General features: G+C 63.0%; 103 protein-coding genes and 1 riboswitch (2 of these 104 only partly in view). Of the genes, 33 read left to right on the forward strand and 70 right to left on the reverse strand.

The features are described from left to right. The 10 genes from AC1DVV_RS19685 to AC1DVV_RS19730 form a co-directional block, all read right to left on the reverse strand. A partial coding sequence (locus AC1DVV_RS19685) for a GTP-binding protein (RefSeq protein ID WP_477707240.1) occupies positions 1-261 on the reverse strand: 261 nt, incomplete at its 3' end. 146 nt (positions 262-407) lie between these two features. Next, positions 408-2,510 carry an elongation factor G gene (fusA, locus tag AC1DVV_RS19690; protein ID WP_457281667.1) on the reverse strand — a complete coding sequence of 701 codons (2,103 nt, stop codon included), beginning with the start codon at positions 2,508-2,510 and terminating at the stop codon, positions 408-410. 222 nt (positions 2,511-2,732) lie between these two features. Next, positions 2,733-3,206: a 30S ribosomal protein S7 gene (gene rpsG, locus AC1DVV_RS19695; protein ID WP_011481226.1), complete on the reverse strand. Its 474-nt coding sequence runs from the start codon at positions 3,204-3,206 to the stop codon at positions 2,733-2,735. Positions 3,207-3,432: 226 nt separating this feature from the next. After that, positions 3,433-3,810, reverse strand: a complete 378-nt coding sequence (gene rpsL / locus AC1DVV_RS19700; protein ID WP_092130055.1) for a 30S ribosomal protein S12 — start codon at positions 3,808-3,810, stop codon at positions 3,433-3,435. Positions 3,811-4,189: 379 nt separating this feature from the next. Then, complete coding sequence (locus AC1DVV_RS19705; RefSeq protein WP_477702060.1) at positions 4,190-5,407, reverse strand: D-alanyl-D-alanine carboxypeptidase family protein; 1,218 nt, start codon at positions 5,405-5,407, stop codon at positions 4,190-4,192. A gap of 62 nt (positions 5,408-5,469) precedes the next feature. After that, entirely contained in the window at positions 5,470-6,111 is a 642-nt protein-coding gene (locus tag AC1DVV_RS19710; protein WP_477689659.1) for an alpha/beta hydrolase, read from the reverse strand. 114 nt (positions 6,112-6,225) lie between these two features. Beyond that, a complete protein-coding gene (locus tag AC1DVV_RS19715; RefSeq protein ID WP_477702059.1) occupies positions 6,226-6,564 on the reverse strand; it encodes a (2Fe-2S) ferredoxin domain-containing protein in 339 nt (112 codons plus the stop codon). A 53-nt stretch (positions 6,565-6,617) separates the two neighbouring features. Further along, positions 6,618-6,890, reverse strand: a complete 273-nt coding sequence (locus tag AC1DVV_RS19720) for a DUF2798 domain-containing protein (protein WP_477702058.1) — start codon at positions 6,888-6,890, stop codon at positions 6,618-6,620. Positions 6,891-7,051: 161 nt separating this feature from the next. Beyond that, positions 7,052-8,179 (reverse strand): VanZ family protein, encoded by a 1,128-nt coding sequence (locus tag AC1DVV_RS19725; protein ID WP_477689661.1) that lies wholly within the window; start codon positions 8,177-8,179, stop codon positions 7,052-7,054. A gap of 137 nt (positions 8,180-8,316) precedes the next feature. Beyond that, entirely contained in the window at positions 8,317-8,745 is a 429-nt protein-coding gene (locus tag AC1DVV_RS19730) for a CopD family protein (RefSeq protein ID WP_457281673.1), read from the reverse strand. A 452-nt stretch (positions 8,746-9,197) separates the two neighbouring features. Between AC1DVV_RS19730 and hemB the strand changes: the two genes are divergently transcribed. The 3 genes from hemB to AC1DVV_RS19745 all read left to right on the forward strand — a co-directional run bounded on the left by hemB (position 9,198) and on the right by AC1DVV_RS19745 (position 12,174). Next, complete coding sequence (gene hemB, locus AC1DVV_RS19735) at positions 9,198-10,214, forward strand: porphobilinogen synthase (protein WP_457281674.1); 1,017 nt, start codon at positions 9,198-9,200, stop codon at positions 10,212-10,214. Positions 10,215-10,328: 114 nt separating this feature from the next. Next, positions 10,329-11,444: a magnesium transporter CorA family protein gene (locus AC1DVV_RS19740; protein WP_457281675.1), complete on the forward strand. Its 1,116-nt coding sequence runs from the start codon at positions 10,329-10,331 to the stop codon at positions 11,442-11,444. A 169-nt stretch (positions 11,445-11,613) separates the two neighbouring features. Beyond that, entirely contained in the window at positions 11,614-12,174 is a 561-nt protein-coding gene (locus AC1DVV_RS19745; protein WP_457281676.1) for a DUF1003 domain-containing protein, read from the forward strand. Between the two features lie 4 nt (positions 12,175-12,178). On the opposite strand, the gene AC1DVV_RS19750 is transcribed toward AC1DVV_RS19745, so the two are convergent. The 4 genes from AC1DVV_RS19750 to AC1DVV_RS19765 all read right to left on the reverse strand — a co-directional run bounded on the left by AC1DVV_RS19750 (position 12,179) and on the right by AC1DVV_RS19765 (position 15,261). Beyond that, positions 12,179-12,841 (reverse strand): glutathione S-transferase family protein, encoded by a 663-nt coding sequence (locus AC1DVV_RS19750; RefSeq protein WP_457281677.1) that lies wholly within the window; start codon positions 12,839-12,841, stop codon positions 12,179-12,181. 132 nt (positions 12,842-12,973) lie between these two features. After that, the gene (locus AC1DVV_RS19755; RefSeq protein ID WP_457282078.1) at positions 12,974-13,822 is read right to left on the reverse strand and encodes an amidohydrolase family protein; all 849 of its coding nucleotides are present in this window, start codon (positions 13,820-13,822) and stop codon (positions 12,974-12,976) included. A gap of 68 nt (positions 13,823-13,890) precedes the next feature. Next, on the reverse strand, positions 13,891-14,580 hold the full coding sequence (locus AC1DVV_RS19760) for a dienelactone hydrolase family protein (protein ID WP_457281678.1): 690 nt from the start codon (positions 14,578-14,580) through the stop codon (positions 13,891-13,893). 72 nt (positions 14,581-14,652) lie between these two features. Then, positions 14,653-15,261, reverse strand: coding sequence for a 2-hydroxychromene-2-carboxylate isomerase (locus tag AC1DVV_RS19765; protein WP_457281679.1), 609 nt, complete (start codon positions 15,259-15,261; stop codon positions 14,653-14,655). A gap of 94 nt (positions 15,262-15,355) precedes the next feature. Here AC1DVV_RS19765 and AC1DVV_RS19770 point away from each other — a divergent pair, with 94 nt between their 5' ends. The 4 genes from AC1DVV_RS19770 (at position 15,356) to creC (ending at position 19,112) form a co-directional block, all read left to right on the forward strand. Further along, a complete protein-coding gene (locus AC1DVV_RS19770; RefSeq protein WP_477702057.1) occupies positions 15,356-16,102 on the forward strand; it encodes an SDR family oxidoreductase in 747 nt (248 codons plus the stop codon). 152 nt (positions 16,103-16,254) lie between these two features. Next, positions 16,255-16,887: a MarC family protein gene (locus AC1DVV_RS19775; protein WP_457281681.1), complete on the forward strand. Its 633-nt coding sequence runs from the start codon at positions 16,255-16,257 to the stop codon at positions 16,885-16,887. Between the two features lie 124 nt (positions 16,888-17,011). Next, on the forward strand, positions 17,012-17,713 hold the full coding sequence (gene creB / locus AC1DVV_RS19780) for a two-component system response regulator CreB (RefSeq protein WP_457281682.1): 702 nt from the start codon (positions 17,012-17,014) through the stop codon (positions 17,711-17,713). A 1-nt stretch (position 17,714) separates the two neighbouring features. Further along, positions 17,715-19,112 (forward strand): two-component system sensor histidine kinase CreC, encoded by a 1,398-nt coding sequence (gene creC, locus AC1DVV_RS19785; RefSeq protein WP_457281683.1) that lies wholly within the window; start codon positions 17,715-17,717, stop codon positions 19,110-19,112. A gap of 14 nt (positions 19,113-19,126) precedes the next feature. Here the strand turns inward: creC and creD are convergent, their stop codons facing one another. From creD to AC1DVV_RS19815, 6 genes are all read right to left on the reverse strand, one after another. Continuing rightward, the gene (gene creD / locus AC1DVV_RS19790; protein ID WP_477707241.1) at positions 19,127-20,503 is read right to left on the reverse strand and encodes a cell envelope integrity protein CreD; all 1,377 of its coding nucleotides are present in this window, start codon (positions 20,501-20,503) and stop codon (positions 19,127-19,129) included. 397 nt (positions 20,504-20,900) lie between these two features. Then, a complete protein-coding gene (locus tag AC1DVV_RS19795) occupies positions 20,901-21,461 on the reverse strand; it encodes a Crp/Fnr family transcriptional regulator (RefSeq protein ID WP_457281685.1) in 561 nt (186 codons plus the stop codon). A gap of 13 nt (positions 21,462-21,474) precedes the next feature. Beyond that, positions 21,475-22,188: an ABC-type transport auxiliary lipoprotein family protein gene (locus AC1DVV_RS19800; RefSeq protein WP_457281686.1), complete on the reverse strand. Its 714-nt coding sequence runs from the start codon at positions 22,186-22,188 to the stop codon at positions 21,475-21,477. Beyond that, complete coding sequence (locus AC1DVV_RS19805) at positions 22,185-23,117, reverse strand: MlaD family protein (RefSeq protein ID WP_477702055.1); 933 nt, start codon at positions 23,115-23,117, stop codon at positions 22,185-22,187. Before AC1DVV_RS19805 ends, AC1DVV_RS19800 begins: the two co-directional genes overlap by 4 nt. A 12-nt stretch (positions 23,118-23,129) precedes the next feature. Next, positions 23,130-23,918 (reverse strand): ABC transporter ATP-binding protein, encoded by a 789-nt coding sequence (locus tag AC1DVV_RS19810; RefSeq protein WP_457281688.1) that lies wholly within the window; start codon positions 23,916-23,918, stop codon positions 23,130-23,132. A 163-nt stretch (positions 23,919-24,081) separates the two neighbouring features. Continuing rightward, positions 24,082-25,212 carry an MlaE family ABC transporter permease gene (locus AC1DVV_RS19815; protein ID WP_457281689.1) on the reverse strand — a complete coding sequence of 377 codons (1,131 nt, stop codon included), beginning with the start codon at positions 25,210-25,212 and terminating at the stop codon, positions 24,082-24,084. A gap of 361 nt (positions 25,213-25,573) precedes the next feature. Between AC1DVV_RS19815 and AC1DVV_RS19820 the strand changes: the two genes are divergently transcribed. Next, the gene (locus AC1DVV_RS19820; RefSeq protein ID WP_457281690.1) at positions 25,574-27,307 is read left to right on the forward strand and encodes a GMC family oxidoreductase; all 1,734 of its coding nucleotides are present in this window, start codon (positions 25,574-25,576) and stop codon (positions 27,305-27,307) included. 60 nt (positions 27,308-27,367) lie between these two features. On the opposite strand, the gene AC1DVV_RS19825 is transcribed toward AC1DVV_RS19820, so the two are convergent. The 8 genes from AC1DVV_RS19825 to AC1DVV_RS19860 form a co-directional block, all read right to left on the reverse strand. Further along, positions 27,368-27,826 (reverse strand): MarR family winged helix-turn-helix transcriptional regulator, encoded by a 459-nt coding sequence (locus tag AC1DVV_RS19825; RefSeq protein ID WP_457281691.1) that lies wholly within the window; start codon positions 27,824-27,826, stop codon positions 27,368-27,370. A gap of 143 nt (positions 27,827-27,969) precedes the next feature. Beyond that, positions 27,970-28,962, reverse strand: a complete 993-nt coding sequence (locus AC1DVV_RS19830) for a Bug family tripartite tricarboxylate transporter substrate binding protein (RefSeq protein WP_477687771.1) — start codon at positions 28,960-28,962, stop codon at positions 27,970-27,972. 94 nt (positions 28,963-29,056) lie between these two features. Continuing rightward, positions 29,057-29,476, reverse strand: a complete 420-nt coding sequence (locus AC1DVV_RS19835; protein WP_457281693.1) for an acyl-CoA thioesterase — start codon at positions 29,474-29,476, stop codon at positions 29,057-29,059. Positions 29,477-29,481: 5 nt separating this feature from the next. After that, the gene (locus AC1DVV_RS19840; protein WP_457281694.1) at positions 29,482-30,267 is read right to left on the reverse strand and encodes an SDR family NAD(P)-dependent oxidoreductase; all 786 of its coding nucleotides are present in this window, start codon (positions 30,265-30,267) and stop codon (positions 29,482-29,484) included. A gap of 77 nt (positions 30,268-30,344) precedes the next feature. After that, on the reverse strand, positions 30,345-31,604 hold the full coding sequence (locus AC1DVV_RS19845) for a thiolase family protein (RefSeq protein ID WP_457281695.1): 1,260 nt from the start codon (positions 31,602-31,604) through the stop codon (positions 30,345-30,347). A gap of 19 nt (positions 31,605-31,623) precedes the next feature. Then, positions 31,624-33,480: a feruloyl-CoA synthase gene (locus tag AC1DVV_RS19850; RefSeq protein ID WP_477707242.1), complete on the reverse strand. Its 1,857-nt coding sequence runs from the start codon at positions 33,478-33,480 to the stop codon at positions 31,624-31,626. 89 nt (positions 33,481-33,569) lie between these two features. Beyond that, on the reverse strand, positions 33,570-34,343 hold the full coding sequence (locus AC1DVV_RS19855) for a crotonase/enoyl-CoA hydratase family protein (protein ID WP_457281697.1): 774 nt from the start codon (positions 34,341-34,343) through the stop codon (positions 33,570-33,572). A 320-nt stretch (positions 34,344-34,663) separates the two neighbouring features. Next, a complete protein-coding gene (locus AC1DVV_RS19860; RefSeq protein WP_477702053.1) occupies positions 34,664-35,455 on the reverse strand; it encodes a phosphate/phosphite/phosphonate ABC transporter substrate-binding protein in 792 nt (263 codons plus the stop codon). Between the two features lie 232 nt (positions 35,456-35,687). Between AC1DVV_RS19860 and AC1DVV_RS19865 the strand changes: the two genes are divergently transcribed. Continuing rightward, the gene (locus AC1DVV_RS19865; protein ID WP_477667553.1) at positions 35,688-36,080 is read left to right on the forward strand and encodes a hypothetical protein; all 393 of its coding nucleotides are present in this window, start codon (positions 35,688-35,690) and stop codon (positions 36,078-36,080) included. 160 nt (positions 36,081-36,240) lie between these two features. On the opposite strand, the gene AC1DVV_RS19870 is transcribed toward AC1DVV_RS19865, so the two are convergent. Together AC1DVV_RS19870 and AC1DVV_RS19875 are read right to left on the reverse strand one after the other, a co-directional pair. Next, positions 36,241-36,702, reverse strand: a complete 462-nt coding sequence (locus AC1DVV_RS19870) for a hypothetical protein (RefSeq protein WP_457281700.1) — start codon at positions 36,700-36,702, stop codon at positions 36,241-36,243. Between the two features lie 39 nt (positions 36,703-36,741). Beyond that, positions 36,742-38,193 (reverse strand): ammonium transporter, encoded by a 1,452-nt coding sequence (locus AC1DVV_RS19875; protein ID WP_457281701.1) that lies wholly within the window; start codon positions 38,191-38,193, stop codon positions 36,742-36,744. Positions 38,194-38,708: 515 nt separating this feature from the next. Here AC1DVV_RS19875 and AC1DVV_RS19880 point away from each other — a divergent pair. Beyond that, positions 38,709-39,467: a sulfite exporter TauE/SafE family protein gene (locus AC1DVV_RS19880; RefSeq protein ID WP_457281702.1), complete on the forward strand. Its 759-nt coding sequence runs from the start codon at positions 38,709-38,711 to the stop codon at positions 39,465-39,467. Positions 39,468-39,635: 168 nt separating this feature from the next. Here the strand turns inward: AC1DVV_RS19880 and mrdA are convergent, their stop codons facing one another. The 4 genes from mrdA to AC1DVV_RS19900 form a co-directional block, all read right to left on the reverse strand. After that, the gene (gene mrdA / locus AC1DVV_RS19885) at positions 39,636-41,714 is read right to left on the reverse strand and encodes a penicillin-binding protein 2 (protein WP_457281703.1); all 2,079 of its coding nucleotides are present in this window, start codon (positions 41,712-41,714) and stop codon (positions 39,636-39,638) included. A 195-nt stretch (positions 41,715-41,909) separates the two neighbouring features. Next, positions 41,910-42,428, reverse strand: a complete 519-nt coding sequence (gene mreD / locus AC1DVV_RS19890) for a rod shape-determining protein MreD (protein ID WP_457281704.1) — start codon at positions 42,426-42,428, stop codon at positions 41,910-41,912. Next, on the reverse strand, positions 42,425-43,345 hold the full coding sequence (mreC, locus tag AC1DVV_RS19895; RefSeq protein WP_457281705.1) for a rod shape-determining protein MreC: 921 nt from the start codon (positions 43,343-43,345) through the stop codon (positions 42,425-42,427). The genes mreD and mreC overlap by 4 nt, the downstream gene beginning before the upstream one ends. A gap of 58 nt (positions 43,346-43,403) precedes the next feature. Next, positions 43,404-44,447 (reverse strand): rod shape-determining protein, encoded by a 1,044-nt coding sequence (locus AC1DVV_RS19900; protein WP_457281706.1) that lies wholly within the window; start codon positions 44,445-44,447, stop codon positions 43,404-43,406. 282 nt (positions 44,448-44,729) lie between these two features. On the opposite strand from AC1DVV_RS19900, the gene gatC reads away from it, so the two are divergent. The 3 genes from gatC to gatB are packed head-to-tail and all read left to right on the forward strand — an operon-like array spanning position 44,730 to position 48,053. Next, positions 44,730-45,029, forward strand: a complete 300-nt coding sequence (gene gatC, locus AC1DVV_RS19905; RefSeq protein WP_457281707.1) for an Asp-tRNA(Asn)/Glu-tRNA(Gln) amidotransferase subunit GatC — start codon at positions 44,730-44,732, stop codon at positions 45,027-45,029. Between the two features lie 8 nt (positions 45,030-45,037). Further along, the gene (gatA, locus tag AC1DVV_RS19910) at positions 45,038-46,552 is read left to right on the forward strand and encodes an Asp-tRNA(Asn)/Glu-tRNA(Gln) amidotransferase subunit GatA (RefSeq protein WP_457281708.1); all 1,515 of its coding nucleotides are present in this window, start codon (positions 45,038-45,040) and stop codon (positions 46,550-46,552) included. A gap of 1 nt (position 46,553) precedes the next feature. Beyond that, complete coding sequence (gene gatB / locus AC1DVV_RS19915; RefSeq protein ID WP_477702051.1) at positions 46,554-48,053, forward strand: Asp-tRNA(Asn)/Glu-tRNA(Gln) amidotransferase subunit GatB; 1,500 nt, start codon at positions 46,554-46,556, stop codon at positions 48,051-48,053. Positions 48,054-48,092: 39 nt separating this feature from the next. On the opposite strand, the gene AC1DVV_RS19920 is transcribed toward gatB, so the two are convergent. After that, entirely contained in the window at positions 48,093-48,761 is a 669-nt protein-coding gene (locus tag AC1DVV_RS19920) for a DUF4124 domain-containing protein (RefSeq protein WP_457281709.1), read from the reverse strand. A 9-nt stretch (positions 48,762-48,770) separates the two neighbouring features. Next, the gene (gene pyrE / locus AC1DVV_RS19925; RefSeq protein WP_457281710.1) at positions 48,771-49,520 is read right to left on the reverse strand and encodes an orotate phosphoribosyltransferase; all 750 of its coding nucleotides are present in this window, start codon (positions 49,518-49,520) and stop codon (positions 48,771-48,773) included. A gap of 11 nt (positions 49,521-49,531) precedes the next feature. Between pyrE and AC1DVV_RS19930 the strand changes: the two genes are divergently transcribed. Then, positions 49,532-50,398 (forward strand): exodeoxyribonuclease III, encoded by an 867-nt coding sequence (locus AC1DVV_RS19930; RefSeq protein ID WP_457281711.1) that lies wholly within the window; start codon positions 49,532-49,534, stop codon positions 50,396-50,398. A gap of 323 nt (positions 50,399-50,721) precedes the next feature. On the opposite strand, the gene AC1DVV_RS19935 is transcribed toward AC1DVV_RS19930, so the two are convergent. The 5 genes from AC1DVV_RS19935 to AC1DVV_RS19955 form a co-directional block, all read right to left on the reverse strand. After that, the gene (locus AC1DVV_RS19935; protein WP_457281712.1) at positions 50,722-51,105 is read right to left on the reverse strand and encodes a response regulator; all 384 of its coding nucleotides are present in this window, start codon (positions 51,103-51,105) and stop codon (positions 50,722-50,724) included. A 2-nt stretch (positions 51,106-51,107) separates the two neighbouring features. After that, positions 51,108-54,014: a PAS domain S-box protein gene (locus tag AC1DVV_RS19940; protein ID WP_477707243.1), complete on the reverse strand. Its 2,907-nt coding sequence runs from the start codon at positions 54,012-54,014 to the stop codon at positions 51,108-51,110. Between the two features lie 24 nt (positions 54,015-54,038). Next, a complete protein-coding gene (locus tag AC1DVV_RS19945) occupies positions 54,039-54,407 on the reverse strand; it encodes an Hpt domain-containing protein (protein ID WP_477667555.1) in 369 nt (122 codons plus the stop codon). A 320-nt stretch (positions 54,408-54,727) separates the two neighbouring features. Next, positions 54,728-55,885, reverse strand: coding sequence for an HPP family protein (locus AC1DVV_RS19950; RefSeq protein ID WP_457281715.1), 1,158 nt, complete (start codon positions 55,883-55,885; stop codon positions 54,728-54,730). A 20-nt stretch (positions 55,886-55,905) separates the two neighbouring features. Then, positions 55,906-56,748, reverse strand: a complete 843-nt coding sequence (locus AC1DVV_RS19955) for a M48 family metallopeptidase (protein ID WP_457281716.1) — start codon at positions 56,746-56,748, stop codon at positions 55,906-55,908. Positions 56,749-56,773: 25 nt separating this feature from the next. Here AC1DVV_RS19955 and AC1DVV_RS19960 point away from each other — a divergent pair, with 25 nt between their 5' ends. The 4 genes from AC1DVV_RS19960 (at position 56,774) to AC1DVV_RS19975 (ending at position 61,412) form a co-directional block, all read left to right on the forward strand. After that, on the forward strand, positions 56,774-58,186 hold the full coding sequence (locus AC1DVV_RS19960) for an AmpG family muropeptide MFS transporter (RefSeq protein WP_457281717.1): 1,413 nt from the start codon (positions 56,774-56,776) through the stop codon (positions 58,184-58,186). 192 nt (positions 58,187-58,378) lie between these two features. Beyond that, positions 58,379-59,095 carry a response regulator gene (locus AC1DVV_RS19965; RefSeq protein ID WP_457281718.1) on the forward strand — a complete coding sequence of 239 codons (717 nt, stop codon included), beginning with the start codon at positions 58,379-58,381 and terminating at the stop codon, positions 59,093-59,095. A 158-nt stretch (positions 59,096-59,253) separates the two neighbouring features. After that, positions 59,254-60,477: an ATP-binding protein gene (locus AC1DVV_RS19970; protein ID WP_457281719.1), complete on the forward strand. Its 1,224-nt coding sequence runs from the start codon at positions 59,254-59,256 to the stop codon at positions 60,475-60,477. 311 nt (positions 60,478-60,788) lie between these two features. Next, the gene (locus AC1DVV_RS19975; RefSeq protein WP_457281720.1) at positions 60,789-61,412 is read left to right on the forward strand and encodes a carboxymuconolactone decarboxylase family protein; all 624 of its coding nucleotides are present in this window, start codon (positions 60,789-60,791) and stop codon (positions 61,410-61,412) included. 5 nt (positions 61,413-61,417) lie between these two features. Here AC1DVV_RS19975 and waaF read toward each other — a convergent pair whose 3' ends face one another. The 7 genes from waaF to radA all read right to left on the reverse strand — a co-directional run bounded on the left by waaF (position 61,418) and on the right by radA (position 66,966). Beyond that, positions 61,418-62,476, reverse strand: a complete 1,059-nt coding sequence (gene waaF / locus AC1DVV_RS19980) for a lipopolysaccharide heptosyltransferase II (RefSeq protein WP_457281721.1) — start codon at positions 62,474-62,476, stop codon at positions 61,418-61,420. After that, positions 62,466-62,852 (reverse strand): hypothetical protein, encoded by a 387-nt coding sequence (locus AC1DVV_RS19985; protein WP_457281722.1) that lies wholly within the window; start codon positions 62,850-62,852, stop codon positions 62,466-62,468. The genes waaF and AC1DVV_RS19985 overlap by 11 nt, the downstream gene beginning before the upstream one ends. Positions 62,853-62,873: 21 nt before the next feature. After that, positions 62,874-63,101, reverse strand: coding sequence for a zinc-finger domain-containing protein (locus tag AC1DVV_RS19990; protein WP_477667557.1), 228 nt, complete (start codon positions 63,099-63,101; stop codon positions 62,874-62,876). A 22-nt stretch (positions 63,102-63,123) separates the two neighbouring features. Then, positions 63,124-64,062 (reverse strand): branched-chain amino acid transaminase, encoded by a 939-nt coding sequence (locus tag AC1DVV_RS19995; protein WP_477667558.1) that lies wholly within the window; start codon positions 64,060-64,062, stop codon positions 63,124-63,126. A gap of 111 nt (positions 64,063-64,173) precedes the next feature. Continuing rightward, the gene (locus AC1DVV_RS20000; protein WP_477667559.1) at positions 64,174-64,608 is read right to left on the reverse strand and encodes a glycerate kinase; all 435 of its coding nucleotides are present in this window, start codon (positions 64,606-64,608) and stop codon (positions 64,174-64,176) included. 169 nt (positions 64,609-64,777) lie between these two features. Further along, positions 64,778-65,566: a metallophosphoesterase family protein gene (locus AC1DVV_RS20005; protein ID WP_477667560.1), complete on the reverse strand. Its 789-nt coding sequence runs from the start codon at positions 65,564-65,566 to the stop codon at positions 64,778-64,780. 20 nt (positions 65,567-65,586) lie between these two features. Beyond that, on the reverse strand, positions 65,587-66,966 hold the full coding sequence (gene radA / locus AC1DVV_RS20010) for a DNA repair protein RadA (protein WP_457281727.1): 1,380 nt from the start codon (positions 66,964-66,966) through the stop codon (positions 65,587-65,589). Between the two features lie 98 nt (positions 66,967-67,064). On the opposite strand from radA, the gene AC1DVV_RS20015 reads away from it, so the two are divergent. From AC1DVV_RS20015 to AC1DVV_RS20030, 4 genes are all read left to right on the forward strand, one after another. Next, the gene (locus AC1DVV_RS20015) at positions 67,065-67,472 is read left to right on the forward strand and encodes a 5-carboxymethyl-2-hydroxymuconate isomerase (RefSeq protein WP_457281728.1); all 408 of its coding nucleotides are present in this window, start codon (positions 67,065-67,067) and stop codon (positions 67,470-67,472) included. Between the two features lie 92 nt (positions 67,473-67,564). Continuing rightward, positions 67,565-68,551, forward strand: a complete 987-nt coding sequence (locus AC1DVV_RS20020) for a Bug family tripartite tricarboxylate transporter substrate binding protein (RefSeq protein ID WP_457281729.1) — start codon at positions 67,565-67,567, stop codon at positions 68,549-68,551. A 122-nt stretch (positions 68,552-68,673) separates the two neighbouring features. Continuing rightward, positions 68,674-69,648 (forward strand): 2-dehydropantoate 2-reductase, encoded by a 975-nt coding sequence (locus AC1DVV_RS20025; RefSeq protein WP_457281730.1) that lies wholly within the window; start codon positions 68,674-68,676, stop codon positions 69,646-69,648. A 46-nt stretch (positions 69,649-69,694) separates the two neighbouring features. Next, positions 69,695-70,588 (forward strand): NAD(P)-dependent oxidoreductase, encoded by an 894-nt coding sequence (locus AC1DVV_RS20030; RefSeq protein ID WP_457281731.1) that lies wholly within the window; start codon positions 69,695-69,697, stop codon positions 70,586-70,588. Between the two features lie 18 nt (positions 70,589-70,606). Here the strand turns inward: AC1DVV_RS20030 and AC1DVV_RS20035 are convergent, their stop codons facing one another. Genes AC1DVV_RS20035 through alr form a run of 3 tightly spaced genes read right to left on the reverse strand, consistent with a single transcriptional unit; the run spans position 70,607 to position 72,720 of the window. Then, entirely contained in the window at positions 70,607-71,074 is a 468-nt protein-coding gene (locus AC1DVV_RS20035; protein WP_477667562.1) for an N-acetyltransferase family protein, read from the reverse strand. Between the two features lie 50 nt (positions 71,075-71,124). After that, a complete protein-coding gene (locus AC1DVV_RS20040) occupies positions 71,125-71,586 on the reverse strand; it encodes an RDD family protein (protein ID WP_457281733.1) in 462 nt (153 codons plus the stop codon). A 39-nt stretch (positions 71,587-71,625) separates the two neighbouring features. Continuing rightward, positions 71,626-72,720: an alanine racemase gene (gene alr / locus AC1DVV_RS20045; protein ID WP_457281734.1), complete on the reverse strand. Its 1,095-nt coding sequence runs from the start codon at positions 72,718-72,720 to the stop codon at positions 71,626-71,628. A gap of 189 nt (positions 72,721-72,909) precedes the next feature. Between alr and lplT the strand changes: the two genes are divergently transcribed. From lplT to AC1DVV_RS20060, 3 genes are read left to right on the forward strand one after another with little or no spacing between them, the layout of a single operon-like run. Further along, positions 72,910-74,190: a lysophospholipid transporter LplT gene (gene lplT, locus AC1DVV_RS20050; RefSeq protein ID WP_457281735.1), complete on the forward strand. Its 1,281-nt coding sequence runs from the start codon at positions 72,910-72,912 to the stop codon at positions 74,188-74,190. A 14-nt stretch (positions 74,191-74,204) separates the two neighbouring features. Further along, a complete protein-coding gene (locus tag AC1DVV_RS20055; protein WP_477667563.1) occupies positions 74,205-75,125 on the forward strand; it encodes a DMT family transporter in 921 nt (306 codons plus the stop codon). Between the two features lie 47 nt (positions 75,126-75,172). Continuing rightward, positions 75,173-75,667: a glutathione peroxidase gene (locus tag AC1DVV_RS20060; RefSeq protein ID WP_457281737.1), complete on the forward strand. Its 495-nt coding sequence runs from the start codon at positions 75,173-75,175 to the stop codon at positions 75,665-75,667. 17 nt (positions 75,668-75,684) lie between these two features. Here the strand turns inward: AC1DVV_RS20060 and AC1DVV_RS20065 are convergent, their stop codons facing one another. After that, positions 75,685-76,377 carry a helix-turn-helix transcriptional regulator gene (locus AC1DVV_RS20065; RefSeq protein ID WP_457281738.1) on the reverse strand — a complete coding sequence of 231 codons (693 nt, stop codon included), beginning with the start codon at positions 76,375-76,377 and terminating at the stop codon, positions 75,685-75,687. Between the two features lie 55 nt (positions 76,378-76,432). On the opposite strand from AC1DVV_RS20065, the gene AC1DVV_RS20070 reads away from it, so the two are divergent. From AC1DVV_RS20070 to AC1DVV_RS20085, 4 genes are all read left to right on the forward strand, one after another. Continuing rightward, positions 76,433-76,909 (forward strand): hypothetical protein, encoded by a 477-nt coding sequence (locus AC1DVV_RS20070; RefSeq protein ID WP_477667564.1) that lies wholly within the window; start codon positions 76,433-76,435, stop codon positions 76,907-76,909. Positions 76,910-76,919: 10 nt separating this feature from the next. Further along, positions 76,920-77,612, forward strand: a complete 693-nt coding sequence (locus AC1DVV_RS20075; protein ID WP_477667565.1) for a penicillin-insensitive murein endopeptidase — start codon at positions 76,920-76,922, stop codon at positions 77,610-77,612. A gap of 80 nt (positions 77,613-77,692) precedes the next feature. After that, positions 77,693-78,277 carry a helix-turn-helix domain-containing protein gene (locus tag AC1DVV_RS20080; RefSeq protein ID WP_477667566.1) on the forward strand — a complete coding sequence of 195 codons (585 nt, stop codon included), beginning with the start codon at positions 77,693-77,695 and terminating at the stop codon, positions 78,275-78,277. Between the two features lie 5 nt (positions 78,278-78,282). After that, entirely contained in the window at positions 78,283-78,816 is a 534-nt protein-coding gene (locus AC1DVV_RS20085) for a GNAT family N-acetyltransferase (RefSeq protein ID WP_457281742.1), read from the forward strand. On the opposite strand, the gene AC1DVV_RS20090 is transcribed toward AC1DVV_RS20085, so the two are convergent. From AC1DVV_RS20090 to glnK, 8 genes are all read right to left on the reverse strand, one after another. After that, entirely contained in the window at positions 78,817-79,323 is a 507-nt protein-coding gene (locus AC1DVV_RS20090) for an EVE domain-containing protein (RefSeq protein WP_457281743.1), read from the reverse strand. A 5-nt stretch (positions 79,324-79,328) separates the two neighbouring features. After that, positions 79,329-79,703 carry a VOC family protein gene (locus tag AC1DVV_RS20095; RefSeq protein ID WP_477667567.1) on the reverse strand — a complete coding sequence of 125 codons (375 nt, stop codon included), beginning with the start codon at positions 79,701-79,703 and terminating at the stop codon, positions 79,329-79,331. Between the two features lie 195 nt (positions 79,704-79,898). Then, complete coding sequence (gene glcF, locus AC1DVV_RS20100; protein WP_477667568.1) at positions 79,899-81,125, reverse strand: glycolate oxidase subunit GlcF; 1,227 nt, start codon at positions 81,123-81,125, stop codon at positions 79,899-79,901. Positions 81,126-81,129: 4 nt separating this feature from the next. Continuing rightward, positions 81,130-81,906, reverse strand: coding sequence for a YoaK family protein (locus AC1DVV_RS20105; protein WP_457281746.1), 777 nt, complete (start codon positions 81,904-81,906; stop codon positions 81,130-81,132). A gap of 3 nt (positions 81,907-81,909) precedes the next feature. Continuing rightward, positions 81,910-83,031: a glycolate oxidase subunit GlcE gene (glcE, locus tag AC1DVV_RS20110; protein ID WP_477667569.1), complete on the reverse strand. Its 1,122-nt coding sequence runs from the start codon at positions 83,029-83,031 to the stop codon at positions 81,910-81,912. A gap of 81 nt (positions 83,032-83,112) precedes the next feature. After that, the gene (locus tag AC1DVV_RS20115; RefSeq protein WP_457281748.1) at positions 83,113-84,039 is read right to left on the reverse strand and encodes an SMP-30/gluconolactonase/LRE family protein; all 927 of its coding nucleotides are present in this window, start codon (positions 84,037-84,039) and stop codon (positions 83,113-83,115) included. Positions 84,040-84,264: 225 nt separating this feature from the next. Further along, a complete protein-coding gene (locus tag AC1DVV_RS20120; protein WP_457281749.1) occupies positions 84,265-85,803 on the reverse strand; it encodes an ammonium transporter in 1,539 nt (512 codons plus the stop codon). 32 nt (positions 85,804-85,835) lie between these two features. Beyond that, entirely contained in the window at positions 85,836-86,174 is a 339-nt protein-coding gene (glnK, locus tag AC1DVV_RS20125; protein WP_077591625.1) for a P-II family nitrogen regulator, read from the reverse strand. Positions 86,175-86,755: 581 nt separating this feature from the next. On the opposite strand from glnK, the gene AC1DVV_RS20130 reads away from it, so the two are divergent. Next, a complete protein-coding gene (locus tag AC1DVV_RS20130; RefSeq protein ID WP_477689674.1) occupies positions 86,756-88,300 on the forward strand; it encodes a YifB family Mg chelatase-like AAA ATPase in 1,545 nt (514 codons plus the stop codon). Positions 88,301-88,343: 43 nt separating this feature from the next. Here AC1DVV_RS20130 and AC1DVV_RS20135 read toward each other — a convergent pair whose 3' ends face one another. The 6 genes from AC1DVV_RS20135 to metH form a co-directional block, all read right to left on the reverse strand. Beyond that, positions 88,344-92,483, reverse strand: a complete 4,140-nt coding sequence (locus AC1DVV_RS20135; RefSeq protein WP_477701550.1) for an OmpA family protein — start codon at positions 92,481-92,483, stop codon at positions 88,344-88,346. After that, positions 92,480-100,183, reverse strand: a complete 7,704-nt coding sequence (locus tag AC1DVV_RS20140) for a beta strand repeat-containing protein (RefSeq protein ID WP_477701551.1) — start codon at positions 100,181-100,183, stop codon at positions 92,480-92,482. The genes AC1DVV_RS20135 and AC1DVV_RS20140 overlap by 4 nt, the downstream gene beginning before the upstream one ends. 628 nt (positions 100,184-100,811) lie before the next feature. Further along, positions 100,812-102,137: a DUF308 domain-containing protein gene (locus tag AC1DVV_RS20145; protein WP_477689677.1), complete on the reverse strand. Its 1,326-nt coding sequence runs from the start codon at positions 102,135-102,137 to the stop codon at positions 100,812-100,814. A 67-nt stretch (positions 102,138-102,204) separates the two neighbouring features. Continuing rightward, positions 102,205-103,416, reverse strand: a complete 1,212-nt coding sequence (locus AC1DVV_RS20150) for a M23 family metallopeptidase (protein ID WP_477689678.1) — start codon at positions 103,414-103,416, stop codon at positions 102,205-102,207. A 175-nt stretch (positions 103,417-103,591) separates the two neighbouring features. Then, positions 103,592-104,392, reverse strand: coding sequence for a glycine zipper 2TM domain-containing protein (locus tag AC1DVV_RS20155; RefSeq protein ID WP_457281755.1), 801 nt, complete (start codon positions 104,390-104,392; stop codon positions 103,592-103,594). Between the two features lie 213 nt (positions 104,393-104,605). After that, positions 104,606-107,425 (reverse strand): methionine synthase, encoded by a 2,820-nt coding sequence (metH, locus tag AC1DVV_RS20160; RefSeq protein WP_477689679.1) that lies wholly within the window; start codon positions 107,423-107,425, stop codon positions 104,606-104,608. A gap of 15 nt (positions 107,426-107,440) precedes the next feature. Continuing rightward, positions 107,441-107,537, reverse strand: a riboswitch (S-adenosyl-L-homocysteine riboswitch). A gap of 93 nt (positions 107,538-107,630) precedes the next feature. Here metH and AC1DVV_RS20165 point away from each other — a divergent pair. Continuing rightward, the gene (locus tag AC1DVV_RS20165) at positions 107,631-108,239 is read left to right on the forward strand and encodes a Crp/Fnr family transcriptional regulator (RefSeq protein WP_457281758.1); all 609 of its coding nucleotides are present in this window, start codon (positions 107,631-107,633) and stop codon (positions 108,237-108,239) included. A gap of 70 nt (positions 108,240-108,309) precedes the next feature. On the opposite strand, the gene AC1DVV_RS20170 is transcribed toward AC1DVV_RS20165, so the two are convergent. Both AC1DVV_RS20170 and AC1DVV_RS20175 read right to left on the reverse strand, forming a co-directional pair. After that, positions 108,310-109,293 carry a Bug family tripartite tricarboxylate transporter substrate binding protein gene (locus tag AC1DVV_RS20170; RefSeq protein WP_457281759.1) on the reverse strand — a complete coding sequence of 328 codons (984 nt, stop codon included), beginning with the start codon at positions 109,291-109,293 and terminating at the stop codon, positions 108,310-108,312. A gap of 244 nt (positions 109,294-109,537) precedes the next feature. Beyond that, complete coding sequence (locus AC1DVV_RS20175) at positions 109,538-110,584, reverse strand: homocysteine S-methyltransferase family protein (protein ID WP_457281760.1); 1,047 nt, start codon at positions 110,582-110,584, stop codon at positions 109,538-109,540. Positions 110,585-110,789: 205 nt separating this feature from the next. On the opposite strand from AC1DVV_RS20175, the gene AC1DVV_RS20180 reads away from it, so the two are divergent. Both AC1DVV_RS20180 and recQ read left to right on the forward strand, forming a co-directional pair. After that, positions 110,790-111,182 carry a rhodanese-like domain-containing protein gene (locus tag AC1DVV_RS20180; RefSeq protein WP_457281761.1) on the forward strand — a complete coding sequence of 131 codons (393 nt, stop codon included), beginning with the start codon at positions 110,790-110,792 and terminating at the stop codon, positions 111,180-111,182. Positions 111,183-111,299: 117 nt separating this feature from the next. Continuing rightward, a complete protein-coding gene (gene recQ, locus AC1DVV_RS20185; RefSeq protein ID WP_477666991.1) occupies positions 111,300-113,192 on the forward strand; it encodes a DNA helicase RecQ in 1,893 nt (630 codons plus the stop codon). A gap of 50 nt (positions 113,193-113,242) precedes the next feature. Here the strand turns inward: recQ and AC1DVV_RS20190 are convergent, their stop codons facing one another. Then, positions 113,243-114,272 carry the 3' portion of a glycosyltransferase family 2 protein gene (locus AC1DVV_RS20190; RefSeq protein WP_457281763.1) on the reverse strand. 5 nt of this gene lie beyond the right edge of the window, so 1,030 of the gene's 1,035 nt are visible here — the last part of the coding sequence; the start codon falls outside the window, past its right edge; it ends in the stop codon at positions 113,243-113,245. Further along, positions 114,267-114,272 carry the end of a serine O-acetyltransferase gene (locus tag AC1DVV_RS20195; RefSeq protein ID WP_477701552.1) on the reverse strand. Its footprint extends 507 nt past the window's final position, so 6 of the gene's 513 nt are visible here — the last part of the coding sequence; the start codon falls outside the window, past its right edge; it ends in the stop codon at positions 114,267-114,269. The genes AC1DVV_RS20190 and AC1DVV_RS20195 overlap by 11 nt, the downstream gene beginning before the upstream one ends.

The raw sequence follows: 114,272 nt of genomic DNA on the forward strand, positions 1-114,272 counted from the left end.
GTCGGCGTGGCCTGGGCAGTCGACGTGGGCGTAGTGGCGGTTGGCCGTTTCGTACTCGACGTGGGCGGTGTTGATGGTGATGCCGCGCGCTTTTTCTTCGGGCGCCGCGTCAATTTGGTCGTAGCCCTTGGCTTCGCCGCCGAACTTGGATGCCAGAACGGTCGTGATCGCCGCCGTCAGCGTCGTCTTGCCATGGTCCACGTGGCCAATCGTGCCTACGTTGACGTGCGGCTTGGTCCGCTCAAATTTACCTTTTGCCATTTTTCTCTCCAGATAAAGAACTTGCCCGTGTACGGTTTAACGTCTGCACTGTATTGCTGATTCACTTCGCACGGGCACGAAGTGGCACACAATCGCAGACAAGGAAAAATGCTGCCGGCTCCACAGGAGCCGGCAGCGAACGTTACTTACTTGGCGCGCGAAGCCATGATGGCTTCCGACACATTGCGCGGAGCTTCAGAGTAGTGCTTGAACTCCATGGAGTACGTTGCACGGCCCTGCGACATCGAACGCAGCGTGGTCGAATAACCGAACATTTCAGACAGCGGCACTTCTGCCTTGATGGCCTTGCCGCCACCAACCATGTCTTCCATGCCCTGCACCATGCCGCGGCGTGAGGACAGATCGCCCATCACGTTGCCGGCGTAGTCTTCAGGCGTTTCCACTTCCACGGCCATCATGGGCTCCAGGATCACGGGGCTGGCCTTGCGGCAGCCTTCCTTAAAACCGAAGATGGCAGCCATCTTGAAGGCCAGTTCGTTCGAGTCCACATCGTGGTACGAACCGAAGTGCAGCGTGACTTTGACGTCAACCACCGGATAACCTGCCAGCACGCCGGACGTGACGGCTTCGTTGATGCCCTTTTCCACTGCGGGGATGTATTCGCGAGGAACCACACCGCCCTTGATGGCGTCAACGAATTCGATGCCCTTGCCGGCTTCGTTCGGCTCAATCTTGAGCACAACGTGACCGTATTGGCCTTTACCGCCGGACTGGCGCACGAACTTGCCTTCAGCGTCTTCCACCGTTTTACGGATGGTTTCGCGGTAAGCCACCTGCGGCTTGCCGACGTTGGCTTCCACGCCGAATTCGCGCTTCATGCGGTCAACAATAATTTCCAGATGCAGCTCGCCCATACCGGCGATCAGGGTCTGGCCGGACTCTTCGTCGGTCTTGACGCGGAAAGAAGGATCTTCCTGAGCCAGACGTTGCAACGCGATACCCATTTTTTCCTGGTCGGCCTTGGTCTTGGGTTCCACAGCCTGCGTAATCACAGGCTCAGGGAACACCATGCGCTCGAGCATGACGATGGCATCGGGATCGCACAGGGTTTCGCCCGTGGTCACGTCTTTGAGGCCCACGCAGGCGGCGATGTCGCCGGCGCGGATTTCGCTGACTTCTTCGCGGTTGTTCGCGTGCATCTGCACGATACGGCCGATACGCTCTTTCTTGCCCTTGATCGGGTTGTAAACGCTGTCGCCCTTTTTCAGGACGCCAGAGTAAACGCGCACGAAGGTGAGCTGGCCCACAAACGGGTCAGTCATCAGCTTGAATGCCAGCGCAGAGAATTTCTCTTCGTCGTCAGCCTTGCGGGTGACAGGCGCTTCATCTTCGTCCATGCCCTTGACGGGCGGAATGTCGATCGGCGACGGCATGAATTCAATCACGGCGTCCAGCATGCGCTGCACGCCCTTGTTCTTGAAGGCAGAGCCGCAGTACATCGGCTGGATTTCGCTGGCGATGGTACGCGTGCGGATGCCCAGCTTGATTTCAGCTTCGGTCAAGTCACCTTCTTCAAGGTATTTGTTCATCAGCTCTTCAGACGACTCGGCGGCAGCTTCGACCATCTTCTCGCGCCATTCCTTGGCCAGCTCGACGAGCTCGGCGGGGATATCGCTGTAGGTGAACTTCATGCCTTGCGAGGCCTCATCCCAGATGATGGCCTTCATTTTCAGCAGGTCGACCACGCCGGTGAAGCTTTCTTCAGCGCCGATGGGGATCACCATGGGCACAGGACTGGCCTTCAGGCGCAGCTTCATCTGCTCGACGACCTTGAAGAAGTTCGCGCCGGTGCGGTCCATCTTGTTGACGAACGCAAGGCGGGGAACTTTGTACTTGTTGGCCTGGCGCCAGACGGTTTCAGACTGGGGCTGAACGCCACCCACGGCGCAGTACACCATGCAGGCGCCGTCAAGCACGCGCATGGAGCGCTCGACTTCAATCGTGAAGTCCACGTGGCCCGGGGTGTCGATGATGTTGATGCGGTGCTCAGGCAGGGACGTGTCCATGCCCTTCCAGAAGCAGGTGGTGGCAGCCGAAGTAATCGTGATGCCGCGCTCCTGCTCTTGCTCCATCCAGTCCATGGTGGCAGCGCCGTCGTGAACTTCACCAATCTTGTGGTTCACGCCGGTGTAAAAAAGGATCCGCTCGGTGGTGGTGGTCTTGCCGGCATCAATGTGCGCGGAAATGCCGATGTTGCGGTATTGTGAAATGGGGGTAGCGCGGGACATAAATTACTTTCAGTTCGGGGTTACGAACAAAGACTCGTTGAAGGACTGCCCGCAGTCCGGGCATCCTTCATTTCTTCTACGCGTCTGCTGGCCGGGAAGGGTGTTGTGCACCACACCCGGCTGGCAGAAATTGGGGTTGAACGGCCGGCAATCAAGGCACCCAGCACCTTGAAACCAACCAGCAACCCGTCAATTCAGCGCAGCAATTACTGCAATCGAAAATTAGAAGCGGAAGTGGCTGAACGCCTTGTTGGCTTCTGCCATGCGGTGAACTTCGTCACGCTTTTTCATGGCGCCGCCGCGGCCTTCGGTCGCTTCCATCAGCTCATTGGCCAGACGCAAAGACATGGACTTCTCGCCACGCTTCTTGGCGGCCTCTTTGAGCCAGCGCATGGCCAGAGCCATACGGCGGACAGGACGCACTTCAACCGGCACCTGGTAGTTGGCGCCGCCGACGCGGCGCGATTTCACTTCAACCATGGGCTTGATGTTGCCGATGGCCATGTGGAAAGCCTCAAGCGGATCTTTGCCGGGGTTCTTTTTCTCGATAAAGTCGAGCGCGCCATAAATGATGCGCTCTGCGACGGCCTTCTTGCCGCCTTGCATGATCACGTTCATGAACTTGGCGAGATCAACATCGCCAAATTTTGGATCAGGAAGAATTTCACGTTTAGGGACTTCACGACGACGTGGCATTTTTTCACCTCTTTGCTTCAGTTGGCATTGCTTTTGGCAACACCGCGAGAGTTATCAAAACCCTCACTTACTCGACCGGTGCAACTATTTGCACTTGGGTCACTTCGTTTCAGACACCTGCCAGGGCGAGTGAAACACCTTGTTTTGAAGGAACTATCACAGGCTTCTGTGACAACTTCTTCTGGCGCGAGCTCTCAGTGAAGAGAAAAACCCGAGCCGGCTTGGCTTATTTGGCCTTTGGCTTCTTCGCACCGTACTTGGAACGCGACTGCTTGCGGTCTTTCACGCCTTGCAAGTCGAGCGAGCCACGGACGATGTGGTAACGCACACCGGGCAAGTCCTTGACACGACCGCCGCGAACCAGCACCACGCTGTGTTCCTGCAGGTTGTGGCCTTCGCCGCCGATGTAGGAAATGATTTCAAAACCGTTGGTCAGGCGCACTTTGGCAACCTTACGCAGAGCGGAATTGGGCTTTTTAGGCGTCGTGGTGTACACACGGGTGCACACACCGCGGCGCTGCGGAGAATTCTCCATCGCAGGGCTCTTGGACTTGATCTTTTCGACCTCGCGCCCCTGACGGACTAACTGATTAATGGTTGGCATTGAAAACGTCCCTAAACGTCTGAAAACTAATTTACCGTGTTGATACGGCCACAAATATTTCCCGCCACGAAAGCGGAAAAGCCTTCTAGTATAAACCGGATAGGGGAATCCCTCAAGCAGAACGCGCGGCCAGGACGCATGAAGGAGCTGACAACAGGTAATCCGGCGCTCAAAGTGGGGATGTTAGTACCCACTCCCACCGAATTTGATGGCACCCAGGAGGCGTTTGATTCGCGAAGAGCCGCTTTGGGGGGCAGGCTTCTGCATTCCCGGCCAAAGCGCGGGGAGAAAAAAGGTCACGGCAAGGGCTGTGCAAGCGACGGCCGGCCGTAGCGGCGGGGAGCGCGGCCTTAGCCACGCCACCCACCGCGTGTTCGTCTTATTTAATCCATAGCCGGATGGCGTCCCAGGCACGGCCCAGGATGCCGGCCTCACCCACCGCCTCCAGCGCCACCAGCGGCACTTCGGCCACCGGGCTAGGGTTATCGCCCAGGGTGACCTTCAGCGTGCCAACAGCCTGGCCCTTGGCAAACGGCGCCACCAGCGGGTCGGGCCGCGCCACCTGGGTTTTGACTTTGGCGGCACCGCCGGCAGCGATGGCCACCACGATGGCCTGCGGACGGCCCAGCTTCACGGTCGAGGAGGTGCCTTTCCAGACCGACGGAGTGACCACGGCCTGGCCGGCGTCGAACAGCTTCACGGCTTCATAGGCCGTGTAGCCCCAATTCAGCAGTTTTTGTGATTCATTGGCGCGTGCGCTGTCGCTGGCGGTGCCCAGCACGATAGCCAGCAAACGGCGCCCGCCCGGCGCGCCGGCAGCGCCCAGATTGGGAAAGTCGCGCTTTGCGGTGGCGATCATGCAATAGCCGGCGGCGTCGGTATGGCCGGTTTTCAGGCCGTCCACCGTCGGGTCGCGGAACAGCAGGGTATTGCGGTTGGTGTCGTTGGCCGCCGGTGTGCCGGGATAGCGGTATTTCTTGATCGCCGAATAGCCGATGTAATCAGGGAAGTCCTGCATCAGCCGGGTGGACAGGATGCTCAGGTCACGCGCGGTGGTCGTGTGGCCGGGCTCGGTCAGGCCTTCAGGGTTTTTATAGGACGTGGACTTCATGCCCAGCGCCTTGGCTTGCTCGTTCATGAGGCGGACAAAGTTTTCGGCCGAGCCGCCCACGCCTTCGGCGAGCGCCATGGTGGCGTCATTGCCTGACTGCACCACCATGCCCTTGATCAGATCTTCCACGGGCACTTGCATCTTCGGGTCGATGAACATGCGCGAACCCGGCATCTTCCAGGCCCGCTGACTGACAGGGAAGGTCTGCTTCAGGTCGATTTTTTTGGATTTGAGTGCATCGAACACCAGGTATTCGGTCATCAGCTTGGTCAGCGATGCAGGCTCCACCGGCGAATCGATGTCCTTGGCGGCCAGAATCTGGTTGGCGGTGATATCCAGCAGCAAATAGGAGCGTGCGGCGATTTCGGGCGCTTGCGGGACCTGGGCATGCGCCACGGGCAACGCCGCGGAGAAAGCCAGGAACACGGTGGCGGCAAAAGCGCGCAGGCTGGGGGCGGCGCGGAGGGCCTTGAGTGAAGCTTGCATCAGTAGGGGTTCAGTGAAATTCGGTGAAGGAGTAAGGGTCAGGGAGCGCCTGGCAAACAGCATCAGGCGGAGGGCGAAGACAGGTGGCGAACCACGAGGTTTTTCAGCAGGGGCAATTGTCCATGAAAGAAATGGCTTCCCCCCGGCACAACGGTAACAGGCAGTGCCTGCGGCCGGGCCCAGTCCAGCACGGCAGACAACAGCACCGTATCGTCCTGCTCACCATGCACGACCAGGGTTTTCAGGTGGGCGGCTTCGTCAATCGGCGCAGCAGGCGCGCGGCTCACGCTGGTGCCGACCAGCACCAGCTTTTCAATGGTGCGGGCGGCGCTGAGGCGCTCAAAGGCGTGGGTGGTGACACAGGCGCCGAACGAAAACCCGGCTAATGCCAGCACCTGGCCGCTGCTGGCCGGCGCCGAATGTTCCACCACGGCCAGCAGGTCTTCGAGCTCGCCCCGGCCTTCGTCATGGCTGCCGGCGCTGCCACCCACACCACGGAAGTTGAACCGGACGGCCGTCCATCCGCATTGCACAAAGGCCCGGGCCAGCGTCTGCACCACCTTGTTGTCCATGGTGCCCGCAAACAGCGGGTGCGGGTGCGCAATGACCGCCACGCCGCGCGGGTCGCCAGCGGGAAGGTCTACGGCAATTTCAAGCGCGCCGGCTGGGCCCTGGATGATCGATTTGCGGGTCTGCGAATTCACGGTGACGGATCCATTCAAACAGGTTGCTATCAAATAAGGAGCTACTCGCGCACGTCCCTATTGGGTTGGAAGGCAAAAATATGCAAATTCCGGATGCTGCGACCGCCCCCCGGCCTAGCGCCCGACGTGCGCGGGCACCAGCAGGCGCTCGACGACTTTGCCGTTTTTCAGGTGCGACTCGACAATTTCATCAATGTCGCTGACGTCGACATAGGTGTACCAGACCGCTTCGGGGTAGACCACGGCCACAGGGCCGGCTGCGCAGCGGTCCAGGCAGCCGGCCTTGTTGACCCTGACCTTGCCCGGCCCGGCCAGCCCCGCGGCTTTCACCTGCGATTTGCAGCGGTCAAAGCCCTCCTGCGCCCGGTGATCAGCGCAGCAGTCTTCGCCATTGGCGCGCTGGTTCAGGCAAAAGAAGACATGGCGTTCGTAATAGGAATTTTGTTCAGGCATGGTGTGACTTTAGTGGATGTGTACCGGAGAAGGTTCCCGCATTGCCCCGGGGATCAAGGTGCCTCAACGACCAGCGCCGTGGTTTTTTTCACCAGTGGAAGCACCAGCAGCAGCACCGGGAATGCAACGACCCAGGAAAGCGCCGATGCGCCCAGCCAGATGCGCAGCACCCCGGGCGCGATACCGACGCCCTTGAGCGTGCTGATGATCGACACGATGCAGGTCATCAACACGGAAAGCAGCAAGGGTGTGACCCAGCGCGCGCTGCGGGCGGGGAGTTTTGTGAAACTGAAAAGGGTGCGCGATGAAGATTTCGAAGAGTTCATACAGGGTTCCATAAGCCGTCCAGTCAAGGCGCCTTTCCGGCAGCCAATGGCATGCCGGAAACACAACCCCGGCATGGCCGGCGGTAGTAGGCGCGTTGATTGACGTAAACGCTTACGGCAACTCTTGAGGGAGATCGCAGGCGAATATTAGCAGACGCGAATCACTGGCGCGCATCAACGCGCGGCTCGCGGCCTGAAAGCCGCACCAGCACATACAGCAGGGCTGCGTACGGCCACAGCCAGCCCAGCCACTGCACCAGGCCGTGAAAGCGGATAAAGCGGCCCTGCTCCCAGGTTTGCAGGGTCTGTGCGAAATACGGGTCGGCGGGCGCCTGGTTGAGCAGCCCCAGGTGAACCGTGAGCGCCAACAGTGCCAGCGCCGCTGCGCCCCGGCGCGGCACAGGCAGCAAGAGCGCCGCCACCACAACGGCAAACCCGACACCCACTTGCACCGGCAGGTCCAGCCAGGCCCAGGCGTGGTCCGGGCCGTAGCTCAGCGCGGCCGACAGCGCCGATGCGGCAATGCCGACCGCGATGATGGCCGCCGAAAACGCCGCACGCTGCCAGAGTGTGCGGATCACGCAATAGCCGAGCAGGCAGGGAATCAGCGCACCCAGCGCCACGCATAGCAATTCGGCAATCGGCACCAGTGGCTGCAGCTCCATGTCGCGCACCGGCATCCATTCGAGGAAAGGCGTGTCGGTCAGCACCTCGGCAAGCGCCGACTCCAGACGCTCGAACACCTGCCCCAGCCCCAGGGGCACGGAGGCAGGAAACAGCAACGCGGGCGGCCAGAGCATCAGCAACACCAACGCACCCCGCGCATCCTGCGCGAACCAGCGCGCCCGAAAGCGGCTCCAGCGATCGACGATGCCGGTTTTTTCCAGCGCCCACGCACAGCACGCGCCCAGCCATGCGCCGGTGGTGTTGAGCGCCAGATCGACATTGGAGGGAATGCGCGAAGGCAGGTAACTTTGCAGCGTTTCCATTGCCAGCGACAGCAGCGCGCTGACCAGCACCGCCACCGTCACAGCCCAGGAAACGCGCCGGCTGCGCAGTGCCGACAGCGCCAGCAGGAAACCCAGCGGCGCGTAGCCCAACAGGTTGGCGCCCACGTCAAAACCGGTCCAGTACTGCGGCAGAGGCGCCGCCAGAAATCTGAAGGGCGAAATGCCCTGGTCGCGCCAGTCGGCAAAGGGATAGAGGCTGGCGTAAACAATCAGGCAGATGGTGGCCACCGCCAGCGGCCACGCGGTTGTCTTGTGAACACCCCTATTGGAATGTTGCACACCCCCGCCGTTCTCACTACGCTTCGCTTCGTGTAGTTCCTCCCCCCCTTGCAGGGGGCGACGCGAGGCGCCCGGCGAAGCCGGTTCGCCCGCGTCTGCTGGTGAATTCGGGGAAGGCACTGCGTTCCCTTTGATTGTTAGAAGGGCTTGACCACGACCAGGATGACGGCCGCTAACAACAACAGCACCGGCACTTCATTGAACCAGCGAAACCATTTGTGGCTGCGGGCGTTGCGGTTGGCGACGAACCTGGCCAGCAGGCGGCCGCAGGCGTGGTGGTAGCCGATCACCAGCACCACAACGGCAAGCTTGGCGTGCATCCAGCCGTTGCCGGGCCCGCGGCCTATGCCGTAACCCAGGTACAGCCACAGGCCAAAGCCCAACGCAGGCACGGCCAGGATGGTGGTGAAACGCATGAGTTTGCGTGCCATCAATATGAGCCGCTCGCGCTCAGCCACGCTTTCCGGCGGCACCATGGCCAGGTTCACAAAAATGCGCGGCAGGTAAAACAGCCCGGCAAACCAGCTGGCGATGAAAACGATGTGGAGTGATTTGACCCAGAGCATAAGGAAGTGTAGCCCCCACGCTCCCCCACTTCGTGTGGGTCGCTGCCCCCCGAGGGGGCGCTGCGCCTGCGGCCCGGCAAAGCCGGTTCCGCGGCCCCGGCTGGTCTATGACCTATCCATCCGCTAATGCCCCAAGCGTCACCTTTAGCGGGCAAAAAAATGCCCGGGGCATAAGCCACCGGGCTGGTAAGCCTTTTTGCTGTCACACGCAAAGGCCCCGCTCAGGGAGGAAAAGCGGGATGCAGTTGCCAAATTGGTAACCACACGTAGCAATTCTAACCACGCTGGCTGCGCATTGGCAATGATTTCATAAGTTAACTAAGTAATTCCATGTAAAGCCTGCCACCTCCGAAATGGCGCGGCACCAAGCATGTCTCCATATATATATAGATAGCAGATGACGCCCGGCCAAATACTTTCAGGCCTTGATCAACCTTTGGCACAATTTGCGCATGACACAGCACGCCTCCAACTTCGCGCCCTTCCCCGCCGGGCGCCCACGGCGCCTGCGCCGTGATGCCTTCACCCGCAACCTGGTACGTGAACACGCACTTACCCCGCACGACCTCATTTATCCCGTCTTTGTGGTGGACGGCCAGCAGCAGCGCCAGGCGGTGGCCTCCATGCCCGGCGTCGAAAGGCTGAGCCTTGACCTGCTGCTGCCGGTGGCGGAAGAGTGCGTGAAGCTGGGCATCCCGGTGATGGCCTTGTTCCCCGTGGTGGACGCCTCGCTCAAAACCTACGACGGCGTCGAGGCCACCAATCCCGATGGCCTGATCCCGCGGGTGGTGCGGGCACTGAAAAAGCACTTTCCCGACCTGGGCGTAATGACCGACGTGGCGCTGGACCCCTTCACCACGCATGGGCAGGACGGGCTGCCGGATGAAAACGGTTACATCCTCAACGAAGAGACGGTGGCCATGCTGGTGCGGCAGGCGCTTTGCCAGGCCGAAGCCGGCGTGGACATGGTCGCGCCCAGCGACATGATGGATGGCCGCATTGGCGCCATCCGCCAGGCACTGGAGGCCAAAAAGCTGATCCACACCCGCATCATGGCCTACAGCGCCAAATACGCGAGCGCGTTTTACGGCCCGTTCCGCGATGCGGTCGGTTCGGCCAACAACCTGGGCAAGGCCGACAAAAAGGCCTACCAGATGGACCCGGGCAACAGCGACGAAGCGCTGCGCGAAGTGGCCATGGACATCGCCGAAGGCGCCGACATGGTGATGGTCAAACCCGGCATGCCCTACCTGGACGTGGTGCGCCGCGTGAAAGACGAATTCGGCGTGCCCACCTTCGCCTACCAGGTCAGCGGCGAATACGCGATGATCAAAGCAGCCGCGCAAAACGGCTGGCTGGACCACGACGCCGTGATGATGGAAAGCCTGCTGGCCTTCAAGCGTGCGGGCGCAGATGGCGTGCTGACGTATTTCGCCATCGACGCTGCCCGCAAGCTGCGGCAAGGCTGAACCGGGCGGCAGGTGTTGCGCACTAACTGCTATCAAAATCATAGCTGCTTGCGCCCGTCCTGCTTGCTCGAAATGCCGATTTAACACCTCAAAACAAGGCTAAACAGGGCTTTCATGCGCGTTTTCACCATCGCTTCCGGCACCCAGGGCATCATCGAGACAGACACCCTGCCGGCCCAGTTGCCGGCGCAGGGATTTGTCTGGATTGCCTGTGCCCGCCGCGAGTTCGAGGTGATGCAGGCGCAGATCCAGGCTGCGCTGCAAACGCTGTGCGGCACCCAGCTGGTCGACCTGCATGTGGCCGACCTGCTGAACAACCAGCTCCCCTCGCACTACGACTACACCTCGCAGTACGACATCCTGGTGTTCCGCCGCCTGGCGGCCGGGCAAAGCGAAACCGACCTCAGCCAGCCCGGCGAACCGCTGCATGAGCGCATGAAACGCAGCGGCCCGCCGGTCCTCAAGCGCATCGATACCAGCCCGGTCGGCTTTGCCGTGTTTGACAAGGTGGTGCTGACGGTGCACCCCGCCGACTGCGCGGTGCGCGATGCCTATGCGACCCGCCTGCTCAATGCGACCACGGCCGAGTCGCGCTCCAGCGGCGTCAAGCTGCCCGCCAGCCCCGCCGACCTGATGCTGCGCATCGTCAACCAGATGGTGGACGGCTACCTCGAGCTGCGGCGCGAGCTCACGCGCCAGCTCGACCACTGGCAGTCCGAACTGCTGCGGCCCGGCACGCGCTTTACCAACTGGAGCTCGGTGCTCGATGCGCGGCTGGCCATGCACCACCTCGATGAGATTTGCGAAGACCAGCGGGCTGCGCTGCAGGACTGGATTGATTCGATTGAAACCTGGCCCGAAGGCGGAACACCCGCCGCAGTGCGCGAGCGCGAGCTGCTCAAGATCCGCTCACGCGACGTGCTCGAGCACATCGAGCGTGTGGTGCACCATGTGCGCCGCATGGAGCAAAGCGCCGAAACCGCGGTACAGATGCATTTCTCGGCGCAAAGCAACCGCACCAACGACATCATGCGCACGCTGACGGCGCTCACCGCCATCTTCCTGCCGCTGAACCTGATCACCGGGTTCTTCGGCATGAACTTCGAGTTCATGCCCTTTCTTCACGCGTCCACCGGTTTCTGGTGGACCTTCGGGTTCATGGTCCTGATCGTCGTGGTGGTCGCCACGGTGTTCTGGCGCAAGCAGTACCTGGCCAGGACGCGCCGCTGACACGGCGCCCGGGTGCGCTTGCCGTCCGGCTCAAGCTTGCGGCGGCGTCTGACGCTTCTGTCTGGTGCATCTTTGACAATACGGCCAATGGCGCCGCAGTGCCTGATGCGCTGCGTCTCAGCCGGGAGTTGGCACGGCGCTGATCCGGCACCCCCGAAAAGGATGTCCCATGAGCAATCAAGCAGGCAAGAAGGCGCTGAACGGCAATACAACCTGCGCCGATGACCTGACGCGCGAAAATGTCGAAGCCATGCGGCGCGTGGAAGAAACGGCACTGGCCAACCGGAGCCGGGCCGACCGCATCGCCGCCTTTGTCGCCGGTTTTTGCGGCTCCATGCCTTTTGTCTGGATGCACGTGGCTGCGTTTGCGTTATGGATCAGCTTCAATTCATGGCCGGGGCTGGCGCATTTCGACCCCTACCCCTTTACCTTCCTGACCTTGATGGTGTCACTGGAAGCCATCTTCCTGTCCTCCTTCATCCTGATCAGCCAGAACTATGAATTGCGCATCAGCGACAGGCGCAACCAGCTGGACCTTCAGATCAACCTGCTGACCGAGCAGGAAAACACCAAGATGATCCAGATCCTGGAGCGCATCGCCAAAAAGGTAGGCGCCAACATCGAGGGCGACCCGGACATTCCCATCCTCAAGGAAAACACCGACCCCGAAAAGCTGGTCGCCCAGATCGAGCAGGCGCAGCGCGACAACCCGCCTGCGGCGAAAGGTTAGAGACTCAGACCCAAGGCTGGGCGAGCCCTTCGGCGTGGAAGGCCTTGATCACGGCAGGCCGCGCCAGCGCACGCTGCAGGTAAGGGCCGAGGTGGGGCCGGTTGCGTGCCGGCGACGACGCAAAGTTGCGAGTCCAGCGGCACAGCGTCAGCGCATAAATATCTACCGCCGAATACGTCGCACCCAACAGCCAGGGTTGATCATGGATTTTCTCCAGCCTTGCCAGCTCCGCGTCCAGCTGGTCCAGCATCAGGCCGACTTTGGCTTCGGCATGCGACTTCAACTCGGCTACGCCGGCGTCGTTGCCGGGGTTCATCCAGCGGTCGGTGTAGAAATAAATGATCAGCGCCGACTGCATGGTGTTGGTCAGCCAGATCAACCATTTGTAGAAATGCGCGCGCTCGCTGGTGCCGACGGCTGGGGCCAGACCGGCCTCGGGATGCGCATCGCACAGGTGCAGGCAGATCGCGGCGGTTTCATACAACACCAGGTCACCGTCGACCAGCGTCGGGATCAGGCCGTTGGGGTTGAGCTTGCGGTAAGCCTCCGACCGGTGCTCGCCGGTGCTGGTGTCGACGAGGACTTTTTCAAACGGCACGCCCAGTTCCTGGAGCAGGATGTGAGGCGCCATGGCGGCAGAGCTGGGAGAGAAATGAAGCTGGTACATCTGGCGTATTTTGCCGCACGCTCCTCCCCGATCTGCAAGCGAGGTGCCGCGGGACTGGCTTTGCCAGACCGCAGGCGCCGCCCCCTCGAGGGGGAACAGGCTACACGCAGTGAGCCTGGACGGGGGTGGGTTTTACAGGCCGAAGATACCGGCCGCATTGCCCCAGGCGATCTTGCGGGCCACATCGGCTGGCAAATCACCCAACCAGACGCGATAGCCCTTCATGAGCTCGTCGTAATACAGCCAGCGCTGGTTGACCCAGGTGTCGGAACCGATCATGAAGCGGCCTGGGTACTTGAGCAGCAGCGTGCGCCACTCCGCACACAGCTTTCCGCCTTCGCAGGTCAGGCCGGGGCGATAGGACAGCTCACCCATCAACTGCGGGTATTTGCCCAGCAGCGCATCAACGCGTGCCACAGGTGCGCCGCCTATGCCGGTGTGCGCCCAGATGAGCCGCGCATCTGGTGCGTGGGCCATCAACAAGTCGATCGCCGTGTCGTCTACGTGTGAGAGCACTGCCAGCTTGTTCTTCGCAGCGAACTGCATGAGCTTTTTGGCCACCGGGCCGTTGGCATTGGCGCTGTCGTACAAATGAAATTCGCCGATGCCCTTGTACGGGCCGGCCTGGTCACCCGTGACGCCGCGGGCAAACTCGGCCTGCACCATTTCGTAAATGGACTCGTCGCGAAACCAGTTGTCATAGTCGGCGCGGTTACGGTACAGGCGGATAAACGGGACCACGGTAACGCCGGCCTTGCGCGTTTCCGGCATGGCAGCCAGCGACTTCGTGCCGTCGTTGGGCCGGGAGTTGGCGACGATGGCTTTGACGCCATTGCGCTTCATGCGCGCAAGAACATCAGCGGGCGCGTGTGGACCGCTGTTTCCGTTCCAAGCCTCTTCGTTGTAATGCAGGTGCGTGTCAAACAACGGGCCGGCGTAGTCGGCCGCTCGGGCAACCGTCGAAAACGCTATCAAAACGATAGCTGCTCGCGCACATCCGCAAAGGGCTACAGCCCAAAAAGGCTTGAATCCGGGGGCAGGGCGCACGGTCAGGCCAGTTTGGCGGCAAGGAACGCCAGCGAACGTTCGCGTGCCAGCTTCGCCGCCGCTTCGTTGTAGGAGCCGCGCTGGTCGCAGTTGAAACCGTGGTTGGCCTGGTACACATGCACCTCGACTTCCGGGTGCGCCTTGCGGAAGGCTTCAACGCCTTCCATCGGAATCCAGTGGTCCTGGTCGCCGAAATGGGCCATGACCGGGCACTGGGGCTGGCGCTCGATTTCTTCCTCGGCCGTGATGCCGCCGCCGTAGTAGGGAACGGCCGCCGATAAGCCCTTGAGCAGGCTGGCCGCACGCCAGGTCAAGAGGCCGCCCCAGCAAAACCCGATGATGCCGACCTTGCCGCCACCGGCCTTGGCCGCGTGGTCAATCGCCGCCTGGATGTCTTGCAGCACACCGGCGCCAGGCAGCGCGCTGACAGCAGTTTTCAGCTCGAAGCCGATCTTCATGTCCGCCTCGCTGTAACCCATGTCGACACCGGGCTTGACGCGCTCGAACGTGGCGGGTGCCACTGCCAGGTAGCCTTCCGCCGCAAAGCGGTCCGCCACACCGCGGATGTGCGAGTTGACGCCGAAAATTTCCTGGACGACGACGATGCCGCCGCGCGGCTTGCCTTCCGGTTGCGCCACATAAGCCGGCACGACGAAGCCGTCGGCGGCGGTGAGATTGGTGAATTGGCCCATGAGATGGATGTTCCTTTGAATTGGTTGATCGGTATGAATGAAGGGCGAACTGGAGGGGAAACGGCCAGCGGTTTATGCCCCGGCCTTAAGCTTGCGCTCCACGAAATCGAGCCGGTCCTGGCCCCAGAACAGTTCGCCGTCGATGACATAACTGGGCGCGCCGAACACGCCGGCGTCGATCGCCTGCTGGGTATTGGCTTCATAGCGCTCCTGCACGGCCTGGCTGAAGGATTGTTCCAGCCGCGCCGCGTCCAGCCCACATTCGGCCAGCAGCTCGGCCAACACTTTTTCGTCGGCAATATGGCGCTCGCGCACCCACACGGCGCTGAAGATGGCGCCGCCGATTTTCATCGCGGCTTCGGTGCCGTCGTGCAGGTTCACCGCGATGATGAGGCGCGAGGCCTCATCGCCGGACACCGGGAAATACTTGGGCTTGAGGTTCAGCGGCGCATGCAGGTAGTCTGAATAGCGCTGCAATTCCAGCAGGCGGTAAGCCTGGCGCTGTGGCGCGCGCTGGGCCAGCGGCAGCCCGCCCGAGATGGGAAACACCTTGCCGCCCAGATCGATAGGCAACACATTCACGGTAGCGCCCGCCGCACGGGCGATCTGCGCAAAGCGTTCGTGGCCCAGATAAGTCCATGGGCTTTGCGGCGTAAAGTAATAATCCACAACGGTGCTCATGATCGTCTCCGGTTTTTGGGGCCTGTTCAAGTACATTGACCCGATGCAATCCCCGTTTTTACCCGGGATTGCCATTTTCTGCAGGAGGTCCGGTTTGTCAAAAGTTGTTTTGATCACAGGCGGCTCGCGCGGCATAGGCGCCGCAAGCGCCCTGCTCGCGGCGCGCCAGGGTTGGGTGGTGGCCGTCAACTACACCAGCAACTCGCTGGCAGCCGACGAAGTGGTGTGGCAAATCCGCCAGGGCGGCGGCCAGGCCATCACGGTTCAGGCCGACGTGGCCGACGAGGCGCAGGTGCTTGCCATGTTTGAAAAAGTGGATGCCAAGCTCGGCCGGCTGGACGGCCTCGTCAACAATGCCGGCGTGGTCGACCGCACCAGCCGCGTTGACGCCATGACGCTGGACAGGGTGCGGCGCATGTTCGAGATCAATGTGTTCGGCTCGTTCCTCTGCGCACGCGAAGCCGTCAAACGCATGAGCACGCGCTACGGCGGTACGGGCGGCGCCATCGTCAACGTCTCGAGCGCCGCAGCGCGGCTGGGCGGGCCTGGCCAGTACGTGGACTACGCAGCCGCCAAGGGCGCCATCGACACCTTCACGGTCGGGCTGGCCAAGGAAGTGGCCACCGAAGGCATTCGTGTGAACGGCGTGCGCCCGGGCATCATCGACACCGACATTCACGCTTCGGGCGGCTTGCCCGACCGGGCCCGTGAACTGGCGCCGCTGGTGCCGATGCAGCGGCCGGGTACCGCCGGCGAAGTGGCGGAGTCGATCGTCTGGCTGCTCGGCGACAATGCGAGCTATACAACAGGTGCACTGCTTGATGTCGCCGGAGGGAGGTAGTGCCCCCACGTTCGCTCACTGCGTGTAGCTCTCTGCCCCCCGAGGGGGCGCTGCGCCTGCGGCCCGGTGAAGCCGGTTCCGCAGCTCCTGCTGGAATTTGTTGGGCAGACCGCTTTTGGGCTTGCCACTTGAATTGCCTCTAAGGAAAAACGATGGATTTCAAACCGCTTGTCACGCTGCTGGCCATCGTCAACCCGCTGGCCATCGTGCCGTTTTTTATCCACTACACGCAGGGCTTCTCCGACGAGCAGCGCCGCCGCACCATCCTGGTGGCAGCCTTTTCGGCTTTTGTCGTTATCGCCATCAGCGCGCTGTTGGGTCTGCAGATCCTCGACTTCTTCAGTATCTCGCTGGCGAGCTTCCAGGTCGGCGGCGGCATGCTGCTGCTGATCAGCTCGATGAACATGCTGAATGCGCAACCGGCCGAAGCCAAACCCCTGACCAATGAAATGGAAGACGGTGCAGAGAAGGCCGCGCGCGGCGCCAGCATCGCGGTGGTGCCGCTCACCATTCCGCTGTTGACCGGCCCGGCCACCATGTCGACGGTAGTGATTTACGCCGAAAAGGCACAGACGGCCCTGCAGGTTGCCGCGCTGGTCGGCTACGGTGTGGTGATTGCGCTGGTGACTGCCATCAGCTTTTCGCTGGCCGAGCCGATTGCCCGCGTGCTGGGCAAGACCGGTATCAACGTGATGACGCGGCTGATGGGTCTGATCCTCGCTGCATTGGCCGTTGAGGTGATGGCCGGCGGCCTCGGCAAGTTGTTCCCCATTCTGCGAAGCTAATGGAGCCCCCACGTTCGCTCACTGCGTGTAGCTCTCTGCCCCCCGAGGGGGCGCTGCGCCTGCGGCCCGGCAAAGCCGGTTCCGCGGCCCCTGCTGAAACGTACAGCAAAGCCCGGTGGGGCCAATGACCAGTGCGCGCATCCTGCTGGTGGAAGACGACCCGGCGATTGCCCGGTCCATCATCTACACGCTGGAGCGCGACGGCCTCAGCGTGACACACAGCCTGCTGCTGGGCGATGCGCGCCGCCAGCTTGCGCTCCAGCTGCCCGACGCCGTGATCCTGGATGTCGGCTTGCCCGACGGCAGCGGTTTCGATCTGTGCCGCGAACTGCGCGCTGCTGGCAGCCTGCCGGTGCTGATGCTGAGCGCGCAGGGCGAGGAGATCGACCGTGTGCTCGGGTTGGAACTGGGCGCCGACGACTATGTGAGCAAACCCTTCAGTCCGCGCGAGTTGCTGGCGCGCGTGCGCAGCCTGCTCAGGCGCGCGCGCATGCCTGCCCCCGCAGCGGCGCCGGCTGGCGCCAGTCCTTTCATGATTGACACCGCGGGCCAACGCGCAAACCTGCACGGCCTCCCACTCAACCTGACGCGCCGCGAATTCGGCCTGTTGGCCGAGCTGCTGCGTCATCGCGAACGCATCCGTTCGCGTGATGAGTTGCTCACTGCGGTTTGGGGCACGGATTCGGACAGCACAGACCGCACCGTAGACACTCACATCAAAACCCTGCGCGCCAAGCTGCAGGAAGCAGCGCCGGAGCATGACTACATCGTCACACACCGCGGCATGGGTTACTCCCTGGATATCAACCGCACCAAAGGCAGCTGACATGCGCCTGGGCATACGGCTGCTGTTCGGTTTTTTTCTGGTCACGGGCCTTGCGGCTTTTTTTGTGCTGCGCGTCTTCATGGCCGAAGTCAAGCCCAGCGTGCGCGAGGTTATGGAAGACATGATGGTGGACACAGCCAACATCCTGGCCGAACTGGCCAGCGACGACCTCTCGGCCGGCGCCATCGCCAACGGACGCTTCGCCGGCCACGTGCGCAACTATGCGCAGCGGCCGATTGACGCGCAGATCTGGGGCCTGTCCAAGCAGTCGCTGGACTTCCGGGTGTACGTGACCGACGCCGCCGGCAAGGTGGTGTTTGACTCGGAGAACGCGGCAACCGGCCAGGACTATTCGCGCTGGCGCGATGTGGCCCGCACGCTGCGCGGCGAGTACGGTGCGCGCGCCACCCGTGAAGTGCAGCAGGACGATCGAAGCTCCGTGATGTACGTTGCCGCGCCGGTGCAGCAGGACGGCAAAATCATCGGCGTACTGACCGTCGCCAAACCGATGTCCACCATCCAGGCCTTCATCGACCGGGCTGAACGGAAGATTTTCCTAAGCGGCCTGCTGTTGCTGGTGTTGTCGCTGGCCATCGGTGTGGCCGTGACGCTGTGGGTGGTGTGGAGCATTCGCAAGCTGCGCCGCTATGCCAACGCCGTCGGCCAGGGCGAGAAACCCGCGGTTCCGCAGATACCGGGCGAGCTTGGCGATCTGGCCATGGCAGTCGATGCCATGCGCCTGAAGCTGGAGGGCCACGAGTACATAGAAGATTACGTGCGCGCCCTGACCCATGAGCTCAAGAGCCCGCTCGCCGCGATCCGCAGCGCAGGCGAGCTCTTGCAGGACGAGCTTCCCGAACACGCGCGCCGCGAGTTTTCGGGGCAGGTACTGGCCCAGTCCGGCCGCATGCAGGCGCTGGTGGACCGCATGCTCGAGCTGACGAAGCTGGAGCAGCGCCATGCACAGGTAGAGCGCGAGCGCCTTGCGTGGGCCGGCTTCCTCCAGTCTTTTGAGCTGGAGACCGGCGCCGGCCGGACCCAGCATGCGATCAAAGTCGTAATCCGTCCGGAACATGCCGGCGTGCATGCGGAGCCCGGCCTCCTGGGCCTGGCGCTGAGCAACCTGCTGGAAAACGCGCGCTCGTTCGCACCCGAGGGCTCTGCGATCACCCTGGAAGCGGGGCCAGACTTCATCGTCGTGCAAGACACCGGACCCGGCGTGGCGGACTACGCCCTGCCCCGCCTGGGCGAGCGCTTTTTCTCGACCGTGCGGCCCGACGGACACACCAAAGGCTCGGGCCTGGGGCTGGCCATCGTGCGGCAGATCATGCTGCTGCACGGCGGGCGCATGGTGGTGCGCAACACGCAGCCCGGGCTGCGGGTCGAGCTGCATTTCTAACCGCGGCGCGCGCATCACGCGGCCACCTTTGCCTGTTCAGGTTTGACCGGTTCAGCCTGTTTGAACCGTGCGTACCAATCCACCTGCCGCGTCAGCATCATGATGGCCGCGAGCACGGCGAACAAGGCCACTGCACCCAGCAGCAAGGCTGTTTGCTCCATCCGCAGCAGCACAAACAGCATGCCGTACAGCGTGGCGATGCCCAGGCCAAAAGGCAGGCCGCGCGACCAGCGTCCCAGCATATGGCTGGCGTAATAGGTCAGCAGCAGCACACAGGCGGCAGCGGCAATCGCATAAGCAGTTTCAAAGGGCATGTGCTCCGAAAGGCTCACAAGCAACAGGAAAAACATGCTCATGGCCGCACCCACCAGCAGGTACTGGATCGGGTGCACGCGCAGTGACTTCATGAACTCAAACAGCCCCACGGCCAAAAAAGTCAGGCCGATGAACAGCAGACCGTATTTGGTAGCCCGGTCGCTGAGCGCATAGGTGTTGGAGGGGTCGACAAAGGTCACGCTGAAGGCTTCGACGCAAGAGGCGTTGGCCGATCCATCGGCATAGTTCGGGCAGACGCCCCTGCGCTTGCCGGGGTCCTGTTGCGTCACCTCCTGCTGCGCCGTGCTGGCCAGCGAGCTGACACGCCAGCTGGCTTCAAAACCCTGGTCCGTCACTTTGCGGTCCACCGGGAGAAACTGCCCGCCAAAACTCGGGTGCGGCCAGTTGGACGTGAGCTGTACCCGGGTGTCGCCGCCCAGCGGCACGACTGAAATGCTTTCGGTGCCGACCAGTTCCAGTGCCAGCTGCGCCTGCAGCGGCGCCATGCCCATCATGGCCATGGACAGCGGCGCATGCACGCCGCGCGGGTAGCTGCCGTAGAAGGTGCCGGGCTTGAGCGCCAGCACCTGCTCGCCGATCTTGACGCTGGCATGGCGTATGCCGCGCGAATCGGACACCGCCATCATCAAGAGCGGCTGGCCGCAGTTCATGCGTGAGCCGGCATGTTCGGCCAAGGGCTTCAGCGCTGCGGTGTCGGTCCATTCGGCCACGATGTCGGCCTTGAGATTAAAGGCCTGCGTCGCATGCAGGCCGCGGGCGCGCGCCTCGAGTTTGCTGCCGCCCTTGACGATCAACGAAGCCGGCGCGGCCACCAGGGTGAACTCGCGCCGCTCGGTTTGCACTTTCTTGTCCTCATACTTGACGTCCCACTCCTCGGTGCAGGCCCGGTGGATCAGCGGGCCGGTCAGCGTCTGCGGGCCGGCCAGGCTCTGCGCCACGCTCTGGATGGCAATCTGCCGGTAGGTCTGGCGGTCGTGCACCACGCCGCTGATCTGGAACAGCGCGAGGACCAGCAAAACCACCACCAGGGCCAGCGCGAAGAATTTTTGTTTCATGACTTCCTTTCGTTTGAACAACGAAGGGAAGTGTGCAAATCCTGTGTGAGGGCAGGATGAGCTGCGGGCCGCGTGTGTGAAGTCAATGTGAAGCCCCCACGCTTTTCACTTCGTGTAATGCGCTGCCCCCCGAGGGGGCCGCCCGCCCTACGGCCCGGCAAAGCCGGTTCCGGGGCTCATGCTGGCTCGAAGAATTCAGTGGCGTAACCAACGGGGTATTTACCAGCGGGCAGCCGCGGAACCGGCTTTGCCGGGCCGCAGGCGCCGTCCCCTGCAAGGGGAAAAGGGTTACACGGAGTGAGCTCGATAGGGGTGTACCGATTTTCCGGCTTCGCCGGCCCCAGGCGTCGCCCCTCGGGGGGGAACAGGCTACACGCAGTGAGCCTGGACGGGGGTTCTACTTCTTGCGAAGCAACTTTACTAGCTGGTTGCTGGTGTTGCGCAGGCGCTGCGCCATCATCTGCGTGATCTTGACCAGCAGCTTGGCGCCCACGCCGGGGTGGTCGCGAATCAGCAAGGCAATTTCATGGCGCCCCCAGACGCCGGCCTCGACGGGTTCGATGGCGGTGCAGGTGGCATAGCGCGGCTCGCTGTCGAGCATGGACATGTCGCCTATTGCCGCGCCGCTGCGCACCACGGCCACGCGCGAGACGATCGGTTCCGCGCCGGATTCGGCCTGCGCCGCTTCGGCGGCTGATTCCAGTCGTTTGGTGACATCGACCGTACCCTTGAGGATCAGCATCATCCAGTCGCCGGCTTCGCCTTCGCGGATCATCACCTGCCCCGGGTCGGCGCGAACCAGCAACATGGACGCTCCCAGGATGTCGGCTTCAGCAGGCGTGAAGTCCTGTAGCAGTTGCGAATTCTGCAGCAGGTCGGGGCCGTAAGCGCTCAGCTGCTCGCAGCAGCCGAACACATGCAGCCCGGCGGCATCCAGTTGTTCTTCCAGCGTTTTCATGGCACAAGGCGTTTCAGCGCGCGGGGGTTTGCTGCAGCCATTGGTCCAGTTCCTCGATGGCGGCGTCGGTGGCTGCCGTGAGGGCACGGACGCCGCCGGGAGCGTCGTTGCTGGGCGCAGGACGCTGCACGATGACATTGCGCTGGCCGACCAGCTTTTCGCCCGCGGGCGTCACCTCGACCAGCGTGGCGCGCAGGCGGATCAGGCCGACGCTCGTGTTGGGCGCGCTGAAGAAGTGGCTGAATTCTTCCAGGTCCAGGCGCAGCAGCAGCGGCAATACCGCGTTCTGGCTGCGGTTGAGGGCCACACTGGAACCGGCGCTGAACACGGCGCGGCGCTGGCCAAGCTGTTCGCGCAGGCGCTGGCGCACCAGCTGCGCAGGCGGCATGCTCCAGCGCGCCTGCGAGTACGGCCGCAGCTGCTGCGCGTCGGTATACGCCAGGCGGTACAGCACCGCCATATTGTCGAGCGCGCCGCCAGAGGTGGAGATGTCGTCAAGCGCCAGCGGCGGCAACGGCGCCTGCCGCGTGCTGGGCTGAACAGCCAGGAGGCCGGGGCCGAAGTCATACATGGTGGCGCGCGTGGGCTTGTCGGGCAGGCCCGAGCAGCCGCCGACCGCCAGCGCCATGAATATCAATGAAAAAATGCCGACAGCCCTTTCCAGATAAGCGCGAGCAGCTATTAAATTCATAGCGGATGGGCAGATTGCGAGAAAATCGAATGTCATTTTTTCTCTCCGTTGGCAGAAAAACCGGGCTCGCCCGGACCGGGCACCGGTGGACCGTTGCCGAAAATCAGTGACTGCGGGTTGTCATCCACCGCGCTGACGGTGCGGCGCAACTGGCGCATCGCGCGGGCGGTTTCGTCAGCCACTTCGCCCAGCTTGGGCAAGGTGCCGGCGCTGAAGGTCTCCACCCCCGAGGCCAGCGCGGCGCCGCCCTCGGACAGTTTGTCGAGCGGCCCGCCCTTTTCACTCAGGCGCGTGGCGGTAGCGCTGACGTCGTCGGCAGCCGTCCTGACGGATTTCAGCGTAGCCGTGGCATCGCGCGACAGGCCCGGCAGGCTCGCCACCGTAGGCTCAAGGCCTTTGGCCACACGGTTGATGCCGCTGGCCGCTTCGCCGAGTTGCGTGATGGCGGAAGTCACTGCCGCCTGGTTCTCGTCGGACAGCAGTTTGTTCAAACGCGTGCTGGCTTCTTCGACCTGGTTGAAGATCACCTCGCTTTGCTTGAGCAGCTTGTCCAGCCCACCTGGTTTGAGCGGAATGCGCGGCGGGTCGTCGTCGTTCACCACCAGCCACTCGGCGGACTTTCCGTCATCGTCGAGCTGGATGAAACCCAGCCCCGTGACACCTTGCGATGCCACTGTGGCAAAAGTGGATTTGGTGACCGGCGCGGTGCGGTCGATCGAGACACGGATCAGCACATTGCCCTTGACCTTGGTGTCAAACCCGATCACCTCGACCTTGCCGACCGGCACGCCGCGAAACCGCACCGTGGCCTGCGGCTGCAGGCCCGAAACAGTTTCGCTGGTGCTCATGTCGTAAAGGTCGCGCTGGGTGTTGTCGCGCGTCAGCCAGATCGCCAGCAGGGCCAGCAGGGCGGTCACCACCAGTACAAATGCGCCGGCGGCCATGGCATGGGCTTTGTTTTCCATATCGAAGCCTTTCTAAACAGTAAAGGGGTATTCGCGCAGCAATTCCATCGCGCGCTGACCCCTTTCGCCAAGGAAAAATTCGTGAATGAAAGGGTGCGGAAACGCCACCACTTCCTTGGGCACATCGTTAACGATGACTTTTTGTTCGGCCAGCACGGCGATGCGCGTGCTGAGCTCAAAGAGCGTGTCCAGGTCGTGCGTCACCATCACCACCGTGAGCTCCATGTCGCGGTGCAGCGAGCGCAGCAGCGAGACGAAACTGTCGGAGCTTTCCGGGTCCAGGCCCGCCGTGGGCTCGTCAAGCAGCAGCAGCGGCGGGTCCATGATGAGGGCGCGCGCCAATGCCACACGCTTGACCATGCCGCCCGAGAGGTCGCTCGGCATCTTGTCGGCTGCGTCGGGACTCAGGCCCACCATTTGCAGCTTGACCATGGCCGCCTCATAGACCAGTGCGCGCGGCAAGGTCTTGAGCTCACGCAACGGGAAGGCGATGTTCTCGAGCACGGTGAAGGCCGAAAACAGCGCACCCTGCTGGAACAGCATGCCGACGCGGCTGGCCGCGCCCCGTTTGCCCAGTTCGGCTGCCGGCCGGCCGAGCACGGTGATCTCGCCCTGGGTGGGTTTTTCCAGCCCCAGTATCTGGCGCAGCAGCACCGTTTTACCGGTACCCGAGCCGCCCACCAGCGACAACACCTCGCCCCGCTCCACCGTCAGGTCCAGGTCCTTGTGCACCACGGCCTTCTTGTCGCCGTTCTGGAATACGGTCCAGAGTTTTTTGATGTCGACGATGGCTTCGGTCATGGCTGATTTCCCGCTTCTTTCCTCTTCCGGAAGAACGACGCAACAAGCGACCGCGCAGGCACACTCTCTTTCCAGCAGGGGCCGCGGAACCGGCTTTGCCGGGCCGCAGGAGCAGCGGCCCCCTCGGGGGGCAGCGCAGTACACGAAGTGACAAGCGTGGGGGTCATATTCCAACGCTTTTAAACAGAACGGCAAACAATGCATCCACCAGAATAACTACCGTGATGGACGTGACCACTGAAGCGGTCGTGCCCTGCCCCAGGCTTTCGGTGTTGGGTTTGACACGCAGGCCGTAGTGACAGCCGACCAGCGCGATCAATACCCCGAACACGACGGATTTGGCCGTGGCCAGCGTGAGGTTGGCCACGTCGACCGCGGCCGGCAGCGAGTTGATGAAATAGGACGGCGTGACGTCCATGGAAATGTCGGCGGCCAGCATGCCACCCAGTAACGCCGCGATGGTGGTCCAGACGCTGATGAGCGGCATCACCACGGCGAGCGCCAGCGCGCGCGGCATGACCAGGCGAAAGCCCCGCGCGATGCCCATGACGCGCATGGCGTCGAGCTCTTCGGTGACCCGCATGACACCGATCTGCGCAGTGATGGCCGAACCGCTGCGCCCGGCGATCAGGATGGCGGCCAGCACCGGCCCGAGTTCGCGGATCAGCGAGATGCCCAGGATGTTCACGATGAAGGCGTCGGCGCCGAACTGGCGCAGCTGCTGCGAAATCAGGTAGGCCAGCACCACCCCAATCAAAAATCCCACCAGCGCCGTGATGGGCAAGGCGGTGGCGCCAATATGAAACAGGTGGCCCGACAGGTCGCGCCACGGGCCTTCCTGCGGGTGCCTGAAAAGCCGGATGATGTCGAGCAGCAGCTGGCCGATCAGGCGCACCAGGCCTTTGAGGTGGTCGACCAGGCGCAGCACCCTTGTGCCGAGCAGGATGAAGGGCCCGGTCCAGTCAGACTTGCGGGGTTTGGGCGGATCCGCACTGAACTTGGCGACGGTTTCCAGCACCGCGCGCTGGCTCGCATGCACTTGCAGTTGCGCAGGCCAGTCGCGCCCCCAATGGTTCCACAGCACCTGCGCACCCAGGTGGTCGAGTTTTTCGAGCGGCTCCAGATTCCAGCCGGCGGATTGGACTGCGCCGCCCTGCAGGGCTTGCAGTTGCGCAGTCAAACCTTGCCAGACCTCCTGGGCCGTGAGGCCGGCCGCCGTCCAGGCACCGCGAACGACAAACAGCCGGCCTTGCGGCGTGTCCTGCTGTTCGATGCGGGGCGTGGATTCTTCCATGTGCATTCGGTAAAGGCGTCCGGTGGTGCCCGGCGCTTGCCGGCAGTCTGCAATGACGGGCGGCGCCCGATTTGCAAAACAGTCATGGTAACTGCAGGAAACACAAATACACAGCCCAAAAACGCGCTATCGCCTTGGTCCTACAACCCGCCGGGACCCTGTGCCGGAAGGAAAGGCCAGCGGGTAATCCCCGCCGCAGGGATAGCGCCATTTTTGCCACAATCGAGCCACTGCCGCGCGGTCAGCCTCGCGTTAGGCTGGAATGGCAGGATGTGAACCTGCGGCGCAGGAGCACGGCCAAAACAACACGGCCACCCGTCCCATCAAAACACACGGCTGAAAGCCAAGAGACAAAACATCCATGCAAGACGACAGCCAGGTTTTTGACTACATCATCGTCGGCGCAGGCACGGCAGGTTGCCTGATGGCCAACCGCCTGAGCGCCGACGCATCCAAACGCGTGCTGCTCATTGAGGCCGGCCGCAAGGACGACTACCACTGGATCCACATCCCGGTAGGCTACCTGCACTGCATCGGCAACCCGCGCACCGACTGGCTCTACAACACCGAGCCGGACGCCGGCCTCAACGGACGGGCGCTGCGCTATCCACGCGGCAAGACGCTGGGCGGCTGCTCCAGCATCAACGGCATGATCTACATGCGCGGCCAGGCACGCGACTACGACCAGTGGGCCCAGCTGACGGGCGACATGGCCTGGCGATGGGACAACGCGCTGCCGCATTTCAAACTGCACGAAGACCACCACAAGGGCGCTGACGCGATGCACGGCGCGCGCGGCGTGGCACCCGAGCTGATGCAGGACAAGAGCCAGCCCTACCAGAAGCTGCTGCGCCACCACAATTCAGGCGGCGAATGGCGTGTCGAGAAACAGCGCCTGCGCTGGGACATCCTCGATGCGTTCGCCGAAGCTGCGCAGCAAGCCGGCATCCCGGCAACTTCCGACTTCAACCGCGGCGACAACGAAGGCGTGGGTTACTTCGAGGTCAACCAGAAAAAAGGCTGGCGCTGGAATACCGCCAAGGCCTTTTTGCGGCCGGCCTGCTATGCCCGGCCCAATTTCGAATTGTGGAACAACGCCCAGGTGTGCAAGCTGGTGATTGAGCCGCAGGCCGACGGCAGCCAGCGCTGCACCGGCGTGGAAGTGTGGGCCGGCGACGAGCGGGTGACGGCGCACTCGACACGCGACTCGGGGCACATGGGCGAAGTCATTCTGTGTGCAGGCAGCATCGGCTCGCCGCAAATCCTGCAGCTTTCAGGCATTGGCCCGGCCACCCTGCTGCAACAGCACGGCATCCCTGTGCTGCAAGACCTGCCCGGCGTGGGCGCCAACCTGCAGGACCATTTGCAGATCCGTTCGGTCTACAAGGTGCACGGTGACCAGCGCTGGGGGCTGTCGCTCAACACCATGGCCAACACGCTGTGGGGCAAGGCCCGCATCGGCCTGGAGTACGCATTGCGGCAGACCGGCCCGATGAGCATGGCACCGTCGCAGCTGGGCGCCTTCACGCGCTCATCACCCGACCAGCCCTACCCCAACATCGAATACCACGTGCAGCCGCTGTCGCTGGACGCTTTCGGCGAGCCGCTGCACAGCTTCAACGCTTTCACCGCCAGCGTATGCAACCTCAACCCGACCAGCCGCGGCACCGTGCACATCAAGAGCAACCGCTTTGAGGATGCACCGGCGATTTCGCCCAACTATCTGAGCACGGCCGAAGACCGGCAGGTAGCAGCCGACTCCCTGCGCGTGACCCGAAAGATCGTCAGCCAGGGCGCGCTGGCCAAATACAAGCCCGAGGAATTCAAGCCCGGCGTGCAGTTCCAGACGGACGAAGAACTCACACGGCTGGCGGGCGACATTGCCACCACCATCTTCCACCCGGTGGGCACGACCAAAATGGGCAAGGAAGACGACCCCATGGCGGTGGTGGATTCGCACCTTCGGGTCCGCGGCATTCGCGGCCTGCGCGTGGTGGACGCCGGCGTGATGCCACTGATCACCAGCGGCAACACCAATTCGCCCACGCTCATGATTGCGGAAAAGGCCGCCGGGTGGATTCAGGCCGGCATTTGAAGGCAGCGCCGTGTCGAAGCTGCCCGCAAGCCTCAGGCAGCACCGCCCCTTCGAAACAGATCAAAGATAGATTTTTTGCAGAAGACGCACCAGCGTCTTTTTTTCCGCCGCGCTCAGCCGTTCGGTGGCATCTGATTCGAGGCTGGTGGCGGTGCGCTCGGCCTCCCGCATCAGCGCCTCGCCTGCCTCGGTGAGGTACAGGCCCACAGCGCGGCCGTCCTGCGGGTGCGGCTTGCGGTGAACGAGCTCTCGCTTTTCCAGCGTGCCGATTTTCCCGACCAGGTTGGGCGGCAAGATGCTCAGCGCACTGCACAGCTGGCGCGAGGTGATGCCCGGGTTGTGCGTGATCAGCGACAGGATGGAAAAGTCCACGTGACGCAGGTCATACACCGCCATGCGTTTCATGAACAGTTCAATGACCTTGAGCGACGCACGCGTGGCGTTGTAGCCAATCAGGGTTTCAAGGTAGGAGGTATCGACTTCTTCGACAGCGGGCGCTGGTTTGAGGGACGCTGGCATAGGTGGTCAGGAAGCTTTCGTCATCGGGCAATACGGACCGCCGCACGGCATGCGGCCAGTCCAGCCCCGATTATGCCAAGCGGTGCCGATCCATGACCGGTTCCTCAGGGCGCCCGGCATCAGTCGTCGGCACCGCGTTCTGATCAGGACTCGGCGGTAAAGCCGATTTTCTTGATCAGCGGCCCCCAGCGGTCGAGTTCGCGCTTCTGGCTGGTCGCCATGTCCTCTGCCGTGCCGCCGTAGGGAATCAGGCCCACCACCGTCAGCGAGTCGATGACGGATTTGTCCTTGATGGCGGCGTTGATGGCGGCGTTGGCGGCGGCGACCACACTGGCCGGCGTTTTGGCGGGGGCACAAAAGCCGAACCACTCCTCCACGGTCAGGTCGGCAAAGCCCTGCTCGGCGAAGGTCGGTACTTCCGGCACAAAGGGCGAGCGCTGCTTTCCGGACGTTGCCAGGATGCGCAGCTTGCCGGCCTTGTGATTGGGGATGAAGTCGCCGTGCGGCGTGAACATGGCGGCAAGCTGGCCGCCCACCACATCGGTCACGCCGGGCACGGAACCGCGGTAAGGCACATGTTTGAGTTCCACCTGGTTGTTCAGGCCCAGCAAGGCGCCCAGAAAGTGGGGTGTTGATCCCGCAGCGGGCGAGCCATAACTCGCATCCTTCGGATTGGCCCTGGCCCATACCAGGAAGTCCTGAACGGTCTTCACGGAAGCGGGTACCAGCGGCCCCACAGCCAGCCCATGGTGAATCATGGACGCGGTGCCCACGGATACAAAATCGGCGAACGGGTCATAGGCCAGTTTTTTGTAGATGTGCGGATACAGCGACATGCAGGAAAACGGCGTCATGGCAATGACGGAGCCGTCCGTGGGTGCCATCTTCAGCGTCTCCAGCGCGATGCGGCCACCGGCGCCGGCCTTGGTGTCCACGATGGCGTTGTTTTTGGAATAGGCGGTGCCGCCCATCTTGTCGCCGACGCGGCGCGCGCAGATGTCGCCCGCACTGCCGGCGGGGAATCCGTAAATGATCTTGACCTGCTCCAGCGGACTCGCATGGGCAGAGAACGGGGCGAAGCCGGCGGCTGCGGTGAGCGTTGCGGCGGCCTGCACAAAATGACGGCGTGTTTGCATGAAATGTCTCCTTTTTTAATGATGTCCAACGGGTCGAAAAAACAAAACCGAAATCAAAAACTGAAAGACGGAAACAAAAGCGGAACGCGAAGCGTCAGCTGCACAGGGCCCGAATGTCTTGCGGCACGGCAATGGCCTTGATGCGCTCAGGATTCTCCGGACGGCGGATGCAGAAGGCCCGGGTTTCACGGCCTTCGCAGATCAGGTCGTCACCGCGTTTGATCACATGCTTCTGGATGAAGACCTTGTCGCGCCATTCCTCAATGCTGGTGTGAATCTGCAGCGTCTCACCATAGACGGCAGGCTGGCTGAACCGGGTATTGATCTCGAGCAGCGGCGTGCCGATGATGCCGGTGGTCTTCACAAGCTCACGCCATGTTGGCACGCCGCACTTGACAAAAAAGTTCAGCGACGAGGCGTCCATCCACCGCGAGAAATTGGGGAAAAACACGATCCCCGCTGGATCGCAGTCGCCAAACGCAACGGAAACTTCGTAAACAACGGTCTTGCTCATGCTGTTCACCTTGGCGCCATGCGCAATGCGCCATCCAGCCGGATGACTTCGCCGTTGAGATGGTCGTTGGCCACGATGTGCGCGGCCAGCTGGGCAAACTCCTCGGGCTTGCCCAGGCGCTGCGGAAAAGGAATACTGGCGGCCAGCGAAGCCTGCACCGCTTCGGGCAATTGCTGCATCAGCGGCGTCGCGAACAGGCCCGGCGCCACTGTGCAGACGCGGATACCGTGCTGCGCCAGGTCGCGCGCCATCGGCAGTGTCATGCCGACCAGGCCGCCCTTGGAGGCGCTGTAAGCCTGCTGGCCCACCTGGCCGTCAAAGGCTGCCACCGAGGCCGTGAACATCATGACGCCGCGCTGGCCGTCTTCCAGCGCGGGCAGTTTGGCACAGGCGGCCGCAAACAGGCGGCTGGCGTTGTAGGTGCCCACCAGGTTGATGGTGACGACTTTGGCAAACTCTTCGAGCGGCGCAGGGCTGCCGTCTTTGGCCACCACGCGTTTGGCCGAGCCGATGCCGGCAACGTTCATCAGGATGCGGGCCGGGCCATGCGCAGCTGCGGCTTTTTCCAGCGCGGCCGCCAGGCTGGCGCTGTCGGTGATGTCGCACTGGCACGCCACTGCGGCACCGCTTCCGTGCATAGCGCAAATGTCGGCCGCGACTTTTTCCGCACCGGCGAGATTCACGTCCAGCACGGCAACCTTGGCGCCCAGGCGTGCCAGCTCACGGGCAGTGGCTTCGCCCAGCCCGGAGCCGCCTCCCGTCACCAGTGCCGCAAGTCCTTCAATCTTCATGCCTTCTCTCCAGATCGGTTGCTATTGTTTTTATAGCTGCTTGCGCTCGTCCGTTGTGCGCTGCAGCGACTATTTGCTCAAGAAATTTCGGCCCCTTCGGGGTTTTCAAGCAACAGGGCAATGCCCTGCCCGCCGCCCACGCATGCGGATGCAATGCCGTAACGCAGGCCCGCGCGCTGCATTTCACGCGCGACGGTGACCGTCAGGCGGACACCGGTGACCGCCAGCGGGTGACCCATCGCGATGGCGCCGCCATTGACATTGAGCTTGCGCAGATCGAGGTTCAGTTCACGCGCCACTGCCAGCGTTTGCGCGCCCTGGGCTTCGTTGATCTCGAAGCGGCCGATCTGGTCCAGCTTCAGGCCGCAGCGCTCCAGCAGCAGGCGAATCGCCGGCGCGGGGCCTATGCCCATGATTTCGGGTGGCACCCCCACCACCGCGGCAGCCACGACACGTGCCAGCGGTTTTTTTCCATGCGCCTTCACGTACTCGCCCGAAGCCACCACGGCAGCAGCTGCCGCATCCACCAGCGCTGCACTGTTGCCGCCGGTCTGCACCCCGCCGGCGTGAACCACCCGGAGTTTGGCCAGCACCTCGACAGGAGACAAGCGTGCGTGGGTGTCCTGTGCGACTTCCGTGACTTTGCCCTGCAGGCGTATGCCGCGCTTGGCGTAGCCGGCGAGTTCAAATTCTTCCGTGACCACCGGCACAATTTCACCGGCGTGAAAACCTGCCTCGCGGGCCGCCACGGCTTTGGCAAACGAGCTGGAGGCAAATTCATCGACGGCTTCCCGCGTGATGCCGTATTTCTTCGCGAGGTTTTCCGCGGTCTGGATCATGTCGATGCCGGCGGCGGAGTCCTTCAGGGCCTCCCACATGAAGTCCTTGAAGCCGACGGGCGCGCCCAGCTTGAAACCGGTGCGGTGTTCGAAGGCGGCGATCGGGTTGCGCGTCATGCTCTCGGCGCCGACGACCAGCGCCACGCTGGCGGCACCGCTCTGGATCTGCTCGCCGGCCTGGCGGAACAATTCAAAGCCGGTACCGCAGATGCGCTGCACCATGATGGCCGGCACCTCCACGGGAACGCCGGCGTAAAGGCCGATATGACGTGGCAGCATGAACTGCTCAAAATCACCGGGAGCCATGTTGCCGGCAAGCACCGAATCGACATCGCCGCCACTGACACCCGAGCGCTGGAGCACGGCGCGTGCCGCCTTGATGCCGAGGTCGGTGGGCGATATATGGCCAATGGCGCCGCAGTAGTCGACCATGGGCGTGCGGATGCCGTCGAGCATCCAGACGTCTTGGAAAGCGGAGAAAAATCCTTTGGGTTGCATGGTGTTTGTGCGTCGGGTTTTATGGTGCGGGTTTGACAATGGGGTGCGCCGTGTCATCGTGCAGGGCCACCACCAAAGCTTCACGGTGCGTCAGCACGGCGCGCTGGTTGATGGAGCCTTTGTCGGTGACTTCACCCTTGTCGAATGAGGGCGGCTCATGCATCAGGTGCAGGCGCCGGATGCAGCTGGCGCTGCCGGTCGCGCCCTCTGCGAGCTTGTTCATCATCTCCTGAAAGTGCGCCACTACCTGCGGGCTTTCGACGGCCTGGCGCAGCGGCGCATCGGGCGGTAGTCCGGCCAGTGCGCGCACGGCGGGTGTCGGAAACACCAGCGCGCCCACTTCCTTGAGGTTGATGCCCGTGAGTACCACGTCCTGCACGTAAGGCGCTCCCGCAGCGACGATCTTTGCACGCAGCGGGCCCACGCTGACAAAGGTGCCCGTGGCCAGTTTGAAGTCCTCGGCGATGCGCCCGTCGAACTTGAGCCCGAGGTGAATGTTGCCCTCATCAATCCATTTGACGGCGTCGCCGGTACAAAAGAAGCCTTCTTCGTCAAAGGCTGCTGCCGTCTCCTGCGGTGCGCGCCAGTAGCCGGGCGTGATGTTGGGGCCCTTGTAGCGCACCTCGGTTTTGCCGTCGGTGTCCACCAGCTTGAGCTCGATGCCGGGCGCGGGTACGCCGAGGTCGCCGGCTTTCACGTTGGGGTTGGTCACGAAGATGGCAAACGGCGCGGACTCGGTCATGCCCAGGCCGGTCGCCATGACAATGCGCTCGCCCACTTCTTTTTCTTCGGACTCGTACAGGCTGTCCCACACGGGTTGGGCCAGCGCAGCGCCGGCATAAAAAAACATCTTCACGCGCGACAGCAGGTTGCGCCGCAGCTCTGCGTCCGTTTTCATGGCGCTGGCGATGGCCTCAAAGCCGGTGGGCACGTTGAAGTACACCGTGGGGGCAATCTCGCGCAGGTTGCGCAGGGTTTCGTGCATCAGCGCCGGGGTCGGCTTGCCGTCGTCGATGTAGAGCGTTCCGCCATGGAACACCACCATGCCGAAGTTGTGGTTGCCGCCGAAGGTGTGGTTCCAGGGGAGCCAGTCGACCAGCACCGGTGGCTCGTCCTGCAGCACCGGCATGGATTGCGCCATTTGCTGCTGGTTGGCACACCACATGCGCTGGGTATTGATCACCGCCTTGGGCATCTTGGTGGAGCCGCTGGTGAACAGGAATTTCACGATCGTGTCCGGCCCCGTGGCCTGCATGGCGCGGCCTACGGCATCCGAGGCCGGCGTTGCAGCCAGTTCGGCAAACGCCGTGGTGGCGCGCCCTTCGACCTGCCCGGTGGCCAACACCACCTCGACGTCGTCGCCGATGGCTGCGTTGATGGCCCTGGCGTAGCGCGCGCCGTCGGCGGCAAACACCAGGCCCGGCGTCACAGTCTTGAGCACGTGGCGCAGCTTGTCGTAGTCCTGGCTGACCAGACTGTAGGGCGGAGACGTCGGCACAAAAGGCACGCCGGCCAGCATGCAACCCAGCGCCAGCAGCGCATGCTCCAGATCGTTTTCCGACAGGATGACCACCGGGCGTTCGGCACTCAGGCCCCGGTCAATCAGCCCCTGCGCGATGTTGCGGGCCGAGACCCAAGCTTCGGCATAAGTTATGTGCCGCCAGTCGCCGGTTTTACCGCCTTCCAGTTTTTCGCGCCGCGCCATGAAGCTGCGGCCTGGGACCGTCAGCGCCCAATGCTGCAGGCGGTCGGTGATACGGGTCGGGAAGGCTTGCAGGTCCTGGTCTGCGCGCAGATAGCGCACGCCGGGTACGCCGTCGCGCAGGACCACACGGGTCACGCCAAAGGCCATGGGACGAAATTTCGGGGCGCTCATGGTTGTCTCTTCTGTTCTGTCTTCTGTCTTCTGTCTGCTGTCTGCTGTCTCTTTTCTGGATGTCTCTCTTGCCTGCCCGCCCGGCCTGGTCAGCCCTTCTGGACCTTGCGGGCCTTGCCGTCCAGGAAGTCTTTCACGCGGCTCTTGGCTTCGGGTGCGCTTTGCGCCACTGCGGCCATCAGGGCCTCGGTGAAGAACCCCTGGTCTGCCGGTTGCTCGGCAATGCGCGGCAACGCATGCATGAGGGCGTAGTTGGTCAGCGGTGCGTTTTCTGCCACGCGAGTGGCCAGTTCAAGGGCTTTGGTGAAAGCCTGGCCCTCGGGAACCAGGTATTGCGCGATGCCTATGCGCTCACCGTCCACCGCGTTGTAGACACGGCCGGTCAGCATCATGTCGGTCATCCGTGCGGCGCCGATCAGCCGCGGGATGCGCACCGCACCGCCACCACCGACAAAGATGCCGCGCGAGCCTTCGGGCAGCGCGTAGAAGGCGCTTTCGTCGGCAACCCGGATATGGCAGGCACTTGCCAGCTCCAGGCCACCACCGACCACGGCACCGTGCAGGGCCGCGATCACGGGCACCGGGCCGTACTGCACCCGCTCCAGCGCTGCGTGCCACATGCGCGAATGGTGCAGGCCCTGGCTGGCGTCACGCTCCTTGAGTTCGCTCAGGTCAAGGCCCGCGCAGAAGTGGTCACCCTCGCCGCAAAGCACGGCGGCTTTTGTTTCGGGAGGAAGGCTTTCGAACAGGTTCCGCAGTGCCAGGATCAGGGCATCACCCAGGGCGTTGCGTTTGGCAGGACGCGCCAGGCGGACCACGGCGACATTGCCGTGCATTTCGAGATGAAGGTATTTTGGGGTCATGTGAAGTGTGTTTCCGGAAGCCAATTATGGTTATGAATAATAACTATTACAACGTGATTAAGCCTTTTTTTTCTAGTGAAAACCCTAGGGCGTGCCAAGGCATGTTTGCGCGGCGGACCCACCGGCCCGCAAGGCAATCCGCAGGAGGAAACACTGGGTGAAGGATGACCTTCCCCGCAGGGGATGGAGAAAAATGGGTCGCCCGGCAGACGGCGATTCGGCACACCGGGGGTGTGCCACTGCTGACGCTGGTGCGCTTGTGGTCAGTCAGTTACGCTGCGGCACAGCCTGGGGCCGGCAACAGCCGGCAAAGGCCTGGTTCAAATATTGAGCCACTTCAGCAGCTCGCGCATGCGGGCTTCCGACGTGATGTCGAACTGCTCGATGCCGATACGCTTGAGCACGTCCTTGCCGGCATCGCTGGCGGGCAGCGCCAGCAATTCCTCCTGGATCGCCTTGAGCTGTTCGGGCTTGACGCGTTTATGGGCTACCAGCGGGAAGTAGGGCTGCGCCACGCTCTTGTGCAAAATACGGCCGCCCTCTTTTTCCCATTTCTTGGCAATGCCTGAGTAAGAGGCGACACCACCCACATCGGCGAATTTGTTGTCGAGGTAAAAGCCGACAGCCGCCTGTTCGCGCACGAACTGCACGTTTTCCTTGTCCACCAGAATGCCTTTGTCCCTGAGCTCTGCGGCACAGAAGCGGGACATATAGGCAATCTGCTCGGGCAAGGCAATCCGCTTGCCCTTGACGTCGTCGATGGTCTTGAGGGCCGAGCCCTTGGGCGCAATGATGAAGCACTGCCCGTCGGGCTTGGTGCTGGCGATATAGCTGTAGCCGTAGTCGCGCATGCCGCGCGCCGGGTAGTCGCTCGGGCGCGCCATCACCAGGTCGAAGCGGCCGGTCTGCATGCCTTCTTCCAGCTGCTTGAACTCGCGCGCAAACACCACGCTGACCTTGGCCTTCATGGCCTTGCCGATCACCTCGGCCAGCCCCTGGTATTTGGCAATCACCTGGGCGTGGTCCAGCCCGCCCGAGCTTCCTTCGCTGATGCCCAGTATTAGTTGCTGGGCCTGCGCCTGCGCCTGCGCCTGGGCATTGGCAGTGCCCATACAAAACGCGCCGAACCCCAACACCAAGGCCCCTGACATGCAATTCCACCGCATAAGTCCCTCCTTATATATAAAGCTCACGCATGCTACTGCGTGCGTCCTGCGCTGACTAGCGCAATTTACCCCCGGTCCGTTTTCCGGCAGTCTTTATGCCCCGGGGGAGCATCCTGCGTTCGCACACCGATGACACAATGCGGACCACGCCGGAAACAGCCGGTGTCGCATTGACATCATGAAACACCTGACCACCCTTTCGATCGCCCTCCTGCTGGGCGTGCTGTCTGCCTGTAGCCCGGCGCCGCGCGCCAGCCAGGACCCGCTGTCGATTGCCCGCGCTCCGGTGGCCGCGGCCATCAACGACTACCAGCGTTGCGCCCAAAGCGCCTTGCAGCCGCTGAAAGACAACCCGGAGCAATCCGTGTTTGTGCTCGCCGATGCCGCACTGGCGGCCTGCGATGCCGGCCTGGATCAGGTGCGGCGCAGCATCCTGGCGGACAACGCAGGCCACCCGTATGTGGCTGCGTTTGCTGAAGATGCCAGCGCCAACATCCGCATTCGCACCCGCAACATGCTGGCGCACAGCCTGAACCGTGCGCGGGAAGCGCAACCACAACCGGCGAAATAAACCGGCCGCCGGCCCTGCGCCGGCCTATCGCAAGCTCTTCACGAAGCGCGGCGCGTTCGGGGCAAGAACACCGCAGAACCGGCTTTGCCGGGCTGCAGGTGTTGCCACCCTGAAGGGGGGTTCCGGCTACACGCAGTGAGCCGAGACAGGGGTCTACAAGTTATCGCAGGCCCTTCACATAGCGCGGCGCGTTCGGGTCGCGCTGGCGGCGCTCCCGCGGCGACTCGCCCTCGCCGAAGATGGCACCGAATGTCGACTCGATAAAACCTGATTCAGGATAGACCTCTTCCTCGGTATCGATGGACCGGGCGCTCTGGCGGTCGGGCACTGGCGCCGGGGCAAGCACCGGCTGGCTGCGCTCCTTCACCACCTCGGACACCAACTGCACCAGCGGCACGCGTGCCTTGGGCTCGGGGGTGGCCATGATTTCTTCCAGCCGGTCGGCCCACACCGCCAGGTCCACGTGGCCATCCTCGGCGGCTTTTTCCCGCGCAAAACGCGCTATTTCGGCGGCGTATTCCTGGTTACCGGCCATCCACTCGGTGTCGGTCACGCGGCCGGTTTTGCGGCGCAACAGCACATGCAGGTGGGCCGCAACGGCAATTTTTTCACTGGAGGGCATGGTGCGCAATCCTTGAAAGTGGAGTCCGTTGTTTGTCAGTTACGTGCCCAACCGCTCGGCGTGCTGGGTGATGTCCAGGCCGTCGCTCTCGGCGGCTTCGCTGACGCGCAGGCTGACGATCAGCGAGGTGACCCACAAGGCCAGCGCCGTCATGAACAGGCTGTAGAGCATGACGGCGCCTGCGCCTATCGCCTGGGTCATCAGGCTGCCCTCGACACCGGAGATGGCCTTGCTGGCAAAAATGCCGGTCAGCAGCGAACCCACAATGCCGCCCACGCCGTGCACGCCGAACACGTCCAGCGAATCGTCGGCGTTGAGCAGGCGCTTGAGGCCCGTGGCGCCCCAGTAGCAGGCCACGCCGGCCACCAGGCCAAACACCAGGGCCGCGCGCGGCGAGACAAAGCCCGCCGCCGGCGTGATGGCGACCAGCCCGGCGACCAGGCCCGAGCACAGTCCCAGCAGGGAAGGACGCCCGCGAACAATCCATTCGGCCGCCATCCACGAGAGAGCGCCCGCGGCCGCCGCGATGTGCGTGACGGCCATCGCGAGGCCGGCCCGGCCGTCGGAGGCCACGGCGGAGCCGGCGTTAAAGCCAAACCAGCCGACCCACAGCATGCCGGCACCGGCCATGGTCAGACCCAGGTTGAAAGGCGTAAACGGTTCACGGCCATAGCCGTGGCGCGGCCCGAGCGCGTAGGCACAGACCAGCCCGGCAATGCCGGCATTGATGTGCACGACCGAGCCGCCGGCAAAGTCCAGCGCGCCCATGCGCGCCAGCCAGCCATTGGGCTCCCAGACCCAGTGGGCAATGGGTGCGTAGACGACGACGGTCCACAGCGACATGAACACCAGCATCGCGGAGAACCGCATGCGTTCCACAAACGAGCCGACCACCAGCGCGGCCGTGATGATGGCGAAGGTCAGCTGGAACATGGCGTAGACCGACTCGGGAATGTTGGGCGCAATATGGCTCACGGCCACCTTCTGCGCGTCCTTCACGTAGTCCAGCCCGGTGAACCAGAGCCGCTCGGGACCACCCAGATAGTGCCCAAGCGCACCTTTGCCGGGCGTGAAGGCGATGGAGTAGCCCACCGCAAACCAGAGCAGGCTGACAACGGCACAGATGGCGACAACGCAGGCCATGACATTGAGCACGCTTTTCCTGCGCACCATGCCGCCGTAGAAAAGGGCGATGCCGGGCAGGGTCATGAGCAATACCAGTGCGGTGGAGGTCATCATCCAGGCGGTGTCGGCACCATTGAGGGTCTCCACGCCGACCAGTCCCGGTTGGGTCAGCGGCGCCGGGGCGGCCGCTGCAGGCGGCGCAGAGGCCGCAGCCACCGGTGCGGCAGGAGGCGCAGGAACAGCGGCCGGTGCGGGGGACGGTGCGACTTCCGGAGCGCTGGCAGTGACTGCTGGCGGCGCCACCGCCGGGGGAGCCGTGGTCTGTGCCAGGGCTTGCTGGCATGCCAGGCCCAAGCATAAAGACATACCCAAGGCCAGAAATCTGTTCATATGCATACGGTGCCCGCCTGTTCAATCAACCAACAATTGGTAACAACAGGCATAAGTCGTGCCAATACCGCAGTAGCTCGTGTGATGGGACTGCAACGGAAAATATGTACTGCAAAAGTGCGCAAACGATTGGCGTGGTGCCCCAAAAACATCCACAGAACCAGCGGCCGCCCAAAGCCCGGGGCCGGGAAACCCCCAATGCACTGGGACAGTGCGCCCGCTATATTGGATGACTTGCTGACGAGCCTTGCTGCTCGCAACGCGAGGAGCCGAGGAGACACGAGAGAGTCATTAAGAAGTACACAAGCAAAGCGGCATTCCACAAGAGATGCAGATTTGCAAAAAGCGCTGGCAACCCCAGCGCTTTTTTTATGCCTCCGCCCTGACGGGGCCCAACCCTCAAAAACCCTCGCAGCCATTGACTGTCGGGCGCAAGCAGCTATCTATTTGATAGCAATGAGTCTGTTCAATGCGATGGGACAATCCGGGCCATGGAATTATTCATCGTCTCGTTGGCCTCCCTGCTCGCCGGTTTTGTGGACTCTATCGTCGGGGGCGGCGGGCTGATCCTGGTGCCGGCCCTGTTTGCGGTTTTCCCCACCACCCATCCTGCCACCCTGTTTGGGGTGAACAAGGGGGCCTCGGTCTGGGGCACCGCGGTTGCCACGGCCCAATATGCCCGTCGGGTGGAGCTTCGCTGGGCGGCACTGTTGCCGGCGGCGGCCGCCGGGTTCACCGGCTCGCTGGCGGGCGCCTGGCTGGTCACCGTCATCTCGCCGGGCTTTTTGCGCAAGACCCTGCCCTTTGTGCTGCTGGCGGTGTTGCTCTATACGCTGGCCAGGAAGGAGCTGGGCCGCCACCATACGCCCCGCTTTACCGGGCATGCCGAAACCGCGGCGGCCTGCTGCATCGGGCTGGTGCTGGGGTTTTACGACGGCTTCTTCGGTCCGGGCACCGGCAGCTTTTTTGTATTTTTATTTGTGCGCTGGCTGGGTTATGACTTTTTGAACGCGTCGGCTTCGGCCAAGCTGCTCAACACCGCCACCAACCTCGCAGCGCTGGCGCTCTTTGCCTGGAAGGGCCATGTCTGGTGGCATTTCGCCCTCACGATGGCCGTGGCCAACGTGGCGGGCAGCCTGCTGGGCACCCGCCTGGCCCTCAAACATGGGGCCGGGTTTGTGCGCGGGGTGTTTATCGCCGTGGTCAGCTCGCTGATCCTGAAAACCGGTTTTGACGCATTTGCGCGCTGACTGTGCGCAGGCCGTTTGCTATTGATTTAATAGCTGCTTGCGCATGTGCTGTATGGGTTTCCGGCAAATTTGGCTTGAAATCCGGCCATCACCGTTTAATGACCAAATTGGCGCCCGGCCCAATAGGGGCATGCGCAAGCAGCTATCAAATCGATAGCGACGGCCGGCTTAATCGGGGTTGATGCCCGCTGCCGCCATGGGCGGCGGCAGCTTGCTGAGCGCCTCCGCAATCGCCGCCGTCCTGGCTTTGGCGGCAGCGGCAGCCGCGGCGTTCGTGGGGCCGGGGGAAGCGCCTGCTGCGCCGGCCGACAGCTGGCCGGCCACGTCGGCGGCCTGGCGCGGCTTGCCGATGGGCGCTGCCGCCAGCCCCTTCTGCACCGCCACCATGTCTTCCTCGCTCGGGTACTGGCCCAGCAGCACATAGTCAAAAACACGCCGTGCAATCGGCGCCGCCACCCCGGCGCCCCAGCCGGCGTTTTCCACGATCACTGCCAGCGCGATCTTGGGGTCTTCCGCCGGCGCAAACGCCATGTAAACAGCGTGGTCGCGCTGGTACTCTTCCATCTTGCTGCTGTTGTACTTGTCTTTCTGGCCGATGGTGACCGCCTGCGCCGTGCCGGTTTTGCCGCCGCTCAGATAACCCGCGCCGGCAAACACGCGTGCCGAGGTGCCTTCCTGGGTGACGCCAACCAGGGCCTTGCGCACGATCGCGATGTTTTCAGCCTTGTAGCCCAGGTTTTCCGGCGCATCGGCCGGCAGCGGGTGCATCACGCGCGTCACCGGGTCCTGCGTGCCGATCACCAGCCGCGGCCGGTGCTTGACGCCGTTGTTGGCCAGCACGGCCGTGGCCTGCGCCAGCTGCAGCATGGTGAAGGTGTTGTAGCCCTGCCCGATACCCAGTGAGATGGTTTCGCCGGGGTACCACTTCTGGTGCTCCGGCCTTTTATAGGCTTTGCGTTTCCAGGCCTGGCTGGGCAGCACGCCCGTGACTTCACCGCTGATATCGATGCCGGTGATCTGCCCAAAGCCCAGCGGCTGCATGAAGTCGTGCATGGCGTCCACGCCGAGTTCGTTGGCCAGCGAATAGAAGTACACGTTGCTCGACTTCACGATGGCGCGGTACATGTCCACCGCCCCCAGCGCAATGTCGCCGTGGCTGCGGAAGACGTGGCCGCCGAAACTCCAGGAGGCGTTGTCGTTGACGATGAAGCTGGCGGAGCGCTTTCCGGTTTCCAGCGCCGCCATGGCCATGAAGGGCTTGTAGGTGGAGCCCGGCGGGTAGGTGCCGCGCAGCGCGCGGTTGAGCAGGGGCTTGTCCAGCGAATCCCGCAGGTATTGCCAGCTCTCCGTGTCGATGCCGTCCACGAACAGGTTGGGATCGAACGTCGGCTTGCTGACAAACGCCAGCACGTCGCCGGTCTTCGGGTCCATGGCCACCAGCGCGCCGCGCCGGTCGCCGAACATGTCTTCCACCAGCTTCTGCAGGCGGATGTCCAGCGACAGCATGACGGTGTTGCCGGGCGTGGCCGGGTTGCTGGCGAGTTTGCGCATGGCGCGGCCGCCCGCCGAGGTCTCGACCTGCTCGACGCCGGTGGTGCCGTGCAGCTGCTGCTCAAAACTCTGCTCGACGCCGAGCTTGCCGATGTAGTCGGTGCCGCGGTAGTTGCCTTCGTCTTCGCTGCCTTCAATGATTTCTTTTTCCGCCTGGTTGATGCGGCCGATGTAGCCCACCACGTGGCTGCCCAGCTCGCCATAGGGGTAGCTGCGAAACAGCCTGGCCTTGATGTCAACACCCGGAAAACGGAAACGCTGCGCCGCAAACCGGGCGACTTCCTCGTCGGTCAGGCGCGTGCGTATGGGCAGCGATTCAAAACTTTTGGATTCTTCGCGCAACCGCTTGAAACGCCGCTTGTCGCGCACCTGGATGTCGACCACCTTTTCCAGCGCGGCAATGGTTTCTTCCAGGTTGTCGACCTTGGAAGGCGTGATCTCCAGCGTGTAGGCCGAATAGTTGGTGGCCAGCACAACGCCATTGCGGTCCAGGATCAACCCCCGGTTGGGCACGATGGGCACGATGGCCGTCCGGTTGCTTTCGGCCTGCTCGTTCAGGTCGGCATGGCGGTACACCTGCAAATACACCAGCCGCGCCGCCAGCAGAGAAAAAGCACACAGCACCGCAAAGCTGGCCACCAGCACCCGCGCACGAAAGCGCGACAAATCCGCTTCAACGTTGCGCAGCTCAGTCATGATGATGCGACTCTAAAACCGCCAAAAAGTGCCCGCAACACCTGTTGCTGCAAAGGCGATGCGAAGCGAGCCGAAAAAGGCCAGCATGAGCCGCGGAACTGGCTTTGCCAGGCCGCTGGCGGGCGGCCCCCTCGGGGGGCAGGGAACACACGAAGTGAGCGACCGTGGGGGCCATATCTAGCGTGGGGGCCATATCTAGAGTGGCCGGTTCTGGTCGGGATCGGGTGCACGGCGCTGCGGCACCAGCAGCAGCACGCTTACCACCGGCCACAAAACGGCCTCAATCAGCGGCGCCAGCAGCATGATCCAGCCCGGGAAAATGCCGCCGCCGATCATGCGGATCACCAGCTCCACACCATGCGCCACCGCAAACAGCGGCAGTACCTGCAAGGCCTGCGACGGTACCGTGAACCAGAGCAGGCGGCGATGGATCATCGTGGCAAAAAAGCTCAGCGCCGTATAGGACAGCGCATGCTGGCCCAGCAGTGAGGACTGGTGCACGTCCATGCCCAGACCGAACATGAAAGCCACGCCGATGCCGACACGCAGCGGCTGGTGCACGTTCCAGAACACCAGCACCAGGGCCAGGAAATCGGGCATCCACGGCACGCGGCCCAGGGGCAGCATGTCCAGCAGCAGCGCCGCGATCAGGCTGCACCAAATGAAGACGGGATTGGCCGGCAGCAGCAGCTGCTGGCCCGATCGCATGATCATTTCGAAGCCCCCTTCTTTTTGGGTGCAGGTTCGGGCGTGTCGTCGGGCCGTGGCGGGATCTGGCCGGTGCCGGGCTTGACCACGATAACGTGCCGCGCACCCGTCACGAGCGCCTGCGGTGTGCAGAAAATTTTTGCGAACGCCGATTCCGCGCGCCGCTCGATGCGGCTGATTTTGGCCACCGGCAGGCCGGCCGGGTAGACGCCGTCGACGCCGCTGGTGGTCAGCAGGTCGCCTTGCTGCACATCGGAGTTGCTGCCCATGAAGCGCAGCTCCAGGCCGCTGCCCGAAACGGTCGGGTCGCCATAGGCCACGCTGCGCGCGCCGGTGCGCACATTGAGCACCGGAATCGCCAGGTCGCGGTCGACCAGCAAGGTCACTTCGCTGACCAGCGGATGCACGCGGGTGACTTGACCCAGCACGCCAGACTCGTCCAGCACCGGCGAGCCCAGGTCAACGCCCTGCGCCATGCCTTTGTCGATGATCACCTTGCGGGTGTAAGGGTCCGCAGCGTCGTACAGCACCTCGGCAGCCATCACCGGCGTGCCGAGCTGTTCACGCAGGCCCATGAGCTTGCGCAGGCGGTTGTTCTCCTGCGTGAGCTGCTCGACCTGGCCGGCGCGCAGCGACTGAAGCGCGAGCTTGCGGCCGGCTTCTTCGCTGCTGGTTTTGGCCTGATTGAGGGTGGTGAAATATTCACCGCTGCTTTTGACAGCGCGCACCGGTTGCAGCGCCAGCCATTGCACCGGATACAAGGCCGTAGCCAGCGCGGCGCGCACCGGTTGGGTAATGCGAAAACGCGTGTCGGCCACCATCAGGAACAGCGACAGCGCGCTGAAAAACACCAGCTTGGACAGCGCCGAAGGCCCCTGTTTGAAAAAGGGCGGCGGGGATCTGTCGAGGGTTCCTAAAGGCATGGTTCGCTGTCAGGCTGGCCCCGCTTCATGCCCGGCGTGCAGCATGAAGTGAAGACGCTTATTCCGAGGTGAAGATGGAACCCAGGCGGTCCATGCGCTCCAGCGCAATGCCACAGCCGCGCACCACGCAGGTCAGCGGGTCTTCGGCCACCAGCACCGGCAGGCCGGTTTCTTCGGCCAGCAGGCGGTCCAGGTCGCGCAGCAAGGCGCCACCGCCGGTCAGCATCATGCCGCGCTCGGCGATGTCGGCGCCCAGCTCGGGCGGCGTTTGCTCCAGCGCGTTCTTCACGGCGCTGACGATGTTGTTGAGCGGGTCGGTCAGGGCTTCGAGGATTTCGTTGCTAGAGATCGTAAAGCTGCGCGGCACGCCTTCGGACAGGTTGCGGCCCTTGACTTCCATTTCCTTGACTTCGGAGCCCGGGAAGGCCGAGCCGATGCTCTTCTTGATGGCCTCGGCGGTGGGCTCGCCGATCAGCATGCCGTAGTTGCGGCGGATGTAATTGATGATGGCTTCGTCGAAGCGGTCGCCGCCGACACGCACGCTGCCCTTGTAGACCATGCCGCCCAGCGAAATCACGCCGACTTCGGTCGTGCCGCCGCCGATGTCGACCACCATGGAGCCGCTGGCTTCCGACACGGGCAGGCCCGCGCCAATCGCGGCAGCCATCGGTTCTTCAATCAGGTACACATCGCTGGCACCGGCGCCGAGCGCGCTTTCGCGGATGGCGCGGCGCTCAACCTGGGTGGAGCCGCAAGGCACACAGATGATGATGCGCGGGCTGGGCTTGAACAGGCTGCGCGGGTGCACCATCTTGATGAACTGCTTGAGCATCTGCTCGGTCACGGTGAAGTCGGCGATCACGCCGTCTTTCATCGGGCGGATGGCCTCAATGTTGCCGGGGACCTTGCCCAGCATGGCCTTGGCTTCGTGGCCGACGGCCTGGATGGTTTTTTTGCCCTGGGGGCCGCCTTCGTGGCGGATGGCAACCACAGAGGGCTCATCCAGCACAATACCGCGGTCGCGTACAAAAATCAGGGTGTTGGCGGTGCCAAGGTCAATGGCCAGGTCGGTGGAGAAGTACCGACGGAATGATTCAAACATATGCAGGAGTCCGGTTGAGCATGAGCAAACTTCGTTGCTCCATCGCCTTTTTATTGATCAAGCAATTATGGGGAAGTTGAGCCAGAGGCGCTCTGAAATCTGCTTCTGGCACCTAAAAAACGCCTAAAGCCCGCATCCAACCCTGATTTCACACCAAAGGCGGGATAATAACGCATCCCCTATAGATCAATAGCTTTAGCCTGCCTGTTTTTTCAGCTTTACACCTCGTTTCAGCCCCTGTTTTCTGGTTTATTTTTCCCGTATTTCCTTCATCCCTACCCCATGGCATTGACACCCCAAGACATCGCCCGCGTCGCCAATCTGGCGCGGCTGGAATTGCGCCCCGACGAAACCGAGCACACCCTGGCCCAGCTCAACGGCTTTTTTGCCCTGGTCGAGCAGATGGAAGCCGTCAATACCGACGGGGTGGAACCTTTGGCCCATCCGGCCGCGGTGATCGGTGAAGTGGCCCTGCGCCTGCGCGAAGACGTCGCCAGCGAGCCCAACCAGCGCGAGGCCAGCCAGGTGAGTGCGCCCGCCGTAGAACGCGGCCTGTTCCTCGTGCCCAAGGTGATCGAATGAGCGGCGCCATGAAATCTTCTTCCGCTTCTTCTGACCTCCACGACCTGGGTGTTGCCCAGCTGGCCGCCAGATTGGCCGCCCGCGAAGTCTCCAGTGTTGAGGTCACGCAACATTTCCTGGCCCGGATCCAGCAGGAAAAGCTGGGCGCCTTCCTGTCCACCAATGCCGACGTGTCGCTGGCGCAAGCCAAAGCCGCCGACGCGCGACGGGCCGCCGGTGAACGCACACCCCTGCTGGGCGTACCGCTGGCGCACAAGGACGTTTTCGTCACGCGCGACTTCCCCACGACAGCCGGCTCAAAAATCCTGGAAAACTACCGCAGCCCCTTTGATGCGACCGTGGTGGGCAAGCTCGGCGCAGCCGGCATGGTCACACTGGGCAAGCTCAACTGCGACGAGTTCGCCATGGGCTCGGGCAACGACAACAGCGCCTACAAGCCGGTGAAGAACCCCTGGGACCTGCAACGCATTCCGGGCGGCTCCTCGGGCGGCTCGGCGGCCGCCGTGGCGGCCCGTCTGGTGCCCGCCGCGACAGGCACCGACACCGGCGGCTCGATCCGCCAGCCTGCGTCGCTCACCGGCATCACCGGCATCAAGCCCACCTACGGCCGCTGCTCACGCTACGGCATGGTGGCCTTTGCCTCCAGCCTGGATCAGGCCGGCCCGATGGCGCGCAGTGCGCTCGACTGCGCCCTGCTGCTGTCAGCCATGGCCGGGCCCGACCCCGACCGCGACTCCACGTCGCTGGACTTGCCTGTCACTGACTATGCTACTGATTTGATAGCTGCCGGCGCACAATCTGCGGGTGCAAAGCCGTTAAATGGCTTGAGAATCGGGCTGCCCACGCAATTCTTCGGTGCGGGTTGCGCACCTGACGTGCTGGCCGCCGTGCGCGCCGCGCTGGCCGAATACGAAAAGCTGGGCGCCACATTGGTGGACGTGAGCCTGCCGCTGACCGAGCTGTCCATCCCCGTGTACTACGTGATCGCGCCGGCCGAAGCCAGCAGCAACCTGAGCCGCTTTGACGGCGTGCGCTACGGCCATCGCGCCGCCAACTACACCGACCTCAACGACATGTACAAGAAGTCGCGTTCGGAAGGTTTTGGCGACGAGGCCACGCGCCGCATCATGATCGGCACCTACGTGCTGTCGCACGGCTACTACGACGCCTACTACCTCAAGGCGCAGAAAATCCGCCGCCTGATCGCGCAGGATTTCCAGACCGCCTTCACGCAGTGCGACATCATTGCGGGCCCCGTTTCACCCACCGTGGCCTGGAAGATCGGTGAAAAGTCGGACGACCCGGTGGCCAGCTACCTGGCCGATATCTACACGCTCTCATCGAGCCTCGCCGGCCTGCCCGGCATGAGTGTGCCGGCGGGCTTTGGCGCGGGCGGCATGCCCGTCGGCCTGCAGCTGATCGGCAACTATTTCAAGGAAGCGCAGCTGCTGGGCGCCGCGCACCAGTTCCAGCTGGCCACCGACTGGCACCTGCGCCAGCCCCCAAGCCTCCAAGTGATTTGACATGAGCCAGACCCAACCCACCGTCAACCCCTTCGCCGAAATGCAGGCCGGTCGCCCCACCGGGCCGCTGGTGCAAGGCTACGAAGTCATCATCGGCTTTGAAACCCACACGCAGCTCACGACGCAATCGAAAATCTTCAGCCGCGCTTCCACCGCGTTCGGCGCAGAGCCGAACACGCAGGCCTCCGCCGTGGACTTCGCGCTGCCCGGCGCGTTGCCGGTGATGAACAAGGGCGCCGTGCAACGCGCCATCGAGTTCGGCCTGGCCGTGAACGCGCATATCGCCGAGCAGAGCGTGTTCGCGCGCAAGAATTACTTCTACCCCGACCTGCCCAAGGGCTACCAGATCAGCCAGTTCGAGATTCCGGTGGTGCAAGGCGGCAGCGTCGAGTTTTTCCTGGACGGCGAGAAACGCTCGGTGCGCCTGGTGCGCGCACACCTCGAGGAAGACGCCGGCAAGTCGCTGCACGAAGATTTCATTGGCATGAGCGGCATCGATTTGAACCGCGCTGGCACGCCGCTTCTCGAAATCGTGACCGAGCCCGACATGCGTTCGTCCGCCGAAGCGGTGGCGTACGCCAAAGAGCTGCACAAGATCGTCACCTGGATCGGCATTTGTGACGGCAACATGCAGGAAGGCAGCTTCCGCTGCGATGCCAACGTGTCGGTGCGCAAGCCCGGCGCCGAGTTGGGCACGCGCCGCGAGATCAAGAACCTGAACAGCTTCAAGTTCATGCAGCAGGCCATTGACTATGAAGTGCGCTGGCAGATCGAACAGATTGAAGACGGCCGCGCGATCCAGCAGGCCACGGTACTGTTTGACCCGGACACGGGCGAGACGCGTTCGATGCGGACCAAGGAAGATGCCGCGGACTACCGCTACTTTCCCGACCCGGATTTGCCGCCGCTGGTGATCGGCCGAGACTGGGTGGAAAAGACCCGCGCCGACATGTCAGAGCTGCCGCGTGTGATGGCCGCGCGTTTTGTGGCTGATTACGCCCTGCCCGAATACGACGCCGGCCAGCTCACGCAAAGCAAGGCAACAGCAGCTTATTTCGAAGCGGTGGCGACACTCAGCAAACAGCCCAAGCTGGCCAGCAACTGGGTCATGGGCGAGTTGTCGCGGCGGCTGAACAGTGAAGAGAAATCGATTGAAACTTCCACCGTCAGCGCAGCGCAACTTGCCGCCCTGATTGGCCGGATTGCGGATGGCACGATTTCCAACAATGCCGCCAGGCAGGTGTTTGATGCGTTGTGGACCGGCGAGGGTCAGGACGTAGATGTCATCATTGAGGCCAAGGGCCTCAAACAGATGAGCGACACCGGCGAGCTCGAGAAAATCATCGACGATGTTCTTGCCGCCAACGCCAAAAACGTCGAGGAAGTTCGATCCGGCAATACCAAAGCCTTCAACGCACTGGTCGGCCAGGCCATGAAAGCCACCAAAGGCAAGGCCAATCCGGCCCAGGTGAACGAGTTGCTCAAAAAGAAACTGGGCTGACCGTTCTGACGGCGTTAGCAGCGGCCCAGGGGCGAGCCGCTAATTTTTTGCGGCGCCAGCAACACCACTGGCCGCAATGGCAGGCACGCCGGCAATGGTCCACAGCTGCTTGAGCTTGGCCAGCTCTTCGTCAAACCGCTGGTTGACGCGTTTTTTTTCCTGCTCCTGGTCCTGGATGAACTTCTTCTGTACCAGGGCGCTGCTGTCGTTTTCCTCGATCTTGCGTTTCAGCGCGAGGGGCGCCTTGGCGGGGTCTTTCGCGTAGAACTCGAGCTCGCTGTTGATGCTCTTGCGCTGCGCGGCCAGTTCCACCGTTCTTTTGCTCGCAGCCTTGATGACCTCGTCGATCTGGGCTAGCGCGGTGACGCGTTCCTGGTCGTGCACTTCCCGGCGCGGATAGCGCAGCAACAGGGCGCGGTCACGCCGTTTTTCCTCGGCTTCGCGTGCGCGCACTTCGGCGGCGACCTTCTCTTTTTCCTCAAGGGCGGCGCGCTCCTGCACGGTCAGCGACGGGCCCACCTGGCGCTTGACCGCGCCGGACGGGCTCAGCTCCTGCTGTGTGCGGTCTATGCATTCAATGATCGGGCGGTCTGCCGTGATCTTGCGGCCTTTGCCGTCTACACAGGTGTAGATGTTCTGCGCTGCAACAGGGCCGGCCAGGCACATGAGTGAAATACAGGTGACCGTGAGCGGGGTTCGCAGGAGCAATTCGAATCCTTAATTGACGCCGTATCGTTCGCGATAGGCCAGCACCGACTGGTAGTGCGCTTGCAAAGATAACGTTTCAGGAGCGCTTGTAGCCGACGTGCCGCCCTGCCTGGAGAGATACTGCAGCAAGTCGGTCAGGCGCGCAATCGCACAAACCTGCAACCCCAACTGATTCGTAACATATTGCACAGCACTGTGGTTCACATCCACACCGTTTTCGGTGGCCTTCTCCTGCCGGTCCAGCGCCAGCGCCACGGCGTGGGGAATGGCCCCGGCTGCCCGGATGATGGCAATGGATTCGCGGGCAGCGGTGCCGGCGGACATGACGTCGTCAATGATCAGTACGCGGCCCTTGACCGGGGCGCCGACCAGCGTGCCGCCTTCGCCGTGATCCTTGGCCTCCTTGCGGTTGTAGGCAAACGGAAAATTGCGCCCCAGCCGCGCCAGCTCGACGGCCACCGCGGCAGCCAGCGGAATGCCCTTGTAGGCGGGCCCGAAAATCATGTCGAATTCAAGACCGCTGCGCTCTTCTTCGGCCAGCAGGTGGCGCGCATAGAATTGCGCCAGCCGGCCCAGCTTGGCTCCGTCGTCAAACAGGCCGGCATTGAAAAAATAGGGGCTCATGCGCCCGGCCTTGGTCTTGAATTGCCCGAAGCGCAGTACGCCTGATTCGACGGCAAACTGCACGAATTCCAGTGCCAGCGCATCGTCCGCAGAATGCGCTTTGCCCTTGTTGTCCCGTTTCCCTGCCGTGCTCATTTGAAAGTCCCATGTTTAAATTAACCAGCCTCAACCTCAACGGTATCCGCTCCGCAGCCAGCAAGGGGTTGCTGGACTGGGTTGCACAATCCATGCCGGATTGTATTTGTGTGCAGGAGCTCAAGGCCCAGGCCGCCGACATGAGCGGCCGGTTCGAGGAAATCGCCGGCATGAAAGGCCATTTTCACTTCGCCGAGAAAAAGGGCTACTCCGGCGTCGGCGTGTACACGCGGCACGAACCCAGCGATGTCATCGTGGGCTACGGCTCCACCGAGTTCGACGCCGAAGGGCGTTATGTGGAACTGCGCTTTGACAGACCCGGGCGCAAACAAAGCCCCAAGCTGTCCATCATCAGCTGCTATTTCCCGAGCGGCTCTTCGGGCGAGGAACGCCAGGCCGCCAAGTTCCGCTTCCTGGCCGAGTTTTATCCGCGCCTGCTGGCCCTGAAGGAAACGCGCGACTTCGTGCTGTGCGGCGACATCAATATCGCGCACCAGGAAATCGACCTGAAAAACTTCAAGGGCAACAAAAAGAACAGCGGCTTCCTGCCCGAAGAGCGCGCCTGGATGACCGAGCTGCTGCGCGATGCCGAGCTGGCCAACGAAGCCGCACAGGAGCTGACAGAGCGCACAGGCCCCTCGGTCAAGGGCGGCGGTATGGTCGATGTCTACCGAAAGCTGCAACCCACAGCCACGGACGCGGCCTACACCTGGTGGAGCAACCGCGGCCAGGCCTATGCCAAGAATGTGGGATGGCGGCTGGACTACCACCTGGCCACGCCGTCATTTGCCGCGCTGGCCCGCAGCGAACATATCTACAAGGAACAGCGGTTTTCCGACCACGCGCCCATGAGCGTGGACTATGAGTTTGGACTTTGACCCCCGCCCAGGCTCACTGCGTGTAGCCTGTCCCCCCTTCCAGGGGGCGGCGCCTGCGGTCTGGCAAAGCCAGTCCCGCGGCCCCTGCTGGTGAATACCCCGCTGGTTAGTCCCTGAATTTTCAACCCAGCCGGGGCCGCGGATCCGGCTTTGCCGGGCCGCAGGCGCAGTCCCCTGCAAGGGGAAAAGGGCTACACGCAGTGAGCCCGATAGGGGTGTGCCAATTTCTCGGCTTTGCCAGACCGCAGGCGGGCGGCCCCCTCGGGGGGCAAGGAGTTACACGCAGTGAACGACTGTGGGGGCTCTACTCCACCGTGGGGGCTCTACTGTGCTGCCCAGATGCGCTGGATCTGGCTAGACAGCTCCATCGGGTCAAACGGCTTGGGGATCACCTCCATGGCGCCCAGGCCCTTGTACACCGCGACCTCTGCAGCCTGCACCTTCGCGGTCATGAAAATCACCGGCGTGTCGGCCGTGGCCGGCAATGCCCGAAGACCTTTGAGCGTGCTGGGCCCGTCCATGCCGGGCATCATCACGTCCAGCAGCAGCAGGTCGGCGCCGGCGCCCGGTGCGGCATCCAGCGCCTCCTGGCCCGAAGCGCAGGCGATAACGGTGAAGCCGCCTACGGCTTCCAGCGCCATCTGCGCAACCATACGAATGTCGGGTTCGTCTTCGACATACAGGATACGGGTCAGTGGTTTGGTCATGATCAGATCAGGGGTTGGGATTGGGTGGGGCGGTAGTCGGCGGGAATCTGGAGCACACGCTGGATTGTATTGAGCAGTTCGGTATTGGAAGTATGGGCCTTGACCAGCACCGCATCGGCCTGCTTGCCATCTGCCGGGTTTACGTCGCCGGCCGAGAACACGATCACCGGCGGACGCGGATCCAGGGCGTCGATATCCTCGAACAGGTCCCAGCCCGAATGGCTGCCGAGCGACAGGTCCAGCAGGATCAGGTCGAATGAATGCTGGCGCAGTAGGGCGCGAGCCTCGTCCAGCGTTGTGGCAAATTCGAAGGTCGCAAAATCCTGTGCAATGGCGGCCGTGATTTGCTGGATATCCTGGTCGTCTTCGACATGCAGAACGCGCGGTTTGCCTTCATCCACGCTGACAACGGCCCGTCGCAAGCTGTGAATAAGCAACCGCTCGTCAATGGGTTTCTTGAGCCAGTCCGACACCGTGTGCGGCTTGCGGTTGAACTGCAACTGCCCCTGCTCGGCCATGGCCGAGATCACCACAACAGGCAGGTGGCGGGTTCTTTCATCCTCCCGCAGCTGGCCGATAAAGGCCACGCCGTTCTGCCCCGGCAGTTTCAGGTCTACCGTCACCGCGTCGTAGCTGTTGGCTGCCAGGCAAGCCAGCGCCTGCTCCGCGCTGTGTGTCATATCGGAGTCGAACCCGGCCTTGCTTAGCATCATGCTGATCAGCCTGGCCACGTCGGGATCGCCTTCGCAGATCAGGATGCGAGGCCGGGTTGAAACAGCCGGCTGTATCCGCACGGGTTGCAGCAGTGGCACCGGGTTGGTCCATTCCGGCACCTCAAAAAAGAAGGTGGTTCCCACGCCTTCCGCGCTGCTGAAGCCGATCGTGCCGTCCATCTTTTCCACCAGCGCGCGAGAAATATTCAGGCCGAGGCCGGTTCCGCCTTTTTGCCGGGTGTCGGAAGAATCTGCCTGCGAGAATTTCTGGAAAATGCGACCGTGGAACTCCTCGGGAATGCCGGGGCCGACATCAACCACCTCGACGCGAACGCGCTGCGCCGACCTTGACAGCCTGACCTCCACCGGGCTGCCCGGCGGCGAAAACTTGACCGCGTTGGACAGAAGATTGGTCAAAACCTGGGTCATGCGATCGGCGTCGATCCGCACCTGCAGGGCGACGTCAGGCGCCCGCAACACGAGGTCCACCCGGTGCTGGCCGGCAAAGCCCTCGTTGGCGACCAGCGCCTGCTGCACCAGTTGCCGAAGGTCCACCACCTGCAGGTCCAGGCGCAATTTGCCGGACTCGATTTTTTCACTGTCCAGGATGTCGTTGATCAGCCGGATCAGGCGCTCGCAGTTGCTTTGGGCAATGCCCACCAGGTTCTTCACCGCCGCAGGCAGCTCACCGGCCACGCCGCCGGAAATCAGCCCCAGAGAGCCGCGTATGGACGTCAGCGGCGTGCGCAGCTCGTGGCTGACGGTGGATACGAATTCGGTCTTCATGCGGTCGATACGCCTGAGCTCGGTGATGTCCGTGCCCATTGAGAAGAACCCGATGACCTTGTCTTTGGCGGCGCCTTCGCCGTAGCGGGGGAAATACTGCATCGCGAAGTGCCTGCGCTCGCCTTGCGGCGTCACCTGGGTGCGTTCGTAGCGGACCGGCTTGCCGCTCAGCACTTCTTCCACTTTCTCCCGGACGGTTTCGTAAATCTGCGGACCCAGCACTTCAGCCAGGGGGTGCCCGTCGATCTGCTCGAAGCTCAGGCCGAAAGCAGCTTCGTAAGCGCGGTTGTGAAAGCGAAAGCGCTGCTCCGTATCGAGGTAAGCAATCAGGGCCGGCACCGTATCGGTGACCTGGCGCAGCTGGGACTCGCTCGCCCGCAAGGCCTTGCTGATGCGCTTGCTCTCGGTAATGTCATGCATCAACGCGGTGAAAAGGCGGCGGCCGCCGACCTGCACATCACTAAAAGACACACTGACCATGAACTCGCTGCCATCTTTGCGCATGGCGCGCACTTCCTGCCCGGATATCCGGAACGTTTCCGGCTGCTCCCGCATCATGGAAGTGAAATCCTTGTATTGCTGGCGAAACCGCGGCGGCACCAATTCCGACACGTCACGGCCGATCAGATCGCTTTTCTCGTACCCAAAGAGTTGCAAAGCCGCCGCGTTGGCCTCCAGAACGATATCGTCGGACGTGGTGGTGATCACCGTTTCGACCATACCCTCGGTAATGCTGCGGCTCATCACTTCTGTGTCTCGCAATTGCTCCTCGCCGCGTTTTCGCACGTGCTCATAGTGCTTGACCACATAGACCATCCAGGCCAGCATGCAGGCAAACAGCAGGTTTCCCGCGATGATGAAGCCCTGAGCCCACTGGGCGCTATGCTCCGCCGCGGCCTGCGCGTCACGCCACTTATGGACCTCGCGATTACGCGCGTTTTCCAGCAACCCGTCGGTGCGCAGCCTCAATTGCCGGCTGGCATCACTGCCGAGAACGGTCGCAGCGGCTTCGGGGCCGGACGCCTTGCGCGCCGCGATGGACTGGTTCGCGATCTGGGCGCGCTGGTTGATCAGTTCGTCAAACTCTACGGCCTCCTGCAGCACGTTGGCGCTGCGCATGCGTGCCCTGATCGCGCGCAACTCGACCCGAGCCCGCTGGAACTCCTCCAGCTCCTGGGGGCTGCCGCTCAGAAGATACTGTCGCAATGTGGACTCGGCCGTGCGGAGGCCGGAGTCCGCACGCTCGAGCATCACCAGCGTGTCTTCCGTGCGCACCCGGGATTGCGCCGTTTCAATCAGGCGGTCGATGCCGATGTACGAGGCCGCACCCACAACCATCATCAGCACAAGGCCTGCAGCCAATGCGATTTTGATCTTGACCAGAAAAGCGTTGGAGGAAAACATGGACATTTTGTGCGATCTGATCGTAGGCGTTCACGCAGTACCGGGAAAGCGCTGCTGCAGTGCCTTAACTGCCCGTCCGACTTCGGCCTGCACCTGCGGCGAAAGCGGCCGGCCGGCACCGACATGAGGTTCTATGGCCAGTTCCAGCGCCTGGGCCGCAAGACCGAGGTCGGCCCATCCGAAGGTTGCCGCAGATCCGGCCAGGCTGTGCGCATGGCGTTCCAGGGTTGGCAGAGCCTGCGCCAGATCGTCGCCGTTGAGAATTTGTTGCCATAAGGCCTCCACCTGCTCAAGACGACGCGGCAACGAGCGGGTGTAATCGGCGCGCTGCTCCTCCAGAAATGCGAGCAGGGCCGGGTTGGGTTGCGTCATGGCATCCGGAAAGCTGGCGCCAGCCATGCGCTATTTGATGCGGTGCCGCGGGAGAAGCTGGTGACCAGCCCCGAAGTCGCCTTGGCATGCAAGCCGCGCGGGCACGCATGTTGCACTTGATGAAGAAGAAAGCACATGCGGCTTATCTTACGGCGCAGGTGCCAAAACGCAGCGTAGGACAAGTACGAGGTTTCGCCTTGGGGTGCACCGCTTGCGGCGGGATGTCAGAAGCGAATCATCTGTACCGATGAATAATTAATTCTTATAGCCTGCTTTATCGCAAAAACCCCTGAATCTACGCGGAAACTAAATACATTAGCATTCAATCATTGGGGCCGCCGCGCGCATCAAGCCGATGGATCGGCAGCCCGCCCCAGCGCAGCGATCACATCAGACTGGGTAATAATTCCCACCAGCCGCTCTCCCTCCCCGATGATGGGAATGTGGTGGTGACCGGTGCTGCCGAACAGCGGCACCAGCTCCACCAGCCGCCGGTGCATGCCCGCTACGCGCACGTTGCGGGTCATGATCTGGCCCACGACTTCGGGTTTGTCGGAGTAAACGCTGCGCGTGGTGCGCACCAGCTGCCTCAACTTGGCGTCAAAGCCTTCGTACAAATCGAGTTCAGCCGCCCGCATGAAGTCGGCCTGCGTGATGATGCCCGCGATGCGGAAGCTGCGGTCCACCACCGGCAAGGCCTTGATGCGGCGCTCCCTCAGCAGGGCCCAGGCCTCTTCCAGCGGAGTGCCGAATTCCACCGTGACGAGATCGCGCGACATGACGTCGGCGCAGCGGACTTCCGCCAGTTTGCGGTCGTACGCGCGCAGCCGGGTTTCGGCCAGCAAGGTCTTGAGGTCGTCGCGGCTGACGTCCAGCACCTGGTTGTAGCGCGCCAGTACGGCGTCCAGATCCGCATCAAGCAACTGGTCTTCTACGGACGGCGCGGGGCCCGGCGGGGCCAATTGGGTGTGGGGATAGGCCCTGCGCGTGGCGTTGTTGTAGGCGACGCCGACCGCCACCAGCAGCACGGAGTTGAGCATCACGGGATAGAAGGCAAACAGCGGGTCGGAAACTCCGCCCAGCACCACCATCAAGGCAGTGGCGCCGCCCGGCGGGTGCAGGCAGCGCAACGCCAGCATGAGCGCGATGGCCGTGGCCACGCCCACTGCGGCCGCAAGCGCCGGCGAGCCCAGCAGATGCATGCCATGCACGCCCGCAATGCCGGCAAGCGCCGACAGGGTATTACCGCCCACCACATTCCAGGGCTGCGCCATAGGACTGGCCGGCACGGCATACACCAGCACGGCGCTGGCGCCCAGCGGCGCCACCAGCCAGGGCAGGCCCGGCATCATCCGGTCAGCCAGGTGGCACAGCAGCCCCGTCACGAAAATACCCAGCAGCGACCCAACGACAATGCGCAGTCGCTCGCGAGAGTTGATGCGGGTGCGTCCCGGCCGGAAGCCCCGCCACCAGGCGCGCGTGAAGAATGCGGCGCGCTGCGTCAAACCGGTCACCAGGGGCCAGATCAGCCGCGCGCGCGTTGATAAAGACCCTGCACCTTGGGCACATTGGCCTGCAGTTGCTGGATGCGCTCAGGACCGGAGGGATGGGTAGAAAGAAAGCTCGGACCGCCGGCACCGCCACCAGCCTGCGCCATTTTTTCCCAGAGGCTGACGGATGCCTGCGGGTTATAGCCGCCGCGCGCGGCCAGCTCCAGACCCACGAGGTCGGCGTCCGTCTCGTCTTCGCGGCTGAAGCGCAGCGTCAGCAGCTGGGTGCCGATGTTGGCAGCCACGTCGCCGAGCTGGCCCAGGCCGAGCAATTGCGCACCCAGCGAGAGCAGCTGCCCGGTTCCCGCGCTCTTGGCGATGCGGGAACGTGCATGCTCGCGCAGCGCATGGGCCATTTCGTGGCCCATGATCATTCCAATTTCATCGTCGGTGAGCTTGAGCTGATCGATGATGCCCGTGTAGAACGCAATCTTGCCTCCGGGCATGCAGAAGGCGTTGATCTGCTTGCTGCCGAGCAGGTTGACCTCCCAGCGCCACTGGTTGGCACGGTCGTTCCACTGTGCGGCCTGCGGCACCAGCCGGGTAGCGATGCCGCGTATGCGCTGCAGCTGGGGATTGCCCGGCGACGCCAGCGCCCCTTTGGACTTTGCCTCCGCCAGCAGCTTGGCATATTCCTGCGTGGCGGCGTTTTCCAGTTCCTCGGCAGGGATCAGCTTGCGCAGCCCCGATGACGGCCCGACATCAACCTGCGCAAGCAGCGGGGTGGTGACGGCCGTCGCTGCGGCGCCGCCGGCAGCCAGCAGGAACGCCCGGCGGCCAGCCCAGGCAGAGTGTTTGGCCTCGCATAAAAAGCACATGGGTGAATAATAGTCACAAATCAAAATGCCCATGTCAGACAAAACCCCCTCCTCCGAACTGCCATCATCCGCCCCTGTCGCTGCGCACAGCGCGGCATCTACAGCCCCCACTGTTAAAGCCGCACCCAAACCCGCCTGGCGCGATGTCTGGCGCGTGTATGCCGAAGCCGCCACGCTGCGCATGCTGTTTTTGGGTTTTTCCGCCGGCCTGCCCCTGCTTCTGGTGTTTGGCACGCTGAGCTTCTGGCTGCGCGAAGCCGGCATAGACCGCACCACCATCGGCTACCTGAGCTGGGTCGGGCTGGCTTACGGCTTCAAGTGGGTGTGGGCGCCGCTGGTGGACCGCATGCCCATTCCGCTGCTCACGCGTCTGCTTGGGCGCCGGCGCAGCTGGCTGCTGCTGTCGCAGCTGGTCATCGTGGCGGCGCTTGTCGGCATGGCACTGACGGACCCCAAGCTGGCACTGCAACCCGTCGTGTGGTGTGCACTGGCCGTGGCATTCGGGTCGGCTACACAAGACATCGCGCTGGACGCCTACCGCATCGAGTCGGCCGACATCCAGCGCCAGGCCGCACTGGCTGCCGCCTACCAAACGGGTTACCGCATCGCGATGATCTGGGCCGGCGCCGGGGCGTTGTGGATTGCAGCGCGTGCCGAAGTCGCAGGCGACGCCGTCACTTACCAGCACGGCGCATGGCAAGTGGCCTACCTGGTCATGGCGGCGTCCATGCTGCTGGGCATGGCGACGGTGCTGCTGTCGCCTGAACCAGCGCCGCGCCCGCTGGCGCCGTCGCGCAACGCTGCAGAGTGGCTTAAAACCGCGCTGGTCGACCCGTTCGCCGATTTCCTGCGCCGCTACGGCAAGCAGGCGCTGCTGATCCTGGCCCTGATCGCGGTCTACCGCATCAGCGACGTTGTCATGGGCATCATGGCCAACCCGTTCTATGTCGACATGGGCTACACCAAAGACGAAGTAGCTGCAGTGACCAAAATTTACGGCGTGGTGATGACACTGGTCGGTGCCTTCGTGGGCGGCGCGCTGGCCATGCGCTTCGGCGTCATGCGCGTGCTGATGCTGGGCGCCGTGCTGAGTGCCGCCAGCAACCTGCTGTTTGCCTGGCTGGGCACGCGGGGCCACGACGTCAACGCGCTGATCTTCGTGATCTCGGCCGACAACCTCTCCAGCGGCATTGCTTCAGCCGCTTTCATCGCCTACCTGTCGAGCCTCACCAACATCAATTATTCGGCCACCCAATACGCGCTTTTCAGCTCCATGATGCTGTTGCTGCCGAAGTTTCTGGCCGGCTATTCGGGCAAGTATGTGGACTCTTTCGGGTACAGCAACTTCTTCACCGCAACGGCCCTGCTGGGCCTGCCGGTGCTACTTCTGGTGGGTTTTGCCTCAAGACTTAAAACGCCGCAAACCCAGAAGGAATAAGCGCAAGCAGCTATTAATTCAATAGCAATTCCGCACCATGGCGGACGTGCCGTGCACGGAGTATGCTGGAGGCTCGCTGCCCCGGTTTACCGTAACTTTACGGTGGCTTCAAGCGGGATTGTTGCGCCCGGCGCACCATGAATTTCATTGTGATCCCACCCCAAGGGGAACACCTGCACACGAGGACCAGCCATGACCCAACAGCTTTTGATGATTGAAGACGATACCCGCCTGGCCAATATGGTGGGCGAATACCTGCGCCAGTCGGGCTACGGTTTTACCCACGCAGCCGACGGCGCGGCAGGTCTGGCAGCACTGGAAGCCGCAACGCCCGACCTGGTCATCCTGGACCTGATGCTGCCCGACATGGATGGACTGGAAGTGTGCCGGCGCATCAAGGGCCAGGGCAGCGAAAACGCCAATACCGCCGTGCTGATGCTGACGGCCAAGGGCGACCCGATGGACCGTATCGTCGGCCTGGAAATTGGCGCTGACGACTACCTGCCCAAACCTTTCGAGCCGCGCGAGTTGCTGGCGCGCATCCGGGCCGTGCTGCGCCGCGGCGGCGAAACGGGTGCGGCAGCCTCCAGCGGCGGCCACAAGGTCATGCGCTTCGGTTCGCTGGAGATCGACCGCGATGCACGCACCGTATCGGTGTCCGGCAACCCCTGCGAGCTGACGTCTTACCAGTTCGACCTGCTGGTGGCGCTGGCCGAACGTGCCGGCCGCGTGCTAAGCCGCGACCAGATCATGGAAGCCGTACGCGGCCGCGAACTCGAGGCCTTTGACCGCTCCATCGACGTGCACATGGGCCGCATCCGCAGCGCCATCGAGGCCGACGCAAAAGACCCGAAACGCATTCTGACGGTGCGGGGCGTCGGCTACGTTTTTGCCAAACAGCAGGACTAAGGAGGGAAATGGCTATGGAGCTCCTAGAAATGCAATTGTCGGGATGCAGGGCGAGGCGCCCGGAGCGCAGGACACCGGAATGCACTTGGGTACATGAGGATTCCGAGCACCGCGCAACGATGCCATCCGCCCGAAAATTGGACTTATAGGAGCTCCATATGTGGGGACGTTTTACCTCGCACCTGTATGTGCGAATCTGGCTGGCTGTTGTCGCTACAGTGCTGGTCCTCACTTTTCTGGTGGGCGCGGCGTGGCGCCTGAGCGCCGACCCGCCGCAGCTGCCGATACGCGAAGTGCTGGTGCACAACGACAAGGGCGAAGTCATCGGCACAGCGCAAACCAAGCCCGACCGCAAACCCGGTGACGGCCTGGAATTTGACGTGCTGACCAAAGACGGCCAGACCCTGAACCTGGTGTTGCCGCGGCCCAAACGCCCACCCGGCAACAACCCGTGGAACCGCCCTCCGTTTGGTTTTGGCTGGATGCTGGTCGTGGTCGGCCTGGCCGTGGCGCTGGGCGCCTACCCCGTGATGCGAAGGCTGACGCTGCGGCTGGAAGCCCTGCAGCGCGGCGTAGAGCGCTGGGGCGCCGGTGATTTGTCGGCCCGCGTTAACGCAGACGGCAAGGACGAGGTGGCCTTCCTGGCCAGGCGCTTCAACCACGCGGCCGAGCGCATCGAAACCCTGATGGAGTCGCACAAATCGCTGCTGGCCAACGCGTCACACGAATTGCGCTCACCACTGGCGCGTATCCGCATGGGGCTGGAACTCATGGGCACCGACGCCGCATCACCGCAGCGCAAGGAAATTTCCCGCAGCATCTCCGAACTCGACCAGCTGATCGACGAGATATTGCTGGCCAGCCGCCTCGACGCCAAGCAGGCCGACGCGGAGCCTTTTGAAACCCTGGACCTCACGGGCCTGGCGGCCGAAGAATGCTCGCGCGTCAATGCGGAGTTGAGCGCAGAGCTGAGCCAGGATTCCAGCGGCGCCGGCCTTGGCATTGATGCCGATAGCCACAGCCTGACAGTACAGGGCTCTCCACGCCTCTTGCGCCGGCTGATTCGCAACCTGCTGGAAAACGCGCGGCGCTATAGCACCGGCGAGATTAACCTCGAGCTGGCACAGGCCCGGGCCGGCGCAAAACAGCGAGCCGTGATCAAGGTGCATGACCGCGGCCCGGGCGTGCCCGCCGAGCAGCGGGAGCGCATTTTCGAACCTTTTTACCGGTTGCCCGGCGCCAGTGAACGCGAAGGCGGCGTGGGGCTCGGCCTGGCCCTGGTGAAGTCGATCAGCCAGCGCCATGGCGGCAGCGTTCGTTGCGAAGCCCGGCCTGGCGGCGGCGCGACTTTTGTTGTTGAATTGCCGGTCGCCCACCCATAAACGTGAAATAAATCACGAAGTACGGCCTCCAGCAACACTAAACCGCGCGGTCTCCTCTATTTGGAGAATGGTCAGACAGCGTGTAATCGCCGACATTTCTTCCCGTTGCTGTCACAACAATGGATAGGGGAAAAGGGGAACTAAAAGGGACTAAAAACCAAAACGTCGGTGAAACATTTCAATGATTCCCAACGACATCTTCCTCACGGAAGAAGTTTGCAAAAGCCACCTCGCGGTGGCTTTTTTTTGCCTGAAGACATGGCGGCGCGCCCTTTGATACGCTCAGGGATTCAGCCACCCACAGGAACCCCATGAGCCTTGCCACCACACCCCCAGCTCCCGCCGTCCCCCAGGGCTTCTTCCAGCTTGCCGAAGACCGGATGCCGCTGATGCCGCGGGAGGCCATGTCACCCGCGCAGCAGGCCGCTGCAGACACACTGATCGCCGGCCCGCGCAAGGCCGTGTTTGGCCCGTTCATTCCCCTGCTGCGCAGCCCGCAGCTCATGGGCCGCATCGGCGACGTGGGGGCTTACCTGCGCTTTGAAAGCGCGCTGGACGCGCGCATCCGCGAACTCGTTACCTGCGTGGCGGCCCGCCATACCGCCAACCAGTTTGAATGGCTGATGCATGCGCCGCTGGCGGTGGCTGCGGGCGTGAGCCAGGCCACTGTGGACGCGATCGCCGAAGGCAGGCAGCCGCGCGAACTGGCCGCCGATGAGGCCGTCGCGCTGGACCTCACGTTCGAAGTGCTGCGCCAGCACGGCTGCTGCGACGCCACCTACGCCGCGGCAGTGAAAACTTTCGGCGAACAGGGTGTGGTCGAGCTGGTCAGCCTCGCCGGCTATTTTGTGATGGTGTGCTGGGTGATGAACGTGGCGCGTACGCCGACCCAGGGCAAACCGGGTTTTTCGCCGCTGGCGGCCTTCCCCGCCTGACCGGCCTAATTTCCCACCCGGGGAACCGGTGGCAGCGCCGCCAGCACCCGCTCGGCGCCCATATCGTTCAGGCAGCGCGTATGGCCCAGCGGGCATTCGCGCTCGAAGCAGGGTGCGCAGTCCAGCGGCGGCTGGTAGGCGGCATCAGCTTTGAGCCACAGCACGGTGGCCTTGTCGCTTAGCGGCGGCGTATGCAGGGGGCTGGACGAGCCGAAAATCGCCACTTGCGGCACACCGAAGGCCGCAGCCACGTGCATCAGTCCCGAGTCATTGCTGATCGTGCTCTGGCTTGCGGCGATCAGGCACAGCGCCTGCACCAATGAGGTCTTGCCCGCGAAGTTCAGGCATTTGCCGGGCTGCGCCGCGTTCACGGGCGCGGCGATTTCTTCGCAGAGCGCCGCCTCCTTGCCGGAGCCCAGCAACACTACCGGCAAAGCCAGCCGCGCGGCGAGTTCTGAAAAGTGACGGGCGGGCCAGCGCTTGGCAGGACCGTATTCGGCGCCGGGCGCAAACACGTAATAGCCGCCGCGTTGCAGGCCCAGTTCAGCCAGCGCCTGCTCAATTTCAGCGGGTGCCATCTGCAGTTGCGGCCGGTCTTTGTCGAGGTCCGCCCCACCGCTCAACGCTGAATAAAACGCCACCATGGGCGGCTTGTTCTTCGGATTCTTGAGCCGGTGCGTGAGCAGGCCCACTCGCGCTTCACCGAAATAACCGATGCGTTCCGGGATGCTGGCCAGAAAAGGCAGCAGTGCGCTTTTCAGCGAATTGGGCAGGACATAAGCTTTGTCGAAACGTCCCTCGATGCGCCTGGCAAGCGCGCGACGTTCGCGGAACTGCAAGCCGCCGTGTGCAAAGGGAAATTCAATGACATCGGCCACCTGCGGCATCGCCCGGTAAACCGGCGCCACCCAGGACAAGGCACCTACCGTGAGGCGTTCGCCGCGCGCATGCAAGCGGCGCATGAGCGGCTCGGTCATGACGGCGTCACCAATCCACTGAGGTGCGATCACGAGCGAGTGAATTGCACCCTGTGAGCCAGATCTGTCGTCGGATTTATGGCTCATTGCGAAGGATGGCAACATCAAAATCTTTGCGAGCGCACGGGATGGCCTGCTTGCGATACTTGGCGACAAATTCTCTCGCCTCGTCCAATGTCTTTGGATAACGGACAGTTTCGTTGCCTTCCCGAACGGGCTGAAAAAGAAATCCGTTGATTACCAGGAATCTTACTTTTTCCCACTGCCGGGTATCGCGGGATTTAGGTGCCGAGAATTTGCGGCTCAAAACGACGAGCTGGCCGCCACATTCTGGGCATAAGCGGGCGGTCACACTCCGCGGTTTTTTGAATGTCTTTCGGCAGTCCAGGCAGGCGTGCGGAAAGAGAACACCTTGAACGTGTTTCTCTTTTACAAAATAGCTGTGATGTTTGAAGCTGCCCATCAGAATGAAAGGCGACCGCGATTAGTGATGTCCGCCGAAGTGCTCGCCGGCTTTCAGCGCGTAAACCGTGCCGCAATACGGGCACTTGGCCTGGCCGGTTCGGGCCACGTCCAGGTAAACCTTCGGGTGGCTATTCCAGATTTTCATGTCGGCCTTGGGGCTGGGGCAGTAGACGCCGCCCTGGGCGTTCAGGTCCGAAGCCAGCAGTTCGACAGAGGAGGAGGCGTGGGTCGTTGTGGGGGTGCTCATCGCGGGACTTTCAGTAAGCGCTTCAGACTTTGGCCAACCAGTGGGCGTATTTCGGATTGCGGCCGTTGACGATGTCAAAGAACGCGCTCTGGATTTTTTCGGTGATGGGGCCGCGCGAGCCGGCGCCGATTTCAATGCGGTCGAGTTCGCGAATCGGCGTGACTTCGGCGGCCGTGCCGGTGAAGAAGGCCTCGTCGGAGATATACACCTCGTCGCGCGTGATGCGTTTTTGCACGAGCTCCAGGCCCAGGTCCTTGCAGATGTGCAGGATGGTGTTGCGTGTGATGCCGTTGAGCGCGCCTGCAGACAGGTCGGGCGTGTAGACCACGCCGCCCTTGATCACAAAAATGTTTTCACCCGCGCCTTCGCTGACAAAACCTGAGGCGTCGAGCAGCAGCGCTTCGTCGTAGCCGTCATCCAGCGCTTCCATGTTGGCGAGGATGGAGTTGGTGTAGTTGCTCACCGCCTTGGCCTGCGTCATGGTGATGTTGACATGGTGGCGGGTGTAGCTGGAGGTCTTCACACGGATGCCGCGCTTCATGCCTTCTTCGCCAAGGTAGGCGCCCCAGGCCCAGGCCGCGACCATCAGGTGAATCTGGTTGCCCTTGGGGCTGACGCCGAGTTTTTGCGAGCCGATCCAGGTCAGCGGGCGGATGTAGCAGGACTCCAGCTTGTTCTCGCGCACGACGGCTTTCGTGGCTTCGTTGACTTCGGCCTGGGTAAAGGGAATCTTCATACGCAAGATCTTGGCGCTGTTGAAGAGGCGCTCGGTGTGCTCTTCGAGCCGGAAAATCGCCGTGCCACCCTGGGCGTTGTAGGCCCGCACGCCTTCAAACGCGCCGCAGCCGTAATGCAGGGTGTGGCTCAGCACGTGGATCTTGGCGTCGCGCCAGTCGACCATCTGGCCGTCCATCCAGATTTTGCCGTCGCGGTCTGCCATGGAAGGAATAACTGGGGACATGGTGCTGATCCTGTGGTGAATGTCGTGGAATGGTTGTGCTGTATCGGCGCGCCGCCGGCAGCAGCAGCCGGGAATGCGGTGCCAGGCCGGGCAAAACCCGAAAGTCTGATTTTACGGTGCGGGCGGCGCTGTGCCCCCGGCCTCAGGCGAATCCGCGGGCACGGGGCGGAAGAGTTCATGGTGCGACAGTTTGCCGCCCACAAAGGTGCAGGTGACATGCGACTCGGAACCGTCTGTCCAGCGGAAGATTTCGGGCTGTTCGTCCTTGGCCGACTGCAGCAGGCCCAGCGCCCGCGTCATCGCTACCACATGTAGCAATGTCATGCCGGGCCGGAGCTTGGCGTTGAGCATGACCGCGCTGTCGACATAACCGATGGGCCGGTTGGCTGCACGCTTCAAAACCTGCATCATGCGGGTGAAATGCAGCAGCACCCACATCACGAGGGCGCTGGCAGCGGCGGCTACACCGGCCCAGCCGTAAAAGCGGTACGCCAGCAAGACCCCGGCGATGCCGGCCACGGGAACAATGATTTTCTGGAAGTTCATGGCCGTATTTTCGCAGCCACCGGGGACGCCAACGCTGCGGGGAGTGCGTAGCGGCATGAAAAAACCGCCGAAAGCGGCCTCCAGACAGCGTGGAGAGCTCTTTTTAAGCCAAAAGCGGCTGCTACCCAATCAGATATTGCGCCAGCAGCTATGTTTTTAATAGCGCTTGTTAACTGCCGCGTTGTGCCCAACCGGTCGCCAGCGCATACGCCCAGTCAGGACGGCCTCGGCTAAATGCCGCTTTGGATGCCGCCATGTGGTCATAGGGCACTGCGCGGAGGTCCGCCCGCCAGCCCTGGGCGGTTTTTTCCACGAGCGCGTAGCGCGCGTGCGGCGCACCGTTTTCCACCACATGCGGGTGAGGATGGTCGTCGTCATAGGCCTGCAGGCCGACGCTGCCGGGATTGACGACAAGCAGGTTGCCACACTGGACCATGCGCGGCACATGGGTGTGACCGCAAAGGACCAGCGAATGCGTCTGGGGGCTCTCGTCGCCAAGCCGCAGGAAAACTTCTTCGGCAGTGGCAGGCCGGATACCCGTCGGATGCGCGTCAGGAAAACCGGACACCGTGGTTTCCATCCAGTAGATCAAATCGCTGCCGGGCGTTCCGTGGCACAGCAGCACGTCACCGCCCGCCAGCTCCAGGCGCGCGGGCAGCGACCTGATCCACGCCACCTGCGCCGACGTCAGCTGGCCCGCGGTATAGCCGTCGGTGCCGAGTGGGTCGAGATGCTGGCCCTGGTCCAGCAATTCCAGCACCTGCCGCTCGTGGTTGCCGCGAATGGTGGTGAAGTTGCGGGCCATCAGCAGGTCGGCCGTTTCCGCGGGTTGCAACGGGCCGCTCAGGATGTCGCCCAGGTTCACGGTCTGGTCAACACCCTGCCCGGCAATGTCCGCCAGCACGGCCTCAAGCGCCAGCAGGTTACCGTGAATGTCGGAGATGACGGCGAGTTTCATGGCCCTGATTGTGCAATGCCTCAGCTCAGGCTGCGCACCACTTCCATGGCCTCTTCCACGCGCTCGACGGCGTGGATGGTGAGGCCTTCAATCGGTTTCTTGGGCGCATTGGCCTTGGGCACCACGGCAACGCTAAAGCCCAGCTTGGCCGCTTCCTTCAGGCGCTCCTGGCCGCGCGGGGCCGGGCGCACTTCTCCGGCCAGCCCGACCTCACCAAAGGCAATGAAACCCTTGGGCAACGGTTTACCGCGCAAACTGGAGGTGATGGCCAGCATCACGGCCAGGTCGGCCGCCGGCTCGCTGATGCGCACGCCGCCCACGGCGTTGACGAACACGTCCTGGTCCATGCAGGCAACACCGGCATGGCGATGCAGCACCGCCAGCAGCATGGCCAGGCGGTCGCGGTCCAGACCCACCGAAAGGCGCCGCGGGCTGGGCCCGCCGTTGTCGACCAGCGCCTGGATTTCAACCAGCATGGGGCGCGTGCCTTCCAGTGTGACCAGCACGCAGCTGCCGGGCACGGGCTCGCTGTGCTGGCTCAAAAAGATCGCGCTCGGATTGGCCACACCCTTGAGGCCTTTTTCCGTCATGGCGAACACACCGATCTCGTTGACCGCACCGAAACGGTTCTTGATGGCGCGCACGAGGCGAAAGCTTGAATGCGTGTCGCCTTCAAAGTACAGCACGGTGTCCACCATGTGCTCGAGCACACGCGGGCCGGCGAGTGCGCCCTCTTTGGTCACATGGCCAACCAGCACGATGCACACGCCGCTGGACTTGGCGGCACGCGTCAGGTGCGCCGCGCATTCACGCACCTGCGCCACCGAACCCGGCGCCGACGTGAGCTGGTCGGAATACACCGTCTGGATGGAGTCGATCACGGCAATGGCCGGCTGCGTGGCCTCCAGCGTGGCGAGGATTTTTTCTAGCTGGATTTCCGCCAGCACCTTGACCTGCGAGCCGTCCAGCCCCAGCCGGCGTGAACGCAGCGCGACCTGCGCGCCGCTTTCCTCGCCGGTCACGTAAAGTGTGTTGAGCCCGGCGCGTTGCAGCGAATCCAGCGCCTGCAGCAGCAAGGTGGACTTGCCGATGCCAGGGTCGCCGCCAATCAGCACCACGCCGCCCTCGACGATGCCGCCGCCCAGCACGCGGTCCAGCTCTTCGTGCCCGGTGGGCGTGCGCTCCATGTCGGTGGCTTCGATGTCGGCCAGGGCGGTCACGTCGGAGGCCTTGGCCAGTGACTGGAACTGGCTGCTGTAGCGGTTCTTGACCGGCGCACTGTTTTCCGCGGCCGACTCGATCAGCGTGTTCCAGGCGTTGCAGTGCGGGCATTTGCCCAGCCATTTGGGGCTGGTGCCACCGCATTCGGTGCAGGTGTAAATCGTTTTGTCTTTGGCCATGCACGATATTACTGTATAAATAACCAGCCTTTGCGTTTTGGTAATGATGGCGGGTCCTGTTCATCCGCGCAACCTGCCAACCCCCACCAACCTCCGCCATGCCTCACCTGAACATTCAATACACCGCCAACCTGGATAACCTCACCGACATGAACGCCATGTGCCACACGCTGGCCGCCACACTGGTGGCCCTGCGCGGCGAAGACGGCGTGGCGCCGCTTTTCCCGGTGGCCGGTACGCGGGTCATGGCCTGGCCGGCGCCGCACTTTGCGGTGGCGGACGGCCAGCCCGACCGCGCCTTTATCTACCTGAACCTCCTGATCACCCCCGGCCGCAGCGAAGCCATGAAAAAGCGGGCCGGCGACGCCCTGCTGGCCAGCGCCAGCGCACACCTGGATGGGGTGTTCGCGCAGCACGCCGTGGGCATGACATTGCAAATCGACGAAGGCGCCCCCGTGTATGAAGGCAAGCGCAACAACCTCGCCGCGCATCTGGATACCGCCTGATCCTGCACAAAATCGCATCTTGCACAACAATGGCTTTTTCGCGCCCGCCAGCGGCGCCACAGCAGCCCCCACCCATTCCACGAGGTCACACCATGAACATTTCGCGCCGCCAGCTCATCCAGTCATCCAGCGCTGCAGCACTGCTCACAAGCATCGGCCAGCGCGCCTGGGCCCAGGCCATTGACAGCACCAAAGTCATCGTCGGCTTTGCGCCCGGCGGCACCGCCGACATCGTGTCGCGGCGCGTCGCCGACAAGCTGCACCCCGGTTATGCCAAAAGCGCCGTGGTGGAGAACAAGACCGGCGCGGGCGGGCAAATCGCCGTGCAGTTCGTCAAATCTGCCGCGCCCGACGGCGCCACCGTTTTGCTGACGCCCATGTCCATGCTGGGCATCTACCCGCACACCTACAAGAAGCTACCGTACGACCCGGTAGCCGACCTGACCCCGGTATCTGCCGGCGCGATCTTCGACTACGGCTTCGCCGTCGGCCCCATGGTGCCGGCCAGCGTCAAAAACGTGCCGGATTTTCTTGCCTGGTGCAAGGCCAACCCAGGCCAGGCCAACTTCGGCTCACCGGCCGCCGGCTCATCGCCGCACTTCATCGGCGCGCTGCTGGGCCGTGCCGGCAACGTGGACTTGCGCCACGTGGCTTTTCGCGGCACCCAGCCCGCCGTGCTGGACATGGTGGGCGGCCAGATTGCCGCCGTGTCGGGGCCGACCGGCGAGTTCACCCAGCATGTCGCGTCGGGCAAGTGCCGCCTGCTGTCGACCAGCGGCCCCAAACGCAGCCGCTTTACCCCCAACACGCCGACGCTGCTGGAGCAAGGCTTCAAGGACATGGCGTTCACCGAATGGTTCGGCTTCTTCCTGCCCGCCAAAGCGCCGCAGGATGTGGTGCAGCGGCTGAATGCCGGCATCCGCTCCGCGCTGGCCTCGCAGGACGTGATCGACGGCCTCGCGGTGTCGTACCTGGAAGCGGCCCCGACCTCGCCCGCACAGCTGGCCGCCATGCTCAAGGCCGATACCGAGTTGTGGGGCCCGCTGGTCAAGGCGGTGGGTTTCACACCAGAGGGTTGAGCCCCCACGCTTTTCACTTCGCCTTCGGCTGCGTGTAATGCGCTGCCCCCCGAGGGGGGCGCTGCGCCTGCGGCCCCTGCTGGCCTTTCGCTTTTGGGATTAGGAAATGGAGACATGAAACGATGAAGGTATGTATTTATGGCGCTGGCGCCATTGGCGGCTGGATAGGCCACGGGCTCGCTCACGCAGGTTGCCGCGTCAGCGTGGTGGCGCGCGGCGCCACGCTCGATGCCCTGCAGCTGCACGGTCTGCGGCTGAACCAGGGCGGCAAGATCACGTCGCAAGCTGTGTCCTCCAGCGCCGCGCCGGCCGACCTCGGCGTGCAGGACCTGGTGGTGCTGGCCGTCAAAGCGCCTTCTCTGCCCGAGGTGGTGCGCCGGATCGCGCCGCTGATTGGCCCGGAAACGATGGTCCTGACCGCCATGAATGGCGTGCCCTGGTGGTTCTTGCAAGGCTTCGGCGGGACGCTTGAAGGCACCCAGTTGACTTCAGTGGACCCCGGCGGCGAACTGGCGCAGGCCATTCCGGCAAAGCACATCGTCGGCTGCGTGGTGCATGCCAGCTGCTCGCTGGATGAGCCCGGACAGGTGCACCACCACTTCGGCAACAAGCTCATCATCGGCGAGCCCTCCGGCGAGAAAACCGCCCGGGTGCAGCAGCTTGCGGCCCTGCTTGAAAAAGCCGGCTTTGAAGCGCCGGTGTCGGAGCAGATCCAGAAAGACATCTGGTTCAAGCTCTGGGGCAACATGACCGCCAACCCAATCAGCGCGCTGACCGGTGCAACCATGGACCTTGTTCTTGACGACGAACTGGTGACCGGTTTTACCCACAGCGTGATGCTTGAGGCCAAGGAAATCGGCGCGCGCATCGGCATCCCGATCAACCAGACCCCTGCGGAGCGCCATGTCGTCACGCGCAAGCTGGGTGCCTTCAAGACATCCATGCTGCAGGATGTGGAAGCCGGCAAACCGGTCGAGCTGGACGCACTGGTGACGGCCGTGCGCGAACTGGGGCAACTGACGGCGGTGCCCACACCCTATACCGACGCTTTGCTCGGGCTGGCCCGGTTGCAGGCGCGCGTCAAGGGTCTTTATTGACCCAAAGATTTTCCGGATTTTTCTCAACCACTTTTCAGGAGACAGCATGAAACACATCGGCGTTATCGGCGCATCGGGCCTCATGGGACACGGTATTGCACGCAACCTGCAGGCCAAGGGATTCAACGTCAGCCTGACCGTGCACCGCAATACGGAACGCGTGGCCGACCTGCTGGCCGCCGGCGCGAAGCAGGCCGCAAGCCCCGCCGAGCTGGGCGCGTGCGACGCGGTGATCATTTGCGTGACGGGATCGCCGCAGGTCGAGGAGACCCTGCTCGGGGCCCATGGCGTACTGTCAAAGGCGCGCGCAGGGTTGATCGTGATCGATACCTCCACCAGCGAACCCGAATCCACACGCCGCCTGGCCGCCCTCTGCGCCGAACGTGGCGCGACGCTGGTAGACGCACCGCTGGCGCGCACACCAGTCGAAGCCGAGCTCGGCAAGCTCAACACCATGGTGGGCGCCGAGCAGGCCGTGTTCGACAAAATTCAACCGGTGCTGGCGGCCTATTGCGAAAACATTTTTCACGTGGGCGGCCCCAGTGCCGGCCACATCATCAAGCTGCTCAACAACTTCATCGGCCAGGCGATTTGCACGGCTACCGCCGAGGCCTTTGCCGTGGGCGCGCTGGCGGGTATTCAGCCGCAAAAGCTGGTGGAAGTGATTTCGGCCGGCGCGGTGAACTCGGGCCTCTTCCAGGCCATGGCCAAGACACTGAACGGTGACTTCAACGGCCTGAAGTTTGAGCTGGACAACGCCCGCAAGGACCTGCGCTACTACACCCACCTGGCCGAGATGGTGAATGTTCCTTCTCTCGTGGGCGAGGCCGTGCACCAAAGCCTGGCCACCGCCAGCGCGCTGGGCCAGGGCAAGAAATTTGTCACCGCCCTTGTGACGGCGCAGGAAAAACTCACAGGCGCCAAAATCACGCCGCAGTGAGCCGCGGTTCGACGGCGCCTAAAGCGCCTTGGCGTATACGACAAAGCCGGAGTTTTCCGCCACCTGGTCATACAGCCTCATGGCCGTGGTGTTGGTTTTGTGGGTTTGCCAATAAACGCGGGTAGAACCGGCGGCTTGGGCCTTCTCGTACACGGCTTCAATCAGCGCCTTGCCAACGCCTTGGCCGCGCACGGCTTCGGCGGTGAACAGATCCTGCAAATAACAGACCGGCGCAATGCGGGTAGTGCTGCGGTGATACAGGTAATGCGTGAGGCCCACAAGTTCGCCGTCAGACTCCGCCACCAGGGCGTGGACAGGCTCATACGCATCAAAAAAGCGCGACCAGGTCATGGCGGTGATGTCGTCAGCCAGCGCCGTCTCACCGGATCGGCCGTAGAACTTGTTGTAGCCCAGCCAAAGGGGCAACCAGGCCTCGAAATCCTGCGGCGCTATGGGACGAACGGTGATGGATGAAGCCACTGGCATGGACACCTCTTGATGATGGCAGGCAGGGTTGATGCCGGAGAGAGCGGGTATCAGTCGTTGAACGCGACAGGCTGGGTAGTGCCGGCCTTGTTGCGCACGACAACCGTGCCGGCGAGCTTGTCGTGCCAGCCCTGCTTGCGGGCGTCGAAAGCCACCCAGAAAAAACCCAGGCAAAAGGGAATGGTGGACAGCACGTAACCGATGTAGCGGATGACGAACTGGCCTGGCGTGGCCTTGAGGCCGGTCCTGGCGTCCACGATGCGGGCAGCAATCGCCATTTTCCCGGGTGTCGCCTGCCGAACGATCCAGAAGCCCACGACCACTACAGCCGGAATAACCCATGAGATCAGGAAATCCGCCGGTCCCTGAACCAGCTTTGTGCTGTTCCAGTAAGCGGTGCCGTAAATGACCGTCAGTAGCGGGAAGATCAGCACACAGAACAATACGGTATCAATCAGCGATGCCCAGACGCGTATCCAGAAGCCGGCATATTCAAGTTCTGATGTTTCCATGGTTCTTTTTTCCTGAACAAGTTTGCAGTCACAGCGGATTCAGTCCGCCACCGCCGGCACACGCTGTGCCACCGCGCACATGAGCTCATAACCGACGGTGCCGCCGGCGTGCGCCACTTCGTCGATCGGCAGCACCGCGCCGCTGGAGGCGCGGCCCCACAGCGTCACCTCGGTGCCGATGCCCGCGCCGGGCACGGGAGTGAGGTCCACCGTGATCATGTCCATGCTGACGCGCCCCACCATGCGGGTGCGCACGCCATTCACCAGCATCGGCGTACCTGTGCTGCAGTGGCGCGGGTAGCCGTCTGCGTAACCGCAGGCCACCACGCCGATGCGCAGCGGGCCGTCGGCCGTGAAACAGGAGCCGTAACCCACGGTATCGCCGGCTTTGAGCTCCTGGATGCCGATGATTTTCGATGACAGCGTGATGGTGGGCTGCAAATCCCAGTCGGCCGCGCTGTGCTCAGGGAAGTCGGGCGCGCTGCCGTAAACCAGGATACCGGGCCGCACCCAGTCGGAGCGCCCGGCCAGCACATCGCCGTGCCGCAAGGTGGCGGCGCTGTTGCTGAGAGTGCGTTCACCCGGCAGGTCGTGCGTGACGGCGTCAAAGGCCTTCAGCGCCGCGGCGATGCCTTTAGGGCCGTCCGCATCGGAAAAATGCGTCATCAGCGTGATCTCTTCGACCTGGGGCAATGCATTCAGGCGCGTCCACGCCGCACGGTAGCGTTCGGGCGCGAAACCCAGCCGATTCATGCCCGAATTCATCTTGAGGAAGACACGGTGCGGCAGCTGCGTCTTGTGGGCAGCCAGCATGTCGATCTGCTCGTTGCAGTGAATGGCATGCCACAAGCCCAGGCGGGAGCACAACTCGAGATCCCGCGCCTCGAAGCAGCCTTCCAGCAACAGGATGGGGCCGCGCCAGTCCAGCGCGCGCAGGCGCTGCGCTTCAGCCAGGTCCAGCAGCGCAAATCCGTCGGCACTGCGCAGCGCATCAAAAACACGTTCGATGCCGTGACCATAGGCATTGGCCTTGACGACGGCCCAGACCCGCGCATCGGGCGCGGCAGCGCGCGCGCGGGCAAGGTTGTGGGCAAGCCCGGCGGTGTGAATGGTGGCAAGAATGGGACGTGGCATGGCGCAGTAAATTGTTTTCCGGGAGCGTGGCAGGCTGGCGGGCCCGTCGGGACGAAAGGCCTCTGGATGAGGTCTTTTGCATTCTGACACCGCCCCCCATGCTATAAACCGGAATCGTCTGGAGACATTCACCCATATCTTGCCGCATCAGATCCGCTGATGCATTGATGCAGTGACCACAACAGTTTAATGAAGCGCGGTTTCTACACCATCATGGCGGCCCAGTTTTTCAGCTCGCTGGCTGATAACGCGCTGTTTGTGGCCGCCGTGGAGCTGCTGAAAACCAGCGGCGCGCCCAAATGGCAGCCGGCGGCGCTGGTGCCCATGTTTGCGCTCTTTTACGTGGTGTTGGCGCCTTTTGTAGGCGCTTTTGCCGATGCGCGCCCCAAGGGCAACGTCATGTTCGTCAGCAACGCCATCAAGGTGATCGGCTGCCTGATGATGCTGTTTGGCTCCCACCCGCTGCTGGCCTATGCCATCGTCGGACTCGGGGCGGCGGCTTATTCGCCCGCCAAATACGGCATCCTCACCGAACTCCTGCCGGCTTCGCAGCTGGTCAAGGCCAACGGCTGGATTGAAGGCTTGACGATTTCGTCCATCATCCTGGGTGTTTTGCTGGGCGGCCAGCTGGTGGGTCATTCGGTGTCGTCGCTATTGCTTTCGTTTGACTTTCCCATTTTTACTACCGGCATCGACACCGCCCCTGAAGCCGCGATTGCCGTGCTGATCCTGCTCTACATCATCGCGGCCTGGTTCAACACCCGTATCCCCGACACCGGCGTGGAGATGCGGCCCATGCCGCGCAACAAGCTTGAGCTGCTGCCCGATTTCTGGAACTGCAACTCAGCCTTGTGGCGCGACAAGCTTGGGCAGATTTCCCTGGCCACCACCACCCTGTTTTGGGGGGTGTCGGGTAATTTGCGCTACATCGTGCTGGCCTGGAGCGCGGCCGCCCTGGGCTACAGCACGACACAAGCCTCTTCCCTGGTCGGCGTGGTCGCCATCGGCACCGCCGTCGGTGCCGTACTGGCCTCCATGCGCATGCGGCTGGACCAGGCCACCAGCGTGATGCCGCTGGGTATTGCCATGGGCCTTCTGGTCATCTTGATGAACTTCATCGGCAATGTCTGGGTGGCCGCGCCTTTCCTGATCCTGCTGGGTGGCCTGGGCGGCTTCCTGGTCGTGCCCATGAACGCGCTGCTGCAGCACCGCGGCCACAACCTGATGGGCGCGGGCCGCTCGATCGCCGTGCAGAACTTCAACGAACAGGCCTGCATCCTGAGCCTGGGGGCTTTCTACAGCCTCTCTACCGGCTTGGGCCTGTCGGCCTTTGGTGCCATTACCGCCTTTGGTGTGGTGGTGGCCGGCTTCATGTGGGTGATCCAGCGGTGGCACAAAAACAACTGCATCAAGCACAAAGAGCAGGTCGACCACCTGCTGAACATCGCCCGCAGCGATAACTCGCACTAGGAACTGTTAACACTGTGCAGTCTGATGCGACACACGGTGCCGCTGCGAAGGGCACCTCCAAAGCCGTTCTCGCCCTCACACTGAACGCCCTCGTCTGGGGCGTGTCCTGGTGGCCGCTGCGCGAGCTGCAGGGCCATGGCCTGCACCCGCTGTGGACCACGGCGCTCGTCTATGCAGTGGTGGTTACCGGCCTGCTCACCCTGCGCCCCGCCGCCTGGCGCGGCTTTGTGGCCCACCCGCAGCTGTGGTTCCTGGCGGCGGCTTCGGGCCTGACCAACGTCGGCTTCAACTGGGCCGTGACCGTGGGCGATGTGGTGCGCGTGGTGCTGCTGTTTTACCTGATGCCCGCGTGGTCGGTGCTGGTGGCCTGGGTCATGCTAGGTGAAAAGCCCTCGGCCGCCTCGCTGCTGCGCCTCTTGCTGGCCATGACGGGCGTGCTGATCGTGCTCAAATCGCCCGACTCGCCCTGGCCCGTACCCCAAGGTGGCGCCGACTGGCTGGCCATCATGGGCGGCTTCAGTTTTGCAGTGACCAACGCCGTGCTGCGCAAATACAACCACACCCCCAGCGAATCGCGCATGCTGGCCATGTTTGGCGGCAGCGGCCTGATGGCGGCGGCAGCGGCGCTGATGGGTATGTCGCAGGCCCTGGTGCCCGCACCGGCGCTGGCGCTGGCCGGCGTCCCGGTGGTGCTGGGGCTGGCGCTGGCCTTCATGGCCAGCAACGCCGGCCTGCAGTACGGCGCGGCGCGGCTGGCGGCAGGCACCACCGCCATCGTGATGTTGACCGAGATCCTCTTTGCGAGCCTCTCGTCGGCTGCGATGGGCGCTGCCGAACTGACTCCTCGCGTGCTGCTGGGTGGCAGCCTGATCGTGCTGGCTGCTGTACTGGCGGCGACAGCACCGTCGTCTTCGAATGACGCAAAATCGCACTAAGGAACAAGCCTCACGCTTTCCGATAGCGATTCACAAGGAGACACACCATGGGCGCAGAAAAAACGGTTTACGACTTCCAGGCCAAAGACATCACGGGCAAGGATGTTGCACTGGGCGCCTTCAAAGGCAAAGTCATGCTGATCGTCAACACGGCCAGCAAATGCGGTTTTACTCCGCAGTTCGCGGGTCTGGAAGAGCTGTACAAACAATATGCAGGCAAAGGCCTGGCGGTGCTGGGCTTTCCCAGTAACCAGTTTCTCTCCCAAGACCCCGGCAGCGACGACCAGATCGCCGAGTTCTGCCAGGTCAACTACGGCGTGAGTTTCCCCATGATGTCCAAGATCGACGTCAATGGCCCCGCCGCCCACCCGCTGTACCAGTGGCTGTCGGCCGAGGCGCCCGGCCTGATGGGCATCAAGTCCATCAAATGGAACTTCACCAAGTTCCTGGTCGGCAAGGACGGCAAAGTCATACGGCGTTATGCGCCCAGCGACAAGCCGGCAGACCTGGCCAAGGACATCGAGGCTGCGCTAGCGGCCTGAGCCGCCAGCGCCCCACATCAAGGGGGTTTGGGGCCGGCTTTGACAGCGCGCAAATAATCCGCCAGCGTACGGCCGGCCTCATGGCCCATGCGCTCGTCCAGCACGTCGATCGCGGCCATGCGGTCCACGCGAAAGTTGCGGAAGTCCTGCCGCGCTTCGCACCAGGCGCCCAGCGTCCAAACGCTGCCCCAGTAAAAACAGCCCAGCGGCCAGAGCACGCGCCGGCTTTCACGCCCGGCCGCATCGAGGTAGCGCAGGCCCACCTTGCAGTGCGCATGAATCGCCTCACGCAAAAGCTGCAGGCGGCGCTGCGTGGCCTCATCGGGATTGATCACCACCGCATACAGCGGCACGCCTTCGGCCGCCGTGCGCGCCGCGGGCGGCAGCACCGAAAAAATCTTGCCCCAGGCGGCCTCCGCATCACCCGCCATGGCCGGGTCCAGCCAGGCCTGCGCCAGGCGCACCGACGCGGCCAGCGCATTGGCTTCCTTTTGCGTGAACATCAGCGGCGGCAAATCAAAACCCGCGCCCAGCCGGTAACCCACTCCGGCCTCGCCCTCGATCGGCACACCCTGGTGCTGCAGGTCCGCCACGTCGCGGTAAATCGTGCGCTCGGAAACCTCGAGCCGCTTGGCGAGGAATTCCGCGGTGCTCAGGCGGCGGCCGCGAATCAGCTGGACGAGATGGAAAAGGCGATCGGCGCGGCGCATGGTTTGCAGATGATAGGGGAGCGCCCACCCGGCTATAGTGCAAACCGTGATCACCATGCCACTGCTTCTTCTAATTCTCGCTTGCGTCGCAATCGTGGCGACCCTGGTGATAGCGCCCATCGCATGGTTCCGCATGGTGCGAGCCCAGACGCAGTCGGTCTATTGGAAGAACATGGCGCTCTTTGTGGCGCCTATGCTGTTGACCTTCCTCCTGGCCAAGGCTTCCGGTCTCATACCGGAAGCCTCAGCACCGCCATCCGCGATCCCGACGGCTGAGGATGTCCTGGCAAGCATGCCACCCGGTCAACTGATCCTGCTCTCGCTCATAGCGGTGCTCTGGGTCGGCGGCGGAAATTTACTGCTCTATCTGAACCGCAGGCGGCTCGGGAAGAAATGGTGGCAGGCCCTGAACCCATTCGATCCTCCGTTCAAGGATTTCAACACCGCTGAGTGGCTGGCGCTGGGAGGCCTTGTGGCCGGCTCACTTACTCTTGGAGCGCTTGCTGTTTCGTATGGTCGCGGGGCCTGGTAACCGATCTTCCATGCATAAGCTCACTTGCCTGATCGCCGCAATGCTGGCGACCCTGTCCGTCCGAGCCCTTGCCGCCGACAGCCAATGCTTCGGCACGGTCAGCAAGGGCCGCATCGAAGGCAGCGTCAAGCTGCCGACCAGCGGCCCCAACTTCTCGGTGTACAGCGCGATGGCCGCCACGGCAGGCCGCACGCATGTGCATGCCAAGGTCGCGGACGTCATCACCGCGTCCTACGCGGCGCTCCACGCCACCAGCCCATCGGCCACCTATGTCTATGGCGAAACGGGCTGGCCTTCCGGCGGGCGTTTCCGGCCGCACCGTACGCATCAGAACGGCCTGTCCGTGGACTTCTTTGTGCCGGTCCGCGACGCGCAGGGAAAGTCCGTGCCGCTACCAAGCAGCATCGGCAACCGCTTCGGCTATGACCTTGAGTTCAATGCCGACGCCCGGTACGGCGAGTACGTCATCGACTTCCCCGCGACCGCCGAGCACCTGTACCAGTTGCACCTGGCCTCGAAGGCGCACGGCGTCGGCATTGCCCTGGTCATCTTTGACGCACCGTTTTTGCCCCGGCTGTTCGCCACGCCGCGCGGCCTCTACCTGAAGCAGAACCTGAACTTCATGAAAGGCAAACCCTGGGTTCGCCACGACGAGCATTACCACGTGGACTTCGCCATTCCGTGCAAATCCGGCGCGGGCTAGCAAAACGGCAGCTGGCGCAGAGCGGCAAGCGTCATAGGCACTGGACATGACCTCCAATATGATGGAAAATAAATTCCATCATGACAGAAGTCCCCTCCGGCCTGAACCAGCGCATCGCCGAGCGCGTACGCGAGCTGCGCGCCGCCAAAAGCCTGTCGCTTGACGCGCTGGCAGCCAAAAGCGGTGTGAGCCGCTCCATGATTTCGCTGATAGAGCGCGGCGAAAGCAGCCCTACCGCCGTGGTGCTGGAGCGTCTGGCCACCGGTCTGGGCGTGATGCTGGCCTCACTGTTCGATGCGCCCGCCGCCCAGGCGCCCGCCAGCCCGGTGGCGCGCCACGCTGAGCAACTGCAGTGGCAGGACCCGGCTTCGGGCTACCTGCGGCGCAACATCTCGCCGCCCGGCGTGCCGCAGCCCATGCAGATCGTCGAAGTGCATTTCCCGCCGGGCGGGCGCGTGGCGTTTGAAACCGGCGTACGCGATGCGCGTGTGCACCAGCAGGTATGGGTGCTCGAAGGTGCCATCGACATCACCATAGGCGACGAGCGCCACGCGCTGCGCGAGGGCGACTGCCTGGCCATGCAGCTGGACCGGCCCACCATGTTCCACAATCCCACGCGAAAGCCCGCGCGCTATGCGGTGGTGATCGCCACCGAAGCGGCTTGAACACCATGATGAACACTACACCCTGGTCGCTGCGGCGCCTGCCTGCCGTCAATGACGAACAGATTGCCGGACTGGTCGATGTGCTGATCGACTGCGTCGAAGGCGATGCCTCGGTGAGTTTTATGCACCCGCTGTCGCGCGAACGTGCCGCGGGCTTCTGGCGCGATGTAGCGCAAGGCGTTGCCGCGGGCGAACGTGCGCTGCTGGTCGCCGAGGATGCACAGGGTATCTGCGGCACGGTGCAGCTGGTGCTGGCCCAGCCCGAGAACCAGCCGCACCGCGCCGACCTGGCCAAGATGCTGGTGCACCGCCGCTGCCGGCGCCAGGGCCTCGGCGAGGCCTTGATGCGCGCCGCCGAAAGCATGGCGCGCGACTGCGGCAAGACCTTGCTGGTGCTGGACACCGTGACCGGCGATAACGGCGAGCGCCTGTACCAACGCCTGGGCTGGCAGCGCGTGGGCGTGATTCCCGGCTATGCGCTGTTGCCGCGCGGCGGCCTGGTGGGCACCACGGTGTTCTATCGCGAGCTGACCTGGTAACTACAGGTCCGGGAACAGTGCCATGGGGCGCATAGGCGCAGCTGCTGTACCAGCCGCCTCAAAGTCCAGCGCCGCGAGGTCCGCGCGCATGGCCCGCGCGACCAGCCGCATGTCGTGGTCGCTGACCTCGAACAGGCCGAAGCGAAACTTGTAGCCCCAGTGCTGGCGGCTTTCCACAAACTCGAACTCGTCCAGCCAGGGCAATATGGACACCTCCCGCGCGGCCGCATAGGTCACGTCGCGGCGGAAGGGTACAAAGCCGCCGCCCATGTCGAAGGCATACGGCTCGCCGGCCCGCACCACGCCGATGGAAACAAAGCGCTGGAATTTGTCTTTGCCGCCCATGGTCAGTGCGGGCGAGTAATAAGCCACGCGATCCCCAGCCAGCACCCGTTTAAGCGGAGCGCATTTGCCATGGCACACCTGCATGTAGCCGTTGTGCGGATCCGCGCAGCCGCGCCGCGCATGTTCGGCACCGGCGACGGCTATCCAGTTCTTGCGGCCCATCACGCTCAAGCCGCGGCGTGCAGGCCGACGCGGTTGCCGTCCAGGTCGGTGATGTGCGCAAAAAACCCCAGACCGGGCGGCAGCGCCTGGCGCGGCAAGGCGACCTTGCCGCCGGCCTTGACGGCGCGCGCCAGTGCGGCATCCAGCGAAGGCGAAGCATCGAGGTAAATCAAGGTGCCGCCGGACGCCGGAGCAGGCGCTGTAGGGCCGGTCAGGATCGCGCCACCCACGCCCTCCTCCGCCTCATAGGGAAACACCGCGCCTTCGGACGGGCCCATGGGCTCGCGGCGCATCTTGCACTCGAGCACGGCTTCGTAAAAGGCCTGGGCTTTGTCGAGTTGGGTGCTGGGGATTTCAAACCAGGTGATGGCGTTTTTCATGGGAGGCTCCTTGTGTTGAAGAAGCCTTGATGGTGCCGAGGGGCTACTGACAACGTGGTGTCAGGAGGGTGTTGGCCCCCACGCTTTTCACTTCGCCTTCGGCTGCGTGTAATGCGCTGCCCCCCGAGGGGGCGCTGCGCCTGCGGCCCGGCTAAGCCGGTTCCGCGGCCCCGGCTGGCTGGTGTTCGCTCCCCTTCAGGACTTCAGCGCAGCGTCGAGCACTTCGACCCAGTGCCGCACCGGCGTTGCCGTGCCGCTTTGCAGGTGCGTAATACAGCCGATATTGGCTGAGATGATGGTTTCGGGTGCAGTGGCTTGCAGGTTGCCGAGCTTGCGATCGCGCAGTTGATACGCGATGTCGGGCTGCAGCACGGAGTAGGTGCCAGCCGAACCGCAGCACAGGTGCGACTCACCGGCCGCCAGCTTGACGTTAAAGCCGAGTGCGCCCATTAGCGTCTCGACACCGCCGCGCAGCTGCTGGCCGTGCTGCAGCGTGCAGGGCGGATGAAACGCCAGCGTGCCGGCTTGCGCCCTGACCTTGCCCTGCAGCTCACCGACCAGCTCCGGCATGAGCTCGCTGAGGTCGCGTGTCAGCCCGCTGATGCGTGCGGCTTTGGCCGCGTAGGCGGGATCGTCCCTGAGGAGGTGGCCGTATTCCTTGACGGTGACGCCGCAGCCCGAGGCGTTCATGACGATGGCCTCTACCCCTGTGCCTTCCACATGCGGCCACCAGGCGTCGATGTTGCGCCGCATTTCTTCCTTGCCGCCCTCCTGGTCGTTCAGGTGGAATTTGACGGCGCCGCAGCATCCGGCTTTTTGCGCCACCACCGTTTGTATGCCGGCCGCGTCGAGCACGCGCGCCGTGGCGGCATTGATGTTGGGCATCATGGCGGGCTGCACGCAGCCTTCGAGCATGAGCATCTTGCGGGCGTGCTGGCGCGCGGGCCATGGGCCGGCGGCCTGCCTGGCCGGCACCTTGTTTTTGAGCGATGCGGGCAAGAGGCCGCGGACGGCTTGCCCGGCCTTCATGGCGGGCGCAAAAAGCGGCGACGGAAGGCCTTCCTTGAGAGCCCAGCGCACGACACGCTCACCGGCCGGGCGCGGCACGCGCTCGTCAACCAGCTTGCGGCCGATATCCACGAGGTGGCCGTATTCCACCCCGCTGGGGCAGGTGCTTTCGCAGTTGCGGCAGGTGAGGCACCGGTCCAGGTGCAGCTGGGTCTTGCGCGTGGGCGCTTCACCCTCCAGCACTTGCTTGATGAGGTAGATGCGTCCACGCGGGCCGTCAAGCTCGTCGCCCAGCAATTGGTAGGTGGGGCAGGTGGCCGTGCAAAAACCGCAATGCACACATTTGCGCAAGATGGCTTCAGCCTCCAGGCCGTCAGCGGTGTTTTTGAATTCAGGGGCGAGGTGGGTTTGCATGGTGTCAGGACCCTTCTTTCAGGGCCAGAGCGAGGGCCTTGCGCCGGGCAGCGCGCCGGAAATCCGCATACAGCGGCGGCAAGGACAAGGTCAACAGCATGAGGGCCAGGGGCACGACCCAGATGAAACCGACGTATTTGAAGCCGGCCGCACCGACCAGGCCGCCGGCAATGAACATGGCCAGCAAGGTGCCGAAGAGCCGCACCTTGATACGGTTGGCGCGCACACGGGACTCCATGGAGCTGGCGGTACGGTTCCAGTAAAACATCTTGCCGAGCTCGATGCCGAGGTCAGTGATGACACCGGTCATATGCGTGGTGCGGATCTGGGAGGACGAGATTTTGCTGACCAGTGCGTTTTGCAGGCCCATGGTGAAGGCCAGCACCAGCACGGTCAGGGGCACGGCGAACGGCGTCTGCCGGTTCAGCGTTGCGCCAAGCAGGCCGAAGACCAGCAAAAGAACTGACTCGAGCAACAGCGGCAGGGCGAACTCACTGCGAAGGTGCCGGTGGCGCGCCCAATTGACCAGCACGGCCGTCACGGCCGCACCCAGGGTGAAGGCCAGCAAGGCGCCCACCGCACCGAGCACCAGCGTCAGGTTCCCGAGGATGAGGTTGTCGGCCACGATGGAGACAAACCCCGTCATGTGCGAGGTGTACATGCTGACCAGCAGGAAGCCCCCCGCGTTGACAGCTCCGGCATTGAACGCAAGCACGCCGCCGAGCAGGCGGTTGATGGTGGGCGTGCGGTGCTGCCCGGTGAGATGGCGCAGGCGACGCATGAACTACCAGCCCGCCGCCATGCGGCCGCGGTTAAGGATTCCGGCGGGATCGAACTCGCGCTTGAGGTCCCGGTGGATCCGGTCCAGCGGCGGCTTTGACGCATCAAATCGGGCTGTAGCTCCCGCTGGCATTGCGCTGACAGCTATAAAAAGAGTAGCATGCCCGCCGGCCTGAGCAGCGGCCGCGCGCAGTGCCTCTGCCTGCCCGGCGCCTGCCCGTACCCATCGCTGGGCGCCATGCCATTCCACCAGCGGCGAGTCGGGCAAATCCGGAACATGGGCCGTTTGCGGCAAGGACAGCCGCCACAAGTCCTGGTCGGCCTGGCGTGCCCGGAACCACGGGTGCTGCTGGTTGCGACAGTCCTGCCAATAGCCGGCAGCTTCGGCGCTGCCTTGTTTCTCGCCGCCCAGCACCTTGCAGGCGGCTTCGACGGCGGCGACAGCGCCGCGCAATCGCAGATAGAGCGTACCGATGTCGGCTTCTTCCGACCAGCAGCTCGCGTTGAGCGGTAAGGGCCGGCCGCCCCAGGCGTTCAGCCAGTCAAGCGCCTGCGCCTGGCTGCATTCAAAACGCAGGGTGGCCTCGGCAGGCGCCACCGGCAGCACCTTGAGGCTCACTTCAGTGAGCACGCCCAAGGTACCCAGGGCACCCGCCATGAGCCGTGAGACGTCATAACCCGCCACATTTTTCATGACCTGCCCGCCAAACGTGAGCAGTTCGCCACGCCCGTTGATGAGCTTGAGGCCCAGCATGTAATCACGCACCGCGCCCACGCTGGCGCGTGCCGGCCCGCTCAGGCCGCTGGCGACCATGCCGCCCACGGTGGCTTTTGCCCCAGAATCGTCAAAACGCGGCGGCTCGAAGGGCAGGCACTGGCCCTGGGCCGCCAGCAAGGTTTCGAGTTCAGCCAGCGGCGTGCCGGCGCGCGCAGTCACGACCAGTTCACTGGGTTCGTAGCTGATCACACCCGCGTATGGCGTCATGTCGAGGATGTCACCTTCCAGGGATTGGCCGTAGAAGTCCTTGGTGCCGCCACCCCGAATACGCAGCGGCGTACCGGCGGCAGCGGCAGTGCGTATTCGCCCGCGCAGGGACTCCATCACATCATCGGTATCTGAAGGCATGGCTGGGATGGTACGTGGGTATCGCGCCTGGGGAGTTGATCTTTTTGCATGCCGCCTGTTCGGTTTTTTCAGAGGCGAAGCTCAATCCTCGAAAAAATTCACCGGCAAGCCGGGCACATCCACCCGCATCGAAAACACGCAGCCCGACTCGGGATAGGCCTGCAGCTCGGCAGCTGGCCGGTTGTAGCGTGCCGTGGTGATGTAAAGCGTTTGCAGGTCGTCGCCGCCAAAACACGGCATGGTCGGGCATTGCGCCGGCACGGGAATTTCAGCCAGCAACTCTCCTGCCGGCGACAGCTTGAGAAGGCGCGCACCTTCAAACATGGCCACCCAGTAGTTGCCCTGGATATCCACCGCAGCGCCGTCGGGCCGCCCGCCGTAACCGGGCATGCCGAACTGCCAGCCGGCGGGTTTGCCGGGCCATTGGTGGAAAACGCGGCGGTTTGCCATGGCGTTGCTGTCGGCATCCCAGTCCCAGGCATGTGTGGTGTGCGTGGGGGTGTCCGTCCAGTACACGGTTGCGGCGTCCGGCGACCACGCCAGGCCATTGGCGATGATGGCGCCGCCTGCCTTGCGTTCTACCGCAGGCACAAGGCTATTGCGGCAGTCGATGGAAAAAAGCTCGGCCACGGACTTGTCCCGTGGTTCGTACATCGTGCCGGCCCAGAAGCGGCCGCGCGGATCGGCCTTGCCGTCGTTGAACCGCGTCGTGGCAGTGTCATGGCCGGCCCGCATGAGTTGCTGGAGCTCGGCGCCCCACTCGCGGGCGCGGTAAATGCCGTCGCGCAATGCGATCACCAGGCCACTGCCTTGCCCCTGTGTACGGGCCGGCGCAATGCTGCCGGGCTCCGACGGCATGGGCCAGCTTTGTACCGTCCCCATAAAGACGTTGCAGCGGTGAATCTGCCGGCCTGGAATGTCAACCCAATACAGCATTTGCTCGTCGGGATGCCAGAACGGCGATTCACCCAGTTCACTGGGTTGTGCAACAACGGTTTGCCATGTCATGCGGCGTTCCTTGAAAGGCTGAAAAGTGGATAGGCACCCAAGGTTAGCACCGGCAGGGCCACAGCCGGAAACGCCCCCGCAACCCAATCCCGGCGATCATGCAACGCCCACAAGGCACGCGCCAAAAAAAACAGCCCACCGGCTTGCGCCAGCGGGCTGAACATCCAAAGGAGATACTCAATCAGGGGGCTGCCCTGGGGCAGCCCGAATTCGTCTGACTATGAATTAACGGTTGTAGGCGGTCTCACCATGCGAGGTGATGTCCAGGCCTTCGCGTTCGTCTTCTTCGCTGACGCGCAGGCCGATCGTGAGGTCAACCACCTTGAAGGCGATGAAGGAAACCACACCGGACCAGACGATGGTGATCAGCACGGCCTTGGCCTGGATCCAGACCTGGCCGGCGATGGTGTAAGCGTCAGGCGTCACGGCCGTGGCGGTCACCCAGTCACCCACGAAGCTTGGGCCACCCAGGGCTGGCGAGTTGAAAACGCCGGTGAGCAGCGCGCCCAGAATACCGCCCACGCCATGCACGCCGAACACGTCGAGCGAATCATCGGCGCCCAGCAGTTTCTTCAGGCCGTTCACACCCCAGAGGCAGGCGAAGCCGGCGATCAGGCCGATGATCAGGCCGCCGCCGATGCCGACGTTGCCGGCTGCGGGCGTGATGGCCACCAGGCCGGCGACGGCGCCGGACGCTGCGCCCAGCATCGAGGCCTTGCCGCGCATCAGCGCCTCACCGACGCACCATGCCAGCACAGCGGCAGCGGTAGCACCCAGCGTATTGATGAAGGCCAGGGCGGCGAAGCCGTTGGCTTCCAGGGCGGAGCCGGCGTTGAAGCCGAACCAGCCCACCCACAGCAATGCGGCACCGACCATGGTTAGCGTGAGGCTGTGAGGGGCCATGGCTTCCTTGCCGTAGCCGATACGCTTGCCGATGCAGAAGGCGCCGACCAGGCCGGCGACAGCGGCGTTGATGTGCACCACAGTACCGCCCGCAAAATCCAGGGCGCCCATTTGCCAGATATAACCGCCCTTGGCGCTCATGGCGTCGGCGACTTCCTTGCCGGTGTAGGCGTCAGGGCCCATCCAGAACCAGACCATGTGGGCGATAGGTGCGTAGCTGAAGGTGAACCAGATTGCCATGAACAGCAGCACTGCGGAGAACTTGATGCGTTCGGCAAAGGCGCCGACGATCAGCGCGCAGGTGATGCCGGCAAATGTAGCCTGGAAGGCGGCGAACACGATCTCGGGGATCACGACACCCTTGCTGAAGGTGGCGCCATTGGCAAAGGTGCCCGCAACGTTGTCCCAGATGCCCTTCATGAAGAGCCGGTCGAAGCCGCCGAAGAAGGCGTTGCCTTCGGTGAAGGCCAGACTGTAGCCATAGATAAACCACAGCACGACGATCATCGAGAACGTCACCATGACCTGCATCAGGACCGACAGCATGTTCTTGCTGCGGACCAGACCGCCGTAGAACAGCGCCAGGCCGGGCACGGTCATCATGATGACCAGCAGCGTGGAAACCATCATCCAGGCGGTGTCGCCTTTGTTGGGAACGGGCGCAGCGGCAGCCGGTGCAGAGGCTGCTGCTGCAGCGGCGGGTGCTGTCGCTGCGGCAGGCGCGGCGGCGGAAGCAGCAGCTTCAGCCGGCTTGGCTTCTGCGGCGGAAGCGGCGGGTGCAGCTGCCGGGGCCTGCGCCATCACGGCGCCGGTCGTCAGCAGGCTCAGTCCCAGTACAAGGGAGGCAAGTAGTTTTTTCATGTCTATGTTCTCTTCGTTTTTTGGGGTAAGCCTTACAGCGCTTCCTTGCCGGTTTCACCGGTACGGATGCGCACGACCTGCTCGAGGTTGTAAACAAAAACCTTGCCGTCGCCGATCTTGCCGGTGCGGGCGGCGCCCTCAACCGCTTCAATCACGCGATCCACCAGCTCGTCGGAGACTGCTGCTTCGATCTTGACCTTGGGCAGAAAATCGACGACATACTCGGCGCCGCGGTACAGCTCGGTATGGCCTTTCTGGCGGCCGAAGCCTTTGACTTCAGTCACAGTAATGCCTTGCACGCCAATGCCGGAAAGCGCTTCACGCACTTCGTCCAGCTTGAACGGTTTAATGATGGCCGTTACGAGTTTCATTTTCAGGTTTCCTCCAGGGATGAATAGGGAAGCAGCATCGTCAAGCACCACCTCAGCCGGATTAAGGCTTTTGTACGAGTCATTGCTGATGGAGTCTCCGTAGAAGCTCCAAAGGTTGGCAACTTGCGTGGACTTCTTAGCAGGTAACGTGCCAAAGACGCTTTGCATGGATGACCGGCCTGCCCTTGAACTTCGAGCGAACCTCCGCGAATTGCGCCGGATATGATGCACCAATAAAGGGCAGTCAAGCGCACAATTTTGGAGCATAAAACCAAAAAGGCATCACCAAGCCTGTCTTTAGTGCACGGCGGTCTTCTGCAACGTTCGTTTCTGGGACGGTCAGCACCAGGAGATCGGCGGCAGGAATGCCACGGCGGATCCCGGCACTGACACAACCAGGCAAGTGCGCGGGACAAAAGTGAGTGCCGCTATCGGATGCAGTGGGGCACACCTTTCTGGTGAACCGGCGGGTGGCTTCCCTCGCTAGGCGATACTCGTCTTACGTGAAGGTCTGGTGCGCCTGCAACCCGGGATGGCCTCGGGTTCAGTTGTGATGCCGCCTCTGAGGGAGGGAGTTTCGAATGAGCTTGTCTTTAGTGCATAGCCGCGCCTTGTTGGGCCTGGAAGCAAGGCCGGTGCAGGTGGAGGTGCATCTTGCCAACGGTTTGCCCAGCTTTACGCTGGTCGGGCTTGCGGAAACGGAAGTCAAGGAAGCGCGTGAACGCGTGCGCTCGGCCATCCAGAACGCCGGACTGGAATTTCCCGCCAATAAACGCATTACGGTCAATCTGGCACCCGCCGACCTTCCCAAGGATTCCGGCCGGTTCGACCTGCCCATCGCGCTCGGCATCCTGGCGGCCAGCGGCCAGATCGACGCCCGCAAACTGGAAGGCTATGAGTTCGCCGGCGAGTTGTCGCTGGGCGGCGACTTGCGGCCCATTCGGGGAGCGCTTGCCATGAGCCTCGCCCTGGCGCGCCCGGAACGGCTGGCCGCCGAGAAGCTGCCGAAGCTGGTGCTACCGGAGGCCAGCGCCCAGGAAGCAGCGTTGGTCCCCGGCGCCGAAATCTTTCAGGCGCACCATTTACTCGATGTGGTGAGGCAATTTTTGCCGGGCGACACCCCGATCGAAGCAGGGGAAGGCTGGTCTCGCGTCAAGCCGATCGTGCCTTCGGGGCAGTCCCCGTATCCTGATCTGGCCGACGTCAAAGGCCAGGCGGCGGCCCGACGCGCCCTGGAAATTGCCGCGACCGGCGGGCACAGCGTACTGATGATGGGCGCCCCAGGCTCCGGAAAATCCATGCTGGCACAGCGCTTTGCGGGCCTTCTGCCGGCCATGACCACCGAAGAAGCGCTGGAAAGCGCAGCGGTGGCGTCATTGGGCGGCCGGTTCACGCTGGACAAATGGGCGATACGCCCCACCTGCGCGCCTCACCACACGGCCAGCGCCGTTGCGCTTGTCGGTGGTGGTTCCCCGCCGCGGCCTGGTGAAATTTCCCTGGCGCACCGCGGCATCCTGTTTCTGGATGAGCTTCCGGAGTTTCCGCGGGCAGCCCTGGAAGCCCTGCGTGAACCGCTGGAGTCCGGCACCATCACCATTTCGCGAGCCGCCCAGCGCGCCGAGTTCCCGGCGCGCTTTCAGCTGGTTGCAGCGATGAACCCTTGCCCCTGCGGTTACCTCGGCTCGAGCTTGCGGGCTTGCCGTTGTTCGCCCGAACAGGTGTCGCGTTACCAGGGCAAGCTCAGCGGCCCGCTGCTGGACCGCATCGACCTGCATGTTGAGGTGGGTGCGCTCGCAGCCGATGAACTGGTCAACGCGGCGCCGGGCGAGGCCACCGCCGTTATCAGGGCCCGGGTTGCCACGGCACGTGATCGTGCTATTGCCCGGCAGGGCACCACCAACCAGGCACTGGAAGGCCAGGCCATTGATGCGCAATGCCAGCTCGATGACGCGGCCGCGAAATTCCTGAACACAGCAGCAGCGCGGTTAGGGTGGTCAGGCCGCAGCATTCATCGCTGCCTGAAAGTGGCCAGGACGATTGCCGACCTCGCAGGCGCACAGGCCGTCCAGGTCGTCCACGTCGCGGAAGCCGTGCAGTACCGCCGGGCGCTCAAGGCAGCCCATTGACCGCCGCCGCACAACCGCGCGAAGGCCTGTTAATTTCAAACGTTCAATAGGTGGCAAGCACATTCAGGAACCAGCCCCGGCTGCGGTAAGACAGGTCGGTCAGGTCATCGGAATACTTGGTGAAGTTGTATCCCACCCCAACCTTCACCCCCTTGCCAAGGTGGCGATAGACACCGAGGAGCATGCCGGCTTTTGCATCCTGCGCCTCCGTGGCGCGCAGGTTGCGCCATTCAATCAGGGCGTCCCACTCCTTGACCAAGTGAAGATCCGCCCGGAAGATCAGAAGATCAGCACGGCTGGAGAACCACTCCCCGCCGGCAACCGGCATTTTCAGCTCGCCGATGCGGAACGCGTATTTGGCGCCGACGGAAAGCCACGGCTTCACGTCGTAAATCGTGTCGACGGAAAACACCTGGCTGCGCTGCGCGTAGTCGGCCGCCTGGCCCGAAGGGGTCAGCTGGCCCGCGGTCGGCACGTTGTGCAGGTTGGTGTACTTGAACAGGGTGTTCCAGCGGTCGTTGTCAACCGGCCGGTAGGCGCTGCCCAGCACAAACTCATGGTAGTTACCGTCGACAAAGGCCCCCTGGCTGTTGCTTGAACGCGAGACATTGAGCTTGCCCAGCACGCGCCAGGCAGGGTCCACCTGCATGCCCACTGTGTTGCGCATCAGCCAGGTGGTACGTTCGCCGGACACATTGCTCCGGTCGTTGCGCCACTCAAGATTACCGCCGTATTTCAGGCTGTCCTTTTTGTAGCCGACAGAGCCACCGAGCGCACGGCGCCTGAGGTCACCAGCCAATGGGTCGGACACGGTTCCGAACTCGACCTTGGCGCCCCAGTTCCAGCGGTCATTGGGCGACCAGTCCATGCCAAAGGCTTGCGTCAAGCTTTGCGGGCCGGCCCCATTGACTGCACGGCCCTCGCCGAACACCCGCAATTGATCGGACACGCGGGTGCTTGCACCAGAGACCAGCGTCCCTTGGCGGCCGCGCCACGCGACATCCGGGCTTTCTGTTTCCATCGTGTACGCCAGATAGGCATTGCTCCGGTCGGAGATGCGGTAGTCGGCGCCCAGCTTGCCGCCGGCGCCCATGCTGCCGCCGGATGCTTCGCCGCTGAGCTTCACGCGTTCGCTGACTTGCAGTGCGCCACCCAGGCCGACGCGGTTGTTGGGGTCGCGCGTATCGTCACGCTCCAGCGTCCCCTGAACGTAACCGTAAGCTTCCCAGTTTTCTTTTTCGCCGGGTTTTCCACCCGCACGATCAGGCCGGTAATCCGCCCTCACCTGCGCATCCGTGCGCGATCCGGTCTGGGAAAGCAACGGACTGGCATTCGGCGTGACATTGGAACGATCGTCCGCACGGACCCCGACAGCGACTTCCCATTCGCTGTTCAGCGTCTGCCGCACCGCAAGCTCGGCGTTCTGATTATTCTGCAGATCGCCGTCGCGCTTGTCTGCCTTGACCAGCACGCGCGTGCCCGGAGAAAGCTCCACATCGGCAGCGGCACCGGCCTGCCGGACCGCCTCGCCGCCTATGCCAATCTGCCCTGGGGCCGAATAACCGCGGTCACGGTTCTGGACATAAGAGGTGATCTTCCCCTTCATGCTGTCGGTGACTTCGGCGAGATCCACCGAGCCTTCCAGACGTTCTGCGCCGGCCGACTGGATGCCGCCGTTGCTCAGCGTGTTAAATCCAAAGCCGCCATCAAGAGAGGTTTGGGCCCCATTGCCCGGCCCCTTTGAGCGTGCCGCCTCAAACTTCAGCCAGGTGCCAGGCTTGTAGCGCAGCGTCCCGTCGATTCCCTTGAGCGTCTGGCTGGATCCTGTTTCGCCCTGGTGGTAGCTGCTGGCGCCCAGCTGCACATGGTCGTTCAGCCATTGGCTCGCGCGAATGCCGGTCGACAGGTTGTTGATGGCCGTGACGCCGGGCGCAAACTCGTATGTCGTCACGAGGTAGACCGGCTGGCCGCCTACCGCAGACGCCATGATCAGGCCGGCGCCGGCGCCAGTCGCGGACAAGGGCGACTGCAACAGAATACGGCCTTGAAGGTAGTTGATCTCGTAATCCTGCGTAGGTGCGAGCTCGCGGCGCTCGATCACCATGCCGGAGTCCTTGTCGCGGACCTCGATCCAGACGCGCTCCGAGCCCTGTGTGATGTCGAGGTGGCGCAGGTAGTACAGCGAGCCTCCCGTGCCGCGAAACTCCTCGCGCGAAGCCAGCGTTCCCGGATCGGCGGCAAAAGCATCAATCTGGGTCTGTTTTTCGCCATAGGTCGTGGCATCTTCAGAGCGGTAGCGTACCTGTGCGCCATATAGGCCGCGTGAGTATTGCATCAGCTCCGTTCCGCTCCACGAAGTCTGGAAGTTACCCCACATGACGTGCGAGTCGCCTTTTTGCAGTTTGACAAAAAACTTGCCCTGCGTCGGCGCATCATCCACCGTTGTGCTGTCATCGCCGTAGACGGGGTAATAGAGGTTGGGGTCAATACTGCGCAGAAGGTATTTGGGATCCTTGCTGGAGAAGTTGGAAAACAGGTCCTCGACAGGACCTTCCCGGGTATCGGCCGAAGCCGTCAGCAGCCATTCGCCCTTGATTTTCCCCTTGAGGTAAAAAGCGGCGCGGCCATCGACATACACCTTGTCTTCGTAGTGACTCATGTCACCTGTCACCAGTTTCGCAGGCCCGGAGACATTGTTTTTCCCGACCGTCAAATCCCCTAGTGCCAGGTAAAACCAGTCATCCGCGGCGATGTTGAGGTTGCGGCGAAAGGTGCTTGCGCGCCCGTCCGACTCTTTCAGCGTCACCTCTACAGACTGCGGACCTGCCGGCATGATTTGTTTCATGGCGAACTTGCCCTGCGCATCGATCGGCAGCTCCAGCCCCAGCGCTTCGATACGTTGGCCCGGCTTGAGATTGGTACCGTTGACCGTGACCGTGCCCCCGGTGACCGGAATATTGCGCAAAGCCAGGCTGTTTTCGCCATACCCCGTCAGCCGCTCGCGCTCGAGCTTCTCCGCATCTTCATTGACCGGCATGGCGCGCGCCAGAAGGTTCAGGGATTTCAGACTGGTCTCGTCGAAACGCCCCTGGGCGTCATAAACACGCAGGAGGTAGAACACCTGGTCGCCGGCTGTGTTGGCCGGAACGGTCCAGTTGAGCGCGCCTGACCATGTGATGGGCACGACCTCAAAAGGATGCTCCTGTGTCTTCTGCCCTGCACGGAAAAGCCGCAGTTCGGCCTTTTTGATCCAGGGAATGTAGTTTGACCAGGCCCGAAACTCCGCCACCTCGCCCTTGACCGCTGCGTTGGGTGTGGCCCAGGCATTCATCACCGGCGCAATGGCCAGGCTGTCATAACGCACCTGGATGTCAGCCTTCTCGAGCGCGACGTCGGCGCACCGCTGGCCATCTGCCTCATTGGGAATCTCGGAGGCATTGATCGGCTCGCCATCAATCGTGATGCGAAACGGCACGGTGGACTGCCCCACGGCCTGTGGCGTGCAGGGCTTGGCGGCCGCCAGCGGAACAGGAACGCCCGCCGGCGCTGCGGCATCGAACCACACGCGCAGTTCGACGCGGCGATTGCGGGCCATCCCTTCAGACGTTGCGTTCGATGCCAACGGTTTGTTCTCGCCTGCACCTTCGATCGAATAAGTGATGGCGGGATTGTTCAGCTGCTGCTTGAGATAGGCTGCAACCGCCAGAGCACGGGCCTCAGAGAGCCCCTGGTTATCCCTGAAGATCCGCCTGGTTTCAGGCGCCAGACGCTGGTTGTCCGTGTGCCCGACAACAGCAATGCGCATGCCTGGAGACGATGCCCCCCTGGCGCGTATCTCGGCGGCCAGCGCTTCGATGGACGCTTTGGCGGCGGGCAGCAACTCGGCCTTGCCCGATACAAAAAGGCTCAGGCCGCTGGCTTCTTCCAGCGCCTTGTTGACGGAGGCGACGCTCTGCGGCACCTGTGCGGCGCGGCTGCGCATGCCTGCCGCCTCTTCCCGCGTAACGCCCGAAGGCAACGGGTAGCTGATGGCCGGCTGCACCTCCGAAGGCGGAGGCGCCGAGAACAGGTCGATGCGGCCATTGTCAATTCGCTTGCCGCTGACTTCGGTAGCGGCCCATACAGAAGACCCTGCACAAAGGACGCTGACGGCTACTGCAATGGTGTGTGTACGGAAATTCATTTCGCCGACTCCAGCTCGGTTTCAATCATCAAGGGATGGAGGGGTTCACTGTCTGTTTCCGCGCGCTCCTTCTTTCGCCTTTCCTTCCACAAGGTCTGTATCCGGTCACTGATCGCCGACACGCGTTTTTCCGCAAGCCCTGCCGCCTCGGCGCCTCGGTGATAGGCAATGCGCAGGATGGATGGACGTGTCGCCAGTTGCGAAGGCAGCTTTTCCAGCACCGCGAGATACGCAGGCTGCAACTCCGTGCCGTCGTTCAGGAATGCAGCGCCGGAGAGTTCGAGCCGGACCACACGATGGACCGTCGCGCCGAAATTGAGCTTCACCATCTTGCCGCGTGTCACCCGGACATCACGCGGGTTTTCGGTTGTCAACCGATAGCCCGAAGGCAGGGTTCTTTCGTCCACCTTCATCACGAAGTTGGAACCGCGATCAGCGTTCGGGATTGCCGCGCAAGCCACGTGGAAGCGTCCATCATGGTCGCTGGTAACCAGCAACCCGCGCGCAGTTGCAATGCGGACATTCGCGATGCCCGGCTCCCCCTCGTCCTGGTAACCATTGGCGTTCTTGTCGTCAAAGACCTTGCCGATGATGTCGGAGCAATCGAAGGTGGGATCGGGGACCACACGCACCGTCGCTGTGGCCGTGTTGGACACCTGGGCGTTGACCAGCGCATTGCGGGCTGCGACCTGATTAACGTAAGTACCTTCCGACACACCGCTGCCGACCACCAGCAGCATGCGCAGTGTTTTGCGCTCACCTGCGGTAAACGTCTGGCCGGCCCAGGTGAGGTTGCGTCCGCTCACCGTGGGCTCAAGTGCCACGCCATTGAGCGATGCCGAGCCGGTGCGATACCTGAAGCCCGCCGGAATCACATCCACGATGTTGATGTTGCCGAGCACCGCATTCAGCGTGTTGGTCGCCGTGATGTTGTACGGCACCAGGTCGCCACGGACCACGTTGACCAGCGGTGTGCTCTTTGTCATCACAATCGCGCCACCCAACACCGGGTCCAGCGGGATATGGTTGTTCAACACGTTGGCAGAGCCTGGAACTGCGGCGAAGGTGAACGTGTAGAAGTACTGGGTCGTGGCCGCACCGCCCGCAAGGGCCAGGGTGTTGTTGGGGCAAGCTGCGGGGTTGTGCAGCGGCACGCCCGCTGTGGGTGCGAAGTTGCTGTTCTGCACCAATGCCGGGTCTGGGCTCGGAGGCGCCAGGCCCACGCCCAGGGTCGCGGTACAGGCCGGAATAATCGCCGACGGACCGGGCAGGTAGCCCGGTGGCGACGTCACCGTCAGCGTGTACAAGGTCGCGCCTGCCGGAGCGCCGCCCAGCAACAGGAACTGGTAAGAACCATCAGCACCGGTGGTCTGCGTCAGGCTGCCGCCAATCACGTCGGCTGCGGTGAGGCCTGGGGCCGAGAGTGTGACGATGGCGTTGGGTACAGGCTGACGGCTGACCGCGTCATAAATCACCCCGCTCGGATCCAGCGGCAGGCTCTGGGCCAAGGTCGTGGTGCCAGCGGTTAGCGTAAGGCCTCTTAACGTTCCGTCGGTATTGTTCGCACCGGCCGGGTTGGAGGTCGAATTCACCTGTCCATTCGTATAGGGCAATCCGGTCTCATTGGGCACTGGGCGTCCATAGATGCGCCCGCTTGTGGGCTCCCGAAAGCGGATCTGGTAACCCGAGCCCGGCGCCACGCTGGGAAAGCTGTAAGCGCCGTTTGCGTCGGAGGTGGTGGTACCCACCACCACGCCGCCGAGTGTCAGCTCGACGATCCAGCCCGGGACCAATGGTTCACCTGGGTCCTTGATGCGGTCATGGTTGAGGTCGCGCCACACGCTGCCCTGTACCGCCGCCACATCGGAGATCGCCGTGGGGTCGGTTGCCGTGTTGTTGCCGGAAAAGCCGCTGGGCTCATTGCCGCCGGAAACCACCGCCGTGTTCACCAGGACCTGTCCGGACAAACCGGCAGCCACCGCAACACGCACCGTGATAACGGGCGCCGTCGCCCCGGATGCGATCACGCTGTTGGTGTTGCAGGTGACGGTTGTGGCGGTGTTGGAGCAAGACCACGTTGCGCCGCCATTGACGGCAGCTACAGTCATACCCACGGGCAAGGTGTCGACCACCGTCACGGTGGCGGACGTCGCCGCTGCACCGACGTTGGAGACGGTGATGGTGTAGAAGCCCGTGCTGGATCCCTGGGCGAAGCTGACCGGCGCGTGCGTTTTGGCGATCGCAAGATCAGGCGCATTGCCCGGGATTTCAGCGAAATTGTTGTCAGCCGACACGGCGTTAGCGGTGGCGAGCGGAATGTTCGAGATCGAGGACACCGGATTGGCTGGCAAGGTCGCCGTTCCACCCGTGCTACCGGCAATGGTCTGGCCATTGGTCGTGCCCGTCGCCTGGGGCAACGGCTGTGTCACGGTATAGGTACCCTGGGCCAACCCGGTGAAGCTATAGGTTCCGTCGGCCAGCGTGACTGTTGACCTGGAGACAGCGAGCCCATTGATGTCGGTGCCCGTCAGATTGATCGTCTGTCCGCCGATGCCGTGATCGCTTCCATTCATCAGGCCGCTGTTGTCATAGTCCAGGAAGACCTTGCCGGAAATCGTGCCGCCATTGGACACCTCGGCGAAGTTGTTGCCGCTCGAAACCGTATTGGGCGGCAGCACGATGCTGCTGATCCGGCTCGGTGTGACGGCCGGTGTGGTCGCCGTTCCGGGTGTTCCGCCATTCGGAACAGCACCCGCGGTGGTAATGCCGTTGGAGGTGCCGGCGGGTTGTGCGGGCTCCACCACGCTGTAAGTTCCAGGCAAAAGATTGCCGAACGAATAGTTGCCCGTCGCGTCGGTGACCGTGGTCGCGATCAGTGCATTGCCTGCGTCCCTGAGCTCGATGGTGACGCCTGCGAGCGGATCGTCTGCGCCGTCCTGTGCGCCGTTGTTGTTCAGGTCCTTGAACACTTTGCCTGAAATGGTCGAAGGAACGACTTCGGCAAAGTTGTTGTTGGCGGAGCCCGAAATTTCGGCGGCTGCGCCGTCACCATTGAGAACCACGTTGGTGATCTGGCTGGTGGTAGCCGTGGGGTTGGATGCCGCACCGGCTGAACCCGTGCTGCCATTGATGCCACTGATGGGGCCGGCGGTCGTGATGCCGTTGGTGGTTGCCGCGGGCTGCGCTGGCTGGCAAACGGAGTAGCTGCCGGCTGCCAGTGAGGAGAACAGGTAGTTGCCGAGCGCATCGGTGGTTCCTGTCGTCAGCAGTGCGCCACTGCAGTTTGCGCCGCTGCGCAGTTCAATGCCGACCCCGGCGATCCCCGTGTCGGTGCCGTTCTGAAAGGTGCCGTTGGGCGTGACGTTGTTGTCTCTGAAAACCTTGCCGGAGATGTAGCCAAGGGTGCTGATCGTCAACGTCGCATTGGCAGGCGCCTGGTTGTTGCCCAGATTCGTTTGCAGGGCACCGGCGGGAATGTTGTTGGTGTGTACGCCAGCCGTCAGCCCCGTCACATTGACATCAATCGTACAGCCACCTGCGGGGACCGTGCCGCCGCTATTGAGCCTCACGCTGGTGGCGTTGGCGGCAGCCACGACAGTTCCACCGCAGGAGGTCGTCATGCCCGGAGCTGCCGTCAAACGGATCTGGCCGGGTGCCGTCGGCAGGACGTCGTCAAAATCCGCGCTCAAGGTCATTGCTGCGGCGTTCGTGTTGCCGATGACGATGCTCAGGCGCGATACGCCGCTCGGTGGGATCACCGCAGGGGTGAACTGCTTGCCGACGGTCGGCGGGGTGGAGGTAATGAGCTGTGCGCTGGTGGGCTCCTGGTTGGTGACGCCCTCGGTGGTAGTAATGCTCCCGGTCGGGATGGTGTTGGTGTACACGCCCGAAATGTTGCTCAGAACATTCACCGTGACGGTACAGAACCCATTGGCTGCGAGTGTGGCCCCGGTCAGGCGAACGCTGGTGGCGGACGCTGCGGCAACAACAGTGCCGCCTGCACAGGTCGTGGCCGCAGCTGGCGTAGGCGCGACGACAAGTCCGGCGGGCAATGCGTCCGTCAAGGTCATGCCGTTGAGCTGTGTGTTGTTGGGATTGTCGAAACGAATCGTCATCACCGACACCGCGCCAGGCGCCTTGGTGTCGGACCCGGTTGTGAACCCGACAGGATTGCCTGCATCCAGTGTGCGGGCGCTGAAGGCCTTGTGCACCACTACCGGTGACTTCGCGCGCAGCGTATCGCTCGTAGGCTGGGTGTTCGCCAGGGCATTGCCGCCCGCGCTTGCCGTCAGTGCGTTGGCTGGAATGGTGTTGACATAGTCGCCTTGCGCCGCCACAAAGACGTCGATTTCCACCTGGCAGGTTGCTGGCACATTTCCGGCCGCGGCGACGATGATGCCGCCCGAAAGTTGCACCGTGTTGGCCGTCGAAGAGACCGTCGCACCCTGACATGTCGTCGTCGGATTCGCGCCACTGGGAACAGTCACGCCGGCCGGCAAGGTGTCGGTGACCGCCAGGTCGCTGACGGGCTGTGAAAGCGGGTTATAGAAAGTGATGCGCAAGCGGGACCGGGTACCCGGCGCCACCACGTTGGGCGTGAACTGCTTGACGATGCCAATGTTCGTGCTGATCGCCAGGCTGGTCGTTGCCGGGTTGGCATTGGTCAGGTTCTGGTCGGTGATGATGGCACCGGGCGGAATGGTGTTCGTGTTGCCACCGGTTACGGCAGACGTCACGTTGACCGATATCTGGCAGGTCGCGTTTACCGCCAGGTTTGCCCCTGACAGACGGACCGATCGCGCGCCCGCCGCAGCGGTCACAACCCCGCCCGGGCACGTCGTTGCGGTTGCCGGGGTAGGTGTCACCACCCACCCATTGTTGGTGCCGCCTGCAACACCGCCGACCGTGAAGTAGTCGGTGATGTCCAGGTTGGTAACCGCCTGGGACCCGTTGGATAGGTTGATCGTCAGCCGGCTCACCTGGCCGGGGAAGGCCAGGGAACTGATGGAAGTCGTTTTGCTGACGGCCAGGCCGGTGGGGGCATTGAAAAGCAGCGTGCCGACAACGGCGGTGACATTACGCACGCCGCCGTCCGCGAGGATGCCGTTGGGAGGGATGCTGTTGACCCAGTTCGCGGCACCTGTTGCCACCACATCAAACAGGAAGGCGCAATTTCCGCCGCCCGCCACATTGGCACCGGTCAGGGTTGCGCTGCCTGCCCCTGCAACAGCCGTGATGGATGTGCTTCCCGCGCAGGTCGTCTGCGCATTGGGCGGGGTGGCCAGCACCATGCCCGCCGGGAGTGGGTCGGTCACACTGACGTTTGTCAGTGCAAGCGCGCTCGAATTCAGGAGCTGAACCGTGACCGTTGATTTGCCGCCCGAGGACACGCTGGGTGGATTGAAGCTCTTGTTCGCGGTCAGCGCGGAGGTGTAGGTCAGCTGGGGGGTGTTGGTTGATACCGTACCCAGTGTGTGTGTCGTGCCGTTCCCGTAGGTTTCGGTGCCGTCGACCGTCGCGGTGTTGTTATAAACGCCGGCCGGCCCTACGACATCCACCTGCAAGTTACAGCTGCCGTCCGCACCCGTGCCGTTGTTGGCGCGAGCCGGAACGGTGCCGCCAGTGATGCCGATCGAAGTGGAACCGGCAACCGCCGTGATGGCGGGGGCGCCGCAGGTGCTTGCCGCGTTGGCCGGATTGGCGATGCGAAGCTGCCCCCCACCGCTGGTTGCCAATTGCAGAGTATCCGAGACCGCAACGTTGGTCAGTGGGTTCGCCGACTTGTTCGTCAGCGTGATGGTCATGCGGACAATGGTTCCCTCGGCAAACGTGCTGGCGCCGGGAGAGGACTGGGCAAACGCCTTCGTTGCAGCGAGCACGGGCGGGTTGGTGCCTACGCTGGTGGAGTTGGAAGCACCCCCGTTGCAAGTGGCGCCGCCGTTGTAGCAAACCCCACCGGCAGCGATGACGTTGTTCGAGGTGGCCACCGCAACAGTGGACGCCATGGCCCACATGGTGATGGTGCAGGCACCCGGTACGCTGACACTGGTGCGGGCCGGGACGGTGTCAATGGTAAAGACCGGCGCATTGCTGCCCAGTGCGCTCGCAGAGTTGACGTTGCCGCAGCCCGCGCTGACAGTCGGCGTGTAATTCAAGCCGTTGATCGTGCCGGTGAGGAATGTCTGGCCGTTGGTGAAGTTGTCCGTCACCGATACGGTATTGATCGCACCAGCGCCGAAGTTTTGCACGGTGATCTGGTACTGGATCGGGTTGCCCGGCGCCACAGGTGTCGTGGGTTGTACCGATTTGAGAACACGGAGGTCGTCGGCAACCAGGATGGTGGCCGATACCGCCTGGCTCTTGATGGCGGGATCGCCCACATCCACGGCGCCTTGGGGGATGCTGTTGGTGTAGGTCACCGGCACGCCGTTCACCTGAACAGCTGCGGTGAAGTTCACTGTCACCGTGCAGCTGCCATTGGCGGGAATGGTCCCGCCGGTCAGCCTGACGCCTTTGTTGCTGTTGATCGCGGCAGCGGCGCCGCCCGCACAGCTGGTCACCGCCGATGTGACGTTTAACCCTTTTGTCGGGTCGACGCCACCAATCCCGTCGATCGGCGTGTCATCAAAGGTGGTGACAGTCAGTGGCGTATTGCCGCTATTGCTCAAGGTGAGGGTAAGAAAGCCCGTGGCACCGCTTGAAAGGGAGGTGCTGGGCGTAAAGCCCTTGGACACACCGAGCGGAGACCGGACCGTCACGCTGGCCTGCGCATTGGCCTGGGCGGGCAGTCCAAGCACATTGGTGAAGTCGGTGCTCCGGTTGATGATGTTGTTCTGGGCACCGGTCGAGAACTGGCCGTTGGTCTGGTTCGCCTCCACATTCACAACGAAGGTGCAACTCCCGTTTGCCGGCAGATCTCCGGTGCCGGTCACACTGGTTGCGCCCGCTGCCGGTGCGGGATTGAAGGCCGGTACCGGACCGCTGGTGCAGGTTGCATTCGCGCCGGGCGTTGCCGCGACCTTCATGATGGCGCTGCCACCGAGCTGGGGAAAGTTATCGGTGATGCTGAACCCGGAAATTGCCACCGGGTTCGGGTTGACCAGCGTGATGGTCAGAGGTGTCGAAGCGCCTCCCAGTACCAGCGTCGAGCTGGTGAATGCCTTCGAAATTTGCGGTTGCTGCAGCGCCCGCACCGTAAAGGTCTGCGACACGTCTCCAACGTTGCTTCCGCCGGTACTGGTGACCGCGCCATTGAGGATTTGATACGCATAGGAGGTTGCGTTGCCGGTCGAGGTGCCGACCGTCACCGGAATATCGATGACACACTGGCCGTCAATCCCGCCGGCGGCGGCAGGTATGGTACCGCCAGCCAGGGCAAGCGCCTGAGTTCCCGGGTTGGCGGTCAAAGCCCCACCGCAACCATTTATGGCCGCAGACGCAACGCTGAGGCCGTTGGGCAGAAGGCCAGGCAGGCTGTTGCTGAAGTCCACGTTGGTGGCGGGCACCGGATCGCTGTTGGACAAGGTAATCCGCAAGGTTGCCGTCTCGCCGGGATACATCCCTTGCGCCGGAATGATCGCGGTCACCGAAGCCGTCAAGGCTTGGGCCGCAACGGGCATCAATCCAATGGCCAATCCGAGAGCCGCAGCACGAAGCAAGGAGCCGGCAGAGGCTTTCGCCAGAAATTTCGAGGACAACATAGGCAGTTCGACTCTTTGAATGCTTGGGAACCGTGCCGGTAGGCAGTCCGCAGGAGCACCGAGTCAACGCTGGCAGAGGACGTACAGCGTTCACTCGGCATGTCTCATGTCAGACAACATACTGGTAACAAACAGTACGAAGATTAACTATGTTGCGATTTTTCTAATACTAAATTTACTACTTTGTTAGTCTGATGTGACAGAAGTGGAACTTTTTAACAACCCTATTAGTTGTATATGTTTCCTTATGTAATTTTTCGTTGTGCCGATGCAAACCAAGTGGACATTTTTGGCAGCAGGCGGAAATACCCGAAGAAACCGCTGTTGAGCCAGGCATGACTGCGGCTTTGTGAACGGAATCCCTCACAACGGACAGAGGGCGGTATCTACGGCCCATGCAGCTCCCGCAAGCGGGAATGGCCAATAGCACCAGTGCGACACGCGCCGTACATGCACCGGCTGTCGAACGCAGACAGGTTGCCTGCAGCAAGGGCTGCGCCTTTGAGGTTCGTCAGCCCTGATGCTTTTTCCTTTTGGATGGGTGTCGCCGGACCCTGGAACGGCCACTAAATCCGGACTTCGGGAGTCCGACCTTCACACAGCGCAGGTCAACCTTCTCGCTGAGCTTTCAAGGGATTTTTTTTGCGCGCTGACGTTGGGGCCGGCGCGTCTTCCACCAGCGCGCAAGGTGCACCCTCAAGTCCTGATGCGGGTGGGTGATGCGCCGGATCGCGCCGGCATAATCCAGCGCCAACCCGGGTGTCCACGCGATCGATTCGGCACGCACCCGAACGCTTCCGGCCAGCCACATGTCTGGGTGAAAGGCCAGGCGCAGCAGGGTTCGCCAGAAAGGTTTGTCGGCAAATACACCTTCCATCGCGGCGTCGATAGCCTCGGTCACGACCACCGAGCAGTTGCGATGCGTCAGGTTATAGGTGTCGTCCTGACGGTACGCTTCCCAGAATGACTGCAGGTGGCCGCGGTTAAACAGGCGAAAGCGGATGCGAAAGGTTGAAGGGCGCGTCGCACCGGCTTCCTGCTCATAAGAAGGAAGCCACATGCCTGGATGGTCGTTGCTTTGTGTGGCGCGCACCTGGTCGACAATGTTGCGCTGCGTGATGGTCAGGCGCACGCGTGGATGGTGGCTGATATACAGCTGCGGCCCGCACTCCAGCGCGACATGGCCGGTAGTAACGCTGCCCTTGCGGGAGAGGGCCGCGATGTACCGGTCGACCAGCGGAAGCCGGATGCGTTCTTCGCTTTGATCCACGGCGGTCCAGATGTGAATCACCATCTGTTCGCCGGACATGCTGGCACCTGCGTGCGGGGGGGATAGCGGCGTACTGGCACCCATCTCCCTTTTCCTTTTATAGAGCTCGATGGCCGCAAGCCGTGACCCCGGCGGCAAGCGTTGCAGGCGCCAGGCGCCGCGCATCACGACGTAGCCGCCCGCCATCAGTGCAAGGCCGGTGCAAAAAGACACGTTCATCGCGGAAGGCAGGGGCCAGTCGGTCACCAGCAATATCGCCATGACCAGATAACCCCAACCGATGATGTTGGAGATGCGCCAGTTCGGATACCGGATCAAAAGACTTGACGCAATGCGGACCAGTCCATTGAAGGTAAATGCGGCGGCGAAAAGAACGGCTGCAGCAATCGAATTGTCCCAGGGGAAGTCCAGCAGCAGACAGGCAAACACCACCATGGCCGCGCCGCGCAACATTTCAAAGCGCCGCCGCGCACGTGTGTGTGTGGTGCCTATCACCAGTTCCACCAGCCCTTGCAACAGCAACACGGCGCCGAACACCCAGCCGGCCATGTCGGTCACACCATCGACCAGGTCTATCAGCACCACGACACCCAGCAACACCGCGAGCAGGCCCGCCACCAGAAAGATCTTCCAGCGCTTCACGAGCGCATCGCCGCCAAAAAGGGTTAGTGCAAGTCTGAACATGTTGGTACGGTGGCCGCCGGGGCCGTGCCACGCGTCAAGGGAATGCGTAGCTCGCAGCGCCCAAGCTTCACTTCAAAGAGGGGAAATCAACCACGTAGCCATTCATGGGCAGGGTGGCGCGCTGAATGGCCTGCTGCTGCGGCAATGCCGTCCACACCACTTTGCCCTGATCGGTCACGTCCGTAGCAACCCCCCTGGCCGTAAACGCGTCGATCACGTAGGGCACCCCTTGCGATGACAAGGGGCCGATGCCGTCCGACACATGGAAATGCAGGTGCGGTGCAGTGGTGTTGCCGGAATTTCCCAGCAGCGCCAGCACCTGGCCGCGCTTGACGCGGTCGCCGACACCCACCTTCAGCGAGCCCGGCTGCAGATGTGCATAAAACGCGTAGTAGCCACGTCCCAGGTCCAGGATCACATGGTTGCCCGTCACGTTTTGCATGGTCGTGTCGGGCGGCAAGGCGTTAGGCACCCGCTCAGGCAGCCCGTCGAGCACGGAAACCACTTTGGCATCCGCTACGGCAATCGCTTTTTGCCCATAGGTCGGCCAGTTTTCGTTCTTGTTGCTGTCGCCGTTGCTTTGCTGCGAGTTCGCGTCTATCTTGATCCAGTCGATTGCAAACCGCTGGCTGACGTAGAGAACGCCGTTCACCGGGATGCCGGCACGCCGGTGCGGAACCTCCCTGCAGCAGCCATTGAACGCAACCCAGCCGGAGCCCTCAAGCGGAGGGCCGATCAACGGCGCGGGCCGGGTGCTGACAGACACGGTGCCACCGGTTTGCGACGTCTGGACAAGGCCTTCACTCGCAGGTTTGACGGCGGCCGTGAGCCTGACTTCAGGTGCGGAGGTCACCACGCGATGCGACAGGGCTTTGGGGAGAGCCTGGCCGGCCTCCAGCACTACGTCAATCCAGAACAAACCGGCCTGTGCCGCGCCGATGCTGTCACCGCCCGCGCCGTCCAGCAACGAAAAACTGCCCGCAACATCCGCCCCGGCGACGGTGGTCAACACCTTGCCGGAAGCGGCATCCAATACCTCCAGCGATACCAGCTTGACCGGCGCGGCCCGCGCATTGGTGACCTGCAGCTCGTAGTCGATGTGCACACGCCCATCAGCGCCGCGAAAAGGCACGGGGCGTGAGGCAGCGCTCAGCAGTACGGGCGTGTTCTGGTCGTGCGCACCGGCAAATTCCAGGTTGTTCAGTCCGGGTTTGGGTCCTGCCGCAAAGGCGTGCAGACTTCCGGCAAGTACCAGCACGGCCACAAAAAAACGACGCATGCGATCCTCCTTGTGATGGCGGGGCCATCATAGCGCCAAGCATCGCACCGTCGAAGCATAAAAGGGAGCGTGCCGCGCGAAGGAATCCCGCGCGGCATCAGAAGGGAGACTCAACGGGGCAAGCGCCCACACAAGCAGGCGCACTAAAGCTTGCGCCTTCCGGTCTCTGACTAGATCAGCGGTTGCTGTAGCCGGGAGACTGCTGCTGCGTGACCACGGGGGCCGGCGGCGGTTTGGGGCCGTAACTGGCGCCGTCCTGGGTCCGCAAGGTCGCCCCTTCCACCGTCACGCGGCTGCCAACACTGGGAGCTTGGGCAACTTCTACCAGGCGGTGAGAACCGTCTTCCATGCGCACGCCGACCTGGTAAACCGTTTCCTTGCGAACATGCCCTTCGATGGCGTTGCCGGCGAAACCGCCACCCACCGCACCCAGGATGGTGGCTGCCGTACGCCCACCGCCATGGCCGACCTGGTTACCGAGCACGGCGCCCAGCACGCCACCCGCCACAGCACCTACGCCAGGGCCGGCCGGCTTGGTGGAGCGCTCAACCGGCGTCACCGATTCCACCGCGCCGCACACATGGCACACAGGCGCCGGCGCTACGGCGACCGGTGCAGGGTAAGGGGCCGGCGCGGGCGAAATGCCCGCATAACTCGGGGCGGGTGCCGGTTTTGGTGTCGGCTTGACCACTTTCTTGGTCGGCACGGGCGCGGGCTTGGCGGGTGCGGCAACCGGCTTTTCAGCCATGTCGTCCGCCGCATTGCTGGCCGCGGCCATGGGCGGCGCCACTAGCGGCGCGGCTTGCGGTGCTGCGAGTGCCACCGGCGTCGCCGTGACCGGGTTGCGCATCTGGTAAATCATGGTGCCGCCCATGGCCAGAACGGCCACTCCCAGTATGCCGACGGCGGCCCACAAGGGCTTGCTGGCCGACGGGGCCTGCTGGCCCGGCTGAAGAGTTTCGGTGGATGTGTTCATGGCAATTCCCTCTGGTGAAATCAATCGGTCCCGTGGCGGGAGTTCATCTATGGTTGTTCAACGTTTCCCATGCCGCGAAGGTAAACACGCTTTGGCAGGCGGCTGTGTATTTATGTAAACGCAGGTTATTTTCCGGCAAAGTCGCCGTAAACGCGAATTGCAACGGCAGCCCTGAAAACTGTTCACGGTTTGCACCGCACCGTGAACGGCTTTTCAGAGATTCGGTGCCAGCAGGCGCTGCAACTCGCCGGCCTTCAGGCCGCGCCGCTTGGCCAGGTCCTGCAGCTGGTCGTCGCCGATCTTGCCGACGTTGAAGTAGGCGCTTTGCGGGTGGCTCAGATAAAAGCCGCTCACACTGGCCGCCGGTGTCATGGCCAGGCTTTCGGTCAGCGCCATGCCGACCTCTTCGGCCTTGAGCAACTCGAACATTTCTTTCTTGACGCTGTGGTCCGGGCAGGCCGGATAACCTGGCGCCGGGCGTATGCCCTGGTATTTTTCGGCGATCAAGGCTTCGCTGTCCAGTGACTCGGCCGGCACATAGCCCCACAAATCCTTGCGTACGCGCTGGTGCAGGCTTTCGGCAAACGCTTCGGCCAGGCGGTCAGCCAGCGCCTTGAGCATGATGGACGAATAATCGTCGTGGTCATCCAGGAAGTACTTTTCCTTTTTCTCGGCGCCAATGCCTGCCGTGACGGCAAAAAGACCGATGTAGTCCGGAATTTTTGAGATGTTTTTTCCCGCAGCGCCCGCATATTCAGCGCGAGCAGCTATCAATTCAGGAGCAAGTACCTTGGGTGCGACAAAATCAGCCAGGCAACGGCTGGGGCGCATCACGCCGTCAATTGCGGTTTTTTCGGTTTGCTGGCGCAGGCCGTACCAGGTCATGGCCACTTCGCTGCGCGACTCGTCGGTGTAGATCTCGATGTCGTCGCCCACGCTGTTGGCGGGGTACAGCGCCATCACGCCGTTGGCGGTGAGCCAGCGGCCTTCGATCAGGCGCTTGAGCATGCGCTGCGCGTCGGCGTACACGCGCACAGCCTCGGTGCCCACCACCTCGTCTTTCAAAATGGCCGGGAAGGCTCCGGCCAGGTCCCAGGTCTGGAAGAAAGGACCCCAGTCGATGTACTGGGCCAGCTCCGACAGGTCGAAGTTCTTGAACACGCGGCGGCCAATGAACTTGGGCACGGGCGGTGTGTAGTGGGCCCAGTCCATTGACGTGGGATTGGCGCGGGCCTTGGCCAGCGGCCACATCGGTACCTGCTTTTTGTTGGCGTGCTGGGTGCGCACCTTGTCGTAGTCGGTATACAGCTCTTCGATGTATCTGGCGGCCTGGTCGGACAGCAGGCTTTGCGCCACGCTCACGCTTCGTGACGCATCGGGCACATACACCACCGGGCCTTCGTAGTGCGGGGAGATCTTGACGGCCGTGTGCACGCGGCTGGTGGTGGCGCCGCCTATCAGCAGCGGAATCTTCTTGATGCGGAAATGATCGTCCTTTTGCATCTCGGCGGCCACATACTGCATTTCTTCCAGGCTGGGGGTGATGAGACCCGACAGCCCGACGATGTCGGCGCCTTCAACCTTGGCGCGCGCCAATATTTCATGGCAGGGCACCATCACGCCCATGTTGACGACTTCAAAGTTGTTGCACTGCAAGACCACCGTCACGATGTTCTTGCCAATGTCGTGCACATCACCCTTGACCGTGGCGATGATGATCTTGCCTTTGGTCTTGACGTCACCGCCGGCGGCTTCGAGCAGCAGCTTTTCGGCTTCGATGTAGGGCAGCAGGTGCGCCACGGCCTGCTTCATCACACGGGCGCTTTTGACGACCTGGGGCAAAAACATCTTGCCCTGGCCGAACAGGTCACCGACGATGTTCATGCCGTCCATCAGCGGGCCTTCGATGACGTGCAGCGGCCGGCCGCCCTCCGCAAGGATCTCCTGGTAGACCTCTTCGGTGTCAGTCACGATGTGCTCGTTCATGCCGTGGACCAGCGCATGCGACAGGCGCTGGCGCACCGGCAGGGCACGCCATTCATTCTTCTTGCTGTCGTCCTTGGCGCCGCTCCTGGCAGTCTCGGCCACTTCAATCAGGCGTTCGCTGGGCGTGAGCTCAGGCTCGCCCGGCTTGTAGACCGGTGTGCGGTTGAGCACCACGTCTTCGACGCGCTCGCGCAGCACAGGGTCCAGGTCGTCGTACACGCCGACCATGCCGGCGTTGACGATGCCCATGTCCATGCCCGCCTGGATCGCGTGGTACAGGAACACGGTGTGGATGGCTTCACGCACCGGGTCGTTGCCGCGAAAGCTGAAGGACACGTTGGACACGCCGCCAGAGACCTTGGCGCCCGGCAGGTTCTGCTTGATCCAGCGCGTGGCGTTGATGAAATCGACCGCGTAGTTGTTGTGCTCTTCGATGCCGGTGGCGATCGCGAAAATGTTCGGGTCGAAGATGATGTCTTCGGGCGGAAAGTCCAGCTCGTCGACCAGCACGCGGTAGGCGCGCTCGCAGATTTCGACTTTGCGCTCATAGGTGTCGGCCTGGCCTTTTTCATCAAAAGCCATCACCACCGCTGCCGCGCCGTAGCGCTTGAGCAGCTTGGCCTGCTGCCTGAAGGGCTCCAGACCCTCTTTCATCGAGATCGAGTTGACGATTCCCTTGCCCTGGATGCAGCGCAGGCCGGCTTCGATGACGCTCCACTTGGAGCTGTCGATCATGATGGGCACACGCGCGATGTCGGGCTCACTGGCGATCAGGTTCAGGAAGCGCACCATGGCGGCCTGGCTGTCCAGCATGGCCTCGTCCATGTTGATATCGATGATCTGGGCGCCGTTTTCGACCTGCTGGCGGGCCACGGCCAGCGCCTGCTCGTATTCACCGTTGAGGATCATGCGGGCGAAGGCCTTGGAGCCGGTGACGTTGGTGCGTTCGCCAATATTGACAAACAGCGTGCCCGCGCCGATGGCGACCGGCTCCAGGCCGGACAGCTTCATGGGGGGAACATTGGGCAAAGATTCAGTTTCAGACACGGACTCACCTTGAGGCAAAGGTGAGCGTCGTTGCCGCAGGGGCCGCCGGAAGCCGCCGCCTGTAACCCAAGCCTGACGAACGCTTGTGTTCGCTGCAACGCTCCTTGGGTTACCATCATTTTAAGGGCTGAACGCCGCCCGCGCCATATCCTTGCACCAATGGCAAGAGATACCAACAAAAGTCCAGGGGATAGCCGGAGCCACCATGTTTGAAAACCTGTTCGGCAGAAAACAGCGGGGAACGCCCGATGCGCCCGAGTCCATGCGTCCCAAAGACCGCATGCGGGCCATTGAGGGCTCCAGCACGGCCGAGCTTGCCGCCAGGCTGCTGATTGCACCAACCGCCCTGATGCAGCTCACGCCCGAAGAGGCTTTCACTGTCGTCAGCTACATGACGCCGCGCAGGATTTCCGAGGGAACGACCTTCATCCGCGAAGGCGACAAGAGCGATACCGGTTATATGGTGCTGCTGCTCGAAGGCGAAGTCACTGTCGAAAGCATTGTGGTCAGCCGCCGCACGCCGGTCACCATCACGGTGCTGGGCCCCGGCAGCCTGATCGGCGAAATGGGCCTGGTCGACGGCCAGGCGCGGCTGGCGTCATGCACTGCCAGCAGCGACGTGAGCTGCGCCGTGCTGTCGCGCGCAGCGCTTGAAAAAATGGGGGAAGAGCAACCGGTGACTGCGGCCAAACTGATGTTTGCCGTTTCGCTGCGCATCGCCGAACGGCTGCGCGACACCAGCGAAAAACTCAAGATGTACAGCCAGCTGGTACAAGCCATGCAGCAGGAAATCGACCGGCTGATGCCGGGCTGATTTCCGTCTGGCAGAAAAGCGGGGAAGGCGCCAGGCTAGCCGCCCTTTCCGCCCTTTCCGCCCTTTCGATTTAGTCGAGCTTGATTTTGGCGACCTTGATCAGGCGTCCATAATCGGCGTGCTCTTTCATCACCATGTAGGCAAAGTCGGCAGAGCTCATGGGGCTGGGGGTCGCGCTCATGCGTGCAAACTTTTCTGCGGTATCGGGCGTGTTGAGCGCGTCGGCGAATGCCCTCTGCAGCTGGTCTGCCGTGGCTTTGGGGAGGTTGGCCGGGCCAAAGATGCCGAACCAGGTGCTGATGTGAAAGCCGGGCAACACGTCATTGATGGTCGGAATTTCCGTGAAGCTGCTGGAGCGGTTGATGGTGGTCACGCCAAAAGCGACCAGCTTGCCCGACTTGATGTTGGCGCTGGCAGAGGCCAGGTTGTCGAACATCAGGTCGGTCTGGCCGGACAGCAGGCCAGCCTGCGCCTGGGCCGAGCCGCTGGAAGGCAGGTGCACCACGCTGATCTTGGCCAGGCTTTTAAACAGCTCGCCCGCGAGGTGGCCGGCGCTTCCATTGCCGCCGGAGGCATAGTTCAGCCGGCCGGGATTCTTGCGTGCGTAGGCAATCAGGTCCTTGGTGTCCTTGATTTTCAGCCGCCTGGCCGTCTCGGCATTCATGACCAGCACGTTCGGCACCCGCGCCACCAACGTGATGGGCGTGAAGTCCTTCAATGCGTCGTAGGGCATGTTTGGGTAGAGCCATGGGTTGATGGCATGGGTGGCCACCGCCCCCATCACCAGCGTATGGCCGTCTGCAGGTGCCTTGGCGACGAGGGCCGCACCCACGTTTCCGCCGGACCCCGGCCGGTTGTCAACCGTGACTTCGGTTTTGAGCAGGGGACGCAGCTTCTCGGCCAGGATGCGCGCAGCGTTGTCCAGCGGGCCGCCGGCTGGATAGGGCACGACGATCGTCACCGGTTTTTGGGGCGACAGTTGTGCATGGCCTGCGAAAGCCGTCATCGCCAACGTGAATGCCGCTGCGGCCTTGATGAATAAACCCACCTTCATGATTTCCTTGGTTGTGTTGTGTTGCGTTGTTTTGCCGAACCATCAACGCTGCAGGGCGCAGCGCCGGAGAATGAAAACAGGGTTCGGCAAAGGGGCCTGACTATAGCCGCGAAATATGACTTTTCGGGACATCGCCGGGCACGTCATCTCATATGCATACTTATTAAGTACACGCGCATCTGAGAACCGGCTTTTTCGGCCACCCGACGGCATCACCCGGAAGTGATGCGGGGCAGCGCTGCCCTCAGGCGGCCTCTTTGTAGAAGGCGCCGCGCTGCAGGGAGCGGCTGGCGACCGGCGCAACCGCATGGGCGATGGCACCTATGTGATCCGGAGTGGTGCCGCAGCAACCGCCCACGATGTTGACAAGGCCTTCCTCGGCAAACTCGCGCAGCAGGCGGGACGTCACGTCGGGTGTTTCGTCAAAGCCGGTGTCGCTCATGGGGTTGGGCAGGCCGGCATTGGGGTAGCAGCTGATGAAGGTGTCGCCGGCCACGCGGGCCAGCTCCTGGATGTAGGGGCGCATCAGGGTGGCGCCCAGTGCGCAGTTGAGGCCGACTGCCAGTGGTGCGGCATGGCGCACACTGTGCCAGAAGGCCGTCACGGTTTGTCCGCTCAGGATGCGGCCCGAAGCGTCGGTCACGGTGCCGCTGATGATCAGGGGCAGGCGCTCGCCGGAGTTGTCGAAGTACTCATCGATGGCAAACAGCGCCGCCTTGGCATTGAGCGTGTCGAAGATGGTCTCGACCAGCAGCACGTCGCTGCCGCCCTTGACCAGCGCCTCCGTCTGTTCGTAATAGGCCTTGCGCAACTCCTCGAAGCTGGTGTTGCGCGCGCCCGGATCGTTCACGTCGGGGCTGATGCTGGCCGTCTTCGGCGTGGGGCCGAGGGCGCCGACGACAAAACGCGGCTTGTCGGGTGTTGAAAACTTGTCGCACGCGGCACGGGCGATGCGGGCCGACTCGTAATTCATCTCGACGGCCAGGTCGGCCATGTCGTAGTCGGCCTGCGCCACGGTAGTCGCGCCGAAGGTATTGGTTTCAATCATGTCGGCGCCCGCAGCCAGGTAGCCCTCATGGATGTCCTGGATCACGTCGGGGCGCGTCAGGCTCAACAACTCGTTGTTGCCCTTCACGTCCTTGTGGAAGTCCTTGAAGCGTTCGCCGCGGTACTGGGCCTCGTTGAGCTTGAAGCGCTGGATCATGGTGCCCATCGCACCGTCGAGGATGGCGATACGCTGTTCCAGGATGGCCGGCAGTTGTTGGCCGCGGGTGTAGATGATTGGCTTCATGGCCCGATTTTAAGGCGCTGCGTCATTTCCAGCGGACCCGCGGATAGCGCCCCTGTTTTCAGCCGGGCATTCTGCGTTCGATAAGGCTCCAAGCCAGCATAAGCCGTGGAACCGGCTTTGCCGGGCCACAGGCGGGCGGCCCCCTCGGGGGCAGGGAGCCACACGAAGTGAGCGACCGTGGGGGCTTAGACTATCAGCCCCGACTATGAAAAACTTTCAACCCAAAGAAGCCTGGACCTGGCTGCAGGCACACCCTGACGCGCTGTTTGTGGACGTGCGCATGGAGATCGAGTCGTTGTACGTCGGCCGCCCCCCAGGCGTGGTCAACGTGCCGTGGTACGAATACCCCGACCTGCAGCCAGACCCGCAAAAGTTCGCCGACGCCGTGGCGCGCGAAGCTGCCGGCAAGGCGCAGCCGGTGCTGCTGATCTGCCGCTCCGGCAAGCGCACGCTGGACGCCGGCAAGGCCCTGGAAGCAGCCGGCTTTTCTGATGTGCAGCATGTGGTGCACGGCTTTGAAGGTGAGCTCGACGAACAGTTCCAGCGCTCCACCCTTTCCGGCTGGCGCTTTGACGGCCTGCCCTGGGAGCAGATGTAGCCGGTTTTCCCCGCTATTTATGTGTCAAACAGGCCTCCAGCCCTTATGGATCTTGCGCAAGCAGCTCCTATTTTCATAGCACTCATTTTCACCACACCGACTTTCCGGCTTAACACCTTGTCTTCACTGCCCATTTCTGCGCCTTTGCCGACACCCCTGGACGTGCTCAGCCGGGTTTTTGGCTACGACAGCTTCCGCGGCCCGCAGGAGGCCATCGTGGACCATGTAGTTCGCGGCGGCGATGCCCTGGTACTGATGCCCACCGGCGGAGGCAAATCACTGTGCTACCAGATCCCGGCCATCGTGCGGCAAAACGCCGGCCACGGGGTCACGGTGGTGATCTCGCCGCTGATTGCGCTGATGCATGACCAGGTGGGCGCCCTGCATGAGGCCGGCGTGTCCGCCGCATTTTTAAACTCGACACAAAGCTTTGAAGAAAGCAGCCAGCTTGAAAAGCAATTGCTGCGCAACGAGCTGACGCTGCTTTATGCCGCACCCGAGCGCATCAACACCCCGCGCATGAAGGGACTGCTCGGCTCGCTGCATGAACGCGGCCTGCTCAGCCTGTTTGCGATTGACGAAGCGCATTGCGTGAGTCAGTGGGGCCACGACTTCCGGCCCGAATACCGGTCATTGAGCCTGCTGCACGAAACCTTCCCGAACGTGCCGCGTATCGCGCTGACGGCGACCGCGGATGCGCTGACACGGCAGGACATGATCGAGCGGCTCAAGCTGGAAGACGCACGCGCATTCGTCAGCAGCTTTGACCGGCCGAACATCCGCTACACCATCGTCGAAAAAACCGACGCCACACGCCAGCTGCTGCGATTCATTGAAAGCGAACACGCCGGAGAAGCCGGCATTGTGTATTGCCAGTCACGCAAACGCGTGGAGGAAATTGCCGAAGCCCTGCAGGATGCCGGCCTCAAGGCCATGGCCTACCACGCGGGCCTGGACAGTGCCCTGCGCCAGCAGCGGCAAGACCGCTTCCTGCGCGAGGAAGGCACAGTGATGGTCGCAACGATTGCCTTCGGCATGGGCATCGACAAACCTGACGTGCGTTTTGTCGCGCACCTGGACATGCCGAAAAACATCGAAGGCTATTACCAGGAAACAGGCCGTGCCGGCCGCGACGGCCTCCCCGCCAACGCCTGGATGACGTACGGCCTGCAGGACGTGGTGAACCAGCGCCGCATGATAGACACCAGCGAAGCCGCCAGCGAAGAGTTCAAGCAGGTCATGCGCGGCAAGCTGGATGCCTTGTTGACGCTGGCTGAAGACACGCGTTGCCGGCGTGTCAGCCTGCTGCATTACTTCGGCGAAGACAGTCAGCCTTGCGGTAACTGCGACAACTGCCTGCAGCCGCCGGTGGTATGGGACGCGACCGAAGCCGCACGCAAGATGCTCAGTTGCATTTACCGCGTGCAGCAGGCCAGCGGCATCAGCTTTGGTGCAGGCCACCTGATGGACATCCTGCGCGGCAAGGCGACCGAAAAAGTATTGCAGTACGGCCACGACAAGCTCAGCACCTTCGGCATTGGCGCCGACCTGTCCGAAGTGCAGTGGCGTGGCGTGTTACGCCAATTGATCGCCAAGGGCATGGTGCGGGTCGACCCCGATGCGTTCAACACGTTGCAGCTGTTGCCTGATGCACGCCAGGTGCTCAAAGGCGAAGTCAGCGTGATGCTGCGCGAGCAGTCGGCCGGCGCCGGTGAACGGCGCAAAGGCAGTTCCAAAAAAGGCACCAAAACCTCCGCCAAAGGCATGGCCGAAGCCTCGCTCAATGCCGGTGCACTGGAGCGCCTGGCCCGCCTGAAAGCCTGGCGCGCCGAAGTCGCCCGCGAACACAACCTGCCGGCCTTCGTGATCTTTCATGATGCAACCTTGCGTGCCATTGCAGAACGCGCGCCGCAAGGCATTGCCGATCTCGAAGGCATCAGTGGTATCGGCGTCAAAAAACTCGAGGCCTACGGGGCCGAAGTGCTGCGCGTCTGCGCCGGGGCGGATTAGGCCCTCGCTTCCGATGGCCGATTCCCGTGCGGTGCCGGCAGCCCGGCCGCTTAAGTTGCGCCAGACGTATTGCGGATTTCGACGCTGTCTATGGCAGCCCGCGCAGGGCGCTGCGGTGTCAACAACCCGCGTACCAGGCCAGCGGCGTTAAAGCACCACGACACGACCGAGAACACGGCTTTGGTGGCGCTGCGTTTTCGCCATGCCATCAACAGGACGGGTGCTGCTGCAATGCCGGAGAAGGCTCCGATGCGCGCTGTCCACGGCATGGGAACCACCAGAACGGCAAGCAACACTGCCCACCACGCAAGCACGGCGACATACAGCCGCAACTCGCGCACCCGCGTTAGCACCAGCCCCAGGTGCGACTCACCCCAGGCCGCGCGCAGCACTTCGCCCAGGCCGCAGATGTAGCGGCTGCGCCAGCGGCGCACCAGCAATTGATAGGGAGGCGCATCGTGGCCATGGTGCCGCACGGAATCGGTGCCCAGGCGCCACAGCTTCCAGCCCCGGGCATGCAGGCGCATGGCCAGGTCAAACTCTTCATAGCTGTGCAGGTTGCGGTCTGAAAAATACCCGGCCTGCTCCACCGCAGCTCTGCGATACAGGCCGCCCATGTCCAGCCGGTCCACCATGCCCGCCTGCATATGACCCAAACCGCGCTCCACGCGCGCCACGTATTCCAGGCTGCTGGTGTTCATTTCAACGACCTGCCCTCCCACGCCGGCCACGTCGGGGTGCGCCTGCATGAAGGCCAGCGCCTGCGGCAAAAACCCGGGCAGCATTTCCATGTCGCCATCCAGGATGTACACAAATTCGCCTGCCGAATGCTGGTAACCCAGCTGCGGGCCGATGCCGCAGCAGCGCTCATTGGCACGTGCCAGCTGCACGATACGGATGGGATAGGCAGACGCCAGCGCCACGGTGCGGTCGCTGGAACAGGAATCGGCCAGCACGACCTCGCCACCGACCATCCGGACGGCCGCCAGTGCACTTTCCACCGCGGCCACGATGCGCTTTTCTTCATTCAGGGCCTTGATGACGATGCTGACCGTGCAAGGCGTTTCGCTGGCTTCAGGA

The organism is Polaromonas sp. P3_B4, assembly GCF_056402835.1.

Coding starts and splice junctions, on each gene's coding strand:
- fusA (WP_457281667.1), bottom strand. CDS start 2,510: ATGTCCCGCGCTACCCCCATTTCACAATACCGCAACATCGGCATTTCC.
- rpsG (WP_011481226.1), bottom strand. CDS start 3,206: ATGCCACGTCGTCGTGAAGTCCCTAAACGTGAAATTCTTCCTGATCCA.
- rpsL (WP_092130055.1), bottom strand. CDS start 3,810: ATGCCAACCATTAATCAGTTAGTCCGTCAGGGGCGCGAGGTCGAAAAG.
- AC1DVV_RS19705 (WP_477702060.1), bottom strand. CDS start 5,407: ATGCAAGCTTCACTCAAGGCCCTCCGCGCCGCCCCCAGCCTGCGCGCT.
- AC1DVV_RS19715 (WP_477702059.1), bottom strand. CDS start 6,564: ATGCCTGAACAAAATTCCTATTACGAACGCCATGTCTTCTTTTGCCTG.
- AC1DVV_RS19720 (WP_477702058.1), bottom strand. CDS start 6,890: ATGAACTCTTCGAAATCTTCATCGCGCACCCTTTTCAGTTTCACAAAA.
- AC1DVV_RS19730 (WP_457281673.1), bottom strand. CDS start 8,745: ATGCTCTGGGTCAAATCACTCCACATCGTTTTCATCGCCAGCTGGTTT.
- hemB (WP_457281674.1), top strand. CDS start 9,198: ATGACACAGCACGCCTCCAACTTCGCGCCCTTCCCCGCCGGGCGCCCA.
- AC1DVV_RS19740 (WP_457281675.1), top strand. CDS start 10,329: ATGCGCGTTTTCACCATCGCTTCCGGCACCCAGGGCATCATCGAGACA.
- AC1DVV_RS19745 (WP_457281676.1), top strand. CDS start 11,614: ATGAGCAATCAAGCAGGCAAGAAGGCGCTGAACGGCAATACAACCTGC.
- AC1DVV_RS19750 (WP_457281677.1), bottom strand. CDS start 12,841: ATGTACCAGCTTCATTTCTCTCCCAGCTCTGCCGCCATGGCGCCTCAC.
- AC1DVV_RS19760 (WP_457281678.1), bottom strand. CDS start 14,580: ATGGGCCAATTCACCAATCTCACCGCCGCCGACGGCTTCGTCGTGCCG.
- AC1DVV_RS19765 (WP_457281679.1), bottom strand. CDS start 15,261: ATGAGCACCGTTGTGGATTATTACTTTACGCCGCAAAGCCCATGGACT.
- AC1DVV_RS19775 (WP_457281681.1), top strand. CDS start 16,255: ATGGATTTCAAACCGCTTGTCACGCTGCTGGCCATCGTCAACCCGCTG.
- creB (WP_457281682.1), top strand. CDS start 17,012: ATGACCAGTGCGCGCATCCTGCTGGTGGAAGACGACCCGGCGATTGCC.
- creC (WP_457281683.1), top strand. CDS start 17,715: ATGCGCCTGGGCATACGGCTGCTGTTCGGTTTTTTTCTGGTCACGGGC.
- creD (WP_477707241.1), bottom strand. CDS start 20,503: ATGAAACAAAAATTCTTCGCGCTGGCCCTGGTGGTGGTTTTGCTGGTC.
- AC1DVV_RS19795 (WP_457281685.1), bottom strand. CDS start 21,461: ATGAAAACGCTGGAAGAACAACTGGATGCCGCCGGGCTGCATGTGTTC.
- AC1DVV_RS19800 (WP_457281686.1), bottom strand. CDS start 22,188: ATGACATTCGATTTTCTCGCAATCTGCCCATCCGCTATGAATTTAATA.
- AC1DVV_RS19805 (WP_477702055.1), bottom strand. CDS start 23,117: ATGGAAAACAAAGCCCATGCCATGGCCGCCGGCGCATTTGTACTGGTG.
- AC1DVV_RS19810 (WP_457281688.1), bottom strand. CDS start 23,918: ATGACCGAAGCCATCGTCGACATCAAAAAACTCTGGACCGTATTCCAG.
- AC1DVV_RS19815 (WP_457281689.1), bottom strand. CDS start 25,212: ATGGAAGAATCCACGCCCCGCATCGAACAGCAGGACACGCCGCAAGGC.
- AC1DVV_RS19820 (WP_457281690.1), top strand. CDS start 25,574: ATGCAAGACGACAGCCAGGTTTTTGACTACATCATCGTCGGCGCAGGC.
- AC1DVV_RS19825 (WP_457281691.1), bottom strand. CDS start 27,826: ATGCCAGCGTCCCTCAAACCAGCGCCCGCTGTCGAAGAAGTCGATACC.
- AC1DVV_RS19830 (WP_477687771.1), bottom strand. CDS start 28,962: ATGCAAACACGCCGTCATTTTGTGCAGGCCGCCGCAACGCTCACCGCA.
- AC1DVV_RS19835 (WP_457281693.1), bottom strand. CDS start 29,476: ATGAGCAAGACCGTTGTTTACGAAGTTTCCGTTGCGTTTGGCGACTGC.
- AC1DVV_RS19840 (WP_457281694.1), bottom strand. CDS start 30,267: ATGAAGATTGAAGGACTTGCGGCACTGGTGACGGGAGGCGGCTCCGGG.
- AC1DVV_RS19845 (WP_457281695.1), bottom strand. CDS start 31,604: ATGCAACCCAAAGGATTTTTCTCCGCTTTCCAAGACGTCTGGATGCTC.
- AC1DVV_RS19850 (WP_477707242.1), bottom strand. CDS start 33,480: ATGAGCGCCCCGAAATTTCGTCCCATGGCCTTTGGCGTGACCCGTGTG.
- AC1DVV_RS19855 (WP_457281697.1), bottom strand. CDS start 34,343: ATGACCCCAAAATACCTTCATCTCGAAATGCACGGCAATGTCGCCGTG.
- AC1DVV_RS19860 (WP_477702053.1), bottom strand. CDS start 35,455: ATGGGCACTGCCAATGCCCAGGCGCAGGCGCAGGCGCAGGCCCAGCAA.
- AC1DVV_RS19865 (WP_477667553.1), top strand. CDS start 35,688: ATGAAACACCTGACCACCCTTTCGATCGCCCTCCTGCTGGGCGTGCTG.
- AC1DVV_RS19870 (WP_457281700.1), bottom strand. CDS start 36,702: ATGCCCTCCAGTGAAAAAATTGCCGTTGCGGCCCACCTGCATGTGCTG.
- AC1DVV_RS19875 (WP_457281701.1), bottom strand. CDS start 38,193: ATGTCTTTATGCTTGGGCCTGGCATGCCAGCAAGCCCTGGCACAGACC.
- AC1DVV_RS19880 (WP_457281702.1), top strand. CDS start 38,709: ATGGAATTATTCATCGTCTCGTTGGCCTCCCTGCTCGCCGGTTTTGTG.
- mrdA (WP_457281703.1), bottom strand. CDS start 41,714: ATGACTGAGCTGCGCAACGTTGAAGCGGATTTGTCGCGCTTTCGTGCG.
- mreD (WP_457281704.1), bottom strand. CDS start 42,428: ATGATCATGCGATCGGGCCAGCAGCTGCTGCTGCCGGCCAATCCCGTC.
- mreC (WP_457281705.1), bottom strand. CDS start 43,345: ATGCCTTTAGGAACCCTCGACAGATCCCCGCCGCCCTTTTTCAAACAG.
- AC1DVV_RS19900 (WP_457281706.1), bottom strand. CDS start 44,447: ATGTTTGAATCATTCCGTCGGTACTTCTCCACCGACCTGGCCATTGAC.
- gatC (WP_457281707.1), top strand. CDS start 44,730: ATGGCATTGACACCCCAAGACATCGCCCGCGTCGCCAATCTGGCGCGG.
- gatA (WP_457281708.1), top strand. CDS start 45,038: ATGAAATCTTCTTCCGCTTCTTCTGACCTCCACGACCTGGGTGTTGCC.
- gatB (WP_477702051.1), top strand. CDS start 46,554: ATGAGCCAGACCCAACCCACCGTCAACCCCTTCGCCGAAATGCAGGCC.
- pyrE (WP_457281710.1), bottom strand. CDS start 49,520: ATGAGCACGGCAGGGAAACGGGACAACAAGGGCAAAGCGCATTCTGCG.
- AC1DVV_RS19930 (WP_457281711.1), top strand. CDS start 49,532: ATGTTTAAATTAACCAGCCTCAACCTCAACGGTATCCGCTCCGCAGCC.
- AC1DVV_RS19935 (WP_457281712.1), bottom strand. CDS start 51,105: ATGACCAAACCACTGACCCGTATCCTGTATGTCGAAGACGAACCCGAC.
- AC1DVV_RS19940 (WP_477707243.1), bottom strand. CDS start 54,014: ATGTCCATGTTTTCCTCCAACGCTTTTCTGGTCAAGATCAAAATCGCA.
- AC1DVV_RS19945 (WP_477667555.1), bottom strand. CDS start 54,407: ATGGCTGGCGCCAGCTTTCCGGATGCCATGACGCAACCCAACCCGGCC.
- AC1DVV_RS19955 (WP_457281716.1), bottom strand. CDS start 56,748: ATGTGCTTTTTATGCGAGGCCAAACACTCTGCCTGGGCTGGCCGCCGG.
- AC1DVV_RS19960 (WP_457281717.1), top strand. CDS start 56,774: ATGCCCATGTCAGACAAAACCCCCTCCTCCGAACTGCCATCATCCGCC.
- AC1DVV_RS19965 (WP_457281718.1), top strand. CDS start 58,379: ATGACCCAACAGCTTTTGATGATTGAAGACGATACCCGCCTGGCCAAT.
- AC1DVV_RS19970 (WP_457281719.1), top strand. CDS start 59,254: ATGTGGGGACGTTTTACCTCGCACCTGTATGTGCGAATCTGGCTGGCT.
- AC1DVV_RS19975 (WP_457281720.1), top strand. CDS start 60,789: ATGAGCCTTGCCACCACACCCCCAGCTCCCGCCGTCCCCCAGGGCTTC.
- waaF (WP_457281721.1), bottom strand. CDS start 62,476: ATGAGCCATAAATCCGACGACAGATCTGGCTCACAGGGTGCAATTCAC.
- AC1DVV_RS19985 (WP_457281722.1), bottom strand. CDS start 62,852: ATGGGCAGCTTCAAACATCACAGCTATTTTGTAAAAGAGAAACACGTT.
- AC1DVV_RS19990 (WP_477667557.1), bottom strand. CDS start 63,101: ATGAGCACCCCCACAACGACCCACGCCTCCTCCTCTGTCGAACTGCTG.
- AC1DVV_RS19995 (WP_477667558.1), bottom strand. CDS start 64,062: ATGTCCCCAGTTATTCCTTCCATGGCAGACCGCGACGGCAAAATCTGG.
- AC1DVV_RS20000 (WP_477667559.1), bottom strand. CDS start 64,608: ATGAACTTCCAGAAAATCATTGTTCCCGTGGCCGGCATCGCCGGGGTC.
- AC1DVV_RS20005 (WP_477667560.1), bottom strand. CDS start 65,566: ATGAAACTCGCCGTCATCTCCGACATTCACGGTAACCTGCTGGCGCTT.
- radA (WP_457281727.1), bottom strand. CDS start 66,966: ATGGCCAAAGACAAAACGATTTACACCTGCACCGAATGCGGTGGCACC.
- AC1DVV_RS20015 (WP_457281728.1), top strand. CDS start 67,065: ATGCCTCACCTGAACATTCAATACACCGCCAACCTGGATAACCTCACC.
- AC1DVV_RS20020 (WP_457281729.1), top strand. CDS start 67,565: ATGAACATTTCGCGCCGCCAGCTCATCCAGTCATCCAGCGCTGCAGCA.
- AC1DVV_RS20025 (WP_457281730.1), top strand. CDS start 68,674: ATGAAGGTATGTATTTATGGCGCTGGCGCCATTGGCGGCTGGATAGGC.
- AC1DVV_RS20030 (WP_457281731.1), top strand. CDS start 69,695: ATGAAACACATCGGCGTTATCGGCGCATCGGGCCTCATGGGACACGGT.
- AC1DVV_RS20035 (WP_477667562.1), bottom strand. CDS start 71,074: ATGCCAGTGGCTTCATCCATCACCGTTCGTCCCATAGCGCCGCAGGAT.
- AC1DVV_RS20040 (WP_457281733.1), bottom strand. CDS start 71,586: ATGGAAACATCAGAACTTGAATATGCCGGCTTCTGGATACGCGTCTGG.
- alr (WP_457281734.1), bottom strand. CDS start 72,720: ATGCCACGTCCCATTCTTGCCACCATTCACACCGCCGGGCTTGCCCAC.
- lplT (WP_457281735.1), top strand. CDS start 72,910: ATGAAGCGCGGTTTCTACACCATCATGGCGGCCCAGTTTTTCAGCTCG.
- AC1DVV_RS20060 (WP_457281737.1), top strand. CDS start 75,173: ATGGGCGCAGAAAAAACGGTTTACGACTTCCAGGCCAAAGACATCACG.
- AC1DVV_RS20065 (WP_457281738.1), bottom strand. CDS start 76,377: ATGCGCCGCGCCGATCGCCTTTTCCATCTCGTCCAGCTGATTCGCGGC.
- AC1DVV_RS20070 (WP_477667564.1), top strand. CDS start 76,433: ATGCCACTGCTTCTTCTAATTCTCGCTTGCGTCGCAATCGTGGCGACC.
- AC1DVV_RS20075 (WP_477667565.1), top strand. CDS start 76,920: ATGCATAAGCTCACTTGCCTGATCGCCGCAATGCTGGCGACCCTGTCC.
- AC1DVV_RS20080 (WP_477667566.1), top strand. CDS start 77,693: ATGACAGAAGTCCCCTCCGGCCTGAACCAGCGCATCGCCGAGCGCGTA.
- AC1DVV_RS20085 (WP_457281742.1), top strand. CDS start 78,283: ATGATGAACACTACACCCTGGTCGCTGCGGCGCCTGCCTGCCGTCAAT.
- AC1DVV_RS20090 (WP_457281743.1), bottom strand. CDS start 79,323: ATGGGCCGCAAGAACTGGATAGCCGTCGCCGGTGCCGAACATGCGCGG.
- AC1DVV_RS20095 (WP_477667567.1), bottom strand. CDS start 79,703: ATGAAAAACGCCATCACCTGGTTTGAAATCCCCAGCACCCAACTCGAC.
- glcF (WP_477667568.1), bottom strand. CDS start 81,125: ATGCAAACCCACCTCGCCCCTGAATTCAAAAACACCGCTGACGGCCTG.
- AC1DVV_RS20105 (WP_457281746.1), bottom strand. CDS start 81,906: ATGCGTCGCCTGCGCCATCTCACCGGGCAGCACCGCACGCCCACCATC.
- glcE (WP_477667569.1), bottom strand. CDS start 83,031: ATGCCTTCAGATACCGATGATGTGATGGAGTCCCTGCGCGGGCGAATA.
- AC1DVV_RS20115 (WP_457281748.1), bottom strand. CDS start 84,039: ATGACATGGCAAACCGTTGTTGCACAACCCAGTGAACTGGGTGAATCG.
- AC1DVV_RS20120 (WP_457281749.1), bottom strand. CDS start 85,803: ATGAAAAAACTACTTGCCTCCCTTGTACTGGGACTGAGCCTGCTGACG.
- glnK (WP_077591625.1), bottom strand. CDS start 86,174: ATGAAACTCGTAACGGCCATCATTAAACCGTTCAAGCTGGACGAAGTG.
- AC1DVV_RS20130 (WP_477689674.1), top strand. CDS start 86,756: ATGAGCTTGTCTTTAGTGCATAGCCGCGCCTTGTTGGGCCTGGAAGCA.
- AC1DVV_RS20135 (WP_477701550.1), bottom strand. CDS start 92,483: ATGAATTTCCGTACACACACCATTGCAGTAGCCGTCAGCGTCCTTTGT.
- AC1DVV_RS20140 (WP_477701551.1), bottom strand. CDS start 100,183: ATGTTGTCCTCGAAATTTCTGGCGAAAGCCTCTGCCGGCTCCTTGCTT.
- AC1DVV_RS20145 (WP_477689677.1), bottom strand. CDS start 102,137: ATGTTCAGACTTGCACTAACCCTTTTTGGCGGCGATGCGCTCGTGAAG.
- AC1DVV_RS20150 (WP_477689678.1), bottom strand. CDS start 103,416: ATGCGTCGTTTTTTTGTGGCCGTGCTGGTACTTGCCGGAAGTCTGCAC.
- AC1DVV_RS20155 (WP_457281755.1), bottom strand. CDS start 104,392: ATGAACACATCCACCGAAACTCTTCAGCCGGGCCAGCAGGCCCCGTCG.
- AC1DVV_RS20165 (WP_457281758.1), top strand. CDS start 107,631: ATGTTTGAAAACCTGTTCGGCAGAAAACAGCGGGGAACGCCCGATGCG.
- AC1DVV_RS20170 (WP_457281759.1), bottom strand. CDS start 109,293: ATGAAGGTGGGTTTATTCATCAAGGCCGCAGCGGCATTCACGTTGGCG.
- AC1DVV_RS20175 (WP_457281760.1), bottom strand. CDS start 110,584: ATGAAGCCAATCATCTACACCCGCGGCCAACAACTGCCGGCCATCCTG.
- AC1DVV_RS20180 (WP_457281761.1), top strand. CDS start 110,790: ATGAAAAACTTTCAACCCAAAGAAGCCTGGACCTGGCTGCAGGCACAC.